112 protein-coding genes and 1 other annotated feature (1 of these 113 only partly in view) are annotated in these 115,343 nt (G+C 38.8%); of the genes, 92 read left to right on the forward strand and 20 right to left on the reverse strand.

The features are described 5' to 3' along the window. The first annotated feature begins 397 nt into the window (after window positions 1-397). The 3 genes from dapD to BK581_RS00280 all read left to right on the forward strand — a co-directional run bounded on the left by dapD (window position 398) and on the right by BK581_RS00280 (window position 2,583). On the forward strand, window positions 398-1,114 hold the full coding sequence (dapD, locus tag BK581_RS00270; protein ID WP_078576037.1) for a 2,3,4,5-tetrahydropyridine-2,6-dicarboxylate N-acetyltransferase: 717 nt from the start codon (window positions 398-400) through the stop codon (window positions 1,112-1,114). 7 nt (window positions 1,115-1,121) lie between these two features. Continuing rightward, the gene (locus tag BK581_RS00275) at window positions 1,122-2,261 is read left to right on the forward strand and encodes an N-acetyldiaminopimelate deacetylase (RefSeq protein ID WP_245829166.1); all 1,140 of its coding nucleotides are present in this window, start codon (window positions 1,122-1,124) and stop codon (window positions 2,259-2,261) included. A 76-nt stretch (window positions 2,262-2,337) separates the two neighbouring features. Beyond that, window positions 2,338-2,583: a YkuS family protein gene (locus BK581_RS00280; protein WP_078576040.1), complete on the forward strand. Its 246-nt coding sequence runs from the start codon at window positions 2,338-2,340 to the stop codon at window positions 2,581-2,583. Between the two features lie 140 nt (window positions 2,584-2,723). Here the strand turns inward: BK581_RS00280 and BK581_RS00285 are convergent, their stop codons facing one another. Next, the gene (locus BK581_RS00285) at window positions 2,724-3,563 is read right to left on the reverse strand and encodes a mechanosensitive ion channel family protein (RefSeq protein WP_078576042.1); all 840 of its coding nucleotides are present in this window, start codon (window positions 3,561-3,563) and stop codon (window positions 2,724-2,726) included. A gap of 186 nt (window positions 3,564-3,749) precedes the next feature. Between BK581_RS00285 and BK581_RS00290 the strand changes: the two genes are divergently transcribed. Both BK581_RS00290 and BK581_RS00295 read left to right on the forward strand, forming a co-directional pair. Then, window positions 3,750-4,301: a peroxiredoxin gene (locus BK581_RS00290; protein ID WP_078576044.1), complete on the forward strand. Its 552-nt coding sequence runs from the start codon at window positions 3,750-3,752 to the stop codon at window positions 4,299-4,301. A gap of 250 nt (window positions 4,302-4,551) precedes the next feature. After that, window positions 4,552-5,220 (forward strand): potassium channel family protein, encoded by a 669-nt coding sequence (locus BK581_RS00295; protein ID WP_078576045.1) that lies wholly within the window; start codon window positions 4,552-4,554, stop codon window positions 5,218-5,220. 79 nt (window positions 5,221-5,299) lie between these two features. Here BK581_RS00295 and rnjA read toward each other — a convergent pair whose 3' ends face one another. From rnjA to BK581_RS00315, 4 genes are all read right to left on the reverse strand, one after another. Then, entirely contained in the window at window positions 5,300-6,964 is a 1,665-nt protein-coding gene (gene rnjA, locus BK581_RS00300) for a ribonuclease J1 (protein ID WP_078576047.1), read from the reverse strand. A gap of 3 nt (window positions 6,965-6,967) precedes the next feature. After that, a complete protein-coding gene (locus tag BK581_RS00305; RefSeq protein ID WP_078576049.1) occupies window positions 6,968-7,180 on the reverse strand; it encodes a DNA-dependent RNA polymerase subunit epsilon in 213 nt (70 codons plus the stop codon). Window positions 7,181-7,690: 510 nt separating this feature from the next. After that, window positions 7,691-8,269, reverse strand: coding sequence for a peptide deformylase (gene def / locus BK581_RS00310; RefSeq protein ID WP_078579807.1), 579 nt, complete (start codon window positions 8,267-8,269; stop codon window positions 7,691-7,693). A gap of 131 nt (window positions 8,270-8,400) precedes the next feature. Next, on the reverse strand, window positions 8,401-8,583 hold the full coding sequence (locus tag BK581_RS00315; protein ID WP_078576050.1) for a YjcZ family sporulation protein: 183 nt from the start codon (window positions 8,581-8,583) through the stop codon (window positions 8,401-8,403). Between the two features lie 212 nt (window positions 8,584-8,795). Between BK581_RS00315 and BK581_RS00320 the strand changes: the two genes are divergently transcribed. From BK581_RS00320 to lpdA, 5 genes are all read left to right on the forward strand, one after another. After that, complete coding sequence (locus BK581_RS00320; protein WP_078576052.1) at window positions 8,796-9,443, forward strand: YkyA family protein; 648 nt, start codon at window positions 8,796-8,798, stop codon at window positions 9,441-9,443. Between the two features lie 494 nt (window positions 9,444-9,937). Next, window positions 9,938-11,026 carry a pyruvate dehydrogenase (acetyl-transferring) E1 component subunit alpha gene (gene pdhA, locus BK581_RS00325; protein ID WP_078576053.1) on the forward strand — a complete coding sequence of 363 codons (1,089 nt, stop codon included), beginning with the start codon at window positions 9,938-9,940 and terminating at the stop codon, window positions 11,024-11,026. Between the two features lie 3 nt (window positions 11,027-11,029). After that, complete coding sequence (locus BK581_RS00330; RefSeq protein ID WP_078576055.1) at window positions 11,030-12,007, forward strand: alpha-ketoacid dehydrogenase subunit beta; 978 nt, start codon at window positions 11,030-11,032, stop codon at window positions 12,005-12,007. A gap of 176 nt (window positions 12,008-12,183) precedes the next feature. Beyond that, window positions 12,184-13,470 carry a dihydrolipoamide acetyltransferase family protein gene (locus tag BK581_RS00335; protein ID WP_078576056.1) on the forward strand — a complete coding sequence of 429 codons (1,287 nt, stop codon included), beginning with the start codon at window positions 12,184-12,186 and terminating at the stop codon, window positions 13,468-13,470. A 3-nt stretch (window positions 13,471-13,473) separates the two neighbouring features. Further along, entirely contained in the window at window positions 13,474-14,883 is a 1,410-nt protein-coding gene (gene lpdA / locus BK581_RS00340) for a dihydrolipoyl dehydrogenase (RefSeq protein ID WP_078576058.1), read from the forward strand. A 91-nt stretch (window positions 14,884-14,974) separates the two neighbouring features. On the opposite strand, the gene BK581_RS00345 is transcribed toward lpdA, so the two are convergent. Both BK581_RS00345 and BK581_RS00350 read right to left on the reverse strand, forming a co-directional pair. Next, window positions 14,975-15,394 carry a hypothetical protein gene (locus BK581_RS00345; protein ID WP_078576059.1) on the reverse strand — a complete coding sequence of 140 codons (420 nt, stop codon included), beginning with the start codon at window positions 15,392-15,394 and terminating at the stop codon, window positions 14,975-14,977. A gap of 511 nt (window positions 15,395-15,905) precedes the next feature. Continuing rightward, the gene (locus tag BK581_RS00350; RefSeq protein WP_078576060.1) at window positions 15,906-17,426 is read right to left on the reverse strand and encodes a glycine betaine uptake BCCT transporter; all 1,521 of its coding nucleotides are present in this window, start codon (window positions 17,424-17,426) and stop codon (window positions 15,906-15,908) included. A gap of 649 nt (window positions 17,427-18,075) precedes the next feature. On the opposite strand from BK581_RS00350, the gene BK581_RS00355 reads away from it, so the two are divergent. From BK581_RS00355 to BK581_RS00370, 4 genes are all read left to right on the forward strand, one after another. Further along, complete coding sequence (locus BK581_RS00355) at window positions 18,076-18,903, forward strand: polysaccharide deacetylase family protein (RefSeq protein ID WP_078576061.1); 828 nt, start codon at window positions 18,076-18,078, stop codon at window positions 18,901-18,903. A gap of 22 nt (window positions 18,904-18,925) precedes the next feature. Continuing rightward, on the forward strand, window positions 18,926-20,071 hold the full coding sequence (locus BK581_RS00360; protein ID WP_078576062.1) for a M23 family metallopeptidase: 1,146 nt from the start codon (window positions 18,926-18,928) through the stop codon (window positions 20,069-20,071). Between the two features lie 358 nt (window positions 20,072-20,429). Continuing rightward, window positions 20,430-20,864, forward strand: a complete 435-nt coding sequence (locus BK581_RS00365; RefSeq protein WP_078576064.1) for a hypothetical protein — start codon at window positions 20,430-20,432, stop codon at window positions 20,862-20,864. 136 nt (window positions 20,865-21,000) lie between these two features. Next, window positions 21,001-21,297, forward strand: a complete 297-nt coding sequence (locus BK581_RS00370) for a DUF3055 domain-containing protein (RefSeq protein ID WP_078576065.1) — start codon at window positions 21,001-21,003, stop codon at window positions 21,295-21,297. Window positions 21,298-21,459: 162 nt separating this feature from the next. On the opposite strand, the gene BK581_RS00375 is transcribed toward BK581_RS00370, so the two are convergent. Continuing rightward, on the reverse strand, window positions 21,460-22,947 hold the full coding sequence (locus tag BK581_RS00375; RefSeq protein ID WP_078576067.1) for an aminotransferase class I/II-fold pyridoxal phosphate-dependent enzyme: 1,488 nt from the start codon (window positions 22,945-22,947) through the stop codon (window positions 21,460-21,462). A 127-nt stretch (window positions 22,948-23,074) separates the two neighbouring features. On the opposite strand from BK581_RS00375, the gene BK581_RS00380 reads away from it, so the two are divergent. Continuing rightward, window positions 23,075-23,353: a UPF0223 family protein gene (locus BK581_RS00380; RefSeq protein ID WP_245828834.1), complete on the forward strand. Its 279-nt coding sequence runs from the start codon at window positions 23,075-23,077 to the stop codon at window positions 23,351-23,353. A 133-nt stretch (window positions 23,354-23,486) separates the two neighbouring features. On the opposite strand, the gene BK581_RS00385 is transcribed toward BK581_RS00380, so the two are convergent. Further along, window positions 23,487-24,131: a YktB family protein gene (locus BK581_RS00385; protein ID WP_078576068.1), complete on the reverse strand. Its 645-nt coding sequence runs from the start codon at window positions 24,129-24,131 to the stop codon at window positions 23,487-23,489. Between the two features lie 317 nt (window positions 24,132-24,448). Here BK581_RS00385 and BK581_RS00390 point away from each other — a divergent pair, with 317 nt between their 5' ends. After that, window positions 24,449-24,637 (forward strand): hypothetical protein, encoded by a 189-nt coding sequence (locus tag BK581_RS00390; RefSeq protein WP_078576070.1) that lies wholly within the window; start codon window positions 24,449-24,451, stop codon window positions 24,635-24,637. Between the two features lie 182 nt (window positions 24,638-24,819). Continuing rightward, entirely contained in the window at window positions 24,820-25,611 is a 792-nt protein-coding gene (locus BK581_RS00395) for an inositol monophosphatase family protein (RefSeq protein ID WP_245828836.1), read from the forward strand. Window positions 25,612-25,947: 336 nt separating this feature from the next. Here the strand turns inward: BK581_RS00395 and BK581_RS00400 are convergent, their stop codons facing one another. Next, window positions 25,948-26,133 carry a hypothetical protein gene (locus tag BK581_RS00400; RefSeq protein ID WP_078576072.1) on the reverse strand — a complete coding sequence of 62 codons (186 nt, stop codon included), beginning with the start codon at window positions 26,131-26,133 and terminating at the stop codon, window positions 25,948-25,950. Window positions 26,134-26,426: 293 nt separating this feature from the next. Between BK581_RS00400 and BK581_RS00405 the strand changes: the two genes are divergently transcribed. Then, on the forward strand, window positions 26,427-26,780 hold the full coding sequence (locus tag BK581_RS00405; RefSeq protein ID WP_078576074.1) for a YlaH-like family protein: 354 nt from the start codon (window positions 26,427-26,429) through the stop codon (window positions 26,778-26,780). A gap of 256 nt (window positions 26,781-27,036) precedes the next feature. Here BK581_RS00405 and BK581_RS00410 read toward each other — a convergent pair whose 3' ends face one another. Further along, entirely contained in the window at window positions 27,037-27,240 is a 204-nt protein-coding gene (locus BK581_RS00410; protein WP_078576075.1) for a YlaI family protein, read from the reverse strand. A 317-nt stretch (window positions 27,241-27,557) separates the two neighbouring features. On the opposite strand from BK581_RS00410, the gene BK581_RS00415 reads away from it, so the two are divergent. Continuing rightward, window positions 27,558-28,010 (forward strand): pyridoxamine 5'-phosphate oxidase family protein, encoded by a 453-nt coding sequence (locus BK581_RS00415; protein WP_078576077.1) that lies wholly within the window; start codon window positions 27,558-27,560, stop codon window positions 28,008-28,010. Window positions 28,011-28,259: 249 nt separating this feature from the next. Here the strand turns inward: BK581_RS00415 and BK581_RS00420 are convergent, their stop codons facing one another. Continuing rightward, complete coding sequence (locus BK581_RS00420; protein WP_078576079.1) at window positions 28,260-28,841, reverse strand: YhcN/YlaJ family sporulation lipoprotein; 582 nt, start codon at window positions 28,839-28,841, stop codon at window positions 28,260-28,262. A 118-nt stretch (window positions 28,842-28,959) separates the two neighbouring features. Between BK581_RS00420 and BK581_RS00425 the strand changes: the two genes are divergently transcribed. Then, window positions 28,960-30,288, forward strand: coding sequence for a PhoH family protein (locus BK581_RS00425; protein ID WP_078576080.1), 1,329 nt, complete (start codon window positions 28,960-28,962; stop codon window positions 30,286-30,288). 178 nt (window positions 30,289-30,466) lie between these two features. On the opposite strand, the gene BK581_RS00430 is transcribed toward BK581_RS00425, so the two are convergent. After that, complete coding sequence (locus BK581_RS00430) at window positions 30,467-30,964, reverse strand: hypothetical protein (protein WP_078576081.1); 498 nt, start codon at window positions 30,962-30,964, stop codon at window positions 30,467-30,469. Between the two features lie 88 nt (window positions 30,965-31,052). Here BK581_RS00430 and glsA point away from each other — a divergent pair, with 88 nt between their 5' ends. From glsA to BK581_RS00445, 3 genes are all read left to right on the forward strand, one after another. Next, window positions 31,053-31,985 carry a glutaminase A gene (gene glsA / locus BK581_RS00435; protein WP_078576082.1) on the forward strand — a complete coding sequence of 311 codons (933 nt, stop codon included), beginning with the start codon at window positions 31,053-31,055 and terminating at the stop codon, window positions 31,983-31,985. A 139-nt stretch (window positions 31,986-32,124) separates the two neighbouring features. Beyond that, window positions 32,125-32,409 (forward strand): Fpa/YlaN family protein, encoded by a 285-nt coding sequence (locus BK581_RS00440; protein ID WP_078576083.1) that lies wholly within the window; start codon window positions 32,125-32,127, stop codon window positions 32,407-32,409. A 336-nt stretch (window positions 32,410-32,745) separates the two neighbouring features. Continuing rightward, a complete protein-coding gene (locus BK581_RS00445) occupies window positions 32,746-33,189 on the forward strand; it encodes a Dps family protein (protein ID WP_078576085.1) in 444 nt (147 codons plus the stop codon). Window positions 33,190-33,397: 208 nt separating this feature from the next. Here the strand turns inward: BK581_RS00445 and BK581_RS00450 are convergent, their stop codons facing one another. Further along, complete coding sequence (locus BK581_RS00450) at window positions 33,398-34,297, reverse strand: COX15/CtaA family protein (RefSeq protein WP_078576087.1); 900 nt, start codon at window positions 34,295-34,297, stop codon at window positions 33,398-33,400. A 464-nt stretch (window positions 34,298-34,761) separates the two neighbouring features. On the opposite strand from BK581_RS00450, the gene cyoE reads away from it, so the two are divergent. From cyoE to BK581_RS00480, 6 genes are all read left to right on the forward strand, one after another. Beyond that, complete coding sequence (cyoE, locus tag BK581_RS00455) at window positions 34,762-35,724, forward strand: heme o synthase (RefSeq protein WP_078576089.1); 963 nt, start codon at window positions 34,762-34,764, stop codon at window positions 35,722-35,724. A gap of 35 nt (window positions 35,725-35,759) precedes the next feature. Beyond that, complete coding sequence (gene coxB, locus BK581_RS00460; RefSeq protein WP_078576090.1) at window positions 35,760-36,809, forward strand: cytochrome c oxidase subunit II; 1,050 nt, start codon at window positions 35,760-35,762, stop codon at window positions 36,807-36,809. A gap of 23 nt (window positions 36,810-36,832) precedes the next feature. Beyond that, window positions 36,833-38,665, forward strand: a complete 1,833-nt coding sequence (gene ctaD / locus BK581_RS00465; protein ID WP_078576092.1) for a cytochrome c oxidase subunit I — start codon at window positions 36,833-36,835, stop codon at window positions 38,663-38,665. 3 nt (window positions 38,666-38,668) lie between these two features. Beyond that, window positions 38,669-39,289, forward strand: coding sequence for a cytochrome (ubi)quinol oxidase subunit III (locus tag BK581_RS00470; RefSeq protein ID WP_078576094.1), 621 nt, complete (start codon window positions 38,669-38,671; stop codon window positions 39,287-39,289). Between the two features lie 4 nt (window positions 39,290-39,293). Continuing rightward, a complete protein-coding gene (locus BK581_RS00475) occupies window positions 39,294-39,641 on the forward strand; it encodes a cytochrome C oxidase subunit IV family protein (protein ID WP_078576095.1) in 348 nt (115 codons plus the stop codon). A 194-nt stretch (window positions 39,642-39,835) separates the two neighbouring features. Then, on the forward strand, window positions 39,836-40,291 hold the full coding sequence (locus BK581_RS00480) for a DUF420 domain-containing protein (RefSeq protein WP_078576097.1): 456 nt from the start codon (window positions 39,836-39,838) through the stop codon (window positions 40,289-40,291). Window positions 40,292-40,613: 322 nt separating this feature from the next. On the opposite strand, the gene ytvI is transcribed toward BK581_RS00480, so the two are convergent. Both ytvI and BK581_RS00490 read right to left on the reverse strand, forming a co-directional pair. Further along, window positions 40,614-41,672: a sporulation integral membrane protein YtvI gene (ytvI, locus tag BK581_RS00485; protein ID WP_078576099.1), complete on the reverse strand. Its 1,059-nt coding sequence runs from the start codon at window positions 41,670-41,672 to the stop codon at window positions 40,614-40,616. Window positions 41,673-41,893: 221 nt separating this feature from the next. Then, a complete protein-coding gene (locus tag BK581_RS00490) occupies window positions 41,894-42,247 on the reverse strand; it encodes a YugN family protein (RefSeq protein WP_078576101.1) in 354 nt (117 codons plus the stop codon). 149 nt (window positions 42,248-42,396) lie between these two features. Between BK581_RS00490 and BK581_RS00495 the strand changes: the two genes are divergently transcribed. From BK581_RS00495 to coaD, 8 genes are all read left to right on the forward strand, one after another. Beyond that, complete coding sequence (locus BK581_RS00495) at window positions 42,397-42,825, forward strand: CBS domain-containing protein (protein ID WP_095995580.1); 429 nt, start codon at window positions 42,397-42,399, stop codon at window positions 42,823-42,825. A gap of 377 nt (window positions 42,826-43,202) precedes the next feature. After that, window positions 43,203-44,258: a CAP domain-containing protein gene (locus BK581_RS00500; protein ID WP_078576103.1), complete on the forward strand. Its 1,056-nt coding sequence runs from the start codon at window positions 43,203-43,205 to the stop codon at window positions 44,256-44,258. Between the two features lie 214 nt (window positions 44,259-44,472). Beyond that, complete coding sequence (locus tag BK581_RS00505) at window positions 44,473-44,880, forward strand: YlbD family protein (RefSeq protein WP_078576105.1); 408 nt, start codon at window positions 44,473-44,475, stop codon at window positions 44,878-44,880. Between the two features lie 21 nt (window positions 44,881-44,901). Then, window positions 44,902-45,138 (forward strand): YlbE-like family protein, encoded by a 237-nt coding sequence (locus BK581_RS00510; protein WP_078576107.1) that lies wholly within the window; start codon window positions 44,902-44,904, stop codon window positions 45,136-45,138. Window positions 45,139-45,411: 273 nt separating this feature from the next. Next, window positions 45,412-45,855 (forward strand): YlbF/YmcA family competence regulator, encoded by a 444-nt coding sequence (locus BK581_RS00515; RefSeq protein WP_078576108.1) that lies wholly within the window; start codon window positions 45,412-45,414, stop codon window positions 45,853-45,855. Between the two features lie 46 nt (window positions 45,856-45,901). Then, window positions 45,902-46,177: a YlbG family protein gene (locus BK581_RS00520; protein WP_078576110.1), complete on the forward strand. Its 276-nt coding sequence runs from the start codon at window positions 45,902-45,904 to the stop codon at window positions 46,175-46,177. Window positions 46,178-46,753: 576 nt separating this feature from the next. Beyond that, window positions 46,754-47,341: a 16S rRNA (guanine(966)-N(2))-methyltransferase RsmD gene (gene rsmD, locus BK581_RS00525; protein ID WP_372898002.1), complete on the forward strand. Its 588-nt coding sequence runs from the start codon at window positions 46,754-46,756 to the stop codon at window positions 47,339-47,341. Further along, the gene (gene coaD / locus BK581_RS00530) at window positions 47,338-47,817 is read left to right on the forward strand and encodes a pantetheine-phosphate adenylyltransferase (RefSeq protein ID WP_095995512.1); all 480 of its coding nucleotides are present in this window, start codon (window positions 47,338-47,340) and stop codon (window positions 47,815-47,817) included. The genes rsmD and coaD overlap by 4 nt, the downstream gene beginning before the upstream one ends. Before the next feature lie 9 nt (window positions 47,818-47,826). Here the strand turns inward: coaD and ylbJ are convergent, their stop codons facing one another. Continuing rightward, a complete protein-coding gene (gene ylbJ / locus BK581_RS00535; protein WP_078576114.1) occupies window positions 47,827-49,062 on the reverse strand; it encodes a sporulation integral membrane protein YlbJ in 1,236 nt (411 codons plus the stop codon). A gap of 314 nt (window positions 49,063-49,376) precedes the next feature. On the opposite strand from ylbJ, the gene BK581_RS00540 reads away from it, so the two are divergent. Continuing rightward, complete coding sequence (locus BK581_RS00540; protein WP_078576115.1) at window positions 49,377-50,420, forward strand: SepM family pheromone-processing serine protease; 1,044 nt, start codon at window positions 49,377-49,379, stop codon at window positions 50,418-50,420. A gap of 122 nt (window positions 50,421-50,542) precedes the next feature. On the opposite strand, the gene BK581_RS00545 is transcribed toward BK581_RS00540, so the two are convergent. Beyond that, on the reverse strand, window positions 50,543-51,775 hold the full coding sequence (locus BK581_RS00545; protein WP_078576116.1) for a nucleotidyltransferase: 1,233 nt from the start codon (window positions 51,773-51,775) through the stop codon (window positions 50,543-50,545). 319 nt (window positions 51,776-52,094) lie between these two features. On the opposite strand from BK581_RS00545, the gene BK581_RS00550 reads away from it, so the two are divergent. The 3 genes from BK581_RS00550 (at window position 52,095) to BK581_RS00560 (ending at window position 53,813) form a co-directional block, all read left to right on the forward strand. Continuing rightward, a complete protein-coding gene (locus tag BK581_RS00550; RefSeq protein WP_078576117.1) occupies window positions 52,095-52,610 on the forward strand; it encodes a YceD family protein in 516 nt (171 codons plus the stop codon). 49 nt (window positions 52,611-52,659) lie between these two features. Next, complete coding sequence (gene rpmF, locus BK581_RS00555) at window positions 52,660-52,830, forward strand: 50S ribosomal protein L32 (protein WP_078576119.1); 171 nt, start codon at window positions 52,660-52,662, stop codon at window positions 52,828-52,830. 431 nt (window positions 52,831-53,261) lie between these two features. Beyond that, a complete protein-coding gene (locus BK581_RS00560) occupies window positions 53,262-53,813 on the forward strand; it encodes an RsfA family transcriptional regulator (protein ID WP_078576120.1) in 552 nt (183 codons plus the stop codon). Between the two features lie 59 nt (window positions 53,814-53,872). Here BK581_RS00560 and BK581_RS00565 read toward each other — a convergent pair whose 3' ends face one another. Next, entirely contained in the window at window positions 53,873-54,355 is a 483-nt protein-coding gene (locus BK581_RS00565) for an N-acetyltransferase (RefSeq protein WP_211273947.1), read from the reverse strand. A 190-nt stretch (window positions 54,356-54,545) separates the two neighbouring features. Between BK581_RS00565 and BK581_RS00570 the strand changes: the two genes are divergently transcribed. The 45 genes from BK581_RS00570 (at window position 54,546) to BK581_RS00790 (ending at window position 106,662) form a co-directional block, all read left to right on the forward strand. Beyond that, window positions 54,546-55,445 (forward strand): 2-dehydropantoate 2-reductase, encoded by a 900-nt coding sequence (locus BK581_RS00570; RefSeq protein WP_078576122.1) that lies wholly within the window; start codon window positions 54,546-54,548, stop codon window positions 55,443-55,445. After that, window positions 55,438-55,818, forward strand: a complete 381-nt coding sequence (locus tag BK581_RS00575; protein ID WP_078576124.1) for a DUF3397 domain-containing protein — start codon at window positions 55,438-55,440, stop codon at window positions 55,816-55,818. The genes BK581_RS00570 and BK581_RS00575 overlap by 8 nt, the downstream gene beginning before the upstream one ends. Window positions 55,819-56,235: 417 nt before the next feature. Continuing rightward, window positions 56,236-57,870, forward strand: coding sequence for a bacillithiol biosynthesis cysteine-adding enzyme BshC (gene bshC, locus BK581_RS00580; RefSeq protein WP_078576125.1), 1,635 nt, complete (start codon window positions 56,236-56,238; stop codon window positions 57,868-57,870). A 112-nt stretch (window positions 57,871-57,982) separates the two neighbouring features. After that, window positions 57,983-58,414 carry a division/cell wall cluster transcriptional repressor MraZ gene (gene mraZ / locus BK581_RS00585; protein ID WP_078576127.1) on the forward strand — a complete coding sequence of 144 codons (432 nt, stop codon included), beginning with the start codon at window positions 57,983-57,985 and terminating at the stop codon, window positions 58,412-58,414. Between the two features lie 26 nt (window positions 58,415-58,440). Continuing rightward, window positions 58,441-59,376, forward strand: coding sequence for a 16S rRNA (cytosine(1402)-N(4))-methyltransferase RsmH (gene rsmH, locus BK581_RS00590; protein WP_078576129.1), 936 nt, complete (start codon window positions 58,441-58,443; stop codon window positions 59,374-59,376). 12 nt (window positions 59,377-59,388) lie between these two features. After that, window positions 59,389-59,760 carry a cell division protein FtsL gene (gene ftsL, locus BK581_RS00595; protein WP_078576131.1) on the forward strand — a complete coding sequence of 124 codons (372 nt, stop codon included), beginning with the start codon at window positions 59,389-59,391 and terminating at the stop codon, window positions 59,758-59,760. A gap of 279 nt (window positions 59,761-60,039) precedes the next feature. After that, a complete protein-coding gene (locus tag BK581_RS00600; protein ID WP_078579812.1) occupies window positions 60,040-62,232 on the forward strand; it encodes a penicillin-binding protein in 2,193 nt (730 codons plus the stop codon). A 91-nt stretch (window positions 62,233-62,323) separates the two neighbouring features. Then, window positions 62,324-64,261 carry a stage V sporulation protein D gene (locus BK581_RS00605; protein ID WP_078576133.1) on the forward strand — a complete coding sequence of 646 codons (1,938 nt, stop codon included), beginning with the start codon at window positions 62,324-62,326 and terminating at the stop codon, window positions 64,259-64,261. Window positions 64,262-64,442: 181 nt separating this feature from the next. Then, on the forward strand, window positions 64,443-65,906 hold the full coding sequence (locus BK581_RS00610) for a UDP-N-acetylmuramoyl-L-alanyl-D-glutamate--2,6-diaminopimelate ligase (RefSeq protein ID WP_169837818.1): 1,464 nt from the start codon (window positions 64,443-64,445) through the stop codon (window positions 65,904-65,906). Then, window positions 65,907-67,265: a UDP-N-acetylmuramoyl-tripeptide--D-alanyl-D-alanine ligase gene (locus tag BK581_RS00615; RefSeq protein WP_078576136.1), complete on the forward strand. Its 1,359-nt coding sequence runs from the start codon at window positions 65,907-65,909 to the stop codon at window positions 67,263-67,265. Between the two features lie 15 nt (window positions 67,266-67,280). Beyond that, a complete protein-coding gene (mraY, locus tag BK581_RS00620) occupies window positions 67,281-68,258 on the forward strand; it encodes a phospho-N-acetylmuramoyl-pentapeptide-transferase (protein ID WP_078576138.1) in 978 nt (325 codons plus the stop codon). Beyond that, window positions 68,255-69,622 carry a UDP-N-acetylmuramoyl-L-alanine--D-glutamate ligase gene (gene murD / locus BK581_RS00625; protein WP_078576139.1) on the forward strand — a complete coding sequence of 456 codons (1,368 nt, stop codon included), beginning with the start codon at window positions 68,255-68,257 and terminating at the stop codon, window positions 69,620-69,622. The genes mraY and murD overlap by 4 nt, the downstream gene beginning before the upstream one ends. A gap of 137 nt (window positions 69,623-69,759) precedes the next feature. Next, the gene (gene spoVE / locus BK581_RS00630) at window positions 69,760-70,797 is read left to right on the forward strand and encodes a stage V sporulation protein E (RefSeq protein WP_372898715.1); all 1,038 of its coding nucleotides are present in this window, start codon (window positions 69,760-69,762) and stop codon (window positions 70,795-70,797) included. Window positions 70,798-71,632: 835 nt separating this feature from the next. Then, window positions 71,633-72,742, forward strand: coding sequence for an undecaprenyldiphospho-muramoylpentapeptide beta-N-acetylglucosaminyltransferase (gene murG / locus BK581_RS00635; RefSeq protein WP_078576142.1), 1,110 nt, complete (start codon window positions 71,633-71,635; stop codon window positions 72,740-72,742). Window positions 72,743-72,745: 3 nt separating this feature from the next. Further along, window positions 72,746-73,681, forward strand: coding sequence for a UDP-N-acetylmuramate dehydrogenase (gene murB, locus BK581_RS00640; RefSeq protein ID WP_078576144.1), 936 nt, complete (start codon window positions 72,746-72,748; stop codon window positions 73,679-73,681). Between the two features lie 287 nt (window positions 73,682-73,968). Beyond that, window positions 73,969-74,757 carry a cell division protein FtsQ/DivIB gene (locus tag BK581_RS00645; RefSeq protein WP_078576146.1) on the forward strand — a complete coding sequence of 263 codons (789 nt, stop codon included), beginning with the start codon at window positions 73,969-73,971 and terminating at the stop codon, window positions 74,755-74,757. Continuing rightward, entirely contained in the window at window positions 74,747-75,454 is a 708-nt protein-coding gene (locus BK581_RS00650) for a DUF881 domain-containing protein (RefSeq protein WP_245829169.1), read from the forward strand. Before BK581_RS00645 ends, BK581_RS00650 begins: the two co-directional genes overlap by 11 nt. Beyond that, on the forward strand, window positions 75,451-76,149 hold the full coding sequence (locus tag BK581_RS00655) for a DUF881 domain-containing protein (RefSeq protein ID WP_078576150.1): 699 nt from the start codon (window positions 75,451-75,453) through the stop codon (window positions 76,147-76,149). Before BK581_RS00650 ends, BK581_RS00655 begins: the two co-directional genes overlap by 4 nt. Window position 76,150: 1 nt before the next feature. Beyond that, the gene (locus BK581_RS00660) at window positions 76,151-76,522 is read left to right on the forward strand and encodes a small basic family protein (RefSeq protein ID WP_078576151.1); all 372 of its coding nucleotides are present in this window, start codon (window positions 76,151-76,153) and stop codon (window positions 76,520-76,522) included. 124 nt (window positions 76,523-76,646) lie between these two features. Then, window positions 76,647-77,945 (forward strand): cell division protein FtsA, encoded by a 1,299-nt coding sequence (ftsA, locus tag BK581_RS00665; RefSeq protein WP_078576153.1) that lies wholly within the window; start codon window positions 76,647-76,649, stop codon window positions 77,943-77,945. Window positions 77,946-77,995: 50 nt separating this feature from the next. Next, window positions 77,996-79,153 carry a cell division protein FtsZ gene (gene ftsZ, locus BK581_RS00670; RefSeq protein WP_078576154.1) on the forward strand — a complete coding sequence of 386 codons (1,158 nt, stop codon included), beginning with the start codon at window positions 77,996-77,998 and terminating at the stop codon, window positions 79,151-79,153. Window positions 79,154-79,566: 413 nt separating this feature from the next. Continuing rightward, window positions 79,567-80,478: a sigma-E processing peptidase SpoIIGA gene (gene spoIIGA / locus BK581_RS00675; protein WP_143709622.1), complete on the forward strand. Its 912-nt coding sequence runs from the start codon at window positions 79,567-79,569 to the stop codon at window positions 80,476-80,478. Window positions 80,479-80,506: 28 nt separating this feature from the next. Beyond that, a complete protein-coding gene (gene sigE / locus BK581_RS00680) occupies window positions 80,507-81,226 on the forward strand; it encodes an RNA polymerase sporulation sigma factor SigE (RefSeq protein ID WP_078576157.1) in 720 nt (239 codons plus the stop codon). A 126-nt stretch (window positions 81,227-81,352) separates the two neighbouring features. Beyond that, window positions 81,353-82,141, forward strand: coding sequence for an RNA polymerase sporulation sigma factor SigG (gene sigG, locus BK581_RS00685; protein ID WP_078576159.1), 789 nt, complete (start codon window positions 81,353-81,355; stop codon window positions 82,139-82,141). Window positions 82,142-82,227: 86 nt separating this feature from the next. Continuing rightward, window positions 82,228-82,491 carry a YlmC/YmxH family sporulation protein gene (locus BK581_RS00690; protein WP_078576160.1) on the forward strand — a complete coding sequence of 88 codons (264 nt, stop codon included), beginning with the start codon at window positions 82,228-82,230 and terminating at the stop codon, window positions 82,489-82,491. Window positions 82,492-82,887: 396 nt separating this feature from the next. Further along, a complete protein-coding gene (locus BK581_RS00695) occupies window positions 82,888-83,583 on the forward strand; it encodes a YggS family pyridoxal phosphate-dependent enzyme (RefSeq protein ID WP_078576161.1) in 696 nt (231 codons plus the stop codon). After that, entirely contained in the window at window positions 83,580-84,002 is a 423-nt protein-coding gene (locus BK581_RS00700) for a cell division protein SepF (protein WP_078576162.1), read from the forward strand. Before BK581_RS00695 ends, BK581_RS00700 begins: the two co-directional genes overlap by 4 nt. Window positions 84,003-84,030: 28 nt before the next feature. Then, on the forward strand, window positions 84,031-84,294 hold the full coding sequence (locus tag BK581_RS00705; protein WP_078576163.1) for a YggT family protein: 264 nt from the start codon (window positions 84,031-84,033) through the stop codon (window positions 84,292-84,294). 24 nt (window positions 84,295-84,318) lie between these two features. Next, on the forward strand, window positions 84,319-85,092 hold the full coding sequence (locus BK581_RS00710; protein WP_078576165.1) for a YlmH family RNA-binding protein: 774 nt from the start codon (window positions 84,319-84,321) through the stop codon (window positions 85,090-85,092). An 81-nt stretch (window positions 85,093-85,173) separates the two neighbouring features. Then, window positions 85,174-85,677 (forward strand): DivIVA domain-containing protein, encoded by a 504-nt coding sequence (locus tag BK581_RS00715; RefSeq protein ID WP_078576167.1) that lies wholly within the window; start codon window positions 85,174-85,176, stop codon window positions 85,675-85,677. 141 nt (window positions 85,678-85,818) lie between these two features. Beyond that, window positions 85,819-86,062 (forward strand) — a binding site (T-box leader). 96 nt (window positions 86,063-86,158) lie between these two features. Then, entirely contained in the window at window positions 86,159-88,918 is a 2,760-nt protein-coding gene (ileS, locus tag BK581_RS00720) for an isoleucine--tRNA ligase (RefSeq protein ID WP_078576169.1), read from the forward strand. A gap of 260 nt (window positions 88,919-89,178) precedes the next feature. Continuing rightward, on the forward strand, window positions 89,179-89,640 hold the full coding sequence (gene lspA, locus BK581_RS00725) for a signal peptidase II (protein WP_078576170.1): 462 nt from the start codon (window positions 89,179-89,181) through the stop codon (window positions 89,638-89,640). A gap of 2 nt (window positions 89,641-89,642) precedes the next feature. Continuing rightward, the gene (locus tag BK581_RS00730) at window positions 89,643-90,551 is read left to right on the forward strand and encodes an RluA family pseudouridine synthase (RefSeq protein WP_078576172.1); all 909 of its coding nucleotides are present in this window, start codon (window positions 89,643-89,645) and stop codon (window positions 90,549-90,551) included. A gap of 226 nt (window positions 90,552-90,777) precedes the next feature. Beyond that, window positions 90,778-91,323, forward strand: a complete 546-nt coding sequence (gene pyrR / locus BK581_RS00735) for a bifunctional pyr operon transcriptional regulator/uracil phosphoribosyltransferase PyrR (protein WP_078576173.1) — start codon at window positions 90,778-90,780, stop codon at window positions 91,321-91,323. A gap of 203 nt (window positions 91,324-91,526) precedes the next feature. Next, a complete protein-coding gene (locus tag BK581_RS00740; RefSeq protein ID WP_078576175.1) occupies window positions 91,527-92,843 on the forward strand; it encodes a solute carrier family 23 protein in 1,317 nt (438 codons plus the stop codon). A 185-nt stretch (window positions 92,844-93,028) separates the two neighbouring features. Further along, window positions 93,029-93,937: an aspartate carbamoyltransferase catalytic subunit gene (locus BK581_RS00745; protein ID WP_078576176.1), complete on the forward strand. Its 909-nt coding sequence runs from the start codon at window positions 93,029-93,031 to the stop codon at window positions 93,935-93,937. Then, window positions 93,921-95,228, forward strand: a complete 1,308-nt coding sequence (locus BK581_RS00750; RefSeq protein WP_078576178.1) for a dihydroorotase — start codon at window positions 93,921-93,923, stop codon at window positions 95,226-95,228. The genes BK581_RS00745 and BK581_RS00750 overlap by 17 nt, the downstream gene beginning before the upstream one ends. Next, window positions 95,225-96,322 carry a glutamine-hydrolyzing carbamoyl-phosphate synthase small subunit gene (gene carA / locus BK581_RS00755; protein ID WP_078576180.1) on the forward strand — a complete coding sequence of 366 codons (1,098 nt, stop codon included), beginning with the start codon at window positions 95,225-95,227 and terminating at the stop codon, window positions 96,320-96,322. Before BK581_RS00750 ends, carA begins: the two co-directional genes overlap by 4 nt. Next, window positions 96,315-99,527 carry a carbamoyl-phosphate synthase large subunit gene (gene carB, locus BK581_RS00760; RefSeq protein WP_078576182.1) on the forward strand — a complete coding sequence of 1,071 codons (3,213 nt, stop codon included), beginning with the start codon at window positions 96,315-96,317 and terminating at the stop codon, window positions 99,525-99,527. Before carA ends, carB begins: the two co-directional genes overlap by 8 nt. Further along, entirely contained in the window at window positions 99,524-100,300 is a 777-nt protein-coding gene (locus BK581_RS00765; protein ID WP_078576185.1) for a dihydroorotate dehydrogenase electron transfer subunit, read from the forward strand. The genes carB and BK581_RS00765 overlap by 4 nt, the downstream gene beginning before the upstream one ends. Further along, window positions 100,297-101,229: a dihydroorotate dehydrogenase gene (locus BK581_RS00770; protein WP_078576187.1), complete on the forward strand. Its 933-nt coding sequence runs from the start codon at window positions 100,297-100,299 to the stop codon at window positions 101,227-101,229. Before BK581_RS00765 ends, BK581_RS00770 begins: the two co-directional genes overlap by 4 nt. Then, entirely contained in the window at window positions 101,208-101,930 is a 723-nt protein-coding gene (gene pyrF / locus BK581_RS00775) for an orotidine-5'-phosphate decarboxylase (RefSeq protein ID WP_078576189.1), read from the forward strand. The genes BK581_RS00770 and pyrF overlap by 22 nt, the downstream gene beginning before the upstream one ends. Continuing rightward, entirely contained in the window at window positions 101,917-102,552 is a 636-nt protein-coding gene (pyrE, locus tag BK581_RS00780; protein WP_078576191.1) for an orotate phosphoribosyltransferase, read from the forward strand. Before pyrF ends, pyrE begins: the two co-directional genes overlap by 14 nt. A gap of 493 nt (window positions 102,553-103,045) precedes the next feature. Further along, window positions 103,046-104,800: an ABC transporter ATP-binding protein gene (locus BK581_RS00785; protein ID WP_078576193.1), complete on the forward strand. Its 1,755-nt coding sequence runs from the start codon at window positions 103,046-103,048 to the stop codon at window positions 104,798-104,800. 14 nt (window positions 104,801-104,814) lie between these two features. Then, complete coding sequence (locus BK581_RS00790; RefSeq protein WP_078576195.1) at window positions 104,815-106,662, forward strand: ABC transporter ATP-binding protein; 1,848 nt, start codon at window positions 104,815-104,817, stop codon at window positions 106,660-106,662. A 307-nt stretch (window positions 106,663-106,969) separates the two neighbouring features. Here the strand turns inward: BK581_RS00790 and BK581_RS00795 are convergent, their stop codons facing one another. Next, window positions 106,970-108,679: an Rqc2 family fibronectin-binding protein gene (locus BK581_RS00795; RefSeq protein WP_078576197.1), complete on the reverse strand. Its 1,710-nt coding sequence runs from the start codon at window positions 108,677-108,679 to the stop codon at window positions 106,970-106,972. Between the two features lie 779 nt (window positions 108,680-109,458). On the opposite strand from BK581_RS00795, the gene BK581_RS00800 reads away from it, so the two are divergent. From BK581_RS00800 to priA, 6 genes are all read left to right on the forward strand, one after another. Continuing rightward, complete coding sequence (locus BK581_RS00800) at window positions 109,459-110,340, forward strand: YicC/YloC family endoribonuclease (protein WP_078576199.1); 882 nt, start codon at window positions 109,459-109,461, stop codon at window positions 110,338-110,340. 61 nt (window positions 110,341-110,401) lie between these two features. Then, entirely contained in the window at window positions 110,402-110,665 is a 264-nt protein-coding gene (gene remA / locus BK581_RS00805; RefSeq protein ID WP_078576201.1) for an extracellular matrix/biofilm regulator RemA, read from the forward strand. Window positions 110,666-110,816: 151 nt separating this feature from the next. Beyond that, complete coding sequence (gene gmk / locus BK581_RS00810; RefSeq protein WP_078576202.1) at window positions 110,817-111,428, forward strand: guanylate kinase; 612 nt, start codon at window positions 110,817-110,819, stop codon at window positions 111,426-111,428. 4 nt (window positions 111,429-111,432) lie between these two features. Continuing rightward, complete coding sequence (rpoZ, locus tag BK581_RS00815; RefSeq protein ID WP_078576204.1) at window positions 111,433-111,654, forward strand: DNA-directed RNA polymerase subunit omega; 222 nt, start codon at window positions 111,433-111,435, stop codon at window positions 111,652-111,654. A 96-nt stretch (window positions 111,655-111,750) separates the two neighbouring features. Then, the gene (coaBC, locus tag BK581_RS00820; protein ID WP_078576205.1) at window positions 111,751-112,956 is read left to right on the forward strand and encodes a bifunctional phosphopantothenoylcysteine decarboxylase/phosphopantothenate--cysteine ligase CoaBC; all 1,206 of its coding nucleotides are present in this window, start codon (window positions 111,751-111,753) and stop codon (window positions 112,954-112,956) included. Further along, a protein-coding gene (priA, locus tag BK581_RS00825) for a primosomal protein N' (RefSeq protein WP_078576207.1) crosses the window boundary here: on the forward strand, window positions 112,953-115,343 show its 5' portion. The gene runs 45 nt beyond the window's last position; the window shows 2,391 of its 2,436 coding nt (coding positions 1-2,391); its start codon is at window positions 112,953-112,955; its stop codon lies beyond the right edge, outside the window. Before coaBC ends, priA begins: the two co-directional genes overlap by 4 nt.

Here is a 115,343-nt window from a genome sequence, read left to right on the forward strand (position 1 = left end):
TTTCACATAGTCACCTGTAAGAACGAGTTTAAAGATCGTCAAACAAAAGGATTTAAAGTCTTAGGTTTGGTGACTGTTTGACACATCATTAGCTATGAAACAATAATACCAAAAAAGTACAAGAAAAGTAATCTGTAAATAAAAACAATTTTACTATCATTTGAATAATATATACATACTTATCAGAGTGACAGTGACGGGTATCGATACGAGTCATTATCTAACCTATGTCACAATTCTCGTGGTAGTCATAAAGTTTAAGGATACTCACGTGAGGGTTTCTTTTCATTCAAATAGTCATTATTATTAAAATATAAAGAGGACATGATTGCATTTTTTCAATGAAATGTCTATGATGTAATGGAGTTCGATCTTTTTTATAAGGAGGAAATAAGTCATGAAACAAATGGATGCAAATGAAATTATTAGCTTTATCTCAAATAGTGAGAAATCTACACCGGTAAAAGTACATATTAAAGGTGACTTGGAAGGCATTGATTTCGGCAACGAGACAAAATCATTTATTCAAGGTCATACAGGTGTCTTATTTGGTGAATGGAAAGTAATTCAACAGGTGATTAAAGAGAATGAAGCAAAGATAGAGGACTTCGTTGTGGAAAACGATCGTCGAAACTCAGCTATACCTTTACTAGATATGAAAAATATCCATGCTCGTATTGAACCAGGTGCTTTCATTCGAGATCAGGTTGACATTGGTGATTCTGCTGTCATTATGATGGGCGCTTCCATAAATATTGGTTCGGTGATCGGCGAGGGAACGATGATTGACATGAATGCTGTTCTTGGTGGACGAGCAACAGTAGGTAAGAATTGTCATATTGGTGCAGGAGCTGTATTAGCAGGTGTTATTGAGCCGCCATCAGCTAAGCCAGTCGTTATTGAAGACGACGTGGTTGTTGGTGCTAATGCCGTTATTCTAGAAGGGGTGACGGTTGGTAAAGGCGCTGTTGTTGCAGCCGGTGCTATCGTTACTGAGGATGTGCCATCTAATACTGTAGTAGCAGGAACACCAGCGAAAGTCATTAAAGAAATCGATGAGAAAACTAAAGGAAAAACAGAAATAAAGCAAGAGCTTAGAAAGCTAAGTGAGTGATGTCGTGATGTTACATCAAGATGATATGTCGTTACATGAGCGCCTGGTGACTCGTCGCCGGGCGCTTCACCAAATCCCTGAAAAAGGTTTTGAGGAGATTAAAACGCAGCAGTTTATTCTTGACATTGTTAAACAGTGTCCTGACGATTACTTATCGTATAAAACATGGCAGACAGGCGTCCTCGTGTTTATAGCTGGAAGAGACAGCAGTAAAACGATCGGTTATCGGACTGATATGGACGGTTTACCAATTAGTGAAGAGACGGAGTGCTCCTTTTCCTCCGTCCATGACGGTATGATGCATGCGTGTGGACATGATATGCATATGGCCATAACACTAGCACTTGTTGAGCACTTCTCTGTTGAGCAACCTCAGCACAATATCGTATTTATATTTCAGCCTGCTGAAGAAGGGCCTGGGGGAGCTAAACCGATGCTCGCATCTGAGGCGTTTCAAGAATGGAAACCACAGGAAATATATGCTCTTCATATTGCACCTGAGCTTCCAGTGAAAACAATGGCGACAAAGCCAGGAATTTTATTTGCTAATACGAGCGAACTATTTATAGATTTACATGGTAAGGGAGGGCATGCAGCTTACCCTCATCTTACTGAAGATATGGTGGTGGCTGCCAGTCATTTAGTAACGCAATTACAGACGATTGTGGCACGGCATGTATCACCGCTTGACTCGGCAGTGGTGACGATTGGGAAAATCGAAGGTGGAACGAAACAAAACATTATTGCTGAGCATGCTCGTATTGAGGGAACAATCCGTACATTGTCACTTCGGGCGATGAAAGATATTAAAGAGCGTATTGAAGGTATGGCAAAAGGGATTGAGTCGAGCTTTAAGTGTGGCGTAACAATTGATTATGGCTCTAATTACTGTCAAGTTTACAATGATGAGAATTTAACTCATGAGCTCATTGACTTTGCTCGCACGTCGGATCATCTGACATTCAAGTCGTGTGAAAAAGCAATGACTGGCGAAGATTTTGGTTACTTCCTTGAAGAAATTCCTGGGGCCATGTTCTGGCTTGGGGTAGAGAGTGAAGCTGGGCTGCATTCAGCTAAATTAAATGCCAGTGAAGAAGCTTTACTACCTGCTGTTCAATTTTTAAAGGAATGGTTAGGGAGACGCTAAGTTATTTTTTCTTACTGCATATGAGGCTAATTGATGGATAAACTAAGTGTGCAGAAAAGAAAAGGAGGCGTTTAACATGCCAAAAATCGGTGTAGAACCATCTTTAAAAGATGTGGAGGAAGCTCTCCAAGCAAAAGGATACGATGTGGTATCATTGCAAAATCAAGAAGATGCAGCAAATTGTGATTGTTGTGTTGTGTCTGGTCAACAAGAAAACATGATGGGTATACAAGATACGAATACACAGTCAGCAGTTATTTCTGCCCAAGGCTTAACCGCAAATGAAGTGTGTGAACGAGTCGAGCAATCTATCAAGCATTAAAAATAGGACCTTTTAAAAACCAGACTATGTCTCATGACACGCGTCTGGTTTTTGTCCTTTTGAAGAAGAAGTTGACTTCTTTCTAAATGAGCCATTGAATAAATTATAAAGGAAAGTTAGGTTTGGTGCGATGACTATGTTTAATTCACTTCTTTACGTAAGTTAACTTGGTGAGGAAAAGGAATTTCAATACCATGAGCATCGAGCGCTTCCTTCATTTCTTTTCTTAGGCGTCGTTCAATACCCCATTGTTCCATATTAGCCGTTTGGGCAATAATCCGTATGACAACGTCACTATCACCTAAATTTTGCACACCCACAACATGTGGACCTTCTTTAATGAGTTCTTCTTCCGCGGCTATCTTGTCACACACTTTTTGCATCACTTCCATGGCTTCGTCGATGTTATCGTCGTAACTAATACTCATATCGACTAATGCTCTCATATTCGAACGAGAATGGTTACTTAGACTGCTGATTTCTCGATTTGGAATGTAATGAACAGTTCCGTCAAATCCTCTTAAACGTGTCGTACGTAAACCTACTTCTTCTACAATACCATCGAGTCCAGCGACCGTAACATACTCATCTACTTCAAGCTGGCGTTCTAAGAGAATAAAGAAGCCTGTTACTATATCACTAACTAAGCCTTGAGCACCAAAACCGATGGCTAAACCGACAATACCTGCACCAGCTATTAATGGGGCAATATCATATTCAAATACGCCAACTATGAGGGTAATGACGATAAAAAGTAGGATATATGAAAATACATTAGAAGCTAATTTTTCTAATGTGTGGACTCTTCCATGAGAAATATTACGTTGTTCACTGAATTTTTTAAAGCTTGTGGCAATAAATTTCTTGCCTATCGCACGAATGATGAGAAAAACAATAAGGATACCAATTAATTGGATTGAAACGGTTAATGCTTTTGTTCCTATTTCAGACCAATTAATTGATTGAATCCATGTCTGCATAACATGATCGCCTCACTTTATTAATGTAATTGTGTTACTTAAAGAGTTTACCACAACAGGTATGTTAGTTAAACATAGTGATGGTAAAAGCATCAAAAGAAAAAAGGAGCTTGGTTGACGAGCTGTAATTATTATCATATAATATTAATTGTTCAATTTTGCACAAACTATTTGGAGGGATTCAAAATGTCAGAAAAGCGTATGGTCGCTAAGCAAGCACCACGATTTGAAATGGATGCTGTGATGGCCAATAAAGAATTTGGAAAAGTGAGTCTTGAAGACAATATGAAACAAGACAAATGGACAGTTCTTTTCTTCTATCCGATGGACTTTACTTTCGTCTGCCCAACAGAAATTACCTCATTAAGTGACCGTTACGATGAATTTGAGGACTTAGATGCTGAGGTTATCGGGGTATCTACGGATACGATTCACACTCACTTAGCGTGGATTAACACAGATCGTGACGATAATGGATTGGGAGATCTTAAATATCCTTTAGCTGCAGATACGAATCATACCGTTTCACGAGATTATGGGGTGCTTATTGAAGAAGAAGGCGTTGCACTTCGCGGTTTATTCATTATTAGCCCTGAAGGTGAATTAATGTACGCTGTTGTTAATCATAATAATATTGGTCGTGATGTTGACGAGACGTTACGCGTTCTTCAGGCCTTACAAACTGGCGGTTTATGTCCAGCTAACTGGAAACCTGGTCAAGATACGCTTAAAGTTTAATGATACTTACGAATATAGTCTGGTAGTGATAACACTGCCAGACTTTTTGCTGTGCTCGTCTTCAAAAATGGAGACTATTTAATCGATCCTTAATGGGTTCAAAATATTTGTCTTATAGTACAGGAGACATAATGTGAATGGTTCCCTACTTACATAAATTCCTGACGGGGGTACAGACTTTCTAATTGATCCTTTGTGATTTTCTAGGTATGATAAATAATAGTGAAAGAAAAAGAACCGGGGGATTACAATGAAAAAACAATTTGCCGTTATAGGACTAGGACGTTTTGGTGGAAGTATATGCAAATCGTTAAGCGAGCAAGGGATGGAAGTACTTGCGATCGATACAAACGAAGATAAGGTAAATGAATTTGCGCCCATTGCCACACATGCTGTAGTGGCCGACACCACAGAGGAAAATACTTTGAAAAGTCTAGGGATTCGAAACTTTGATCATGTAGTAGTCGCTATCGGAGACAATATACAATCAAGCATACTTACCACCTTGATGCTTGTGGAACAAGGTGTGAATCATATTACAGTCAAGGCACAAAACGATTATCATGAGAAAGTGCTTAGTAAAATTGGAGCGCATAAAGTGGTTCATCCAGAGCGGGATATGGGAGTGAGGATTGCTCATAATATTGTGTCGAAAAATGTCCTAGATTACTTGGAATTATCTGATGAGTACAGCATTGTGGAATTAGAAGCTGGTCAAACAGTTAATAATCGTACATTGATTGATTTAGACATTCGGGCTAAATACGGATGTAATGTTATGGCAATAAAACGTGATGAGGAAATAAATGTTTCTCCATCTGCCGATGAAGTATTAAGACAGGATGATATTATCATTGTTATCGGGGCAGATAAAGACATTAGCAGAATGGAAAAAGATTTATTTGATGAAGACGATTAAAAGGGCTGGTGATAATAAAATAATCAAGCCCCTTTACCAGAACGTAAAGAGACAGGGAGTTCTCCCTGTCTCTTTACGTTTATACTTCCATTATGATTGGTAAGATCATTGGTTTACGCTTAGTTTTTTCATATAAAAACGGCCCTAACGTGTCAGAAATTTCATTTTTAATTTCTGACCATTGCGATGTTTTGTTCTCCATCATATTGTTCAAATGGTTTGCTAGCTTCTTTTGTGCTTCATTGATTAAATCGCCTGATTCTCTCATATAAACAAATCCACGCGAAATAATATCCGGACCTGAAGCCACTTTAAATTCTTTCATATTAAGGCTAACAACGACGACAACTAATCCTTCTTCAGATAGAATACGGCGGTCGCGTAGAACGATATTCCCTATATCTCCAATACCATTTCCATCTACGTAAATAGAGCCTGAAGGGATTTTACCAGCTAGTACAGCTTCGTTTTTATCTAATGCAAGCACATCACCAATATCCATTACAAACGAATTTTCTTCTGGGACACCACAGTCTTCAGCGAGTTTAGTGTGCATCTTTAACATGCGATACTCCCCGTGAATTGGCATAAAATATTTTGGCTTCATAAGTCGAAGCATAAGTTTTTGTTCTTCTTGACCACCGTGTCCAGAAGTGTGAATGTCATTAAGTGAGCCATGAATGACTTCGGCTCCCGCTTTAAAGAGTTGGTTTATAATTTTGCTAACGCTTAACGTGTTTCCTGGAATAGGAGAAGAAGAAAATACGACTGTATCTCCAGGAATGATCTGAATTTGGCGGTGAGTCCCATGCGCAATTCGAGATAAGGCTGCCATTGGTTCTCCTTGACTGCCTGTACACAGTATTAGAATTTGATCAGCAGGAATTTTATTTAACTGAGAAGCATCAATAAAGGTGCTTTCAGGTGCTTTAATATAGCCTAGCTCACGTCCAATTCTAATAGCGGACTCCATGCTTCGTCCAAACACCGCGACTTTCCTATGATACTTGACTGCGGCTTCTACAGCTTGCTGAAGCCGATAAATATTTGATGCAAAGGTAGCAAAAATAATACGTCCATCAACTTTTCTAAAGATTGAGTCGATGCTTTCTCCTACTTTTCGCTCCGACATGGTGAATCCTGGAACTTCACTATTTGTACTGTCAGAGAGGAGACAAAGGACGCCTTCTTCTCCAATTTTAGCCATTTTTGATAAATTAGCTGGCTCACCTACAGGGGTAAAGTCAAATTTAAAATCACCTGTTTGTACGATGTTACCTGATGGTGTTTTAACGACGATACCGAATGAATCAGGAATACTATGTGTCGTTCTAAAGAACGAGACGGCTGTTTTCTGAAATTTAATAATATCATCTTCATTTACTTCGTGGAGCTTGGCTGTACGAAGAAGACCATGTTCTTCAAGTTTATTCCTGATTAAAGCAAGGGCAAGTTTACCTCCATAAATAGGAACATTGATCTCTTTCAATAAATAAGGAACTCCCCCGATATGATCTTCATGTCCGTGCGTAATGAAAAGCCCTTTAATTTTGTCTACATTTTTGACTAAATACGTATAATCCGGAATAACGTAATCAATCCCTAACAATTCATCCTCTGGGAATTTAATACCCGCATCAATAATAATAATCTCATCTTGAAATTGGACAGCGTACATGTTCTTCCCAATTTCGCCCAGACCCCCAAGGGCAAAGATCGCAACTTGATGATTTTTAGCTTTCATCTATTACAGATTCTCCACGTGGAAGTCTTCGTTATTATCTTTCTCATATTGAAGTGCTTCTTCTGATAATGGGGTCACAAATTCGATATTGTAGCGGCGTTCAGCCAGTTTTTTGCGTATTTCTTCCTCAGTTGATGCTTCCATGTACAAAGCGTTAGTTCGTTCTCTTACAGGTGTTTCCTCTAGAGTGTCTTGGTAAAACACTTTAAAAATCATGTAATCCTCTCCTTTATGTGTATAAGGCATTTTAATATAATAGGGCTCCTTTGGGCGCTCCGGATCGTTCACCTAAAGAGCGAATACCTATGTAGCAAGTGTTAAAAACATTCAAAAATAATCCTGTTAACATGGTAACACAAAAGATCATCCCCTTTTTCAGTCCTCACGGAGAAAGAAGGATGGAAGAATGGGTTACCAGCATTAAGTCAGACTATATATCATTGTCGGGAATCTTTTAGTAAACGTTCTCTCCACCTTTTCAACATTTTAAACCCTCTATCCGTTCAATTCAAGGCTCATGTTTCCTATTGAAGACTATTTTAATGATAAATAGTAATATCGTCACTTTAAAGAAAGTCAGATTACCAAGTGGTTTAAACGTGATAACGGATAAGATATCAAATAGTATGGCACAAACAGAATCCACCTATTACAAAAAGATGTGGTGTCACCAAAATCACATGTCTTCCCGAGTAAGTATTGAAAAACCCCTCTGTATCAACTGATTCAGAGGGGAGCATCTGTATCATTGCGAATGACTATTTCCCCAGGTGGAAGGGGCTGTTTAAAAGGATCATCTTGTTCAATTCTATCATAAAACATGATCCCGTTTAAATGATCCAATTCATGTTGAAACACAATAGCTAGAAAACCGCGCAATCGTTCAGTTATTTTCTTACCTTCTAGGCTGTATCCTTCAATTTTAATTCTTGCATACCTCGGTACAATTCCGTTAACTTCTCGGTCTACTGAAAGACATCCTTCACCGCTTTCCAAGTAAGTTGTTTCAGCAGAATGACTAATAATTTTTGGATTGAAGAGGGCATATTCAACGATCTCGTCATTATGATCTGTAGAACGTATAGCCATCATTTGTTTGCTAATATTAATTTGAGGGGCTGCTAAACCAACACCAGGACGAAGTCCGTGTTTTTCAGCCATTTCTGGGTCTTGGCTATGTACGAGAAAATCCAGCATTTTTTTTAACGTCTCTTTATCTTCGGTGGATGGTGGTAACGAAATGGGTTCTGCTTTCTGTCTAAGGGTAGGGTGTCCTTCCCGTATAATATCGTTCATTGTCAACATAGTAGATGCTCCTTTCGCTGGCAAGTTTGACTAATCCTCCAGTTTGTCTTACTTAGTCTATCATATACACTTTTTTACCCGAAGAAAAGAGGAAGTATCCGTAGCTGGATACTTCCGACGAAAAAAAGTGATTATCCGTGGAATTTCGAAGCGCCCACAATAATGAGCAAAATGAAAAGTACCACGATTAACGCAAACCCTTTACCTGCACCAGTCCCTACACCGGCTACTTGTGTTGGGTAACCATAACTAGGGAAGTGTTGTTGGCCGAAGCCACAAGGGTCACAACAAAATCCTCCACCATGTCCGTACATAAGATAAATGCCTCCTTTTAAGTTCTTTAATACCACACACAATGTGCGGCGTAATAACATGCTATGCAATTGTTTTTACAAGGAATGGATGAATACCTATATTTCCAAAAAAGGCGTTAATCTATTTGAGATGACAAGATTCTTGTATTCGTAAAAAAAATAAGGTAGTTTGTTAATTGTGGACAATTAAGTACAATTAAGGGGGTTTTTGCTTGAAAAATTTTGTTATAGGTATCACCTTCATATCATTATTAACAATTTTAAGTGGCTGTGTTGGTGATGATCCTGCCGAATTAATGTATGACCAGCTAGAAACATCTGTCCAAATTGAAAATGAGATGAAGAGCCTTCAAGAACCTCTTGTTGAAGCAGAGAAAAAAGAAGTTCAATTGTATAATGACATGGCTAGTTTATCATCACTAGAAGAAATTAAACCCCTGTCTCAGAAAGCGATTGAGTCTGCAGAAACTAGAAGAAGTATGATGGAAGAAGAAAAAAAATTTATTGATAATGCTTTTGAGGCGTTTCAAGAAGCTGAACAGTACGTAGAGGAACTTGAAGAAGATCAGGCAAAAGAGGCAGGGCAAACCTTAATTGACATTCAAAATGAGCGTAAAAGTGTATATGAAGAGTTATATAGCCAATATGTAAAATCGATCGATGAGGATATAAAACTTTTTGAAATGGTGGTGGATGAGGAGAGTCATAATGACGAGTTAGAAGAACAGCAAGAAAAGGTGAATGAGAGTTACGCTCGTATTACAGAACTCTCAGACGAATTCAACGTGTTACTAAATGACTTTAATGAAGCTAAGATTGTCTTTTACGAATCGGTTGGATTTAATGTCACGACAAAATAAGTGCATCATAGAGGAGAGGAGTGCTCCTCTTTTTCTAGTGCTTAACAGACATGATATATCGTGGAGAAGAAGCAAGTGAAAACGTGCTCATCAATGATTGTTCATAAAATTGACGTAAATTATAACAGACAAAAAATAACTATATAACAGTTTTGTTTTTCTTTGTGAAAGTATTAACAACAAAAAGGGATAAAAAAACGATTAAATCAAGAGCAAAAACGTTGACTAATAAATATTAGATCATGTAAACTTATAATCGTATATAGGGGTTGTATCAGTCAATTGAGATATAAAGTATTACAGTCTAGGGAGATAGTCATAATAAAATGGTTATCTCACAATTAACAGGGAATACAACCACTATGGACTGCATAAACGTGTCGAATCACATTGTAAACAGTTTACTTGGGTATTGTAACTAAATAGTGATTTTGACGAAAATAAAACAACGATAATAATATTTAGGGAGAAGAAAGGATGAGGTGACAAGTTTCATGGAAAAAACAAAAGAATTGCAACAAGTTGAAGAGCAGTTCCAAACGTTTCAGATTCTTGATGAAGAAGGAAACATTGTAAATGAAGATGCTGTGCCAGATCTATCTGATGAAGAATTAAAAGAGCTAATGACTCGCATGGTATACACACGTATTTGGGATCAACGTGCTATCTCGTTGAATCGACAAGGTCGATTAGGATTCTATGCACCAGTAGCAGGTCAAGAAGCTTCAATGATCGGTTCGCAATTTGCTTTAGAAAAACAAGACTGGATTTTACCAGGTTATCGTGATATTCCTCAAATTCATTATCATGGTGTACCACTAGACCAGGCTTTCTTATGGTCAAGAGGTCATTTCAAAGGTGGACAAATGCCGGAGGGTGTACGTGTGATGATGCCACAGATTATTATTGGGGCACAGATTACGCAAACTGCTGGTGTTGCTATGGGACTTCAAAAAAATAAAGAAGATGCTGTGGCAATTACTTACACTGGTGATGGTGGCGCTTCCCAAGGGGATTTCTACGAAGGAATGAACTTCGCAGGCGCTTTTAACTCTCCTGCCATTTTCATCGTACAAAATAACCGATTTGCTATTTCCGTACCTGTTGAAAAGCAATCTGCTGCTAAAACTATTGCACAAAAAGCAGTGGCTGCAGGTATTCATGGCGTTCAAGTAGATGGTATGGACTTATTAGCTGTTTATGTAGCAACAAAAGAAGCAAGACAACGTGGATTAGATGGCAATGGACCAACATTAATTGAGACATTAACTTATCGTTATGGTCCTCACACAATGGCTGGAGACGATCCAACACGCTATCGTACTTCTGAGGAAGATAGCGAATGGGAGAAAAAAGATCCGCTAGTCCGTTTCCGTAAATACCTCGAGTCTAAAAAACTTTGGAGCGAGGAAGACGAAGATAAGGTTGTTGAGCAAGCGAAAGAAGACATCAAAGCAGCGATCAAAAAAGCTGATGAAACACCAAAACAAAAAGTCACTGACCTGATCGAACTCATGGGTGAAGAACTTCCGGCTAACCTTCAGGAGCAGTACGAACAGTATAAAGAAAAGGAGTCGAAGTAAGCTATGGCACAAATGACAATGATTCAGGCAATTACTGATGCGATGCGAACAGAGCTAAAAAATGATGAAAAAGTACTTGTGTTCGGTGAAGATGTAGGTCAAAATGGCGGAGTATTCCGTGCTACTGAAGGACTTCAAAAAGAATTTGGAGAAGATCGAGTATTCGACACACCTCTTGCTGAATCTGGAATCGGTGGCCTTTCAGCAGGTTTAAGTGTGACAGGATATCGATCTGTTATGGAAATTCAATTTTTCGGTTTCGTTTTTGAAACTTTCGATGCTATTGCTGCGCAAATGGCACGGATGCGCTATCGTTCGGGTGGTGTTTACCATTCACCAGTGACGATTCGTTCTCCTTTTGGTGGGGGGGTAAAAACACCTGAACTTCATGCTGATAGTCTTGAAGGACTTATGGCACAAACGCCTGGTGTAAAGGTTGTTATTCCTTCCACACCGTATGATGCTAAAGGACTTTTGATTTCTGCGATTCGCGATAATGATCCAGTTGTCTTTTTAGAACATATGAAACTTTATCGCTCATTCCGTGAAGAAGTACCTGAAGAAGAATATACGCTCCCATTAGGAGAAGCAGATATTAAGCGAGAAGGAACAGACATTACAATTGTGACTTATGGTGCGATGGTTCATACATCATTAAAAGCTGCTGAAGAATTAGAGAAAGATGGTATTTCTGCAGAAGTCATTGACTTGCGTACTATCAGCCCACTAGATATTGATACCATCATTTCATCAGTTGAGAAAACAAATCGAGCTATCGTTGTTCAAGAAGCTCAAAAGCAAGCTGGTATTGCAGCGAATGTCGTAGCTGAAATTAATGACCGTGCGATTTTAAGTTTAGAGGCCCCGGTTTTACGAGTGACAGCTCCAGACACTATTTTCCCATTTGCAACGGCTGAAGATCTATGGCTCCCAAGCTCTAAGGACGTAGCAGCTAAAGCGAAAGAAGTCATGAACTTCTAAATTTAATTCTTTCATAATGATTATACTCAGTCGGTCTGATAAGATGATCGGACTGGCTGGGTGGATTTAACGAGAAGGAGTGGGGAATATAACCTCCTTTTTCTCTGTTACTGACTTTGAGAGATATTTGGAAGCATCTTCTGTACTAAAAATGACAAAGAATTGGAGGCAATATCATGGCATATGAATTTAAACTCCCTGATATCGGTGAGGGAATCCATGAAGGTGAAATCGTAAAATGGGAAGTTAAAGAAGGCGATGAAATAAAAGAAGACGACGTTTTATGTGAAGTTCAAAACGATAAAGCTGTTGTAGAAATTCCTTCTCCTGTAGAAGGGACCGTTAAAGAAATCCTTGTTGAAGAAGGGGTTGTAACTGAGGTCGGAACAGTTATCATTACATTTGAAACAGATGCTGAACAGCCTGAAGATGCACATGGAAGCGGAGAAGAAGACGCGAAAGAAGAAACAGAAGCGAAAGAAGCAGATCCAGTTGCTTCTACTCCTGAAGCTGATGAGGAAGTGGATGAAAATTCCCGCATTATCGCAATGCCATCCGTACGTAAATATGCGCGTGAAAAAAATGTCAATATCCGTAAAGTAAAAGGAACAGGCAAAAACAGTCGCGTTCTAAAAGAAGATATTGATGCTTATCTTTCAGGTGACAGCCAATCTGAAGAAAGTAGTGCGCCAGCGGCTTCTACAGATTCAGAACAAGCACAAGAGAAAAAGCCTGTTGCAGCTTATCAGCCTGCTAATGAAGAGTTAGAAACAAGAGAAAAAATGTCGGGCATCCGTAAAGCTATTTCAAAAGCAATGGTGAATTCCAAGCGTACAGCCCCTCACGTTACATTAATGGATGAGGTGGAAGTAACAAACCTTGTTGCACACCGTAAGCAATTTAAGCCAGTTGCAGAAGAAAAAGGGGTTAAGTTAACTTATCTACCTTACGTTGTAAAAGCTCTCACATCCGCTATTCGTGAGTACCCTATGCTTAATACGTCTCTTGATGATTCAACTGAAGAAATCGTGCACAAGCATTACTATAATATCGGGATTGCCGCTGATACTGAAAAAGGGCTTCTTGTACCAGTTGTCAAAGATACAGACCGTAAATCGATCTTCCGTATTTCTGATGAGATTAACCAACTTGCTACAAAGGCACGTGAAGGGTCACTCTCCTCTGAGGAAATGAAAGGAGCATCTACGACAATTACAAACATCGGTTCCGCTGGTGGTCAATGGTTTACCCCAGTTATTAACCACCCTGAAGTAGCTATCCTTGGTCTCGGTCGTATCCAAGAGAAAGCTGTTGTGAAAGATGGGGAAGTCGTCGTGGCACCTGTATTAGCCTTGTCATTAAGCTTTGATCATCGTATGATTGATGGTGCGACAGCACAGCATGCGCTTAACCACATTAAGCGTCTGTTAAATGATCCACAATTATTAGTAATGGAGGGATAAATTATGGTTGTAGGAGATTTTCCAGAAGAAGTAGATACGCTCGTCATTGGTTCAGGTCCTGGAGGCTATGTTGCAGCTATTCGTGCAGCTCAATTAGGACAGAAAGTCACGATTGTTGAAAAAGAAAACATGGGTGGCGTTTGTTTAAACGTCGGTTGTATCCCTTCTAAAGCACTTATTGAAGCAGGACATCGTTTCCATAACGCAGGAAACTCTGAAGATATGGGGATTTCTGTTGGAGATGTAAAACTTGACTTCTCAAAAGTCCAAGCTTGGAAACAATCTGTTGTTGAGAAATTAACAGGTGGTGTGGAAGGGCTATTAAAAGGAAATAACGTTAACATCGTTAAAGGGGAAGCTTATTTTGTAGATAATTCAACAGTTAAAATTATGGATGAAAAATCATCTCAAACGTATAAATTTAACAATTGTATTGTCGCAACAGGATCAACTCCAATTGAATTGCCTAAGTTCAAATGGAGCGACAAAGTTGTTTCTTCTACAGGAGCTCTTTCTCTTCAAGAAGTGCCAGAAAAACTTGTTGTTATCGGTGGTGGCTATATCGGGGTAGAATTAGGTTCAGCGTATGCTAACCTAGGTTCAGAAGTGACGATCCTTGAAGGTACGAAGCAAATCCTTCCTGGATTCGAGAAACAAATGAGCCAACTTGTTGCCCGTCGTTTGAAAAAAGCTGGTGTTACGATTAAAACAGAAACTTTTGCTCAAGGAATGGAAGAAACTGATAATGGTATTAAAGTAAAAGCTGAAGTTAAAGGGAAAGAAGAAGAATTCGAAGGCAATGTTCTTCTTGTAACTGTAGGACGTCGTGCTAATACTGATGAGCTTGGTCTTGAACAAGCAGGTGTTGAACTTGACGATAAAGGTCTTGTGAAGATCGATAAACAATGCCGTACATCATCAAGTAACATTTATGCTATTGGTGACATCGTTGCCGGTCCTGCTTTAGCTCATAAAGCCTCTTATGAAGGAAAAGTAGCTGCTGAAGCTATTTCAGGAGAACCAGCTGAAATTGATTATACAGCTATCCCAGAAGTTGTGTTCTCAGGTCCAGAACTAGCTAGCGTTGGGTTAACTGAGAAAGAAGCGAAGGATCAAGGCTATGATGTTGTAGCAGCTAAATTCCCATTCCAGGCAAATGGGCGTGCCCTTTCTTTAAATGAGTCTGAAGGATTCTTGAAAATGGTGACTCGTAAAGAGGATGGTCTCGTGTTGGGTGTTCAGATTGCAGGACACAATGCATCAGATATGATTTCTGAAGCGTGTGTGGCGATTGAAGCTGGAATGACTGCAGAAGATCTAGCTCTTACAATTCATGCTCACCCATCTTTAGGTGAGATTACAATGGAAACGGCTGAAGTAGCGTTAGGTATGCCGATTCATATCGTGAAGTAAGAGATTTAAAAGCCACTGTACAATTGTACAGTGGCTTTTAGTATCGCAGAGTATGAGTATAAGGGGGAGTCAGGGAAAGCGTCATGTTTTTTCATGATGCCTTTTCTAGTGAATTTAGTAAGATAAATTCTACTTCCTCATAAATATTAGCTAACCCTTGTGGTCCTTCAATTCTTAACTTTATATGAAGGTCATCTAAAATAAGTAAGGTAGGGTACGTATCGATATTATAATAGTCTATTAGTTCGTCTTCCTCTTGGGAAATGACGATTACATTTGATAACTTGTCAGGGTAAGATTGTTGAACATCTATTAAAGCATCATAATAAATGTGCTCCTCAGCTAAATCAGACTCATTGGAAAACAAAAGAGTGACAGGGACATTATCTTCAGTGTCATTTAAAAAAGGATAGTTGTCACTAATATTTTTTGTGTTTGAACAGCTTGATAATATGCAAAAGAATGAAATCAGCGACATCACCATTACCCATCGATTGAGCTTACCTAACATTAAACAATCCCCCCTTACGACATTACATTTTAGAATCAGACAATTTCCTCTGAAAAAATGAAAGAGATACTTTCCCAAGAATATAAAAGTAACTCCAAGTATTTTCATACTATCATGTTTACTCTACTTTAATGAAAGGTGTAATAGAAATGTTACGAAAATGAAAGCTGGTGTGAATAATTGACAAGACAAACGACCATTCGCTATTTTTAATAACATTATGTGTCTAAAAAAGTTAGTTATTATATAGACGAATGAGGGGGGAGATTTGTTTCAGCAAAGGTGAGATATTTAATAGTTTTTACTGGTATCTGATTTTACTTTACCTCCAAAAAAATTGAACAACGAGAGTATGCTCACAACGGTAAAGTCAAATTTAAAGTGATGTTAATTCCATAAGAGAATTGTAACAATGGGTGATAAAGAGAGTGATTGATGGTTCGTTTTATACGAATTAAAAAAAGTAGTTCAGTTTGAGAAAATATCCCAAATCAGAACTACTCTTAGTACCTTAATGTTCTTTTTTGAATTTATATCGCTGCGGTAATACTTCTCGTCTTAATGCTTTTACTAAGCTAATAATCATAAAGATCATAATTATAGCAAAAGGAAATGCAGCAATAATCGACGCGGTTTGCAACGCATTAAGTCCGCCAGAATAAAGAAGGATGGCAGCTGTAGATGACTGGACAATTCCCCACACTAATTTAACATTGTTAGGAGGATTTAAACTCCCATTTGTTGTCTGCATTCCTAAAACAAACGTGGCAGAGTCTGCGGAAGTTATAAAAAAGGATGCGATAAGAAAGATGGCAATTATCGATAATAACCACCCGAAGTTAAATTGTTGTAAAACGAAGAATAAAGCGGATTCTTCTCCTGATTCACTCATAACTTCCATAACGCTAATGCCTTGTAATGTTTCTAAATTAATTGCCGTACCCCCAAATATAGAGAACCAGAGAGCCCCAAAAATAGTAGGTACTGCAATAACCCCTAAGACAAATTCACGAATAGTACGCCCTTTAGATACACGTGCAATAAATGTGCCGACAAATGGTGCCCAAGCAATCCACCATGCCCAGTAAAAGATCGTCCACCCCTCTACCCACGTTGATTCTATGTTAAATGTATCTAGTTGGAAGCTCATTGATACGAGATTTTGAACATAATTACCTAGCGTTTGAGTAAAAGAATTCATAATAAAGTTTGTTGGTCCAGAGAATAAAAGAAATAGCATTAAAGCCATAGCTAAATAAATGTTTGCTTTGCTTAAAATTCGTATTCCCTTATTTAAACCAGTCTGCGATGATAACATATAAAGAAAGGTTACAACAACAATAATCATTAATTGTAGGAAAAACGTGTTTTCAAACCCGAAAATGTTAGACAAGCCCCCACCTATTTGGGCGGTTCCAAATCCTAATGAGGTAGCGACGCCAAAAATAGTAGCGAAGACAACGATAACGTTAATTGTTGTCCCAATACCTCCATTAATTTTGTCCCCTATTAACGGTTGGAAAGTAGCACTTAGGACACCAGGTGCCCCTTTTCTAAATTTAAAGTAAGCCAGTGTCAGACCCACGATTGAATAAATTGCCCATGGATGAAACCCCCAATGGAAAAAGGAATATCTTAGAGCGGATCCAGCAGCTCCGATTGTCCCGCCTTCAACGTTAGCAGCGGGAGAGGGATCGTATAAATGGTAAATAGGTTCAGCAACACCCCAAAAAACTAAGCCTATCCCCATTCCAGCAGTAAATAAAAAAGAAAACCACGTCAAATAGTTATAATCCGGTTTATCTTCGTCTTTTCCAAGTTTAATTCGTCCATAAGGGCTGAAAATTAAAAAGATAGCAAAGCCTAAAAAGCCGGTGGCGGCTAACAAATAAAACCATCCGAACTGATCTGTTATGAAGCTTTGGATTGATCCGGTGATGGACTCAAGGTTATTTGGAGCAAAAGCTCCCCAAATGATAAAAGCGAGTGCAATTGTTAATGAGATTGTAAATACTGGTGTGAGTTTCTTCACCTTATCAACTGCCTTTCTCTATTTTTTAAAGAAAATGCCTTCATAATAAAACACAACATCCTCCATTTTAACGTATTACGACAATAGGTCAATACTTAACGTATAATATCAAGCTTATAATTCCCCTGTTTTAGCGAGGATAAACACACTTAATTAAAAAGAGATGTCGTGTATTAATGGCCTCTACATAGATAACGTCCGTAAAATTCTCCACCCACAATAAAATCAGAGTGACATTTATTTTGTCGGAATATAACGAACGCTAAAATCCTGATTCACTAAATTACCAACTCAGTGAGAAGTGCGAAAACTCACACTGATTGAAGGTTCGTTTTATATTAAAGGACAGGTCAGTGGTGATGATAAGTCATATTTATCCAATTCAATGCATTTCGACAAGTGTTCTGTAAAAAATAAGTTGACCAATATTAAATCACACTAGAGAATTTTATAAAAGATACGCGTTATCTTCTGAAAGATCAAACCAATGCTGTTTTTCTAAAAATGTAAGTCTTGTCTTATGGTACTAAAGAGGTGATGGAATTAAAACTGACAAAAATCATTAAAATGAAGAATGATTTAAATGCTTTTTATAATATGATAAGATGTGATATGTGAAAATAGGTTGTTACGGAAAGAAGGGAATTAGATGTATAAAGCGTTGTCTCTAAGTATAATAGCCGGGAGTGCACTGATGCTAACAGCATGTGCAAATGGCGATGATCCCAACCAGCAAACAACGACAATAGATAATGATACGACCAATGCCTATGAACAAAATAACCAGGAAGTTAATAATCAAGAAGAAGCAGTAAATATCGCTAACAATGATGAAGGAAATGAAGAAGAAGAGAGTGAGCCTCTTTATAAGTTGGATAATAGTGAGGTTCGTCCTATAGATGATGCCGAGGAACAGGTGGTATTATTAACAATTGACGATGCTCCCGACAATTATAGTGTGGAGATGGCTGAGAGTTTGAAGGAGCTTGATGCCGGTGCTATTTTTTTCGTTAATGGTCACTTTTTGGAGTCTGAGCAAGGACGGGCAGACTTACAACACCTATATGATTTAGGATTTGAAATAGGTAACCATACAATGACACATCAAGACCTGACCACTTTAAGTGAAGAGGAGCAATACGAAGAAATTGTTGAGTTGAATGATCTAATTGAAGAAGTGATTGGCGAACGCCCTCGTTTTTTTCGTGCCCCATTTGGAAAAAATACGTCTTATTCGACCCAATTAGTGGAAGACGAAAATATGCAGTGGATGAACTGGACATATGGGTATGATTTTGTTGAGGAATACATGGAAAAAGAGGCATTAACAGACGTGATGGTAAATGCGCCTGAACTACGCAATGGTGCTAACTTATTAATGCATGATCGTGAATTTACTAGAGATGCTTTAGAGGACATTGTGAGGGGGTTACGAGAAAAAGGATATGATATCGTAGCCCCTGAGACAATTGAATGATAATGATTGGTAGGTATGTAGAATGAAAAAATATATGATATTACTTGGTTGTTTAAGCTTAATGATGACAGCTTGTCAAGGAGTACAACAAAATGATTCTGGAGAGGAAGGACCGCAAGATAACAATGAAATGCCAACGAATACTGAAAATAATGCTAACGGGATGACTAATGAAGAAAATGACCTTGTAGAGGAAGTAAATGAAGAGCAACTCCAGCTCCATACATTTCAAGAGGAGGATGAACATTATCTTGCCATAGATGAATTGGCAGATTCCTTAGAAGGTAGTTATGAGTATGACGATATAGATAAGACCTTAACGTTAACAATCGCCGATAGAGAATTTTACTTTGTTTATGGGGTGCCAGTAGTAGAAGTGAATGGTGAATACTTAGCTACTGAGGATGTCTTCATTGTTGAAGAAGATGGAGAGCCGTTTGTAACGTCAGCATTTATTGAAAAAGGCTTGGAAACGGACTACACAATCGAAGAACCACGTGAAATGATCACCGTAACATGGGATGAAAAAGTAGTGGAAGCTTGGCAGCCTACAGTTGAGGAAAAAGTAGATATTCATTCATTTACTACAGAAGACATGATCGATTATCTTTCCTTTCTTGAACGTCCGATTGAAGGTGCATCCGTAAGTACGATTGAAAATCATTTACCTGGGGCTCCTCGGGAGTATCGAAATGGTTATCACGAAGGAATTGATTGGTATGACTATTCTACTGGAGCAGAAATTACAACTGATACTCCGGTGTACGGTATGGCTGAAGGAACAGTTGTTAGAGTAGATAGTGATTTTGAAGATTACTCCTCGGAAAGCGTTCGTAATGAGGACTTACAGCATGCTGCTGAAATTGGCCACACACCTGAATATATTTTAGACCGACTGCGTGGGAAGCAGGTGTGGGTACAGTATGATAATGGTATCATGAATCGCTTTGCACACCTTAATGCGGTGGCAGATGATATAGAAGTTGGCCAAGTTATTGATGAAAAGACGATAATAGGTTATGTAGGGAACTCCGGGACGAGCAGTGCGCTAGAAGGTGGGGATGGCGACCTTCACTTACATCAAGACTTGCTTATTTATGGTGAGCTTTTCTGGAAGCCTTTTACACTAAACGAGACAACTGAAATTCTACAAGAGTTATGGCCATAAAATGACATATAGTTATAACAGTCTGGCAGACGAGACAAAGCTTTTTATAGCTTTGTCTCGTATTTTTATTGACATCTACAGATTGGTGAAAATAGATGAAGGTGAATTGTTTAAGCAATAGTAGTTTTAGCGTGAAAAAGAAGCACTCATCTCAGAGGATTAAAGTCACATCATTTCCCTATTATCCCATTTTATGAGCAAATAAATGGCCGAAAATCAGTGATAGAATGACGTTTCTAGTAATTCTTTTTACTTTTTTCTTTAGACAAATGGCGACATTTTTTTTGGTATTGTTATGATAAAATAACGGTACCCTTGTAAGAAAAGGATAACATCAAGGAGATGGTGGTGAGGAGTTGTGAAAAAATCTGATTTTTTAGACGAGCTGAGATTAGAAGTAGGATTAGCTTATGATTATGCTAATAATCAGGATGACTTTATCGTACGTGTCTTAAAAACGATCCACGCTTATAAGAAAAAGAAATTGACGTTAACGGTGCATGCGTATGACAAGGGGCAATTTAGGCTCACATATGCGTTGGGCATTAAGGGACTTTCGCGATTTGAAGAGAATTTTGGTCACGGTTTTTTGATGGTTGATCGTATTCATGCTCTTACTTATGTGAGAAAATTTCAGGATCACGCCATGTTTTTACCGATTCGTGAAAAGGGAAAACTAGTATATATCATTACAATCCGATTATTTAACAGTAACTATCAAGTAACGAAACAGGATATGATTTTCGCCGAAGAACTCATCCATTTTATAGAAGCCAAACGTTCGTCATTTTAATAGTACGATGTAGCAACTTAACAAACACCATTGTTGATAGTTCACCTAATTCCCCAAAAAAAACCACACTCATATCAATGGCCATTGCCTAAATTACTGTTTTTTTATATAATCTTTAAAAAGGGAGGCGATTGCTATGACGCTTTTCGAACGGTTATATGATGAATCGGAAAAGGTGAATGTCCAATTTGTCGGTATGACAACAGATCACAGTCGATATGATTTTGGTATTGTCTACACGAGCCTGTTTTTTGGTAAACCTTTAATTAACTGTTTGCAATCAGGGAAATGCCTCCTTTTAGGGAGAGAAGATGTAGAAGATCTAGATATGATTAAAAGTAGTTTCCAAGTAACAGATGATACCGAAGCCTTAGCCCTTTCAGAGTTTCTCAAGTCTGTTTTACCTCCGTTAGGCATGGAAGCACAATATTAACCATATGAGGGACTCACTTTGTGTGTCACAGAAAAGGAGATAATACTATTTGGCACCTCATTTAGTAAGAGAAAAACAGATATTATATTAAAAAGAGAGAAAAGCTGTATCTACCACAGTTTTCTCTCTTTTTAATATGTTGTATTCATGTGATGTCTCTATTTAAAGAATTGCCTTACGCTCTTTTATAACGCGAATATATTGTAAAGATGGGTCTTCAGGTCCTTGAACAGGCAAGCCTGCTTCTAAGTTTTTATGAATATAATCAAGGTTTTCTTGTTCAATGATCTCACCAGGGATAAAAATTGGAATGCCTGGTGGGTATATCATTAAGAATTCTGCACTAATTCTACCTGCTGCATCCTTTAGACGCACAATTTCTGTTTCGGAATAAAAGGCGTCTCTTGGTGATAAAGCCAATGTAGGCATATGAGGTACTTGTGTGTGGACGTGATTGGATAGTGACAATTCTCCTGTATAAAAGGTATCGGATAACTGTTTTAATGCCTTTACTAAATGACCTACTTCTTCACGACTATCTCCGCTTGTCAAGATACAAAGAATGTTGTACAAATCAGACAACTCTACTTCAATATTAGCATGCTCTCTTAGCCATTTTTCCACTTCATATCCGCTAATATTAAGTTCTTTCACTGAAATGATAAGTTTTGTTGGATCATAATCATAGATGGCATTATCATCAAGGATTTCTTCGCCTGGGCAAGAGAGCCCCAAAATATGATTGATCTCTTTGCGTGCTGTCAAGGCAAGTTCAATCGTTTGATCAATGAGCTGTTTGCCTTCTAATACAAGATGCCGTCTTGCAGTATCAAGGGAGGCAAGTAATATATAAGATGTTGATGTTGTCGTTAGCATGCTGATAATACTTTGCACACGTAACGGTGAAATGCGGGTACCTTGAATATTTAATACTGAACTTTGCGTAAGGGAGCCTCCTAACTTATGCACACTTGTTGCAGCCATATCAGCTCCAGCCTGCATAGCGGATAATGGTAAGTTATCATTAAAATGAATATGGGCACCGTGAGCTTCATCTACTAAAACAGGCATATCATAACTGTGAGCTAACTGGACGATTTCTTTTAAATTGGCTGAAATGCCAAAATATGTAGGGTTAATAACTAATAATCCTTTTGCTTCAGGGTGTGCCTTGAGGGCTCTTCTAACGGATGTTACTGTAATTCCATGAGAAATTCCTAGTTGCTCATCCAATTCAGGATGAATAAAAATAGGTGTGGCACCTGAGAAAATAATGGCAGACATAATTGATTTATGTACATTCCGAGGTACTAAAATTTTCTCACCTGGACTACATACAGTCATAATCATCGTCATAATAGCACCGCTTGTCCCTTGAATAGAAAAAAAAGTATGATCAGCTCCAAACGCTTCCGCAGCTAGTTCTTGTGCTTCCTTGATAATACCATCCGGATGATGGAGATCGTCTAATGGCTCGATGTTAATTAAGTCTATTGCTAACGCATTTGGGCCGATAAACTGTTTGAATTCTGGGTCCATCCCATTCCCATGCTTATGTCCTGGGATATGAAATTGAACAGGATGACCTTTTATATGTTGACGCAATCCATCAAATAATGGTGTTCTTTGTTGACGTAACTTAAATGACACTTTCTCTTCACCTCTTATGTTATGGCAAGTTGTCAGGTTGACGACCACTGCTACTTTTAATCGCAAACAAAATGTAGTATAACAGAAAGGACTTAACTTTGAAAGCCAATTAGAAAGGATGAGATGGGTGTCGAGCGAAATTAATATGCCAATATCAATGGATTGGTCGAAAGATGAAGTGGTACAAGCTGTTAATTTTTATGAAGCAATTGATCAGGCATATGGGAAAGGGGTCGAACGAGAACGATTGTTATCCCTCTATAACCAGTTTAAGCAGATTGTTCCTTCAAAATCGGAGGAAAAGCAACATTTTAAGGACTATGAAAAACAGTCTGGACAGTCTGCTTATCATGTTGTAAAGAAAGCAAAAGACTATGAGAGCGGAGATATAATTGTAATGAAATAAGCTTTTTCATAAACAAAAAGCAGTCTCTTAGCTAATTGGATGCACTGAAAAATCATTCAGAGAGATCCAAGGTTGAGTCTGCTTTTTGTTTAAACGTTTATGGTGTTTTGTAATCCTAAGAATGTTGAAACAATTAGGCTTCTTGTAAATAAATCTTTTGCGCCGTTTCGTATAAAGGAAGTAAGGTTGTAAATGTTTCTTCAACTTTTTTAATAAACGCTTGTCCACTTTGAACAGACTTATCATCAGGTGATAAGCAAACGCCGCATAATAGTTCTGCCTTTTTGACATTAGTTAGACGATCAAACATCTTGTCAAGATCTTCTTTAGATATATTATTATGTTGTAGTGTTTCTGGTTTAGTGTGATCAACTGACCAATGGAATGAGTCTGGAATTTTATTATAAATGTCATCAATCTCAGCTTTAAATGTTTTACCTAACTCTTCTTTAACAGGTGATTCATAAATGACGGCAAACCAAACGAATACGTGAGTGCCAAATAAGCCTATTTGAAAATGAGGGAGCTTTTTATAGCCACGCTTACTGTTTGCAAAAGCAACCCATGTATCCGCAGGTGGATTAACTTTTCTTCGTGCGTGCTTTGCTACATGATAGTATATTTCTTCATTTGTTTTTTCGGCTAAATAGGCAGAGAAGTGTTCTCCGAGTTCTTCAAGTTTAGGACGTATCGTTGCTTTAATGGCTGACATTCTTTCATCAAGTCCATCAACAGCAAAGACATCAAAATCTTCATTGGTGAATCCGTTAAATACCATAGTTACCAACTCCTCTTACTGTTATGACACAAATCACTTTAATGTGTTTATAATCTCTTTAAATTCTAGTGACTCCTAGGTTTCCCTTAATGTTATAAGAGTATTTTACCAAAACACGTTATACAAAAAAAGAAAGTTGCCTCACTTTTTCTCAATTACGTTTTAAAATGTGAGAATGAGGGAAGAAAATAAATACCAGTAAAAAATAGTTGCAAAATTTTGATAAATGACATAGTGTAGTGGTAACTATATTTTTTCAATTAACATTGTTGGTCTGTTCAAGAATAAAAGAGATTTGAAGAAAAGGGGTGCGAACTATGGAGAAGGTCATTCAAACATTAAAAAGACGAGATGGGGAGAAACGTATCCCGGTCCTTAAATTGGAGATTGACTACGAACTCCTAACGTTATTCGACGCGATTCAAGGGAACGAACACGACCAAGTTACTAAAAGTAAACAAAAATTAGAAAAGCTCCGTAGTGAGTGGCTGCGTCTTGAAGCATAAAATTAAACGATTACGTGAACCTACCTAGGTTCACTTTTTTTGCACAGAGGAGCTGAATAAACGAAAAAATCTACATGATAGGCACAAATGACTGTTGTAAAAACGAGTATATATTTGCGCGTATTGAGTTAAATATGATATATGTTAGAAAATACATATTAAGGTGATTGAGGAGATGATAGATGATGAAGGAAAGTGTTCTTGACTTTGTAAAAATAAAGCAAACGGCTGAGACATGGACGAGAGAAGCTGGTGACTACATTAAAGATCAAATGGCCTCCTCCTCATTCGCAATAAGCACGAAAGCCAATCAGCATGACTTGGTGACAGATGTAGATAAAAATGTCGAGGCATTCTTTTTAGATAAGATTAGAAAAACGTATCCAGATCATCGACTTATGGGAGAAGAGGGTTCCTTTGAAGAGATAAAAGACCTCAATGGTACTGTTTGGATTTTAGATCCTATTGATGGTACGATAAATTTTGTTCATCAGTCTAGTCATTTTGCCATTTCTATTGGCATATATCAAGATGGTCATCCAGTTATAGGAATTGTCTACGATGTCATGAACAATGATATGTACAGTTCATTAAAAGCGGAAGGGGCTACTCTTAACGGAGAAAAGGTACCTCCAATTGTCAACCATCCACTCAATGAATCGATTTTAAGTTTTAATTCGGGATGGATGTTACAAGATCGGCGGCTTGAAAGGCTTGTTAAGGAAGTCAGAGGTGTTCGTTCTTATGGGGTAGCTGCTCTAGAAATGGCCTATGTTGCTGTTGGGAAGTTAGATGCTTATATAAGCTTTAATTTAGCGCCATGGGATGTAGCAGGAGGGTATGCCCTACTTGTTGAAGTAGGTGGTAAAGCGACAAATTATGAAGGTAAACCACTAGACTTTCTTAAGAAGGATACCCTTATAGCGGCTAGCCCTTCTATCCATAAGGATATCTTTGATATAATTACTAAATAGTTGAATCGATTTCATAAATCATGGTTGTATCGTTATTCCGAAAGTGATGACTCATTGCCACTACAGATGGACGCTTTCCACGGGGCTCGCCTTTAACTCATTCTGCCTTTACAAATCTCAGTCAGAGTGGATTTTCAGACTTCACTTTTTTCCCATAGGAGTCGCCATCTTTCGTTCCAATTCTTCGTTTCTAATGACGAACAATTTATTGTAAAAAAAGTTTTCGTTTGAGGAATAGACGTAAAGGAGTTACTTTATGACCTTAAAAAAGGGGACGCGACCAACTGTTGCGTCCCCTTTTTTGAGATAATGGATGGCGAAAGGTGGCACTAATCACTAGTCGGTTGTTGACTGTAATTGTTTCTTGCGCCTAAACCCAGCATAAATAGAAGCAAGTGTAAGAAGAGAGAAGCTGAGGAACATTGAGAGACTTAATTGAGCGAATGAAATTCCAATACCGATTAAGCCAATCGTTCCTAAAACAGCACATATGAAATGGTAGATATCAAATTTCTTAAACATACGATCGTCCTCCTTTATAACAAGTGTAACGGAAAACGTTTCATAAAAAAAGTAACTGCTTACTCTTTCACCATTTATCACAGATAACCGTCCGTAAAACGCTCGCTTCAGAGCTAAATCAATTTATGCGGGATCTAGCGGACGCTGATGCCTGGTTGAGTGACCTACCAATCAGTGGGAGACAAACGAACCCGCCCACTGATTCTGATTGAAGGTTCGTTTTATATCTTTCTTCTTCTATGCTATAATCGGATTGCTACAAGAATTGTGTTGTATAGATAGGGAGTGACCATATGGTAACTGTTTTAACAGCGAATACAGTATCTCCGGACCTGACGCCAATTGCTGAGTGGCTTGGTGCTCAAGATCCAGATAATGTTGTTTTCGCTTTTTGGATTATGTATATTATTGTGAACGTATTAAGTGTGATTGTGTTTAATTTAGGATTTGCTCGTAAACTACCTCTTTTGAAAAATGTCATCATTTACGGACTTATGTTTTTCGGTAATATATTTATGACGTTTCTAGCGCTTGCACTACCCATTATCGAATCATTATTTATTGCGGCACTTGTACTTGGTATTTATAAACTACAGCTTCGTAGACACCAACGTGCTGATACGACAGAGCAAAGTGAGTCTCATTAATAGTATAGTTAGATTTTATCACAGATAACCGTCCGTGAAACGGCCGCCTCAAAATAGAGAGCAGAGAGAATCTATATTGGTCCGAGCTAAAGGACTCTCATGTCCTGATTCACTCAATTCCTAATAAATGGGAAAAGAACACCCCCACTGATTGAAGGCTCGTTTTATAGAGCGAGTGTTGAAATACAAAAAAACGCACCTGAAGTCAGGTGTGTTTTTTTGTGAAGCTTAACCGATGAATATTCCGACAGGCTGTTTAAATATACTCGTCTTTTTCTTCTGCTGGTGTGAATTCTTGGAAAAGCCCGGTGTCTTTACGTTCAATTGTTTTTAATTCAATGCGATTATAGCACGGAGTACACATGTAGGTATGAATAGGTCTATTTCTGAGCTTTTTTGCCAGAGGCAGCTGACTATCTATAGTTTCTACAACATCACATATGACGCACTTTACTCTCATAAGGCACCTCTCTGACTATCAGGGTCTGTTCTTACAAATTAGTATAACACGTCTGTTATAATTAAGACACGATGAAGCAGGGACAGATAAAAGTCGATCAATACTGAAAGCGATGAAATAGTATCTTCTAAAATTAGTAACAAACCCGAGAAGTATGAAAAGATCTTCTTGGCACCATACTATTGTAGACAGTCTTTACAAAAAAACGCAATACTTTCTCGATTCGCTAATGAATTGTTATTTTTTGCAGAGAGTGGTTTAAATCATAATTAAATATAGGTATAGTATTAGTGTAAGAAGATAAAGGAGGCGGATGAATGGCTAATCAAGTTGAGACAGCACTAACTGAAGAGTTATTGCCACTGCTAAGAGAAGAGCGTTATGTTACTTTAGCAACTGTTGATTATGAATCAGGGGGAACTAATGTGAATGCCATGTCGTGGGTGTATGCGATTGATGAGCACCACATTAGATTTTCGGTAGATAACCGCTCTAGGATTGTAGAGAATGTGAAGAATCAGCCTTTAGTCACGTTAACAGTCATTGGTAATGGTTCCACTTATGCTATTGCAGGAGAAGCCAAAGTAATTCAAGAAAAAATAGAGGATGTTCCGTTAAAGTTAGCTCTTATTGAAATAAGTGTGAAAGAAGTAAGAGATGTCATGTTTTATGGTTCACGTATTACATCTGAGCCTAAATTCGAAAAAACGTATGATAAAGAAGCTGCCGATAAGTTAGACCGTCAAGTTATGGCAGCAATGAAAGTATAAAATAACGATGCCGGTTAAATAACTGGCATCGTTATTTTATTTTTCGCAGATAACTGATCGTAAACCTCTCGTGGCAAAATATAGAGGAGAGATATAAATCAATATAGACGGGAGGTAGTGGACGCTCATGTCCTAATTCACGTAACTCCAATCAGTGGGAGAAGTGAGAAAACGCCCCACTAATTGAAAGTTCGCTTTATGGCTTTCACTCAAATTAACTGTTTGAAATGAATGTCTTTTGCAGAGTTTTTAATGAGAATCTATCCGTCCTTTACTTTGTTTATTTTGAATATCTTCAAGTTCATTTTCGCTATTAGTTTGATCCTTAGGCTTTTCTAACGGTTCATCATCTCGATGCTCCTCTGTTGGCACAATGGGGACGAGTCGACCGAAAATACCGGCAATCTCATCTCCAATTGCAGCAAATGGTCGGCCGTCAGCCATTTCATTACGCATATCTTCTAATCGTTGAAGAATATCAGGATCAGCTGTAATAGCAGCATTAGCCCCATAAGGATCATCAGCTAAAGCTTCAGCTACTTGGTACTTAACCGTGCCGACGTGCGATTGATCTAATTCAGCTTCTACGTCTAGTGCTACGATAGCATATGGGCCGAAGACGATAGCTGCTGATCTGTTTACTTCAGGAACTTGCACGGCAAGTTCAGCTAAATGATCCGCTGCTTCATTAAAAGTAACTATCTCAGATTCTGTTGCTTGATAGTGTTGACCTTCTATTGATTCATTAGTATTGGTATTCTCTCCATCCATTTGGCACCCGATTGTAATGAGTGTCAAACCAAGAAGAAGTACTTTAAACAACTGTCTCATCCTATCACCTCTTTAAGGATATTTATGTTGTAGTCTTTGTAAAGGTCTACATGAATATACTATTTTGAGTAGAACAGCGACTGTTTAAACTTCAGGATCAGGTTAGGGAGGGAATCAATTGACTAAACTATATATTTTGGACACAAATGTGCTGCTCCAAGACCCGTTGGCTATCTTTTCATTTGAAGAAAATAACGTTATTATTCCAGCGGTTGTATTGGAAGAGATTGATTCGAAAAAACGCTACATGGATGAAATTGGTAGGAATGCCCGTGAAGTGGCGCGATTACTTGATGAATTAAGAGAGACTGGAAAACTTCATGAAGGAGTGGAGCTTGAAAACGGCGGAACATTAACTGTTGAATTGAATCATCGTAGTTTTGCTCAACTGAAAAAACATTTCTTTGAAATGACAAATGATAATAGAATTTTAGCTGTAGCGTTAAATTTAGCAGAAGAGAAAAAGAAGCAACATACGTTCTTAGAAGTGGTATTGGTTAGTAAAGATGCCCTATTAAGAGTAAAAGCTGATGCGTTAGGGCTAAAAGCAGAAGATTTCTTGACTGATAGAATTGTCCAATTTGACAGAATATATAAAGGCTATGAGGAGAGCTGGATGGAACCAGAAGTGATGAATACCTTTTTTGAAAAAAAACAGCTACCTTTAGATAAATGTCAGGTTTCACAAACATTTGCCAATCATTTTTATATTTTTAAGGATACATCTAATGGTACCCGTTCGGCATTAGGGATGATTGACAATAATAAAAAGCATGTTCAATTATTTTATAACAAGCATGAGGTAATATGGGGGATCAAAGCAAGGAATGTTCAACAAAAAATGGCACTAGAACTTCTTACTAGGGAAGATATTCCTCTCGTAACACTTGTAGGAAAAGCGGGGACAGGTAAAACACTTTTATCATTAGCAGCAGGCTTATATCAAACGGAAGATTTGCAATTGTATAAAAAACTGCTTGTAGCCAGACCAGTGGTACCAATGGGGAAAGACATAGGGTATTTACCTGGTGAAAAGGAAGAAAAGCTTAGGCCTTGGATGCAACCTATTTATGATAATTTAGAGTATTTATTTAATACCAACAGAAAAGGTGAGTTGGAACAAATTTTAGCAGGTATGTCTTCTATTCAAGTAGAAGCTTTAACCTATATAAGAGGAAGGAGTATCCCTGAGCAATTTATTGTGATAGATGAAGCACAGAATTTAACTAAGCATGAAGTTAAAACTATTTTAACCCGTGTTGGGGAAGGAAGTAAGATTGTTTTAATGGGTGATCCTAAGCAAATAGACCACCCGTATTTAGATGAATACACGAATGGTCTTACTTATGTAACGGAGCGATTAAAACATCGACCAGAAGCTGGACATATTAAACTTGAAAAGGGTGAACGGTCAGCGTTGGCACATTTATCAGCAGATTTATTATAAATCTACATTTTACAAGCCGGGCCTCTATATTAACATCATGGTCAAAGGGGAGACCAGGCTTGTAATTCTTAAAATTTTTTGCAAGCTGTATTACAACATTAATAAATATAAGCTAATTAGTCCCAAGCTGTTTTCCAACCCAATGACTCAATATAAACCATTCATGGACGAGGGCTGTTTAAGAGATCGTAATTGTATCAATGTCTGTAACGGGTGTTAAGAGATTGGACCCGTCGTTCAAATAAAAGTGAACGGGTCCTGTTTCTTTCAAAGGTTGTCCTTTATGAGAAAATCCTAAAATGCCATTTTCCGCTTCTTCTAATGAACAGATAAAATGTGTGTGTTTCGTTGTACTTGAAAATGTTACCTTAGTCGCGTTAGAGGAAGGCTGGGCATTTGATATAAAAGGACCGAGTGGCATTCCGTAAGAGCTTGTTGTTAATGCTTTTTTATCCACTGACAATTTATTGTCATTCGACTGTGGTCTCGCCCCTTTTAAACGTTGTTCATCCCATGAGCGTCCTAATTGCTCGTAAAGTGCTGTGGATGCATCAGGACGTTCCTCAGTAAAATATGTAGTTAAGTCAACTTTGCGCTCGTCAAAAATCCATAGACCAGGATCGATAATTATGGTATGTTTAACAGCTCCTTTTATGGAGACAATCATAGAAGACATTCATTTCCACCATCCTTTCCCCTACAGTATAAAACTGATAAACACATTTGTCATCATGTAAGTAAAACTTCTAATGGAGGTCGCGCTAATGAAAATTTGTGAGGATCGTGAAGCTTTGCATGTTATGGTACAGGAGGCTGTTCAAATGGCTTCGAAAGGAAAAGTAGCAGATTATATCCCGGCTCTGAGTGATAAGGATCCTCATACTTTATCTTTAGCTGTTTTTGAAGGTGACGGACCCTGTGTTACAGCAGGGGATACATCAGAAATGTTTACACTACAAAGTGTTTCAAAAGTGATTTCATTAGCACTCGCACTGATGGATAATGGGGAAGCAGGTGTATTTGACAAAGTAGGCATGGAACCGACTGGTGATCCATTTAATTCAATTATTAAGCTTGAAACCCACAGTCCATCAAAGCCGCTTAATCCGATGATAAACGCTGGAGCTTTAGCAGTCACATCCATGATTAGTGGTCATTCAGTTGATGAAAAGCTAGGTAGACTCCTTTCATTTATTCATGACATGACAGGAGATGCTTCCATTTCATATAATGAGGAAGTTGCTTTATCTGAATACGATACAGCACATTTAAACCGCTCTTTAGCTTATTTTCTAAAACAACATCACGTGCTAAATGATAATGTAGAAGATTTACTTGAGCTTTATACGAAACAGTGTGCTATAGAGGTGGATGCTACATCATTGGCGAAAATGGGTTATATTATTGCTAATGAAGGAAGGCATACGGAATCATCACGCCCTGTTATGCCATTGCATATTGCTCGAATTCTTAAGACGTTTATGGTCACATGTGGCATGTACAATGCATCGGGAGAATTTGCTATTAAAGTGGGAATCCCAGCTAAAAGTGGTGTTTCAGGAGCTATTATGGCTGCCATTCCACATGGGGCAGGCATTGGCATTTATGGACCAGCTCTTGATGAAAGAGGTAATAGCTTAGCAGGAATGAAACTGCTAGAAGTTTTATCGCAAAGATACAGGTTAAGCATTTTTTGACAAAAAATTTAGAGTTCCTTCTGTTGCAATTTTGATTGATAACCGATAATATAAGAGGAAGAATGGAATTCGTTCGTATAAAACCGATTATTTTCATATATTTTATTGAGCGATGTTCAGAAAAACAGGAGGGATTCGGATGTCCATTGAAACCCTATCGGGCCAGAGTGAAAAAGCATATGCCCTTCTAAAAGAAGACGCAGATAAGATACTGAAACTAATAGAAGTGCAAATGACAAACTTAACGATGCCTCAGTGTCCTTTGTATGAAGAGGTGTTAGATACACAAATGTTTGGATTGTCACGAGAAATTGATTTTGCCATTCGTTTGAATTTAGTGAACGAAGAAGAAGGCAAAGCACTATTAGATCAGTTAGAAAAACAGCTGACGTCGCTCCATGAAGCGTCAATGAACAGGAAATGAATGGAGATATTTAAGCCCGTGTATTTTAGTCGTACACTGGGTTTTTTTGTGTTTAAATACTTTTCATGATACTTAATATTTTTCTCATTTGTAAATGAATAATGGTCCGGTAATAATCATTTCTCATAATTAAAATCATTTTGGGCTTGACGTTAACTAAGGGAATGTCTACTAGCTGCAAAGCTGTTATTAAGATAATAAGTTAAATTGGTAACAAGTCTTGGCTCCAACACTATTATTCTGTATAATTTGAGAAGGAAGGGAATGGGGAGCCCTTTTTGTACTTCATGTTTAAGTACATTGATAGTAACTAATGTTATGAGGGAGTTGATCAAGTTGACAAATGAAAAAACAGTAGAAATTCTTAATCGACACATTGCAAACTGGAACACGTTATTTGTTAAATTACACAATTATCACTGGTTTGTAAAAGGGCCACATTTTTTTATGCTTCATGAAAAATTTGAAGAACTTTACAATGAAGCCGCTGAACACATTGATGAAATTGCAGAGCGTCTATTGACTTTAAAGGGGACACCTGTCGCTACAATGAAAGAATATTTAGAAATGGCGACTATCAAAGAAGCTATGGGGGAAAAAGCGGCTGATGACATGGTTCAAACGTTATCCAGCGACTTTGAGAAAATGACTGCTGAGCTAGAGCAAGATATCGGAACTATTGAGAATGAGGATGATGAAACGACTGCTGATATGCTTATTGGCATCCGTCAATCTGTTGAAAAACATAATTGGATGTTTCGCTCATTTCTTGAGAAATAATTAGACAGCTTTCAAGGTTTAATAATTTATTATCAAAGAGCTAGGAGCTAGTGCTTCTAGCTCTTTAGGGATGTTTTGAGAGTATGTTGGTGGTATGAGACAGTGTCTCACAAACGTGTTTGAATTAAAAGGAGCACCTAACTAGAGGCGCTCCTTTTAATACTTATATATAGATTTACAATAAATACAGCTAATACAAGGCGTTCCTTTAATAAACTCGTGATCTGTCAACGAGGAGTGTTGCATAACTGACAGCGCCAAACAGTAAACTTACTAAAACAGCGTGAACCATCGTCGCATATAGCGATAGTCCTGAAAAAACAACAATAGCACCGCTAATGACCTGTAACGTGATAAGGATAAAGCTGACGATAGTTGTGAAAAAGAGAGCTTTTTCTGTTCTATAGTGCTTATAGACGGCAATAAGAGCTGCCAAAATAGTGAAAAATAACAACCCTGCAGCTACTCGGTGGCCAAATTGAATGCCTGTCCGACCCTCAAGAATAGGGATAAATTGGCCGTTACATAATGGCCAGCCATTACAACCTACACCAGCTTCAGTATGTTTTACATAGGCCCCTGTATAGACAACTATATAGACAAATATGACTAGAAAATAATAGTAATTCCTCACTTTACGGGTGACTGGTGGAACGAGTGTCCGGATATGTTTACCATTTTCAAAGGCAAGAATTGTTAATAACAGCACACTACCGAAAGACACTAACGAAAACCCAAAATGGAGTGCCATCACGGCATCAGACTGTCCCCAGACAACAGCAGCTGCTCCAAGTAGTCCTTGAAAGATAATAAAAAGGACGGCCAAGATAGCAAAAAACTTTGTTTCCCTAAGATGTTTAAGAACCAAACAACTCCAAACAGAATGAATTAACACCATTATCCCTAAAATTCCTGAGACAAGTCGGTGAGTGTATTCAATTAATGTTTCAATGGTTGGATTTTCGGGTATTAATCGCCCATGACAAAGCGGCCATTCTGCTCCACAGGCATCCCCGGATCCGGTCTGAGTGACTAACGCTCCTTGAATGATGACAATGAGCATTCCAAAACTAGTAAGTATTCCAAAGACTTTCAATAAGCGATGCATGTATCCACCGACTTTCTATTTGAGTAATTCGACTTTCTAAACATAAATATTTAGAAAGTTATTTTAAAAAAACGAACTATTCAATAAAAAATAAAATAATCCCGAATTCATTTTATGTATTGTAGCTGTAAAAGTCAACGAAACGCTCACTGCATTAATTTCCAAAAAAAGCTCTTTCATTCGAGGAAGTTTATAATATATAATATTATCATAGTGGATAAGTCGTTTGCTTGTTTTAATTTAGAAGGTTTGTTCACTATAAAAAGTCCGACAGAAAAAAATGTGATGAAAATCACTGAATGTTGCTTTATAATGTGTATGGATAATCAAATTTTCTAACATGTCATTTACAATTCCATTTCACTTAAGTTTTCAAAGAATAATATTTGTTTGCAGTTGTTCACTGCATTTAAGAACAAATTATTTTAGTTCTTTTTTTTGAAAAAATCTTTTGAATTGGAAAGATGACACATCGGGAGGTGATTCGATTGGGAAAATCAAGTGCATTGGCTTCGGCAGAACCGTTAGATGGTGTTCAGTCTGTTGAAACTGAGCAAAGTGTTAAGGCAGGTGTACGTGAGTATTTGGCAATATCAAAGACTGGCATCGTCATGTCCAATCTCATAACCACTTTTGCTGGGTTATATCTGGCGGCTTATTATACAGGAACCTCATTGGGGAGTGATCCCTTAACGGCACTGTTAACTTTAGTGGGAGCTGCTCTGATCATGGCAGGCGGGTGTGCCCTTAATAATTATATCGATCGTGATATTGATTATAAAATGGAACGCACGAGAGAAAGGCCGAGTGTGAATGGACAGCTTACAGGACGACAAACGTTAACGTATGGCTTATCAATATCACTTATTGGAGCAGCATTTTTAGCTCTGACGACACCCATGTCTGCAGTAATTGGTGTGGCAGGTTTAATCATTTATGTCGTGTTATATTCGATGTGGACGAAACGCACAACCACGTTAAATACGATTGTAGGAAGTTTTGCGGGAGCAGTACCACCACTTATTGGGTGGGCAGCGATTGATCCAGGGTTACATCCATATGCTTGGTCCATGTTCCTGATTATGTTCATTTGGCAGCCTCCTCATTTCTTAGCACTTGCTATGAAGCGAGCCGATGAGTATAAGGCGGCAGGTATTCCAATGCTTCCAGTAGTGGCAGGCTTTGCTGTAACTAAGAGGCAAATTGTATGGTATGTAGCAGCATTGCTTCCTGTGTCATTATTAGTATCAGATTTTGGGGTTATTTATACGATTGCAGCATGTGTATTAGGGGGCGGCTGGCTTATTTTAGGGCTAGCTGGATTTAGAATGAAGGACGATTTAAAGTGGGCAAGACAAATGTTTGTATTTTCACTTAATTATTTAACGATTTTGTTTGTCCTCATGGTAATCGTTCATATGTTCTAAAAATTCAAGACAAAGAAAGAGGGGTTTGTGACGAGATGAAGTATTTGTGGCGACTGCTTCCTATATCTTTCATCGTACTGCTGAGTGGTTGTGGAGTGGAAAACTTGTCTGCTCTGGATCCACAGGGACCGGTTGCAGAAATGCAATTTTCCTTAATTCAGCTCAGCTTGTATATTATGATTTTCGTACTTGTTGTCGTGTTTGCTATTTACATTTTTGTCATTTTTAAATTCCGGGAACGTCCGGGGGATACACATATTCCGAAACAAGTCCATGGGAATCGAACATTAGAATTTATTTGGACAACGATCCCTATTTTGCTCCTTCTCATGCTTGCAATTCCTAACGTGATGGATACGTTTACGCTTGCAAACGTGGAAGTTGAGCAGTTGGAAGCGACTGAAGATGGAGAAGAAGGCACTGATTATGTGCGAGTGCAAGTGACAGCTCATCAATTTTGGTGGGAATTTGACTACCCTGATTATGAGATCACAGCAGGTCAGGATATGTACATTCCGACAGATACGCGAATTATCATTGAGTTACTATCATCAGACGTTCAGCACTCATTTTGGGTTCCGGCTTTAGCAGGGAAACAGGATAACGTGCCTGGTATTCAGAATGATATGTGGTTTGAAGCACCTAATGAAGGCGTTTATATGGGGAAGTGTACAGAACTTTGCGGACCATCACATTGGTTGATGGATTTTAAAGTTATTGCGGTTGACCCTGATACTTTCGACACCTGGGCTACTAACATGGCAGAACCACCATCACATGTAACTGAACCTGAAGAAACGGTTGCCGCTGATGGTAGAACAGTGTTCGAACAATCCTGTATAAGTTGTCACGCGGTTGGAGCAGAGGGTGGAAATATCGGCCCTGACTTAACTAACTTCGGTGAAAGAGAAGTTATCGCAGGTTATCTTGAGTATGATATGGATAATTTAGAAGCGTGGTTACGGGATACCCAAGAGTATAAACCAGGCAATGAAATGCCTAGCTTTAATGCGGAAGCAATAAATGATGAAGAAATGGAAGCACTTCTCGACTATCTAGATAGCTTAAAAGTACTGGAAGAATAGGGTGCAAAAGGGGGTAACTAAACGTGTCTTATGCAAGTGCGCAGTCTAAAAATGTAATCTGGGATTGGCTGACGACGGTTGACCATAAGAAAATCGGCATTCTGTATTTGGCCGGTGGCGCATTTTTCTTTGCTCTTGGTGGCTTGGAAGCCATTCTTATGCGTATACAGCTCATGTTTCCTGAGTTTACGTTTGTGCAGGCTCAGACATTTAATGAATTATTGACGATGCATGGTACTACGATGATATTTTTAGCAGCCATGCCTCTCTTATTCGGATTTATGAACTTTATTATCCCGTTACAAATTGGTGCACGGGATGTAGCATTTCCATTTTTAAATGCATTAGGTTTTTGGTTATTTTTATTTGGAGGGCTGTTACTGAATGTCAGTTGGTTCGCCACAGGGGCGCCTGATGCAGGGTGGACAGCATATGTGCCATTATCCAGTATGTCACCAGGCCAAGGCCTTGACTACTATGTATTAGGTCTTCAAGTCAGTGGGTTAGGAACATTGATCGGGGGAATCAATTTTCTTGTAACGATCATCAATATGCGTGCTCCTGGTATGAGTATGATGAGAATGCCTTTGTTTACATGGAGCTCTTTCGTCGCTTCAATGCTCATTTTATTTGCTTTTCCTGCATTGACGATAGGCTTATTACTATTGATGCTTGAAAGGTTGTTTGGGGCAACCTATTTCGCCGTAGACTTTGGCGGTAACGTTATTATCTGGCAGCATTTATTTTGGATTTTCGGGCACCCTGAAGTTTATATTTTGATTTTGCCGGCGTTCGGAATTTTTTCTGAAGTGCTTGCTACATTTTCTAAAAAAAGATTATTCGGTTATTCAGCAATGGTCTTTGCCACATTAATTATCGGTTTCCTTGGTTTTATGGTATGGGCTCACCATATGTTTACGGTAGGAATGGGGCCTGTTGCTAATGCAATCTTTGCTGTGGCGACGATGGCTATTGCTGTCCCTACGGGAATTAAAATCTTTAACTGGCTTCTGACCTTGTGGGGTGGTCGAATTCAATTTACGACAGCTAACTTATTTGCTTTAGGCTTTATCCCATCCTTCGTTATGGGGGGAGTTACTGGGGTTATGCTTGCAACAAGTGCAGCCAATTATCAATTTCACGATACCTATTTTGTCGTAGCCCATTTCCACTATGTTATTATTGGTGGGGTTGTATTTGGCTTATTTTCAGGGGCTTTCTATTGGTGGCCTAAAATGTTTGGCTATCGATTGAATGAGACGCTGGGTAAATGGTTTTTCTGGCTATTCCTTATTGGTTTTCATTTAACATTCTTCGTTCAGCACTTCCTAGGTTTGATTGGTATGCCACGAAGAGTTGCATCATATTTAGGTGGCCAAGGGTTAGATGAAATGAACTTTATTAGTACGATGGGTGCGTTCCTTATGACGATCGCATTTATTCTCTTGTTAGTAAATATTTTTATATCCACTAAAAATCGAGAAAATGTATCTGATCCGTGGGATGGTAGAACACTTGAATGGACAACACCTACACCTGTCCCTGAGTATAACTTTGCTCAGACACCACTCGTGCGTGAATTAGATCCTTTCTGGCATGAAAAATATGAAGGTGATGGTAAGATGAAAGCTGCAGAGCCACTTGGTGATATTCACATGCCTAATGGTACTATTTTGCCAATAATTATGGCAGCTGGTTTGACTGTTGCAAGCTTTGGTTTTATCTATCATATTCATCCGTTGACAATTACAGGATTGGCTATTACATTTGGAGCTATGTTTGTCCGGTCTATTAAGGAAGATCATGGTCATCACATTCCTGTCGAGGATATTAAACGAGATTTGGAGGGAGGTTAAACAATGGCTGAACAACATGTAGTAGAAAACCAAACCCTTCCTCCTAATCCGGAGAAGGCGACACTTGATGGACGTAATAAATACCTTGGTTTCTGGTTTTTCTTAGGGGGAGAAACTGTTTTATTTGCCAGTTTGTTTGGAACCTATCTCGGGTTAAGGGGAGGTACACTAGATGGCCCTGGCCCGTCCGAATTATTCCATCTAAACCTCGTATTTATTATGACAATGATTCTATTAACAAGCAGTTTGACAAGTGTATTCGCGATTATTAATATGAAGCGAGGTAACTACAAAAAGCTATTAATGTGGATGTGGTTAACTGTTTTGCTCGGCCTTGGCTTTTTAGGATTTGAAATTTATGAGTTTTATGAGTATTATCATCAGGGGCTAGGCTTCAGTACAAGTGCGTTTGCCTCATCGTTTTACACACTTGTCGGTACTCACGGTGCTCACGTGGCATTCGGTATATGCTGGATTTCAACTCTTTTAATTCGCTATCGAAAAACAGGTCTTACACTGACAAATGCTCCTAAATTTTATACAGCTGTTCTTTATTGGCACTTTATTGATGTTGTATGGGTGTTCATTTTTACGGTTGTCTATTTATTAGGAATAGGAGGGTGATCGAATGAGTTCACATAGTGATCCCAGCGCCCCTTTACAAGGTGGGCCTACTAAAAGCACGGAGCGTAAGTTAAAAAGAGAAAGCCGTACACAACTTATTGCGTTTGTATTGATGATCTTTATGACGTCAATGGCATTTGTATCAATTGGAAGTGATGCCATTCCTAACGGTTTTGCTATTCCTTTTATTTTAATGCTTGCAGGTATACAAGTCGTTCTTCAGTTATACTTTTTCATGCATATGAATGAAAAAGGTACAGCTTGGATAAATATTATGATTTGGTCCGGAATGTTTGTAGCTGCTTTAACGGTAGGAGCATTAATGTTTCTTCTAGGAATTGTAAAATACTAAACTTATAGTGCCTCCATAAGTGGGGGCACTTTTTATGGAATGAGAGAGCTGTGTGGTATGACATGTGATTAGTAACGGAATATGATAAAATAATTGAGAAATCATTTTATCACCGAAAACCGTCCGTAAAATGCCCACTGATTGAAAGTTCATTTTATTCTTTGATACGCTTTATAGGGAAAGAGGGGAGAACAATGGCGGAATTTTTGCCGTTTATCAGCACTGTCTTTATTGGTTTAAGTGCAGTATTTGTAGCAATTGGTTGGTATTTTATAGCTAAGCGCAACATCGAGGCTCATACAAAAGTTATGTTTTGGGCAGCTGTGCTTGCTGTTATCTTTTTTGCCACGTATTTGGCTAAAACATTTTTTATTGGAAGCACGTCATTCGGTGGCCCTGATAATGTGGCATTCTATTACCAGATTTTCTTAGTTTTTCATATCACGATGGCTACTATTGCAGCAGTTTTAGGAATTATTCAACTTACCACAGGGTATAAAAATAAATTGAAATCTCACCGTAGATTAGGCCCGCTCACATCAATTATTTGGTTTATATCAGCTACAACAGGTATTGCCGTTTATTTACTGTTGTATGTCATTTATGATCCTGGTGAAACAACCAATTTATTCCGTGCTATTATTGGCTAACTTTCTACATAGTAACGTCTATGATTTGTAAGACTTTAAGAAGCCGATTTTATCACAGATAATCGTCCGTTTAACCTCGCGCCTAAAAATAGAGCAGAGATAACGCTATTTAGGGCGTGAGATAACCATCGCTCATGTGGTGATTCACGTAACTACTATGCAGTGGGAGAACTGCGAAAAGCTTCCCACTTGAAAGTTCGTTTTATATGAAAAGCTTTGCTACCATTGGGCATTAGTAGCAAAGCTTTTTTGATGTTTAAATGAACATTTTAGACGGTATTTATAATTTAGTTTTAAAGGAAAGGTATCACAAAAAATATCGCTACACTTTAAAATTGACTTTTATAATCCCAGCTTCTTTAGCGCTCGTAAATAAAATGACCACAAGTGGACCAAGAACGAATCCGACTGCTCCAAATAGCATTAGGCCTATATAGAGAGAAATGAGCGTAGCAAGGGGCGATAACCCGATATGGTGTCCCATTACTTTAGGTTCCACAGTTCTTCTGATTGTGAGAAGAATGGCAGCTAACACGAGTAATTGGATTGCTAAAACCGTATTTCCAGCAATTAAATGATAGCCAGCCCATGGAGCTAATACGGCTATAGAGCCGATGATTGGAATAAAATCAATCATCCAAATAAAAATGGACATTATTAACGCCACTTCAGGTGCAATAAATAACAAACCGATTAACGTTACGATAAATATAATAATACTTACGAGAAACTGTGCTTTAAAGAAGCCGAAAATGACATAAGATAATCTAGCAGACATAAAACTAACTTTTTCAGCTGTTTTATCTGACATGTAGCTAAATACTTTTAATTTTAGTCGAGGTATATCTAATAGAAATAAGTAGAGAGCAATTAAATAAACTAAAAAGGATACAATATAGGATGGAATTTTCACTAAAACGCTAGTTGCATAGCCGACGATGTTGATTTCTTGCAACGTATCTCTCATAGTCAGTAGCTGTGAGGTAACAGCTGCGTCAATTTCATTGACGATATCTTGAGATAAATGATCAAATTGCATCCGAAGATTTTCTAATAAAGACATCCATGTAATGTTTATTTCATTAATAATTGACGGTAAATTTTCCACAAACTGATTTAATTGACTTAGCGCACGGGTAAATGTAAAATACCCGAGCATAGCAATGAAAAGTAAAAAAAGCACAAACACGATGAAAACTGCAATGTTGCGTGATAACTTTGCACTCTTCACTAGGGCTTTTACAGCTGGTGACAAAAAAAGTGCTGTAATAAATGCCAAGATAATGGGTAAAGAGACCGGTAAAATAAAGTAGAATAGCAATATTGCCACGATGACACCAATCGCTATATAAACATACTTTTTAATATTATGTGACGACAAATCGATACTCCTTTCTCTCTACTGCGGAGATCGCCAATAAGAAGTATTATTTACGTTCGTAATGGGCGATAGTTATTCTGTTAAAGTGACACTATCATAGGATGCTGAAGAGAGCATAATATGTAAAAATTGCTTTCGATAATTCAATGCTGGCTGGTTAGCCCCAGGCAGAATAGATCGAAAGCAAGAGGGATTGATTATCAGGTTATGTAGAACAGGAATCACAATGCTTCATTTTTCACTTTGTCTAAAATACCCTGAATTTTCTTTTGACATTTATCAGTTACAAATTGAGGGAAATCTTCATCGTACTCAACACCGTGAGGATAATAATGTTTTCCTACGTATGGTGTCATCAACCGGATCATGCTGTGTGGAGAAGGTATTTCTCCTTCTTCTACGTGTGAAGGGATCCGAAAATAATAAACATCGTTGTGAACTTGATCGATGATTTTATAGTCAAACGTAGCACGTTCATAATCATATTGATAAGCAAATCCTGCAGACTCCATTATTTCTTCAAGTGATTGGAACTCAATGAGCAATCCATCTAATCCAGTATCTTGAAATTTCATTGTAATTACCTCCTCATATCTTTCAAATAGTTCCTCCTTAATGATATTACGAATTGCGTTTCGTTGCAACGATACGGCGTTGATTAATTAATATTTTAAATTCTATTGGGAAAGATAAACACTGTAACTTAAAAAAGGAGGAATGTATGGTGACAATGTTAAGGGATATTATGACAAACAATGTTGATACGTGCACACCTAATGATAATGTTTATGAGGTAGCCATGAAAATGAAACAAGATCATGTAGGTGCGATCCCTATATGTGAAAATGATAAGCTTATAGGGATGATCACTGATCGAGATATCGTTGTAAGAGGGGTAGCAGAAAAACGCCCTAATTCTACGCCAGTACAAGAGGTCATGAGTGATCAATTATTTACGGCTACACCAGACATGGATGTCCAAGAAGCGGCTAAACTGATGGCAGAAAAACAAATTCGTCGCTTGCCAATAGTTGAAGGCCAGAAGCTTATAGGTATCGTGTCTTTAGGTGACTTAGCTGTCCACACTGCCACAGAGCATCAAGCTGCCATCGCCCTTACAGAAATATCTGAACAGCCTCAATACCATCATTAATAGGATTAGGGGAATATTTAATTAAAGAGGAGAAGTAGTTGGGAGGATTTAGAGATCCTCCTTTTAATTATGTTGTTATCGGAAACGCCATCTCGATTTGAAAAATAAGATGACATCTTAGATGATATGACACGCTCTATATTTTTCAGTTAATTTATGACAATAACCGCCCGTAAAACACCAGCCTTAAAATTGAGAGCAGAGGTCAACTATTTAGTCGGAGATAACGAACGCCCATGTCTTGATTCACGCCCCTACTGGTTGAAGGTCTATTATAGGCGCTCTTTTTTCAGGAACAAATTCGTTGCATATCACGTGATAGAAATAGTAAAGTTATGTAGCGGAATCTACTTTGGGATGAAAAAGGGGTGGGGGGAATGAAAGTCTTAAAAATACTTATTTTTATGATGGTAATGGTTTCTATATTAGCGTTTTACTTGGTTGAGAATTCTTTACTAGAGGAAAAGTTGCCATTTCTTAAAGACACTGAGGACATGCCTAATTCCTCTAAAGAACACGAGTCTCTTACACCACCTCCAACAGATGAATCACTCCTTTATGAATGGATAAATGTAGATGAAGAAACATTGTTAAAAAGCTTTGGAGAACCGAAGCGAATTGATGTTACCCCTTACGGTTACGAATGGTACATTTACAATTTCGAAAACTACTATGTACAGTTTGGTGTCAAGGAAGATAAAATTGTCACGGCATTTAGTAACAGTGAGGAAGCCCCTTTAGGTGATGTGGAAATTGGAGGCAGTTACGAGCAACTTGATGACTATTACTCCTTTGAACGCAGTGAGTCATTGAAAGAAGCTACAGGGACCTATACGTTTGAGTTAACTGAAGGAGATATAAGAAAACGTCCTTTTTCACATATTGAAAATGATGTATGGGGGCAATTTTACTTTGATGAGTTTGAAAATAAACTTTCATCAGTGCGCTACTCAACTGAAGATGTGTTACTCGTTCAACGGCCATACTCACTTACGTATAGTGGTGAGTTACCTGAAGTTGAGGAGCTCACTCATGATGACAATAGGGCATGGGAAGAAGGATTGGCACAACAAATTTTTGATTTAACTAATCATATAAGAAATCACCACGATTTAAACGTCCTTGAATGGCATGAAGCAGCAGCAGATACAGCTTACGGACATAGTCGAGAGATGTCAGAAGAAGACTACTTTTCGCATACATCTCCAGTAACCGGCTCATTAGGTGACCGGCTAGATCAACATGAGATTAATTATCTATTAGCAGCAGAAAATATTGCTGCTAACCATTTGGACAGTATTGAAGCTGTAGAAGGCTGGATGAATAGTGAAGGGCATCGGCTGAACATATTAAATGAGGAATTTACACACCTTGGTGTAGGTGTGTATAACCAGCACTATACGCAAAACTTTATCACAGATAACCGTCCTTAAAGCTCCCAGATCAAAATAGAGAGGAGAGCTAACTCTACATTAATGTGGAGGGCTAACGGACGCTAATGTCCTGGTTAACTCAATCAGTGGAAGAAGTACGAGAACGCCCTTTGATTGAAAGCTCGTTTTTATTTTATTACAGTAAAATAGGCGCACATCTCGCTCTCTCGGTACTATGATGTAGTATATACTTATGTGTGAGAGGTGAAGGAAGGTGAGTCAATCCTTACATCCAGATGTGAAGCGATTTAAGGCGTTTGTGAAAAAAAGGCCGTATGTACTTCGAGATGTGAACTCAGGAGAAAAGACGTTGCAAGATATTTTTGAGGAATGGATGCTTTTTGGCGAAGAGGATGATATTTGGGAATCTTATTTAAAAGATGATGAAGAGAAAGATGAAACAAAAAAGAGTGATGAAGAAGACGAAGAGGATTCGAATGTTGACGTACTCAATATGCTAAAAAGCATGAATCTAAACGATATTCAGCACCATCTTGGTCAATTCAGCACCGTTGTCCAGTCCGTTCAAGAACTTGTCAGCCAATTCAAGCAACAACAAACACCAGATCCATCACAAGGTCCTCCAGAGCAGCAATCGCCCTTCTCATTTACAGAAGACTAATAATGGAAGGGGGGATTATTAGTGCGACAAGATGTGTTGGAAAAAATAAAGTTGGATCCCCAGTTACATTATTATTTAAGACTGAATCCAATTTGGTATCGACGGCTTGGACGTCATCCAGAAAGTGTACACGACATGATTAAACAAGCAAAAGTCTTTTATGGTAAAACATTTCCGCAAAGGGTAGATCAAATTAATAAAAATATGCAAATGGCGATGATGATGATTGAGATGATGAAACAGGTTCAAGAGCAGTGAACTTTGAACCTGTTTTATTTGTATAGCCTTCTTTTGGAACTAGGATTTTAAAAGAGCTAACAAGATAACTCACTGTAATATAACTGTCCGAAAAACGTCCGCCTCAAATAGAGAGGAGAGTACATTTATTTAGACGGGAGATAACGGACGCTAATGTCCTGATTAGCGCAACGACCCATCAGTGGAAGAAGAACGAACCCCCCACACTAATTGAAGATTCGTTTTATGATCTTTTCGTTTTTTATGATATACTAGCGAAGTGGAGGTGTTCATATGGCGACAATATTGACAGACGTTAATATTCTCCAAGAAGCAGATCAATTTAGTGAGATGATAGTGTCTTCGGATGTTTTCCAACACTATATTCAAATAAAGCAAGAGGTGCAACACGATAAGGAAGCTCAAGTGATGCTTGAAGATTTCCAAGCACTTAAAGAGAAGTATGCAGAGGTGCAGCGGTTTGGTAAGTATCACCCAGACTTTCGAGAAATTTCGAGTGCAGTAAGGGAATTTAAACGTAAATTGGACACGCATCCACTTATTTCAGTCTATAAGACTGCGGAGAAAGAGCTGGAAAACTTGCTTAACGAAATAAGTCAGACGATTGCTTTTGCTGTTTCAAAGGATATTAAAGTTCCTACAGGAAATCCATTCTTTGACCAAGCTACAAGTTGTAGTGGCGGCTGTGGCTCTGGTGGTAGTTGCGGTTGTAATTGACACGATCTACAAAGGAAATTTAACTGGAAGAAAAGGAGATAGTTTTATGGTTGCTAATCGCGTTGGCCTTGCAATTTGGATTCATTCTTTAAAACAGGTAAAGCAGTTGAAACGTTTTGGGAATATTCATTACGTTTCCAAAAGAATGAAGTACGTGATTTTATACTGTGATGAAGAAAAATCAGATGAGACGATCCAGAGATTGAATTCCTTACATTTTGTGAAAGATGTTTCTAAATCAATGAGACCATGGATTAAGACAGAATATCAAAGCTCTACACCAGATAAAGCTAAAAGAGACGATTACAAAATGGGAATATAACCGTCTGTACAATAATAACTATTTCTTCTTGGAAATTAAATAGCATTAATTGAGATGACGCTGTATAAAGTATTGGTGTTCTTCTTTTAATTTTTAGGCTCGCCTTTGGCGAGTCTTCTTTACTACTTCAGTTATATTTATCATGGATAACCATCCATAAGGCACTCGCGGCAAATAGTGACAGAGGTAATCTATTTAGGTGGAAGATAACGGACGCTCATGTCCTGATTCACGCAACGTGAAGGTTCGTTTTATAGGGAGAAGAGTAAAAGTTACTTTACATAATCTTCTCAAAACCAAATATAAAGGCAAGTTTCCATTAATGAATAAAAAAAACCTGTAGTAAATAACTACAGGCTGCCTTATTTAGCCAATTCTCATTGGCTATAGGCTATGGGAGAGGAGAAACCGGAGGAAGAACTTATGGGGAAAAGTAAGTCTTCTCCGCGGTTGTCCGCAACATGATATGTCATGCTGCTAGTTATATTATGGTCGAAACAATGAGCTTTATACGAAACACGATACAAAATTTTCAATGAAGCTGAGATTTGTGGTAGGATATGATTAAAAATCTGTGTGAGACAGGTGAATAATATGAGAGTGATAAGCGGAAAACAAAAAGGGACCTCGTTAAAAAGTGTCCCAGGGCATTCAACAAGACCTACAACTGATAAAGTTAAAGAAGCTATATTTAATATGGTGGGTCCATACTTCAATGGAGGTATGATGCTAGATCTTTATGCTGGAAGTGGTGCCATGGGAATTGAAGCCTTAAGTAGAGGGATGTCAAAGGCTGTTTTTGTAGACAGAGATCGAAAAGCGATTGAAACGATCTATTCAAATTTAAAGACGGTTAGGTGTTTAGAAGAAGCAGAAGTTTTCAAAAATGAGGCGAAACGCGCTTTAAATGCGATCAAAAAAAAGGAAAGACAGTTCGACTTAATTTTTCTAGATCCTCCTTATGCAAAACAAACGTTAGCTGATGAACTAGCATTCATAGATACACATAACATCTTACTACAAGGTGGTTACATAGTTGCAGAGCATAGTTCAAAAGTGTTATTAGATAATCATTATAAAACGTTTACACAAACAAAAGAAGAACGTTATGGGGATACTAGTGTCACAATATTTAAATCTGTAGCATCGGAGGAGAGTATATAATGCAAACAGCTGTGATTCCAGGAAGTTTTGATCCCGTTACATTAGGGCACCTTGATGTTATCACTCGAAGCGCTAAGATTTTTGATCGAGTGATTGTAGCTGTTTTACATAATCAGCAGAAAAAACCTTTATTCTCAGTAGAGGAACGTAAGGCATTAATTGAAGAATCAACTAATACGCTCCTAAATGTAGAGGTAGCTAGCTTCAATGGTTTATTAATGGATTTTGTATGTGAGCATAAAGCTAGTGTGATTATTAAAGGGCTCAGAACGGTGGCTGATTTTGAGTACGAGCGACAAATGGCAACTGTTAACCGTCATCTAAATGAAAATATAGACACTTTTTTTATTATGACAAATTCTGATTATGCCCATTTAAGTTCAAGTATTGTAAAAGAAGTGGCTAAATATAAAGCAGACCTAAAGAGTATGGTGTCACTTCCTGTTGAGCAGGCTTTAAAAGAGAAATTTCATTAACAGCTTAAATCAACTTCTCCTCATATTAACTGGTTTAAATACGTACCAACCAAGCCAACTAATTAAGCAAAAGGCAGTCAGAAGACTTCCGTATTGGAGAAGCCAATGATAATAGGCTATTAGGACTTCATACCCCCAGGCCAACTTGTTAACACTGGGGTCCTGCCACAAAGAAAAAGTTGGTTGTGAAAGCCTATCGACATATAACGGTGTAAAAAGAAGAAAGGCTAGAACTGCTGATATACAACCGTGAATACATCTAGCTATAAAGAAAGGTAAGAAGCGTATGTCTGTTTCAGAAAGAATACTTGCGACCTGGGCCTGAACGCTAAAGCCATTAAAAGCTAAAATGAAACTGGTAACGACAGCTTGTTGCAGCAAAGTAGCGTGTGTAGTATCACTGATACGTTGACTGCCAAGGGTAATTTCAAAAAGACCAGCAATGATACCAGGGCTTAAATCATTTGGCATGTTAACTAGTGCTAAGATAAAAGAAGTGACTATGGCAAATATATCAGTAAGCCTGATAATTTCTAAAATTTCATTTAATACTGCAAAAAATATCATGAAACCACCTATCATAAGGAGAGTTTGAACTGAAGAGTTAACGGCTTCACCTAATATTTTTCCTAGGGGTTCATGATGCTTTAGGCGATCATGATGCATGTTTTTAATAGCTTGCTTTAAAGAAATAGTGGATCGGTTATGGCGAGTATGTGATGGCACCTCTAATTTGTGAAATCTCATGATAAATCCTACGAGTAGATTACCTAAGTAGTGAGAGGCAGCTAAGAGAAAACCTAATGCTACATTTTGAAAAAAGCCTACCGCTACTGCACCAAAAATAAATAATGGGTTAGATGCATTACTAAAGGAGACGAGACGTTCGCCTTCTTCTTTCGTTAAGTGTCCTTCCTGCCACAATCGGGCAGTTAATTTAGCTCCTGAAGGGAAGCCTGAAGCCAAACCCATGGCCCAAACGAATCCCCCTGAACCTGGCACCCGAAATAGAGGACGCATAAAAGGTTCTAGTAGGCCTCCAATGAAGGTCACTACCCCGAAGCGAATTAAGAATTCAGACAAAATAAAAAAAGGTAAGAGAGAAGGAAAAACGATATCCCACCAAACGGTCATGCCTCTTACGGAAGCTTCTGATGCTTCCTTAGGAAATATAACAAAACAAACTGCTAAAAAACTTGCAGTTATCCCATAAATAACGGTTTTAATAAACTGAAGGCGAGCCATGAGAAGCCTCCTTTGCCATCTGTGAGCTCTAATTGGATGTCATCTAAAATACTTGTCCATTTATAACTATACGCATGACAGCCCTTTTAGACCTTAAAATACTTATAAAGTAGGAGACTACCTAGTTAATATAAACAGAGGCATAGTTTTGAGGTTGGCTCGTATACATAAATTTGACAGGCTATAGTTTTTTAAGAGTCGAATGAAAAAGGGGTTTTATTAGCGGTTTTATGATAATCGAGGTTATAATAACAAGGCATAAAATAGACAAATAACTTTCTTACATAAGATTTAACTAAATGGAGGGCTCACCAATGAGAGAAACAACAAATACTTCAAATAAATCTTGGCTTAGATGGCTCGTTTTGATCGGTATTTTGATCATTATTAATTTCGTCCAATTGCCTTATTATTTTTCGGTTCCTGGGGAAGCGAAAATCTTAACTGAAGTGATTGAGGTAGAAGATGGAAACCCTTATGAAGGAACGTTTATGTTAACGACCATCAGGATGGGAAAAGCGAATATCGTAAATTATGTATGGGCATTACTAAGTGATAAAAGAGAACTTATTCCGGAAGATCAAGTACGTCCTGAAGGAGAAACGGATGAAGAGTATCATCATAGACAGTTAATGATGATGACAGGTTCACAAGAGTTAGCTGTTATAGTGGCTTATAATTATGCAGGTGAAGAAGCTTATTTTGAAAATCACGGGGTGTTAGTCACCTCAGTTATCCCAGGTATGGCGGCTGAAGGGCATCTTGATATAGGAGATAGGATAGTCGCTATTGACGGGGAAGAGGTTCTAGAAATAGAGACCTTGTTTGACTTACTCGGTGATTATAGAATCGGTGATGACGTCTCCGTAACGTTTGAACGGGAAGATGATACACATACTGTTGAACTACAAGTGGAGCCATTCCCGGAAGAGGTTGATCCTGAGGGAGAAAGGGGAGGAATAGGAATTGTAAACCCTGTGACAGATAGAGAATTAGTTAACACACCAGAAATTAATATTGATACAGATCAAATCGGAGGGCCATCAGCAGGATTGATGTTTTCTTTGGAGATTTACAATCAATTACTTGACGAAGATATTACGAAGGGGCATCAGATTGCAGGGACTGGTTCAATTGATGAACATGGTAATGTGGGACGTATTGGTGGCGTGAAACAAAAAGTTTATGCGTCACATGAAGCCGGAGCTGACGTATTTTTTGCTCCAGCAGAACAAGGTGAGGCAGGGTCAAACTATGAAATAGCAGTGGAAACAGCTGAATCTATTGGCACAGATATGGAAATCGTCCCGGTTAATACATTTGAGGACGCTTTACAGTATCTTGAATCGATTTCCTAACTTAACACCTCAGGGGAGCGTTTAAAGACGAGGCTCTGAGGTGTTTTTTGAATAAATCATAAAATTAAAATCAGATTGCCACGCTTACGACCAGTAAGGGCTAAACAATGCGAACCTGTCTTTTATTTAAATGCGTCGCTATTAGCATGATAACGAAGGGGACCTGTTTGATACTCATCCATAAAAGACATACCTGTATGATGATTTGGGATACCGTGAAGACGACTAGCGAGAATATCTTTTTGAAAAACAGGGTGTTGAGATTTGCTTGCTGTTGTAATAATTGGTAACGTTGTTAATTTTTTAAGTTTAGATAAATGATGTTGCCCTTTATCAGACATGCCAAGTACCCGAATGTATGGTGGCTGCTCCTCTAAATGTTCTTTTACAAACAATTTATTAGTTTTTAGATAGAGGTGAACGAGTAGTCGCTGTAATCGCGTTCGGGTGTACCGTTTAGCTTTAATATTAGAAATGAAGTCATCGAATCCTGCACTTGTAATGATCGCTTTCTTAAGCCTGTTCTCAAGACCTTCTTCACATTCATAAATTTGATTTAGTGTGTCGTTATCCTGAGAAATGAGGGCATGCTTGATAAATGGGAAATAATCGTCCCAAGTATGAAACCTATTATAATGTGAAAAGTAGGCTGAGAGCTGCTCCAAGGAATAAGAGGGAACATAAGGTTTGAGAAAATCGAGTGGCCGCTTATCTGTGATAAGCATGTGCCGCAATGCAGTGGCACTGGCGATGGAAGCATGACTTAAATAACGATCATTGTATTCCGAGCCGCTTCGTTTGATTGTATGCATACGAATTGATGTTTGTTGATTAAACGAAGACTTAACATAATGATAACCTAAAATGTTATTAGGTTTTGATAAATCAAGGATCGTATCTGAAGGCTGCAAGCCGATCACAGCATCAGAAAAAGCTTTTGGATAACTTTTACCTTTAGAGAGCTCCTTTTTTAATCGTTCGTCAATTAGAGATTGGTGCTTATTCATCCAGTTTAATGTATTGAAAAATGGAGAAATATCCCCCTCTTCACTGCCGAAGCAAATATCTGTGACACCTAATTGGGCTAAACGTGATACTGCTCCTTCAGCAAAAATATCTGCTTTTTGAACGGCATAAAGGTAAGGAAGCTCTACTACTAAATCTACACCTGCTCGTAAGGCCATTTTTGTTCGTGACCACTTATTAACTAGTGCAGGTTCACCACGCTGTAAAAAATCACCGCTCATAATTGCGATAATGAGATCAGGAGTGGTTTTTTTTATGGATTGGTGTAAATGATATAAATGACCGTTATGAAAGGGATTATATTCAACAATAAGTCCAAGAATCTTCATGTTTACCACCGACTTTCAAAGTATGTTTCGATTTGTTACAATGACAGGAACAACAGTATGTATATAATCACTCTGCCATTAAAGTGACTCTATAAGAAAAATACCATATTTTTCAGATGTTTTCACCTTCATGATAGTTCGTCTATATGTGTGAAAATTAACGGTGATAAAATCCCGTCTTAATTATTATGTACTTAGAGGATTTAATGGAGAAAGAATTCAATATAAAACGTCTTCATTCTTTAATCGTAAAGGAATTATCTTGACAAACGATTTTTTGAAAGATATAATAAATTTTGTTGTCTTGAGGTGAATAGATATGAAATGGTCGGTACAGCAATTGCACGCTTTTAAACAGAAAGGGATGCAAATTGACGAATTGGTCGATGCGAATAAAGTGAAAGAAATTGACCGTGAAATTCGCGATATTAGTCCAGTCCATGTAAAGGGAGAAGCGCTTATTAATCATAGTACTGCTACCTTTAATTTGGAGATTAGTGGATCCATGACATTACCTTGTGCGCGAACTCTTAATGATGTAGAGTTTCCTTTTTCCATCACAGCTACTGAAATTTTTCAGTTAGATGAATGGACAACGTACGATGGAGATGAAGATGTTCATGAATTGATCGATAATACGGTTGATTTGATGCCTTATGTTCGAGAACGAATTTTGTTGGAAAAGCCGATGCGTGTGTTCAGTGAGAAGAAAGAAGGTCCTGCTCCTGAAGAAGGAGAAGGCTGGGAATTGAATACGAAAGAGGACCAGAATGAACCACAGGACAAGGTAGATCCTCGATTGAAAGAGCTTGAAAAGTTTTTTGACAAAAAGTAGCAGCCTTTATTAGGTTGTATATTGAAGTATCATCAAGGAGGTGGGACTCATGGCAGTACCATTTAGACGAACAAGTAAGACTAAGAAAAGACAGCGTCGTACGCATATTAAATTGCGTGTGCCTGGAATGGTAGAATGTCCTGATTGTGGAGAAATGAAGCTTTCACACCGTGTATGTAAAGCGTGTGGTTCTTATAAAGGACGGGAAGTAGCAAAATAAGTAGTGAGTGATAGGGAGTTGTCCAGCCGAGAATGGTTGGATTGCTCCTTTTTTATTACGATAATGGTCTGTAAAACGCCCGGATCAAAATAGATAGGAAAGGTAAATCTATTTAGGAGATAACGGACGCAAATGTCTTGATTTACGCAACGACCAATTAGTGGGACAAGTATGGAAAATCCCGCTGATTGAAGGTTCGTTTATATGTATGGGATCTACTAAAAAAATTGTTACGGTGAGTTTTCGGTTCATTATACATTTCAGTATTGAAGCCCCATGAAACCTTTTGGACATCCCCTTATAAAACTTATACGCCATTATCCGAGTAGCCAAGCGCCTCACTCTTTTAATTTTATACGTCTATCTCCTCTACTAACTGCATACATATAACATGAAAATATAAGAGTTTTTAGAGAGGAGGCAAAAGGCTATTGATTAGACAAGATGCATGGAATCACGATGAAGATTTACTGCTGGCAGAGACAGTGCTTCGTCATATAAGAGAAGGGGGAACCCAGCTTGCAGCATTTGATGAAGTGGCAGAAAAGCTATCACGAACACCAGCAGCATGTGGGTTCAGATGGAACTCTACAGTTAGAAAACAATATGATTCTGCTATACAATTAGCTAAAAAAGCACGAAAAGAAGCAAAATTACACCATGTGTTAAACCGAAACATCTCTCATTCTGTAAAAGATGAGGAGGTGATAACTAGTCAAGAAAAGAAACGCTCTTTAACTGGTAAAGAGGTGACTAGTAGGTATGATGAGTTGATTACATTCTTAAAAGAGGAAAGAGAAAAGGTCAATCAACAAGGGATGGATGATGATACATTAACTGATTTGCGGGAAGAAAACGCCCAATTGAAAAAGCAGTTAGCGGAGATGAGAGCAGAATATCTTGAAATAAAAGAAGATTACCAACTAATGATACATGCAGTGCAGCGGGCAGCTAAAAAAGAAAACAGAAGTCCAGCATTATAAAAAATAAACAGGCAGACCTTGAAGCTGCTGCTTTTCAAGCTGCCTGTTTTACGAATGAATTACGATAATTCTTTTTTCTCAGACACGCCTGTCGGGAACCATACAAATGGATTTTCTCCTCTATCTCTCTCCGTCTTATATGTGAGTGCTTCAAAACCTTGTTTATGCCAGAACTCATCTGAACGCTGACGGGCGTTTGTTTTAACGGGCAGTCCTAAGCTTTTGGCGAAATCTACGAGTGTTTTACCAATGCCTTTTCCTTGATAACCCGGCAAAACTTCTAATTTCCATAACTCATAATAATCTTGAGGAGGATCAAAATACCGATCATACTTTTTGTCTATTTGATAAAGGCTCATTCGGCCGACTAGCTTATTGCCGTAATAGACACCGTAAAAGGGTGACTCACTATCATTCTCCACAATATTGTCTTCTAAATCTTCTTTCATTGATAATTCTTGCTGACCATATTCTCTGAAATTTTCAAACTCTTCTAATGTTTTGAAGTTTACTTTCAGTTTAACTACTTGATATGAAATCATACGTATCCCTCCGGAACGAAAGTCATTAAAATTCAATTAACAAGGATTTAAGTTATTACTTCCTTATAACAATTATTATAATTGAAAAAAAATGAAATGAAAACGCATTCTTAATTATTTTTCATAAATTATGAGATACAATATGTGCTAAAATGTTGGCAAGTGTGTATAAAAATAAGGGGTTTATATAATGAATATCGCAATTATAGGTGGCGGTTCCATAGGCTTACTAACAGCTAGTTGTTTAAATAGTTATTTACATAATTTATTAATTGTAACGAGGACCTCTCAACAGGCTGATGCTATTGGCAAAAAGGGGTTACTATATACGAGTGAGCAAGAAAAGAAAACGATGATGCTTGAAGCTGTGCCTCAGGCTCATATTAACAAACTAGAAGCAGATTTGGTGATAGTTACTCTCAAACAAACAGTCCTAGATAGGTGGTTTACTTGGGCAAGAGAGAAGATTGCGTTAGAGACACCACTTTTATTTTTACAAAATGGTATGGGTCACTTAGAAAAAGCAAATAAAGTGTTGCCTCATCCGATTATCGCGGGTATTGTAACGCATGGTGCTGAGAAAGTATCTCAAACGCATGTTATTCATCACGGCTTTGGGGAATTGTACACGGGCGGCCCCGTTTCTTTAAAATCGATTATTCGTAAATTAGAGCTCAAAGCACCCTCTCATTTTCCAATAGTTTGGGAGGCATCTATTGAGATAAGAATTAAGAAAAAATTGTTAATCAATGCAATTATCAATCCCCTTACTGCTATATATAATGTTAAAAATGGGCGATTATTAGAAGAGTCAGGGTTGAGAAAGCAAGTCAAGTTACTATTTAACGAGGCTATTCAAATTCTTGGATTATCAGAACAAGATTGGATGCTCGTGAAAAATGTTATCCAACAGACCTCAGAAAATACATCCTCAATGAGAGCTGATCTTAAGGCAGGTAAGGAAACAGAGATTGATGCGATAGTCGGTTATCTTTTGACGAAAGGTCATGAGCAAAAAAAACAAATTAACCATTTAGAATCCGTTTATCGCAAAATTAAATCATTGGAAAAGGGGAACAGCCATGGCTGAAGTTACTGCTGTTATAACAGCAACACTCATAACGGCGCCTTTGTTAGGTTTATATATTTTTTATTTAATTATTATGAAAGTATCTCAAAATAAACAACGTTCATTTAAAATTGCGGTTGACGCGACAGTATTATTGTTCATTGCTTCTGTGTATTTTATGGTATATGAAATATGGGGTGTTCGAACGGGATGGCTCATAGTGATGTTTTTTTTATTAACAGCTATTGTTTTTACATTTGTACATTGGAAAAACTATGAAGAAATTGATATAAAACGGGTGTTTAAAGGGGTATGGCGTTTTCAGTTCGTCGTTTTCTTTCTGTTATATTTTATAGTCATAATGTATGGCTTGATTATTTCAGTTATGACATAAGATAATAAAGTCTGTTTTATTGGTTAGAATGCATTATTCTGTTATACTAAAACAGAATTTTTAGACTGACGAAATGTTTGTCTTCTTTTTTAAACAATGAAAAAGAGATTTCCTTAACCGTTAAATGAGTTTAAGGGTCGTAAAGCGACACTGTTTGCTTGGCTCGAATTGAGAAGTCTAAAAGAGTGGTGTCTATTAAACGTGATTGAATGAGACTTGCTACGTCATAAAACACGCTAGTCATCTTTATCACGGATAACCGTCCGTAAAAACGTCGCCTATCGAGAGCTAACGGTCGCTAAAGTCTTGATTCACTCAACTACCAACTAGTGGGGGAGGTACGGGAACGCCCACTGTTGAAAGATCGGTTTATTCTTAAAAAGAAGGCGTTCATGTCTAAAGGGAAGGTTGAATGCAATGGAGTTACATTTTTCTAAACATGAGGATCACACATCTTTCATACATAAGTATATAAACGATGACCAGAAGATTATGAAATTTTTTGATTATCGATTAAATAAAGCCGATCGAGCTGCAAGGTATAATGAATTGATGACCTTGAACTTCCCACGTTTAGAGCTTGCTGAGGCACTAATGAAATTTAACAGGAAGCTAAACGCCTCAGGGGCTGCTTTACGCCAAATTGAACGATTGAAGAGGGCTGATAGTGTCGTTGTCGTCGGTGGACAACAAGCAGGACTGCTCTCAGGCCCTCTTTATACAATCAATAAGATGATAACGATTTTGGTAGAGGCTGCTAAACTTGAGGAAGAATTATCTGTGCCGGTTATTCCTATCTTTTGGATTGCTGGAGAGGATCATGATATTGATGAAGTAAATCATACCTTTTTCCATGAAGGAGAGGAAGTACAGCGAGTAAGTATTCCAGAACGCAATGAGCTAAAGCAATCTGTGTCCGAACGATTGATTGATTTAGATATGACGCGTGAAAAAATAGCTCATGCATTCAGTTTTCTTAGAGAGACATCCTTTACTGAAACATTATATGAAGAATTAATGGATGATCTATCTCATGACTTAACATATACACAATGGTTTGCAAAAATCGTTCAGCGTCTTTTTAGTCATACAGATTTAGTCTTATTAGACGCTGCTGACCCAGAAATTCGTCGGATCGAGCGTTCTTTTTTTGCAAAAATGGTAGCGCACAATGAGACAATTAATCAAGCGTTTAGTGAACAAGCAGACCACTTTAAAGCGATGGGTTTAGGAGAACCTATCTCAATAGACAAAAGTAACGCTCATCTCTTTTTTCACGAAGGTGGCCAACGCTTTTTACTTGAAAGAACAGAAAAAGGATTTAGAGAAAAAGCTGGTTCCCGAATTTGGACAGAGGAGTCATTACTTCGTGAAGTCGAAGAAGGGACAGTGCAATTGAGTAATAACGTGGTGACCCGTCCAGTTATGCAAGATTTATTATTACCTGTACATACCTTTATTGGAGGACCGGGAGAAGTGAGATACTGGGGGGTGTTAAAGGATGTTTTTCACTGCTTTGATAGGAAGATGCCTCTCGTTTTCCCGAGGTATCACCTTACATTATTATCTCGACGTTCTCAAAAAAATTTAAAAAGGTATAATTTATCCGTAGATGACGTGCTAACCTATGGTGTAGCTGATACGATCGAGAGAATCATCCATTCTAAGAAGCGAGTGAATAAGGATAAGGTCATGAAGAAAGCGAAAAGACAATTAAAGCAATGGATGAACGAATTGACAGAGAGTTTAGGCCCCATTGAATATGATATTGACGCGATAAATCATCAATTTGAAACGAGATTGTTTCAGCAATTGGCCACCTATGAACGGAAAATAGAAGACAAGGAATTATCGCATCATGCCACTCATATAAAAAGGTTAAACCAGCTAGAGGCTGAAATAAGGCCCCATACAGTATGGCAAGAACGGCATTTGAATATTTATCCATTCCTTAACGCTTTCGGACCAGATCTCGTAAGTAGATTATTTTATAAGCTGATAAAACAAAAAAAGAATCTTAATGAAGGAACTCATATTTTCGTTGATTTATAAGGCGTTGTGGCATTTGCCACAATGTTTTTTTTATTTTTTTTAAAATCTAAGTGGTTTAAAGTGGGGGGATGTGGTAAATTAGTGTTATAAAGTGGGGAGGAGGTGGACCCTTATGTTCATGGGTGAATACCATCATAATATTGATGATAAAGGGCGCATGATTGTGCCAGCTAAATTCCGTGATGAACTTGGGTCCACCTTCGTAGTGACAAGAGGAATGGATAAATGCTTATTTGTTTATCCTGAAAAGGAATGGCAACAATTAGAGCAAAAATTAAAAACCCTTCCGTTCACTAAAAAAGATGCTCGTGCATTCACGAGGTTTTTTTTCTCAGGAGCGACTGAATGTGAATTGGATAAACAAGGGAGAGTTAATATTGCATCAACCTTACGTTCATTTGCCATGCTTGAAAAAGAGTGTGTCGTTATCGGGGTCTCTAATCGAGTGGAGATATGGAGTAAAGACGTGTGGGAGGATTACTTTGCAGAGTCGGAGGATTCCTTTGCTGAAATTGCAGAAGGCATCGTAGATTTCGAATTGTAGAGAAGATTGAAAGGAGGAGCTTCTATTTGTTTGAACACGAAACAGTATTAAAAGACGAAACAGTTGAAGGACTAGCTGTTCAACCAAGTGGTATCTATGTGGACTGCACATTAGGTGGTGGAGGTCATAGCGAACGACTTATTCAAGAGCTATCATCAGAAGGACGACTCGTAGCTTTTGATCAAGATCAAAACGCTTTGTCTTTTGCAAAAGAAAGGCTGAAAGAATCTTCTGTTCATGTTGAATATGTACATAAAAACTTTCGGTTTTTAAGAGAAGAGCTGATGAAAAGGGAGATTGAGCAAGTAGATGGCTTTGTCTTTGATCTTGGTGTTTCTTCTCCGCAATTCGATGAACCAGAACGAGGTTTTAGTTACAGGTTTGATGCACCTCTTGACATGAGAATGAATCAAGAGCAAGATCTTACCGCTTATCATGTGGTGAATGAATGGAGCTTCAATGCGTTAACAGAAATACTTGCTCGCTACGGAGAAGAGAAGTTTGCCAAACAAATCGCTAGAAAAATTGAGAAACAGAGAGAAGTTTCTCCTATTGAGACGACTTTTCAATTGGTCGACATAATAAAAGAAGGGATCCCTGCACCTGCAAGAAGAAAAGGTGGGCATCCTGCCAAAAAGACATTCCAAGCAATCCGCATTGCAGTGAATGACGAATTAAATGTCTTTAAAGAAGCGCTTGAAGATGCCATAGCTATGACAAAACCAGGGGGAAGGATTGCTGTTATAACGTTTCATTCACTTGAGGATCGGATTTGTAAACAAGTGTTTAAAAGTAAAAGCAGCTATCCAGAGCTTCCTAAAGGCCTTCCTGTTCTCCCTGATGAATTTGAGCCTGAATTGAAGCTTATTAATAAAAAACCTATTTTAGCTAATGAACAAGAGTTAGAAGCGAATCATCGCGCTCATTCAGCTAAATTAAGAATTGCAGAAAAAAACAAATAAGGAGGATTGGATATGAGCCCGTTAGTAGAAAAGAAAGTTCAACAAAACTATGTCCCACATCGTGAAAAAGAAACGAAAAAGGTAAGAGAACGTGTTTTTAAAGGTGGGATCACTAAAGGAGAAAAAGTTATTTATGCGATGGCATTAATTGCTGTTGTATGGGTTACTTACGCCATTGTGTCGAATTATGCCACAATGTACTCACTAAATCATGAGATGCAACAAGTGGAATCCCAATTAAATAATCAAGAAAATGTCAACTCGGGTCTTACACTCCAAGTGAAGGAACTATCTGATCCTGAAAGAATTTTAGATATTGCTCAAAATGAGCTTGGGATGAAACTGAATGACGAGAGCGTCAAAGTTATTCATAGCAATGAGTGACTAATTCAATACGATGGCTTGTTTTCATGACACCGTTAACGTCTCTTTTGGGAGATAACAGGCGGTGATTTTTCTTTATTTATCACAGTTAACCGTCCGCCCCCTGGTTTAAAATAGAAAAGGAGAGCTAAATCTATTTAGGTGGGAGAGAACGGACGCTCATGTCCTGATTCACGCAACGACCAATCAGTGGCGCACTACGACAACGCCCCTGATTGAAGGCCCGTTTTATAAAAAAATATATAAAGTGTCAGCTTGGGAGGGGACATAGTGGAACAAATGAAGAGCAGCCGATTGACGAAAAGAGCACTTTGGTTCCTATTTATTCTGCTTGTGGCGGTTGCTGCCTTATTTTCCCGTTTTATTTATATACAAGCAGCTAAAGAAGTACAGGGAACCGATCTCAAGGCGTTATTGGAGCAAAGGTGGTCACAAACTGAAACATTGGAAGGTAAGAGAGGTTCTATCCTTGATACTAATGGGGAAGTGCTTGCTGAGGAAATTCCGTCTTACACAATTGTTGCTGTATTAGATGAGCGATTCGATAGTTATGTAAGTGATCCGCAAGCGACAGCTGAAGAATTGAGTCATGTTTTAGATATAAATCAAGAAACATTGGAAGCGCAACTGACGCGTGACGCCGTTCAGGTTGAATTAGGGGCACGTGCAAAAAATATTAGTTATGAAAAGAAACAAGAAGTAGAAGCACTAGAATTAGATGGTATTTTATTTAGGGAGGACCCTCGTCGTTATTATCCTAAACAGACTTTCGCATCTCACATACTAGGGTATACTGAGAGAGATATGTCTGTTGCAAGAATGGGACTTGAGAGTAGTCTTAATGAGTACTTACAAGAAACTGATGGGTACATTACTTATCAGAAGGACGGTAGGAATCGCCGACTATTGAATGTTGACGAAGTGATTGAAGAACCTGAAAATGGACAAGATGTTTATTTAACGATCGATTCCCGCATTCAAATGGCAATTGAACAGACAATGAATCAAGTCGATGAAGAATTTGAGCCAGAACGAATGATAGCAATTGTGGCGAATGCGAATACAGGTGAAATTCTGGGAATGTCCAATAGACCAAGTTTTAATCCTAATCAGTATGAAAATATTGAAAACTATACGAATTTTGCCGTAACGTCAAGCTTTGAACCTGGATCTACAATGAAAGTATTTTCGTTGGCTGCTGCAATTGAAGAAGGTGTATTTAATCCAGAGGAAACTTATCAGTCTGGTAGTTATGAAGTGATAGACCAAACAGTTCGAGATCACAATCAAGGACGGGGTTGGGGAGAGATTTCCTATTTAGAAGGTGTTCAACGCTCTTCCAATGTGGCATTTTCGAAACTTGCGTTAGAAAAGCTCGGTCCAGAGACTCTTTATGACTATATCGATGCTTTTGGTTTTCGCCACGTAACAGGCATTGATCTTCCGAATGAGAGCCCAGGTTTAATTGCAGATCAGTATAAAATTGATGCAGCCACAACGGCTTTCGGCCAGGCGACAGCCATAACACCGATACAACAAGTACAAGCAGCGACAGCCATTGCAAATGAAGGGAACATGATGACCCCATATATTGTGGAGCGTATTGTTGACCCTACAACCAAAGAAGTGGTTTATCAAAGTGAGCCAGAAATAAAGAGTCAACCTATTTCAGAAGAAACAGCTGAGCGTGTTTTAGAAATTCTTGAAACAGTTATAACCGCTGAAGAGGGTACTGGTAGGCCTTTTGCTATCGATGGTTTTGATGTAGCTGGTAAAACGGGTACAGCACAAATTCCGAGTGAAGAGGGCGGTTATTTGACAGGGCATGGGAATAATATTTTCTCATTTATCGGAATGGCTCCGGCAGATGACCCAGAAGTCATCGTATATGTGGCTGTTGACCGGCCTAATTTAGAGGTCGATGAGGCGGGCTCTGAGCCAGTGTCCATGATTTTTAAACAAGTGATGGAACAAAGTCTTCAATATATGAATATTGCCCCGACAGAAGAGGAAGAGGTATCCTCTGTCCAAGAAACGATCGAAATAGGGAACTATGAAGACAAAGTGACAGAGGAAGCTTATAATGATCTTTCTAACCAAGGTCTTGATGTCACCTTAATAGGGGATGGGGAAACGATCATTAAACAGTCACACTTAGAAGGTACGGAATTAATACATGGAGAAAAAATTATTCTACTAACAGATGATGATGATCCTCTCGTACCGGATTTGACAGGCTGGTCATTAAGAAATGTTTATTTACTTGAAGAAGTGACAGGCATTGACATGGAAGTGGAAGGGTCTGGTTTTGTTAAAGGACAAACACCATCTCCTGGCAGTAGTATGAAGGATGTAAATCGTATGATGATTGATTTGTCTAGCAAAAAAGAATCTGATCAGGAGGAAAAAACTACGGAAGAAGATGAAGAAACAGTAGAGTCGGAAGATCAAAATGACTTTTTTATGGATTAAAGTGTTTTCATAGAATGGATAGGTTCTAACCTGTCCATTTTTTTCATATGTCTGAACCAAGCCAAATTGTCTGCCATTCAGGAGGTTCCGTATGAAAAGAGTATCATATGTAACAGTTCGTAAAAGATTAATGTTAACGCTTGTTGTAGGCGTGCTTATTTTTACCGTGATGATAGGAAGACTGTGGTATGTGCAGGTGGTGCTTGGAGACGATATATCCAATAAAGCGGAAGATTTATGGGGACGTAATATCCCATTTGAAGCCAAGCGAGGAGAAATATTGGATCGCCATGGAGAAGTACTGGCTACGAATGTGACTGCCCCTTCGATTTTAGTTGTGCCGCGGCAGTTGGAAGATCCGGCGTCAGCCGCAGAAGAATTAGCCTCCATACTGAACATGTCAACGGAAAAAGCTTATGAAAAAATGACACAAAATGAATCGATCGTGCGAATAAATCCCGAGGGGAGAAAAATTACAAATCAATTAGCAACTAAAGTTAGACACCTTAACATTGCAGGGGTTTACGTAGCCGAGGATTATTTAAGGCACTATCCAAAAGGAAATTATTTATCTCATGTACTAGGTTTTGCTGGTATCGATAATCAGGGTTTAACTGGGTTAGAGTTGTATTATGATGACATGTTAAGTGGGGAACCTGGTTTCGTATCATTTTATTCAGATGCGAAAGGAAGACGTATGCCAGACTTAGCAGATCGTTACACCGCACCTGCTGATGGGAGGCATCTTCAGTTAACGATAGATGATAAAATTCAGACGATTATTGAGCGCGAGCTTGATGAAGCAGAAGCTATTTATAACCCTGATGGGGCAATGGCTATTGCCATGAATCCGAAAACTGGAGAAATTCTAGGAATGTCTTCTCGTCCTGATTTTGATCCAGAAAAATATCAAGAGGTAGCACCGGAAATTTACAATCAGAATAAACCGATATGGAGTCAATATGAACCTGGATCGACATTTAAAATAATTACATTGGCCGCCGCTTTAGAAGAAGGGCAGGTTAATTTGCAAGAGGATCAATTTAATGATCCGGGATTTATCGAAGTGTCTGGCCATAAACTCCGTTGTTGGAAAAAAGGGGGGCATGGCATGCAGACATTTTTGGAAGTCGTTCAAAACTCATGCAACCCTGGTTTTGTGAAATTGGGAGAAAAACTAGGGACAGAAAAATTATTTAATTATATTCATGACTTTGGTTTTGGCGAGAAGACCGGGATTGATCTTCAAGGGGAAGGGACCGGTATTCTATTTAATGAAGAAGCAGTGGGGCCTTTAGAGTTAGCCACGACGTCATTCGGGCAAGGTGTTTCTGTTACGCCGATTCAACAAGTAGCGGCAGTGGCCGCTGCTGTCAATGGTGGACATTTATATCAACCTTATTTAGCAAAAGCGTGGTTAGACCCTTTAAGTGAGGAGATATTAGTAGAGAATGACCCCATTATGAAAAAGCAAGTGATATCCAAGGAGACATCTGCTGAAATACGAATGGCGCTAGAACACGTTGTTGCTAAAGGGACAGGGCGAGGTGCTTTCGTCGATGGTTATCGTGTTGGAGGAAAAACGGGGACCGCTCAAAAAGCGAAAGATGGTAAATATTTAGAGAATAACCATATTGTGTCCTTCATTGGATTTGCGCCAGCGGATGATCCTGAGATTGTTGTCTACGTTGCTATTGATAATCCAAAAGATACGGTGCAATTCGGTGGCGTAGTAGCAGCTCCGATTGTCGGAAAAATAATTGAAGATGGACTTAGAGCGATGGGGGTCCCTAAACGTGAAGGGCAAATTGAAAAAGAACAAACTTGGAGTGACATACCATTAATAGAAGTCCCAGATTTAATCGGTCGCACTGTAAGAGAGATTAATGAATCTTATTATCAATTAAAGCTTGAAGTAGATGGTAAAGGGGAAGAAGTTATTTTGCAATCACCTGAGCCAGGTATAAGAGTTGAAGAAGGTTCAACAATTCGCATATATATGGGTGACAAACAGGATGAGGACCAGTAAAATAAACAGAGACGGTCTGAGGGAAAGGTAAAAGGAAACTGAACATATCAATAAACTAATATGTGCTTTAACAAGAACAGTTTAACTTTTGTGTTAGGGTGTTTTAACCGCTAAACTATGTTTATGTGTGTTAGCTAGTTTGTTTAAAGCTTTAAAAGGAATGAAAGAGGGAATTATGATGATTTTATTGCACGATTTAATAGATGTACTACCGTCTTATAAGATGGTAAGTGAAGGTAATCCACCTATCTCTCACTTAGCAATGGACAATCGAAAAGTTGAAAAGGGAAGCCTCTTCTTTTGTATACGAGGTTATACAGTTGATGGACACACATTTGCTAAACAAGCTGTGGAAGCTGGAGCAGTAGCTATTGTTGCAGAAGAGGATTTGAATGTTAGTATACCAGTTATCAAAGTGAGAGACAGCAAACGGGCAATGGCGCTCATATCTGCTAGTTATTATCATTTTCCAAGCACCCGTATGCATATGATTGGCGTTACTGGTACAAACGGTAAGACAACAACGACACATCTCATCCAGCAAATCTTAAGTGACCATCAAATAGAAACGGGTATTATCGGCACGATGTATATGAAATATAAAGGCAAGCAAGTAGAGGTTAAGAATACGACACCTGATGCTCTCACACTTCAACACGGCTTTGCTGACATGTATGAAATGGGAGTTGAAGCCGTCACGATGGAAGTCTCTTCCCATGCTCTTGAAATGGGGAGGGTACATGGCGTAGATTTTAACATCGGTGTTTTTACAAATTTAACTCAGGATCATCTAGATTTCCATAAAACGATGGAAAACTACGGGAGAGCTAAAGGGTTGTTATTTGCCCAGCTGGGTAATGGCTATGGAAATGGCAAACAAAATATCGCTGTTTTAAATTGTGATGATGCTCATTTTGATAAATTAGAAACGATGACAGCTGTTCCTATATTGACATACGGGCTTAGTGAACATGCTGACTATCGTGCTATCAATGTTCACATTCATGAGTCAGGAACAGATTTTCAGCTTGTGAAAGGAAATGATATTTACGATATAAGCTTAAAGCTAACTGGAAGGTTTTCAGTTTATAATGCGTTAGCTGCTATTACAGCTGCAGCAGCGTCAGGAGTCCCTATAACCTCTATCATCAATAGCATAAGCAATGTGCAAGGTATTTCTGGCAGATTCGAAAAAGTTGATGTGGATAGCCCGGTGCATGTGATTGTAGATTATGCTCATACACCTGATAGTTTGAAGAATGCCTTAGAAACGATCAAAGAATTTGCGAAGAAGAAAATAGCTGTTGTTGTTGGCTGTGGGGGAGACCGTGATCGTACAAAACGTCCTGAGATGGCGCGTATTGCAGAAGAACTAGCTGATTATGTTTATTTGACCTCTGATAATCCACGATCTGAAGATCCGCAGGCCATCTTAGAGGATATGGAAAAAGGATTGTCCAAAAACACATACTCTGTCATTGAAAATCGAAAGGAAGCTATTTATGCAGCTGTTCGTCAAGCCAAGAAAGATGATATTATTCTAATTGCAGGTAAAGGGCATGAAACATATCAAATTATTGGAAATACAACGTATGATTTTGATGACAGGCTTGTTGCTAAAGAAGCATTGGAGGAGTGCTTTTAAATGATGGGTCACCTAGATTATCAGCTTATCAAACATGTTTGTTCAGAAATTCATGGAGCTTTTCCTATCACGTTCTCTGCCAAGGGAATCGCGTTTGATGTGAAAACGATTGAATCAGGAGACATCTATGTGCCAATTGAGGAACCAGGGTTTGATGGTCATCAATTAATTGAAGCAGCTGTTGAATCAGGTGCTTGTGCTACCTTTTGGAAAAAATCAGTCCCTTTGTCTCCTTCATTGTTTGATAATATAACAGTATTTGTAGTAGAGGATCCTATGGAAGCTGTTAGACAATTGGCAAAAATATATTTAGTTGAGGTTGATCCCGTTAGAATTGCTGTAGTGGGAGATGAAACACGCATTGCTGCAAAAAAAATTCTTGTGAAGCTCTTAACGGACCCCTATAATGTTCATGGGATAGATCGGTTGGCAGCTGACGAGAAAAGTATGCTTGAAACGATTTTGAAGATGCCTCTTGAAACAGATGCTTTAATATGTGAAGTGGATGCTAGGGAATCGAACAAGGTAAGAACTCTAGGCAACTTACTAACCCCTTCAATTAGTTTGCTGGCCGTTGATAAAGAGGAGAAGGAGGAAGCTCTTCTCCGACATGCCGTTCTCATTGAAGACACAATGAAAGCAAGCGGGTCTATCATTGTTGACGGTGATCACACCTATTTTCGTTCAAGAGAATGGAAAACAGACGTATTTTTTTACGGAGAAAGTCCAGAAAACATGTTCAACATTGATGAAAAAATGTGTCATGAAGATACGTGTACATTTAGTATTCAAGGTATTCGACTGGCTTTTCAGCTTCCAAGCATATTCAGCAAACACATAAGACTTATCACGTCTACTATTGCCGCGTGTGTTCATCTAGGTATCGATGCAGAACATATTAAAAGATCTCTCAGTCAGCTGGATTTAGGTGATTTAGAATTTATCGAAATTGGCACAGTACGTGGGACAATCATCATATATGAAGCGTTGGCAGAGAAGCAATTTAATAATGAATACGGTATTAAATTGCTCAAGCAGTTAGGTTCTTTCAAGCGAAGAGTTCTAATTATTGACGATGGTTTCCAAGGAGAAAAAAGTGAGAAGGCGCTTCATGAGAGCGCTGCTTCCTCAATATTTTCACCTATTACAGATGTGCTGACAATAGGGGACAAAGCTTTTTGGGTTGCAGAGGCATTAAAGAGAGTGGACAACGATAAACTAAATTATAAGCATTATGTGACCCACTCAGAAGCTATCATTCCTTTAAAAGAAATCATTGAAAATACGAGCCTCGTGTTATATAGAGGTGCAAACCGCGATTTGATAAAGCAACTCATCAAAGAATTGAATAGGCACTAGAAAGGAGTTCCTTTCATGTTGGAACAAGGATTATTATTTACATTATTACTATCATTTTTATTGACCGTTTTTTTCTCACCGTTTTTCATTCCTTTTTTAAGACGATTGAAATTCGGGCAAAGTATTAGAGATGAAGGCCCTAAATCCCACCAGAAAAAAACTGGTACTCCTACGATGGGCGGCTTAATGATCATACTTTCAATTGTATTAGCGTCTGTCGTTATGGCGAGTCAATTTCAATCTATTGATATGGAGATTTGGCTGTTACTTCTAGTGACCGTTGGTTTCGGTTTGCTGGGTTTTCTCGATGATTACATTAAGGTTGTGAAAAAACGAAACCTGGGCTTAACGTCCAAACAGAAATTTTTAGGACAGGTAGCTATAGCTGCATTAGTGTACATTGTGCTGCACCAGGCTAATATTTCGACAGCCATTCATTTACCAGGCACAGACTGGGCAGTTGACATTGGGTGGTTTTATTTTCCATTAATAATTATTATGCTTGTAGGGGCTAGTAATGCTGTTAACCTTACAGATGGGTTGGACGGATTAGTCGCTGGCACGAGTGCTGTTGCATTTGGCGCTTTTTCAATTATTGCCTTTTCCCTCGATATGATGACTGTGTCATTATTTTCAGTCGCTATCGTCGGTGCGGTACTCGGTTTTCTTGTCTTCAATGCTCACCCTGCTAAAGTGTTTATGGGCGATACAGGCTCTCTCGCTTTAGGTGGCGCGTTAGCGATGATTGCAATTTTAACGAAAATGGAATTATTACTTGTGATTATCGGTGGTGTTTTCGTTATTGAAACGTTGTCTGTTATCATTCAAGTAATTTCATTTAAATCCACGGGCAAACGAGTATTTAAAATGAGTCCTCTTCACCACCATTATGAACTTTCTGGATGGAGTGAATGGCGTGTTGTCGTGACATTTTGGATTGTGGGAATTTTATTTGCCGTAGCAGGTGTTTACTTAGAGGTGTGGATGGTATGAAAATGATTAATGATTTTAAAGGGAAAAAAGTGCTTGTCCTAGGACTTGCTAAAAGTGGTACTGAAGCAGCGAGGCTTTTAAAACGCTTAGGTGCTTGCGTTATTGTAAATGATCGAAATTCATATGAAGGCAATGTTGAAGCAAAACAATTGGAAACAGAAGGGATAGATGTTGTCTGTGGTTCACATCCTGAATCACTTGTGACAGAGGAATTAGATTATTTAGTAAAAAATCCTGGCGTGCGTTATGACCAACCACTTGTGGCAAAGGCATTAGCACTTGGTATTCCCGTTTATACGGAAGTGGAGTTAGCTTATCGAATAGCTGAATCAGACATGATCGGTATTACAGGATCTAATGGAAAAACAACAACGACGACATATATTGGTGACATGCTGCGAGGTGGACAGAAATCCCCTCTACTTGCGGGGAATATTGGGAAAGTAGCTTGTAAAGTGGCACAAGAAGCAACATCTGATCATGAAATGGTGGTTGAGCTTTCGAGCTTCCAATTAATGGGTACAGAAAAATTCGCTCCTCACATTGCCATCTTATTAAATTTTGTAGAAGCTCACCTTGACTATCACGGCTCTATGAACGACTACGTCACTGCTAAAATGAACATATTTCTAAAACAAACACCCGAAGATTATCTTATTTACAACGCTGATGATCATTTAGTTTCAGAAGTGGTAAATAAAGGACAGGCTCGGCTTGTGCCATTTTCAACGAGGAAAGACCTTCCAGAGGGTGCTTGTATAAAAGAAGGCTGGCTAACGGTGTTTGGAGATAAACTTTTGCCAGTAGAAGATATGTCTTTACCTGGAGAGCATAACTTATCAAACGGATTAGCCGCCGCCACTGCCGCCCTGTTAGCTGGCGCTGATCGTGAGCAAGTATGTCATGTCCTCAAAACATTTGAAGGGGTAGAACACAGACTTCAATATATTGGCGAAGCTGACAAAAGGAAATTTTACAATAACTCAAAAGCGACGAATGTTCCTGCTACAATTACAGCATTGAAAGCATTTCAACAGCCAGTCGTTCTCATTGCCGGAGGGCTTGACAGAGGGTTATCTTTTGACGACCTTATCCCCTTTTTATCAGAGAATGTCCGTGGTGTAGTGGCCTATGGTGAGACGAGTGGTAAACTAGCTGAGGTAGCTCAGCGGGCAAATGTTGCTCATGTTGCATTAACAGATACATTAAGAGAAGCTACAGATGAGGCATTTAAATTATCTCAAGCAGGTGATGTTATATTACTTTCTCCAGCATGTGCCTCATGGGATCAATTTAAAACATTTGAAGAACGCGGGGACGCATTTACAAGACATGTCTTGGATGTTATTCATAATAAAAAGTAGTCATGATTGTACAAGTTGTACATATAAATAGGTAATAGAGCCCCCTCAAGGGCAGCGAAGAATTGAGGTGTATTCTATTGCCTAAAGTTAGGACGACCCCTGATTTAATCTTACTAGCAGTGACACTCATTTTAGTGATGATTGGTAGTTTAATGGTTTTCAGTGCAAGTGCAGTGTGGGCAGACTATCGTTTTGACGACTCCTTTTTCTTTTTGAAAAGACAATTGATTTTTGTAAGTATTGGGTTAATCTCTATGTTTTTAATGATTCAGGTTGATTATTGGCGTCTAAAAAGTCTAGCTAACATTGCGCTTATGGTATGTTTCGGCTTGTTAATAATCGTATTAATTCCCGGTGTTGGTTTAGTAAGAGGTGGTGCTCAAAGCTGGCTTGGTATTGGGGCCTTTTCTATCCAACCTTCGGAATTTATGAAGTTAGCTATGATTTTATTTTTAGCTAAATATGTGTCTATTAATCAGAAGTATATCACCACATGGAAAAGGGGCTTATTCCCAATACTAGCACTCATTTTTACCGCTTTCGGCTTAATTATGTTACAACCGGACCTTGGTACGGGAGCCGTTATGGTGATTACATGTATGGTGCTCATATTTGTCGCTGGGGCTAGGGTGTCTCATTTTTTTCTACTGGGGGGCATAGGTCTTGCTGGTTTTGTCGGTTTAATTATATCTGCTCCATATCGCCTGCAAAGAATAACTTCCTTTCTTAATCCATGGGAAGACCCTTTAGGAAGTGGCTTTCAAATCATTCAATCATTATATGCGATTGCACCTGGAGGGTTACTCGGTTTAGGCTTTGGTCATAGCCGGCAAAAATACTTTTATTTACCGGAACCACAAACAGATTTTATATTTGCTATTCTTGCAGAAGAGTTAGGATTTATAGGTGGCACATTTGTGTTGCTTTGTTTTGCAGTGCTGTTATGGCGAGGGTTAAGAATAGCTATTCATGCTCCCGATTTATATGGCACTTTGTTTGCTACAGGTATTATTGGCATGATAGCCATCCAAGTGATGATTAATATAGGGGTAGTTATTGGACTTATCCCCGTCACAGGCATCACGCTTCCTTTATTGAGTTATGGCGGCTCGTCATTGACCCTCATGCTCACGACAATCGGAGTTCTTTTAAATATTAGCAGGCACATTCGTTAAATAACTGAAACGGTGTGAAGCTAAGTCATATATCAATAGCTAAATATAATAAAAAAGATTTCACTTATTAGTTTATACCTTTGATAAGTGGAATCTTTTTTAATGTGTGAGGATTAATTAACAGTCATTCAATGTATATTGAGAAATTATTTTGTAACGAATGTTTAAAGTAAACGACTAGATAACTAAACATGGTAGCGTCATGTTTTGTTTTTGTCTACCTTAACTAATGACCACACCGTCATGTCGTATTGCCTAATTGATTAGCAAAAATGTCGCGAGAGCTGAAGACTGCCTTAGCTACATGTCAGTTTTTGATAGACAGTCACATGAACATGTCGTAAAATAAAACATGCTTTAGCACAGAAACTGATTAAAATATTCCACAAAACACACTTATTTTCTTGGGGAAATAATAGTAGTGAGAACCCAACTTTTCTAAAGAAAGAACAAAATCTTTAAAAAAGTTTCTAGCTTCTTATTAGCAAATTCTTGGATGACATCATTTATCACAGATAACCGTCCACCTCAAAATAGAGAGGAAATCTTAAATCTATTTAGGCGGAAGATAACGGTCGCTCATATTCTAATTCATGCAACGACCAATCAGTGGGAAAAGAACGAAAACGCCGACTGATTGAAGAGTCGTTTTGTCACATGCGATTTTTTTCAGACTGAAATTCGTTTGCTTTACTCTCTTTTAAGGCAGTAAATTTTCATTAAAACGAAAAAGATGAAATAATCACTTAAAATACGTGTTATATTCGGTTAGAATAAGGGTAATAGCAGTCATTGGGCGCTTATACTTAAAAGGAAAGTTTCAAGGAGGAAATATATGAGGGTTTTAATATCAGGGGGAGGAACAGGTGGTCATATATACCCTGCAGTAGCACTTATTCGCCATCTGAAAAAACATAATGAGAACGTTGAGTGTCTCTATATCGGGACAGAGAATGGCCTTGAAGCGAGAATTATACGTGATGAAGGAATTCCATTTAAGACGGTCACAATATCAGGATTTAAACGAAAACTATCTATAGAAAATGTGAAAACAATTGTGCGTTTTTTGCAAGCAGTTCGACAATCCAAAAAATACATTAAAGATTTTCAGCCGGATGTGGTTATTGGAACAGGCGGGTATGTTTGCGGACCTGTTGTTTACGCTGCTTCCAGGAAGAATATCCCAACCCTTATTCATGAACAAAATAGTGTTCCTGGCTTAACAAATAAATTTTTAGCTAAATATGTCTCGAAAATTGCTATATCATTTCCTGACTCAGCGACCTTTTTTCCGAAAGAGAAAGTCCGTATCACTGGTAATCCTAGAGCCAGTGAAGTGGTTACAACTGAGGTGACAACGGGAAAAATAAAACTGAAAGAGCTCGGGTTAAATGCTCAAAAAAAGACGGTTCTAGTAGTTGGGGGAAGTCGAGGAGCAAAGCCTATTAACGATGCTGTTATGAAAACGTTACAACATTGGCAAACAAAGGATTATCAATGTTTATATGTGACTGGTGAAGCCCATTATGAACAAGTAAAAGCTGCTGTTGATCAGGAAAGTTATCTTAAGCAGCTTGTGATCGTGCCATATATAAGTGACATGCCATCCCTTTTACATGAAGTGGACTTACTCATTGCGAGGGCGGGTGCGACTACATTGGCTGAAATCACAGCCCTTGGACTCCCTTCAATTCTTATCCCAAGTCCTTATGTGACGAATAATCATCAGGAGAAAAATGCGAGATCACTTGAAAAAGCGGGTGCTGCCACAGTTATATTAGAAAAAGAGATGTCACCTGATCGGCTAATGACTGAAATCGATAATATCCTGGCCGATCCATTAACATTGGAAAGTATGAAAAAACACGCTCTTACTCTAGGGAAACCTCATGCTTCAGCTGAATTAGAAACACTCATTAAAGATTTAATTAAAGGCGGCGCATGATTTATGGAGAAACCTTTTTCAACTCTTCAAGTCGAAATTAATCAGTTACAAAGTGGTGAAGCTACACTTAATAAGTCTTTGAAATCTCATACTACATGGCGTATTGGGGGGCCGGCAAAACTTTTTTATGAACCTAGCTCTATTGAAGGATTAGTTGAGGCCTTGCGGCTTATTAATAAGCGGCAGGTGCCATGGTTTGTTTTAGGTAAGGGGTCAAACGTTCTTATTCCTGACGATGGAATAAATGGCGTTGTTATTAAATTAGGAGATCATCTCGCATCTTTAAAACAAGAAGATGAACTAGTGACAGTTGAAGCGGGTTTTTCTCTTATTAAGCTTGCAGGAATGATGTGCAAGAAGGGCTATGCAGGACTAGAATTTGCCGGTGGGATACCAGGAACAGTCGGTGGTGGTGTTTTTATGAATGCTGGTGCACACAAAAGTGATATGTCATCTATTGTAACGAAGGCACTCGTATTATTTAAGGATGGCAGCGTCACTTGGCTTGATCATTCAGAGCTAGGATTTGCTTATCGAACGTCCACCTTACAGTCAGCAGGGGGGATTTGTCTTGCGGCACAATTAAAGTTAAGAAAAGATGATCCTGTTAAATTAAAAGAGTCTTTACAGCGACATAAAGCGTACCGTAAAAAAACTCAGCCATGGAAGGATCCTTGTTGTGGCAGTGTTTTTCGTAATCCTTTACCATATTATGCTGGACAACTGATCGAACAAGCAGGACTAAGAGGCTTTACTATTGGCGGAGCCAAGATATCAGAAAAACATGGTAATTTCATTGTAAACACAGGTGATGCTTCTTCAAATGATATACTTAAGCTGATTACTTACGTTCAAAAAGAAATTAAAAACTGCTATGGTATCTCATTAGACACTGAGGTGGCATATATTGATGAGGCTCAATTGCAAACAACGTCGTGACAATGTATAAGAAAGCAATAACCGTGCTTAATGTATGAGGTTTTCGTAAACATGCTGCTTTTTGCTACTAAAAGGCCGTTAAATGACGCCCTTCTTTTTTTACTTTAAAATGAATTACAACAAATAAAACTGTTAAGTCACGTGTATTCCTTAAAAAGAAGTTTTAAAGATAACCTGTCTTTGGAGAATAACCACCTTGTCTTAGTTCAAAACGGATCGGATAAAAGGTCTATTAAAGCGGCCGGTTTTCTCATTCAATTCCCTGCAGTACAATGGAGGATAAGTTTATGAAAGAAAAGAAAGTTGTCAAAATTGAAGAGAGAATACCTAAGCTTAAAGAGCGAAGAAAACAAAGATCCAATAGACGACTCATTATGTATGTTTCTGTTTTTTTTACTTTAATGCTATTCATTATTTATTTCCAGAGTCCTTTTAGTCACGTTCAAAACGTGGAGGTAAATGGTCATTATTTTGCCTCTTCTGAATGGATTATATCAGAATCACGACTTGAAGAGAATGTAAGTATGTGGAATCTTGGGGTTTCCGGAATTGTAGAAAGATTGACTGCACATGAGGCAATTAAATCAGTGGAAGTCAGCAGGGAATGGCTTACGACAGTTTCTCTTAACATAGAAGAGTATGAACGCATAGCTTACATCTATAATGGGGAGGGCTATGATCCCGTTTTAACAACTGGTGATGTTTATACGAATGGCTCTGAGTCTAATCAAAGCTTTGTGCCTTATGATGCCCCAGTTTTAAGAGGGTTTGAAGATGATGATATCCGAGGAGAAATGGTTAATGAGCTAGCAGAAACACCTGCCGCTCTCCTACAACGAATGTCTGACATCATCCTTGATCCTACAGAAAACGATCCTTACCGTTTAACGATTTTAATGAATGATGGCTTTACCGTAAGTTCAACAGTTAGACATTTTGCTCAAAGAATCGCTCCTTATCCTTCCGTTGTGGAACAACTAGATCCTAATGTAGAGGGAATTGTGCATATGCGTATGAACCCTTATTTTGAACGTTTTGATGTTGATGAGGAGGATGAGGGTAGTGATGAAGAGTAGATATGTGATTTTCACATTTGTATTGCTTGTTACCGGTTTTTTAATCGCTTTAAGCTTTCAATTGGATGCAGACTTTGGCAAGAATAGTTTTGTGGAACAGGACTCGCAGTGGCAAACAGAGGATGATTTAAGAAATGATGTGTTATTAGAGCAAGAGACAACTCGGGAATTAACTGAACAGTTAAGAGAGATTCAAAGTGAAATAAAACAGATTGAAGAAACGGTGTCTGATCAAGAACAGCTCTATTTTAACCTTGTAGAAGATATGGATAAGTTGAGGATGGTAACAGGGGAGATCGGTGTTAAGGGCGAAGGGGTTCTTGTAACGCTTACTGATGCAGAGTACATTCCAGGGGAAGATAATCCGAATAGCTATATTGTACACGAACAACATATTCAACAAGTAGTTGATGAATTACTCGTTTCAGGAGCTGAGGCACTTGCAATAAATGGCCACAGAGTAACCCACCGAACGTATATTCACTGTATCGGACCTGTTATCGAGATAGATGGTGAAATTGCATTTGCGCCATTTGAGGTAAAGGCCATCGGTGATCGTGATACATTAGATGAAGCTTTAAACTTGACAGGTGGCGTTAAAGATCAACTCGTTAATGAAAATATACAAGTTCGAATCGAAAAGAAAACAGATATACAAATTGATCCCTATTTTTCTGAAAGCGGGGAAGGCACATGAGAATTAAAAGGCTTATATTTACATGTGTCACATTTGTTATTGGCTTTATGATAGCCGTTCAACATCAATCTTTTAATGAGCCTCCTCAGCGAGATACACGTAACATGGCTGATTTAAGACAGGCTTTAATGGCGGAAAAAGAGAGACAGCAGGAGTTGAATGAAGAAATTCATCGCCAAAGTAATATTTTATACCAATTAGATGAAAATGAAGATGTGGAAGAAGTGATGGAGGATGTCTTTCATGATTTACAAATGAAAGCAGGTTTAACAGAGGTATCCGGATCGGGCATAGTCATCGAGGTAAATGTGTTTTTTGATGAAAGTTACAGTGGGGGAGGCATTCGTTCTGTTCCTCCTTATCTGCTTAGGTTACTAATTAATGAGTTAAACATTCAAGGTGCAGAGCATATCGCTATTGGAAGTGAACGAATCGTCTCTACGACGGCAATTCGAGAAGCGAACGGACGTACACTAATCAACGGGAATTGGATGACCTCCTTTCCACTTGAAATTAAAGTTATTACCGATGATCCTGAGTCCATGCATCATGCCATTATGTCTTCACAGTCAAGAGAAATTTTTTCTTATGAGAATTTAGATTTCTCCGTGGAAGCAGCTGACGACTTAACTTTACCTGCTTATGACCATACGTATCGTGTAAGATACATGGAACCAGTACTGGGGGATTCATAAAATGTGGTTGCCAATTTTTGGGCTTTTCCTTGGGTTACTTTTAGGTTTTTTTACAGATTTTCAAATATCACAACAGTACGCTAGCTATTTTTCTATCGCTGTACTAGCAGCTCTTGATACACTTGTAGGAGGTATACGAGCCAACTTAGAAAAGCAATTTGATGAGCGGGTGTTTATCTCGGGATTCTTGACGAATATTTTTTTAGCAGCCGGTTTGGCTTTTCTCGGTGTTCATCTTGGTGTAGACTTATATTTAGCTGCAATTGTTGCTTTTGGCGTTAGGTTATTTAACAATATTGCGATCATCAGACGTATTTTTCTTGACAAGTGGATTGATAAGCAAAATAAAATATCTACACCCCGTTCAGAATAAGGGTTTTACATTTTATAATTTTTACCGATAAAAAAAGGGAATGGCAAACAGATGTTGAATACAATTCTTATCAGGAAACAGGAGATAAGATGTCAACACGAGTCAGAAAGGGAGGTGCCAGCCAATGAATAATCATGATACATATGTGACGCTTGATATCGGGACTTCATCCGTTAGAGTGATTATCGGTGAAATGACAAATGCGTCGTTAAATATTATCGGAGTAGGCGAATCAGAATCAGAAGGAATCAAAAAAGGATCAATTGTTGATATAGATGAGACAGTTCAATCGATCCAAAACGCTGTTGATAAAGCGGAAAGAATGATAGGGTTAAGTATAAAGCATGTTGTTGTCGGGATAACGGGAAATCACATTCAGTTGCAGCCCTGTCACGGTGTAGTAGCCGTTTCTAGTGAAGACAGAGAAATAGGTGACGAAGACATTACGAGAGTGATTGATGCAGCACAAGTGGTGTCTATCCCCCCTGAAAGGGAAATTATCGATGTTATCCCTCGACAGTTTATTGTGGATGGATTAGATGAAATTAACGATCCTCGTGGCATGATTGGTGTGCGTCTTGAGATGGAAGGAACGATTATTACAGGTGCGAAAACAATGCTACATAATCTTCTCCGTTGCGTAGAAAAAGCTGGGCTGGAAGTTGCTGATATTGTGTTACAACCACTAGCAGCTGGTTCAATCGCATTGTCAAAAGATGAAAAAAGCCTCGGTGTTGCATTAATAGATCTTGGTGGAGGCTCAACGACCGTTTCGGTTTTTGAAGACGGCTTGTTACAAGGGACACGACAGATCCCTATTGGTGGCGATCATATTTCTAATGATATTTCAGTCGGTTTAAGAACATCAACTGAAGAAGCGGAAAGTGTTAAAAAAATGCATGGACATGCCTTCGTCAGTCACGCCTCCGATGATGAAACGTTTGAGGTTTCGGAGATTGGTAGTGATCAAAGACAAGAATTTTCGCAATGGCAGTTAGCCAATATTATTGAACCGCGTTTAGAAGAAATGTTTAACCTTGTGATGAAAGAAATCTACCGGATGGGTTATCAAGATTTGTCCGGAGGATATGTTATAACCGGTGGTGTAGCAAAGATGCCTGGTGTTTTGGAGTTAGCACGCGATGTTATGCAAAAGAATGTGAGGGTAGCTATTCCTGACTATATCGGCGTCAGAGAGCCTCAGTATACGAACGGCGTGGGTTTGATTACATTTGCCCATAGAAATCTGCGTATACAAGGTAAAGAGGCCAAGAAAGGATTAGAACCGGGGCATGAAGTAAATCACAATGTTGACAAAAGAGAACGGAAAGAGAGTATGCGACAAGGAAAAGTGAAAGAGCCTAAAGAAGGGCCTGGTGTTAAGAAGAAAGTGTCGAATATGTTTAAAATGTTCTTTGAGTAGAACCACACAACTAGAAGCGAATGGAACGAACTCGGATTGGGGGATCGAAAATGTTAGATTTTGAAATGGATATGGAACAATTAGCGAAAATAAAAGTAATAGGCGTTGGTGGTGGCGGCAGTAATGCTGTTAACCGGATGATTGAGAACGGGTTACAGGGTGTGGATTTCATTGCTGTAAATACTGATGCGCAAGCTCTTCATTTATCAAAAGCAGAAGAAAAACTGCAACTGGGTGGTAAGCTAACTCGTGGTTTAGGAGCAGGAGCGAACCCAGAAATAGGAAAGAAGGCTGCGGAGGAAAGTAGAGAGCATCTTGAGGAGCAATTAAATGGTGCAGATATGGTATTTATCACAGCTGGAATGGGAGGCGGAACAGGTACCGGAGCAGCCCCTGTGATTGCCGAAATAGCCAAGGAAGCAGGAGCTCTCACAGTTGGTGTCGTTACGCGTCCTTTTACATTTGAAGGACGTAAACGAATGATGCAAGCGGCAAACGGTATCGCTGCACTCAAAGATAAAGTGGATACGTTAATCGTTATTCCTAATGATCGCTTATTAGAAATCGTTGATAAAAATACACCGATGCTAGAAGCATTTAGAGAAGCAGATAACGTTCTCCGACAAGGTGTACAAGGGATATCCGACCTCATCGCAACACCAGGTTTAATTAACTTGGACTTTGCAGACGTGAAAGCGATTATGAGTGAAAAAGGTTCTGCTCTTATGGGTATCGGTGTCGCCACCGGAGAAAGCAGAGCAGCTGAAGCAGCTAAAAAAGCGATTTCTTCTCCATTACTAGAAACAAGTATTGATGGGGCGCAAGGTATTCTTATGAATATTACTGGCGGGACGAATTTAAGCCTATTTGAAGTTCACGAAGCAGCTGAAATCGTATCCTCAGCTTCAGATAGTGAAGTTAATATGATATTCGGTTCTGTTATTAATGAAAACCTTAAAGATGAAATAGTTGTTACTGTTATTGCTACTGGCTTTGATGGTCAACAAAATGAACAGGCCCAAAGCCAACGTTCAACCATTAATCAGCAGCGACAGGCTCCTTCACAAGGTAGTACTACGCGTAAAGAGGCAGCTTCCTCTCAACAACAAGAGCAGCAAAAGCCTTCAGCTAAGCCACAGCAGCCAACTGAAGAAGAAATGGATACACTAGATATTCCAACATTTTTACGTAATCGTCGCAATCGCTAATAAAGTCGTTATATATGAGCCACTTTTTGAGTTTGAGAAAACTCAAAAAGTGGCTTTTTCATCCTCACCCAAACATTTTGTCCCAGATAGCAGTCCGTAAAACGTCCGCCTCAAAATAGAGAGTAGAGATAAACCATTTAGGAGGAGATAATGGACGCTAAAGTCCTGATTCACTCAACTACCCATCAGTGGGACGAAGAACGAAAGGCCTACTGATTGAAAGTACGTTTTATAAACTATTAGATCTACTAAGTTCAGTGTGATTAACTCTCATAAATAAACAGCGCAAGTGTCTTGACATAATCCTTAAAAATCTCTTAAAAAAAGTGTTCTTTTAGTGGCAAAAAGTGACAGACTTAGTGAGGCGTGTAAGCTATACTTTCTTTAAAATTCATGGTTGGACGGTGCGATCTATGACTCTTTATTTCGATATCATCTGGTTACTAAATTTTTTCATAGATTTATTGTTGCTTATTTTGACTGCCACCGTTTTAAAAAAGAATGTTCCGAAAAAACGGTTAGTAATTGGCGCATTCTTTGCATCACTTTATATTTGGTGTCTTATCGTTCCAGCACTTGAGATCCTGACACATCCTATTTTGAAAGGCTTATATTCAGTCATTATTATATTGATCACATTTAGATTTAATACATTAGGATCTTTCATTCAGACCCTTTTGATGTTTTATTTTGTGAATTTTGCAGTGGGAGGGGCTTTAATTGGTATACATTATTTTCTTCAAGTTGATCCTGCCTTCGTTGGAGGTTCCTTAGGACCAGGGACAAAAAGCTTTGGTAGCCCAATAGGCTGGTTGTTTGTCTTAGCAGGGTTTCCTCTTGTCTTTTATTATTCAAAACAGCGATTTGAATCCATCGAAACAGTGAAGATACAGTACGAATCAACAATGGAGGTGCATGTCGAATTACAAGGCCATCATATTCAGTTAAGAGGGTTCGTCGACAGTGGTAATCAATTAACAGATCCTTTTTCAAAAAGACCTGTGATGATTATAGATATGACGGAAACTGCCGATCAATTCCCAAAGACATTAGTTAATTTTTCAAAACGATCGCCTAGTGATCTTACAAACGTAGAGGAAGAAAATATTGGGAATGTTTCTCTTCTTCCATTTCGGACGATAGGTAGTCATCAGCAATTTTTATGGACTGTGAAGCCAGACAGAGTCACCGTACATGAGAATGGTAGATCCTTTGAATGCCCACGTACCTTATTAGGGCTTAGCCATGTCCCACTTGGCGAAAAGGAGGAATATAATTGTCTGCTTCATCCAGCCATGATGCAACAGAAAATGCGGGCTCAATAAGTTCATAACATGTTAAGGAGGCGTTCATGTGAAAAAATATACGATCCGTTTAAAACTTTTATGGTACAGGTTGTTAAAAAAATTAAATTTAAAATCAAAGGAAGTGTACTACATAGGGGGAAGTGAAGCACTCCCACCCCCACTGTCTAAAGAAGAGGAAACGTATTTATTACAAAAATTACCTAATGGAGACGAATCGGTACGCGCTATGCTCATTGAACGGAATTTACGGCTTGTTGTGTACATCGCACGTAAGTTCGAAAATACTGGCATTAATATTGAAGATTTAATTAGTATTGGCACGATTGGTTTAATTAAAGCAGTTAACACTTTTAATCCTGAAAAGAAAATAAAGTTAGCTACCTATGCTTCAAGATGTATTGAGAATGAAATTTTGATGTATTTAAGACGAAATAATAAATTACGCTCTGAAGTGTCGTTTGATGAGCCATTGAATATTGATTGGGATGGAAATGAGTTGCTGTTGTCTGATGTCCTTGGTACAGAAGAAGATATTATTACGAAAGGAATAGAAGATAAAGTTGACAGAAAACTCCTTGTTAAAGCCTTAACGAGCTTAAATAGCCGAGAAAAACAAATAATGGAACTACGATTTGGATTAGCTGGGGAAGAAGAAAAAACGCAAAAAGATGTGGCTGATTTACTTGGGATTTCTCAGTCATATATTTCTCGTCTTGAAAAAAGAATTATCAAACGGTTACAAAAAGAATTTAATAAAATGATCTAGCTCAATTAGTTGTGGCACAATGGAATAGAAGATGTCAACCAATTTATCACCTCGGATAACCTGCATAAATTTCCCTCTCAAGGAGATACTGATTTTGTAACTTATCTCCTGATGGGAGGGAAACCATTGTCACGAAATAAAGTGGAAATATGCGGTGTGGATACGTCCACATTACCTGTTCTCAAAAACAAGGAAATGCGTGTGCTGTTTAAACAAATGCAAGAAGAAGATGATGCTGAAGCACGTGAAAAGCTAGTAAATGGGAATTTGCGTCTCGTCCTCAGTGTCATTCAAAGATTTAATAACCGGGGGGAATATGTGGATGACCTTTTTCAAGTAGGGTGTATCGGCTTAATGAAATCAATTGATAATTTTGATTTAGGGCAGAATGTTAAATTCTCCACGTACGCTGTTCCGATGATTATTGGAGAGATACGTCGTTATTTAAGAGACAATAATCCCATTAGAGTGTCTCGTTCACTTAGAGATATTGCATACAAAGCCCTTCAAGTGCGAGATAACTTAATGGCCGAAAAGAAAAGAGAGAAAGAACCAACGGTGCAAGAGATTGCAGCAGTATTAGGAGTGCCTAAAGAAGAGGTGGTCTTTGCTCTCGATGCTATTCAAGATCCCGTTTCGTTATTTGAACCGATCTACAATGATGGCGGTGACCCTATTTACGTCATGGACCAAATAAGTGATGATAAGCAAAAGGACGTAAATTGGATAGAAGAAATTGCGATTAAAGAGGCGATGATTCGATTAAATGAAAGAGAAAAAATTATTTTGGACATGCGTTTTTTTCAAGGGAAAACACAAATGGAAGTAGCTGAGGAAATTGGCATCTCACAGGCACAAGTTTCCCGTCTCGAAAAAGCGGCCATTACTCAAATGAATAAACATGCGAAAGAATAACCTGCCTCGGCAGGTTTATTTTTTTAGAAATATCTTCTTCAGGGCTGCATATGATGATGACAAAAGGACGAGAGGGGAGAAATAATATGTTGAACATGTCTGAGCTGCAATCCAAAGATATTGTAAATTTGGCAGATGGTCGTTTATTAGGCCATTTAACAGATATCGATATTGATTTAGAAAAAGGGAGAGTGGATGCTATCGTCATTGGTGGAGGAAGAATGAAAAATTTATTCCAGAAAGATGATGAGACAGTTGTTCCGTGGAAAAATATTGTAAAAATCGGTTCAGATGTGATTTTAGTACGTGTTGAAAAAGATGGACATAGCTCCGTTTCCTTCGATGACTAACGAAAAAAGGAAAGGAAGTCACACAGTTGACGAAAATGTACGACAATTTACCTGATAATTTGTCAACCCATTGCTTGATTGGCCTGAATTCATTATACTTTACTTTAAGTCTAGACTTTTCAATAAATGTGTAAGCTTTGTAAATGGTCACAACGTATACGCTAAATAATTTTACGTTTAAAGCGAAAGGCTAGGACGTTTAGTGATTTGCTTTATAACATTTTAACCGGACGTAGCCAAAGGCTTTTCGCCCTCTCATTTGTATACGAAGACATTTGTTTTAATATTAAGGCATTTAAACAGAAGAGGTTAGGCTATATAATAGCTTTAATGATAAAATAGTCATTAGTGACTAACCAGTGTGTGTTTAAGTTTGCCAGGAAAGGAGATTGCCGATTGTCAGTTAAGCAAAACTATGAAGATGTTCAAGCTACCCTTCATGCTGCATGTAAACGTACGGGGAGAGACCCTGACCTTATACATATAATCGCTGTAACTAAATATGTCTCTATAGAAAGAGCAAAAGAAGCTGTTGATGCAGGGGTGTTACACCTAGGTGAAAACAGGCCGGAAGAAGCAATGGAAAAATATGATGCTATTGGTGGTACAGCTACGTGGCATTTTATTGGGAATCTACAGTCTAAAAAAGTTAAAAAGATTCTTCATGCATATGATTATATTCATTCTTTGGACAGGCTGTCACTAGCAAAAGAAATTCATAAAAGAGCTACGGAATCTGCTAAAATAAAATGTTTTGTCCAAGTGAATGTAAGCGGGGAGGCTTCTAAATCTGGAGTAACGCCAGAGGAAACATTGCCTTTTATTGAAAAATTAGCAGATTATCCATCAATTGAAGTAGTGGGGCTAATGACGATGGCGCCTTTAACCGATAATAAGGGTATACTTAGGGAAACATTTAAAAGTTTGAGAGAGCTGAAAGACACCATTGCAGCGAAAAAATTTGCACATGCCCCTTGTAAAGAATTATCAATGGGAATGTCCAATGATTTTGAGATTGCGGTTGAAGAAGGTGCGACGTTTGTTAGAATTGGTTCATCACTTGTAGGCCATGATAAAGAGGTGAAAGCATGACATTTAAACGTAAGTTCAAACGATTTTTTGAATTAGATGATGACTATGCTGAAGAAGAGGTAGAAGTAGAGGAATATGACGAAGAACCCTCTTTTACGTCCAAAGAGACAGGCCCTACGAACGACAGACGTAACGTGGTCAGTCTAAGTAGTATCCAAAGCCAAGCGAAAGTGCTGCTTCTGGAGCCACACAGTTACGAAGAGGCGCAAGAAATCGCTGATCATTTGAAGAATCGTAAAGCCGTTGTGATAAACTTACAACGCATATCAAGGGAGCAGGCGAAAAGAATTGTGGATTTTTTGAGTGGGACAGTATACGCTATTGGTGGAGATATTCAAAAATTAGGAGCTAACATTTTTCTTTGTACCCCGGATAATGTTGATGTATCTGGATCAATATCAGAGATGTTTGAAGAATGATAGATATTTTTGAGGTAGGTGAAAGTATATGGGATTAGTTGCAACGATCGTTTTAAATGCCATGCAGATATATTGGTTTATATGTATTATATATATTTTTATGTCATGGCTCCCAAACGCTCGCGAATCGGCTTTTGGACAAGGTGTTGGAAGACTCGTCGAACCTTTTTTTGAACCGTTCAGACGAATCATCCCTCCAATCGGAATGATTGATATATCTCCGATCGTGGCGTTGTTTGCTCTTAGGTTTGCGATGGATGGTGTCAGGTACTTATTTTCTTTTTTCATGTGATGTCATAAGGAGATTAAACAGGTCATGTCGTTATACGAACACTTTAGAAAAGATGAGCACCCTTTCGTTGATCAGGTTTTAGACTGGAAACGTATTGGTGAAGAGGAATATCGGCCGAAATTAACAGATTTTCTTGATCCACGTCAACAGAAGATTGTTAAGTTAATTATCGGTGATCAAGGAACGGTCCGACTTGGGTTTTGGGGAGGTCATGAAAACGCTGAAAGAAAGCGAGCGCTTCTTTACCCTGAATATATTATCCCCAATAAGGATGATTATAAGACGACTCTCTTTGAGCTAGATTATCCGAAAAAATTTAGTACACTAGAGCACAGGCAACTTTTAGGATCACTTATGAGTATTGGTATGAAACGCGAAAAATTTGGTGATATTATCTCCGATCAAGAACATTTTCAACTCATTTTGGCTAAAGAAGTGGCTGAGTATGTTCAAATGAATTTGCAAACGGTTGGAAAGACTAATGTCATGTTGCGTGAATTACCGGAAGAAAACGTGCTACCTTTTAAACAAGAGAGAGATGAGCGAGCTGTTACTGTCTCCTCTCTAAGACTAGATACTGTGCTTTCCGAGGCATTCCACATATCGAGAGCAAAAATTAAGCCGGCTGTGTCTGGTGAAAAGGTAAAGGTGAATTGGAAAGTAGTTGATGACCCATCTTATCAGCTCACAGAAGGTGACATGTTGTCGTTAAGAGGTAAAGGAAGGTGTGAAATCGTCCAGTTTGACGGAGAAACAAAAAAAGGGAAGTATCGCCTCATATTAGGTTTCCCAAAATAAGATTAACGTCATACAAAGGAATTATCCTAAATTGTGTCGAATATCAGGACATAATCAACAACTACTCGGAGGTGTTTTTCTGTGCCATTAACTCCCTTAGATATTCATAATAAGGAATTTGCAAGAGGTTTTAGAGGCTATGATGAAGATGAAGTAAATGAGTTTTTAGATCAAATGATTAAAGATTATGAAATGGTCATTAGAGAAAAGAAAGAACTTTATGACAGAGTTCAAGAGCTGGAAGAAAAGCTTGAGCACTTCTCAAATATTGAAATGACTTTGAATAAATCTATTCTCGTAGCTCAGGAAACAGCAGAAGATGTGAAACGCAATGCTGATAAGGAAGCCAAATTGATTATTAAAGAATCGGAGAAAAATGCTGATCGAATTATTAATGAAGCATTGACTAAATCTCGTAAGGTTGCCCTAGAAATAGAAGAATTAAAAAAGCAGGCGTCGGTGTATCGCATGCGCTTTAAAATGCTTCTAGAGGCGCAGCTTGAGATGTTAGGAAATGAAGATTGGGATGATTTATCTCATTCATTGAACGAGCGAGAAGAGGAAGAACATTACGAAAATATTTAATCGGTCTTGACGTACTAAAACACCTTCCCTTATACTTTAAGAAGATTTTTACACATAACCCCATGACCTACTTAGACTTTAAATCTTTTATCTTGCATTAAATAAATTGATTATTGTGGGTCATATGTGACAATGATAGTTATATAAGCGTTGAAAGGGCCAGTAAAAACATGTAGTATGGCAAAAGCGAGCCGGTGGTGGTGGAAGTCCGGTGCCAAGCATGTTTTGAATATCTCCCTGGAGCTGTGTTCTGAACGAAAAGAATTCTTTTCTAATAGGTAACACCGGATCATAACCGTTATCTGATGCTTGAGTGAGTAACTTGCTTTTGAATAAGTAAGGAGCTTATGAGGGTGGTACCGCGGGTTTACTTCTCGTCCCTTTCTGAGGGCGAGGAGTTTTTTGTTGTGAAAATACCGCGAGAACAATGATGACGACAGTAAGTTGTAAATGTGTAAAGAAAATGATTGGAGGCTATTAAATGGATTACAAAGATACGTTACTTATGCCCAAAACAGATTTCCCGATGAGAGGGAACCTTCCGAATCGGGAACCCGAGATGCAAACAGCATGGGATGAGGAAAAAATTTATGAACAAGTCCAAAAGCGAACGGAAGGACGTCCGTTATTTATTTTGCATGACGGTCCCCCTTACGCCAATGGGGATATTCATATGGGTCATGCATTAAACAAGATTTTAAAAGATTTCATCGTACGCTATAAATCGATGAGCGGTTACCATGCACCTTACGTGCCGGGCTGGGATACGCACGGGCTTCCTATTGAAACAGCACTAACGAAAAAAGGAAAAGTTGATAGAAAAAAATTAACGGTGGCGGAATTCCGCCAAAAATGCGAGGAATATGCACTTGAGCAAGTAGAGCGACAAAAAGAGCAGTTTAAACGGCTTGGTGTCCGTGGTGATTGGGATAATCCCTATGTAACCTTGACGCATGATTTTGAAGCACAACAAATTAAAGTCTTTGGTGACATGGCAAAGAAAGGTTATATTTACAAAGGTAAAAAACCTGTTTATTGGTCACCATCATCTGAATCAGCTTTGGCAGAAGCAGAGATCGAGTATCACGATAAACGTTCGCCATCAATTTATGTAGCTTTTGATGTTACTGAAGGAAACGGTGTTTTGGCAGGTGATGAGAAATTTGTCATTTGGACGACTACACCTTGGACGATTCCAGCTAACTTAGCTATTGCTCTTCATCCTGAGTTAACGTACGCTTCCGTCAAAGTAGGAGAAGCTACTTATATTGTAGCTAAAGAGCTAATTGAACAGCTTGCGAAAGAGTTTGAATGGGACCATTACGAGATCGCTCAAACATTCAGTGGTAGTGACTTGGAAAGAATAAAAGCTAAACACCCTCTTTACGATCGGGAAGCGCTTGTCATTCTTGGAGATCATGTGACCTTAGATGCTGGTACTGGTTGTGTACATACAGCTCCAGGACACGGGGAAGACGACTATCTCGTGGGGCAAACATACGGCCTTGATGTGTTATGTCCAGTAAACGACAAAGGTGTCTTTACGGATGAAGCACCAATGTTTGAAGGTTTATTCTATGATGAAGCGAATAAAGTGATCACTGAGAAGTTAGAAGAAGCAGGGGCCTTATTAAAGCTCTCGTTTATTACACACTCTTACCCCCACGATTGGCGCACGAAGAAGCCAGTGATTTTCCGAGCGACTGCTCAGTGGTTTGCATCAATTAAAGATTTTAGAGAAGATCTTCTCCGTGAAATAGAGGCGGTTCAATGGTTACCGAAATGGGGAGAAACCCGACTTTATAACATGGTTCGTGATAGAGGAGATTGGTGTATTTCTCGTCAGCGGGCTTGGGGTGTCCCTATTCCAATTTTTTATGGCGAAGATGGCGAACCAATTATTACAGATGAAACAATTGATCACGTCTCACAACTGTTTCGTGAGCATGGATCAAATATTTGGTTTGAGTGGGAAACGAAAGACTTGCTTCCAAAAGGCTTTACTTCTCCACATAGTCCGAATGGCAACTTTACTAAAGAAATGGACATTATGGATGTATGGTTTGATTCAGGGTCTTCCCATCAAGCGGTATTAGAAGAACGGGATGATCTGACACGTCCAGCAGATATCTATTTAGAAGGCTCTGATCAATATAGAGGTTGGTTTAACTCGTCCTTGTCTACAGCAGTAGCAGTGACTGGAAAAGCACCATATAAAGCTGTGATTAGTCATGGCTTCACTTTAGACGGAGTCGGAAAGAAAATGAGTAAATCCCTTGGGAACACGATCATTCCTAACAAAGTCATGAAGCAACTCGGTGCAGATATTTTACGTTTATGGGTTGCCTCGGTTGATTATCAAGCTGATGTTCGCGTGTCAGATGATATTTTAAAACAAGTGGCGGAAGTCTATAGGAAAATCCGTAATACTTTTAGATTCCTTTTAGGTAACTTAGCTGACTTTGATCCAACTACAAATACAGTAGCTTATGATAAGTTATCAGAAGTTGATCAATACATGCTCGTAAAACTAAATGACCTTGTCAGTGACGTGAAAAAGGGGTATGAAGATTATCAGTTCGCTAACGTGTATAATAAAATTCACAACTTTTGTACAGTAGAATTAAGTTCCTTCTACATGGATATTGCAAAAGACACCCTATATATTAGACATGCTGATCACATCAGTCGAAGACGAATTCAAACAGTTATGTACGAGACTCTAACGGCACTAGTAAAGCTCGTTTCTCCTATTTTATCTCATACAGCAGATGAAGTTTGGAAGCATATCCCTGCGGTGAGTGAAACGAGTGTGCAGCTAACTGACATGCCTGAAGCTCAAACATTTACGAATGTTTCTGATTTGTGCCGTAAATGGGACCGATTTATGGTTCTGCGAGATGATGTCTTAAAGGCACTGGAAGAAGCACGTGCTGATAAAGGGATTAAGAAGAGTCTCCATGCACATGTGACAGTATATGCTAGTGATGAAGATCGCACCCTTCTTGATTCAATTGAGGATCTGCATAAACTATTTATTACATCCGGAACGACAATTGCTTCTCGTGAGACAGGTCTCCCAGCAGAAAGCGTGGAGTATGAAGAAATAGCTGTTCGTGTAGAACGAGCTGAAGGCGAAACGTGTGAACGTTGTTGGATTGTGTCAACGAATTTAGGAGAAAATAATCAGCACCCAGGCTTATGTCCAGAATGTACTGAAACAGTCGTTAAACATTATTAACTAAGAATTTTGTGTCTCTAAGGTTACTTTTTCCACCTTAGAGACACTTTTTCATTTAGTTCATATGAATGAAGTCACGCACAGTAATAGTAATTATAGATAACTAACGATAATATTTGCATGAACAAAAGGGTTCATTAGCATGCTAAAAGTATATAACTTGTAGCTGCTTCTCCTGATTTCAATTGTTTGTTCTTCTACGCTATGCTAAAATGCTAAGGGTACAAACAATGATATAAATGAGATGGAGGAACATGACGTTGCGTTATTATGTTATTGCACTGGCAGTAATTATTTTGGATCAATTAACTAAATGGCTAGTCGTACAGTATATGGATTTAAGACAAAGCATACCTCTCATAGAAAATGTCCTATATTTAACATCACACCGTAATCCTGGAGCAGCATTTGGTATACTTGAAGGGAAAACGTGGTTTTTTATTATCGTGACTATCGTAGTGGTTGGGGTGATTATTTACTACATTCAAATGTATGCTAGAGGAAATACGTGGTTTGGAGTATCTTTGGGGTTATTACTTGGAGGGGCTATCGGTAATTTTATCGATAGGTTATTATTCGGAGCTGTAGTGGATTTTATTGATGTCTATATTTTCTCATATAACTATCCCATTTTTAACGTGGCAGATTCAGCTCTTGTTACAGGCGTAATCATGATGATTATACATGTTTTCAAAGAAGAAAAAAAACAGAGGAAGTCTTAATTATGACTAAACATACTTTTATTAGTGAAGAGAAAAGTACGAGGTTAGATAAATGGTTAACGAACCAAACTGAATGGTCTCGAAGTCTTATACAACAGTGGATTCAAGACGGGCATGTAGCTGTTAACGGAGAGCCTGCTAAAAGCAATTATAAAATACAGCTAAATGATGAAGTCGTCGTGGTCGAACCTGAAGTAAAAGAACTAGAAGTAAAGGCAGAAGCGCTAGATCTAGATATTATTTATGAAGATAAAGATGTTCTCGTTGTTAACAAGCCGAGAGGAATGGTTGTCCACCCAGCACCAGGCCATGCCTCTGGAACCCTTGTAAATGGTTTAATGGCTCATTGTCAAGATTTATCAGGGATCAATGGCGTACTAAGACCGGGAATCGTCCATCGAATTGATAAAGACACGTCTGGATTGTTAATGGTAGCTAAAAACGATCTTGCTCACGAATCATTAGTGGAGCAGTTAAAAAACAAAACGACAAAGCGCCGTTATGAAGCGCTTGTGTCAGGCGTCATTCCTCACGACAAAGGAACGATTGATGCGCCTATTGGAAGAGATCCGGAAGACCGTCAACGTATGACAGTAACTGATATGCATGCAAGAGAAGCAGTGACACATTTTCAAGTCATAGAGAGGTTTGCTAACTATACCCATGTGGCTTGTGAGCTTGAGACTGGGCGTACCCATCAAATAAGAACTCATATGAAATATATTGGATACCCTATTGTAGGAGATCCTAAATATGGTTCGCGGAAGAAACATGACTTTCCTATAAACGGCCAAGCATTACACGCTGAACTTTTAGGTTTCATACATCCACGAACAGGGGAAGAGATGCTCTTTCATGCGCCACTACCTGACGACTTAAAAAATTGTCTCAATCAAGCTGGGCGAAAATAAAGATTGACACGTGTCGAAACGCATGCAATAATGTGTTAAGAGATTAATATACGCCCTTTAATTACAGTCCCGAGAGGCTGAGAAGGAACCGAACGAATTAGATAGAACCTCCTTTGGTATGATGGCTAGGAGTTCATCTGATTGTTAAGCTAATACTTCCCTCTCGCCTGTCTGTGGCGTGAGGGTTTTTCATTTAACTGAAGATGATATAGAACAGGGGGACCACATGACGAAAGTAATCCTTGACGAGCAGGCGATACGTCGAGCCTTAACACGTATTGCGCACGAAATTATTGAGAAAAATAAAGGTGTTTCAGACTGTATCCTTGTCGGTATAAAAACACGAGGCGTCTACCTCGCTGCAAGACTGGCTGAAAAAATAGAAGCCATCGAAGGGGAAAAAGTGGCTACAGGAGAGGTTGATATTACGCTCTACCGTGATGATTTAACTCCTAAAAGAAAAGATGAACAGCCAGAAATAAAAGGAACTGATATAAGAACAGATGTGGCCGAGAAAAAAGTCATTCTCGTTGATGATGTTTTATTTACAGGACGAACGGTGCGAGCGGCGCTAGATGCTATTATTGACTTAGGTAGGCCGGCTCAAATTCAATTAGCGGTTCTCATTGACCGAGGCCATCGAGAATTACCAATTAGACCTGATTTCATTGGGAAAAATGTCCCGACAGCAAAATCAGAAGTTATTGAAGCAAAATTGCAGGAAGTAGATGGTGCAGAAGAAGTGATTCTCACACAAAAAACCTCCCTTTAAACCAGTCCAGTGAGGCTGAAAAGGGGTATATTCCTCCTCCTAAGTTGAAGTGGGCACTTTTACCTGGTGCTTCCCTAAGGAGTGATGAAATACCTCTTTGAGAACAGCCAAAGAGGTTTTTTTATGCGGAGGGAAGTCAATAAAAATGTTCTGTTTCCGCACATTTCACTGATCACAACAGTCATTACTGAGGAGGAACAATTATGAAACAACAAACAATTGGTATTAGAGAAATTCCTAGAGTTGATAAATGGTTCGTTTTAAGTATTCAACATTTATTTGCCATGTTCGGTGCTACTATTCTCGTCCCATTACTAACAGGATTGAGTCCTGCCGTTGCTCTTGTTTCCAGCGGACTAGGTACACTCGCGTATATTGTCATTACAAAAGGACGCATTCCAGCGTATTTAGGCTCTTCGTTTGCTTTTATTATGCCGATTATTACGGCTATTACAATCGGTGGACCAGAAGGAGCTATGATAGGTAGTTTCTTTGCAGGAGTTTTATACGGAATCGTTGCTCTCATCATAAAAGCAACTGGTGTTCAATGGCTCATGAAACTGCTACCTCCTATCGTCGTAGGTCCTGTTATTATGGTTATCGGTCTCGGCCTAGCTGGTGTCGCTATCGATATGGCGATGAACGATCCAAGCACTGGCACATATAGCGGTATCCACTTAACGGTTGCACTTGTGACATTAACGTTAACAATTTTAGGGTCAGTCTTTTTCAAAGGATTCTTCGGGTTAATTCCAATCTTAATTGGTATTGTCGGTGGTTATACTGTGGCAGTTTTCCTAGGACTAGTGGATTTTCCAGTCGTAAGAGAGGCAAGCTGGATTCAAGCTCCTGAGTTTCTTGTCCCATTTGTGACGTATACACCATCGTTTTCATGGCAGATCTTTGCTATCATGGTGCCAGTGGCAATGGTGACACTTTCAGAGCATATCGGTGACCAAATGGTGTTAAGTAAAATTGCTGAAAAGAATTTTATAAAAAAACCTGGTCTACACCGATCCATTTTCGGTGACGGTATTGCCACAGTTATCAGTTCTTTACTCGGCGGCCCTCCAAATACGACGTACGGCGAAAATATCGGCGTCATTGCCTTAACGCGGGTATTCAGCGTGTTCGTTATTGGCGGTGCAGCTGTATTAGCTATCATGTTCGGATTTGTCGGTAAAGTCTCAGCTTTAATTACGACGATCCCTTCTGCAGTAATGGGGGGGGTGTCGATCTTATTATTCGGTATCATCGCTTCTAACGGATTAAGAATGTTGATCGATAATAAAATAGATGTGGGTAAGAAAAGAAATTTAATCATTGTATCGGTTATTCTTGTCATCGGTATCGGTGGCGCCTTTATTCAACTAACACCTGAAGTTGAAGTGGCAGGTATGGCATTAGCCACGATCATCGGTATCATTTTAAACCTCGTGTTACCGGGCCGTGACCCGGTAAAAACGACGGATGAAATGTTTAAAGATATGAGTAAAGAGCATAAAGGCGACGCAGCCTAATACATCCTTTAATAAAGTCCAGTGAGACTTTCAAGGGTGTCCGAGTGAAGAAGGGGCAAGTGTATCCTCTTCTTCTTCTGGAGCACCTTTCAAAGTGAAAGGTGCTCTTTTTTTACGCCTTTAGCGATTTTCTTATACATCTCAGGTTAATAATAAATCAAATGCCAAGTAGAGGAGAGGATCTTATGAAGCAGTTAAGAACATTGAACGATCTAACTTTACCGGAGCTACAGACGATTTTATTCGAGGCGGATACGTGTAGAACATCAGAGGACCGTATGTGGGGGGAACAACCGATTGTAGCCAATCTCTTTTTTGAACCGAGTACAAGAACAAAGTGCAGCTTTGAGATCGCAGAAAAACAATTAGGCATTGACATCATTCCCTTCGATGTAAGCCATTCTAGTGTGCAAAAAGGTGAAACATTATACGATACTGCTAAAACATTAGAAGCGATTGGTTGTAAGGCCTTAATCATTCGCCATCCTGAAATGAAGTATTATGAACAACTAAACGGATTAACTATTCCAATTATTAATGCTGGAGATGGAGCAGGAGATCATCCGACACAATCACTTCTTGATTTATTGACAATCAAACAAGAATTTAACCGCTTTGATGGTTTGCATGTGGTTATTTGTGGCGATATAAGACACAGTCGAGTTGCACATACAAACGCAAAGATTTTAAAAAAGTTGGGTGCACGCGTGTCTTACTCAGGCCCTTTAGAATGGATGGATCCAGAACTGACTGAAGATGAGTATTTAACGATGGATGAAGCAGTCGTCCAGGCAGACGTCTTAATGCTTTTACGTATTCAAACAGAAAGGCATGATGGAGAAGGCGGTTATACGAAGGAAACGTATCATAGGCAATTTGGCTTGACAGTGGAACGAGAAATGCAGATGAAATCACACAGTATTATTATGCATCCAGCACCCGTTAATAGGGGGGTAGAATTAGCCGGAAGTCTCGTGGAATGCAGGCGTTCACGAATCTTTAAGCAGATGACAAATGGTGTGAAAGTAAGAAAGGCGATTCTCGCCCATGTTCTGAATTTAAAGGGGGAAAAACAGTATGATCACGTTATTTGAAAATGCGCAGTGCTATGTAAATGAGAGGGAAACAGCTGTGTTACATATTTTAACTGACACAGCATCAGGAACGATAATTAACATAAGTGATGTACCACTTGAAAACCATGATGCTGATGAAATCATAGATGTAAAGGGCAAATTACTCATCCCTGGTTTAGTAGACCTTCATGTACATTTAAGGGAACCAGGCGGAGAAAAAAAAGAAACGATTAAGACAGGGACATTAGCTGCAGCAAGAGGAGGATTTACAACGGTTGCTGCAATGCCAAACACCCGTCCCGTACCAGACACAGTGGATAACTTTACTATGATCTACTCAAAAATGAAAGAGGAAGGTCATGTAAGAGTGTTACCTTATGCGGCTATCACTGAACGTCAAGCTGGGCGTGATTTGACGGATATGGAAAAGCTCGCTTCATTAAATGCGTTCGCATTCACTGACGATGGTGTAGGCGTTCAAGAAGCCGGCACCATGTTTGAAGCGATGACTAAGGCGGCTTCTTTAGGAAAGGCTGTTGTCGCACATTGTGAAGATAATTCCTTATTATATGGTGGCGCTGTACATAAAGGGAGCTTTTCTAAAAAAGCCTCACTTCCTGGTATCTTATCGGTGACAGAATCCGTTCATATTGCAAGAGATGTCTTACTAGCAGAAGCGACAGGCTGTCATTATCACGTCTGTCATGTTAGCACAAAAGAGTCTGTCAGAGTGATTAGAGATGCGAAAAAAGCAGGCATACACGTGACGGCTGAAGTGACACCCCATCACCTTATTTTGTCAGAGAATGATATTCCAGGCGATGATGCAAATTTTAAAATGAATCCCCCTCTTAGATCAGAAGAAGACAGACAAGCGCTTGTTGCCGGGCTGTTAGATGGGACGATTGATTTTATCGCAACTGATCACGCCCCCCATACAGATGAAGAAAAAAAGCTATCTATGATTGAAGCCCCTTTTGGAATTGTTGGTTTGGAGATTGCATATCCTCTTCTTTACACAGAGCTAGTCAAAAAACAACGACTTATATCAGAAAAGCAGCTAATAGATTGGTTGACGATTAAACCAGCTAAAGCATTTAATCTCCCTTACGGAAAAGTGAAAGAAGGAGGAGTTGCAGATTTTACTGTGATTGACCGTGAATTAACTTCAGAAGTAAATCCTAACTCATTTTTCTCTAAAGGAAAAAACACACCATTCACAGGGAAGTCATTAGAATCTTGGCCTATTATGACCGTTTATGGTGGTCGAGTCATCTGGCATAAGGAGAAAAAGGAGGTAATGACATGAAACGACAGCTTATTTTAGAAAATGGTGCGACTTTTATAGGTGAAGGGATCGGTAGTGAAGAGGAAAAAAGCGGTGAAGTGGTCTTTAATACAGGAATGACGGGATACCAAGAGATATTATCAGATCCATCTTACTGTGGCCAAATCGTCACGCTAACATATCCTTTGATAGGTAATTACGGCATAAACCGTGATGATTTTGAAAGTGTTAAACCGAGTATTCATGGTCTTGTCGTTCGTGAAGCAACTGATTATCCAAGCCATTTTCGCTCACAGCTTTCCATTGATCAGTGGTTAAAGAAAGAAAAAATTCCGGGTATCCAAGGGATTGATACACGAAAATTAACACGAATGATTAGAGAAAACGGCACATTAAAAGGTTGCCTTTGCTCAATGGAAGCGGATATTTCTCAAACAGTTGAGGAGCTGAAAGCCACCCCTTTAGCAGTGAATCAGGTGTCACAGGTCTCTACAAAAAATCAATACATGAATCCAGGTAGGAAAGAACGGATCGTTTTAGTAGATTATGGTGCGAAGAAAGGCATTGTAAAAGATTTAGTGGCTGATGGTTATGAAGTTGTGGTAGTTCCTTACAATATAGCAGCCGCGTCATTATTAAGCCTACAACCAGATGGTGTTGTTTTAAGTAATGGTCCAGGAGACCCTACATCTGTACCGGAAGCAATAGAGATGGTTAAGCAATTACTAGGGAAAGTACCTATGTTCGGTATTTGTCTAGGTCATCAGCTTTTGGCACTAGCAAGTGGTGCTAAAACAGAAAAGATGACATTCGGTCATCGAGGAAGTAATCATCCTGTGAAAGACCTTCGTACTGGACAAATTACGATCACGTCACAAAATCATGGGTATACAGTGGAGGCCGACTCTATAAAGCATACTGACTTAATCGTTACCCACATCAATGTTAATGACAACACAATTGAAGGGCTAAGCCACAAGAATTATCCTGCTTTTAGTGTTCAATATCATCCAGAAGCGTCACCAGGACCTGAGGATGCTAAAGGATTATTTGAAGAATTTAAAACACTCGTTATGCAACAGAAAACGGCTAACAGGGGGAAAACATATGCCTAAACGGACAGACATTCATAAAATTCTCGTAATAGGATCTGGACCGATCATTATTGGTCAGGCAGCTGAATTTGATTATGCAGGTACACAAGCTTGCCATGCCCTTAAAGAAGAAGGCTATGAAGTTATCTTAATTAACTCTAATCCGGCTACGATTATGACTGACGAGTCTACAGCTGACAGAGTTTATATTGAACCTCTTACACTTGAGTTTGTCAGCCGCATAATTAGACAAGAACGGCCTGATGGTCTTCTCGCAACACTAGGTGGCCAAACGGGATTAAACATGGCAATGGAACTACATGAAAGCGGAATTTTAGAAGAGTATGATGTTGAAGTTCTAGGAACGAACCTTAAAGCAATACGTGAGGCTGAAGATCGGGAAGAGTTTCGTTCACTCATGAACCGGTTAAATGAACCGGTTCCAGAAAGCGATATTATTCATTCTGTAGAAGAAGCTCAATCGTTCGTACAACGTATCGGTTATCCAGTCATTGTGAGACCAGCTTATACACTAGGTGGAACAGGTGGAGGTCTCGTTTATGATCATGAGGACTTACTTGAAATTGTCTCAGGTGGTCTAGCTGCAAGTCCGGTTCACCAATGTCTCATCGAGAAAAGTATTGCAGGTTTTAAAGAAGTCGAATACGAGGTGATGCGTGATGGAAACGATCAGGCAATCGTCGTTTGTAATATGGAAAATGTTGATCCGGTTGGTATCCACACAGGTGACTCCATCGTTGTGGCTCCGAGTCAGACGTTAACAGATCGGGAATATCAAATTTTGCGCAATTCATCATTGAAAATCATTCGTGCTTTAGGGATTGAAGGTGGCTGTAATGTGCAATGTGCATTAGATCCCCACAGTGAGAATTACTATATTATTGAAGTTAATCCACGGGTTAGTCGCTCATCAGCACTTGCTTCTAAAGCAACAGGTTATCCCATTGCCAAATTATCAGCAAAAATTGCAGTAGGTTACCAGCTTGATGAATGTATCAATCCGATTACGAAAACGACGTACGCGAGCTTTGAGCCGGCACTGGATTATGTCGTGACAAAAATTCCCCGTTGGCCTTTTGATAAATTTGATGCAGCGAATCGAACATTAGGCACGCAAATGAAAGCAACTGGTGAAGTGATGGCTATCGGGCGAACATTTCCAGAATCGTTATTAAAAGCCATCCGTTCTACAGAGATGGATTTAACACACCTAGCTCACGTTAAAAAGAAAGGTCTAAATAAGGAAACCATCATTCCTCGTTTACAAAAAGCAGATGATGAGCGGATTCTTGACGTAGCAGAAGCCTTCCGATTAGGATTTTCATTAGAAGAAATTCACGATTTGACACAAATCGATCGCTACTTTTTATATCATATTGAAAAAATCATTGATTTAGAAAGAGAAATCGCTTCAACTGAATTAACGGAAGAAGCAGTATATAAAGCAAAGCGAGCTGGTTTTTCTAACGAAATAGTCGCTGACTTGGCGGGGATGACGTTAAATGAATTAGAAGAATTTTTAAGACGAGCATCTATTCGTCCAGTTTTCAAAATGGTGGATACGTGTGCAGCTGAGTTTGCATCAGCTACACCATACTATTACAGCACATACGAAGAGGAACAAGAATCTATTGTGACAAAGAAGCCTTCTATTCTTGTTCTTGGATCAGGGCCCATTCGTATTGGACAAGGTATCGAATTTGACTATGCCACCGTTCATACTGTTAAAGCGATTCAGGAAGCAGGTTATGAGGCAATTATTATTAATAATAATCCAGAAACGGTTTCCACTGATTTTGAAGTATCTGATAAATTGTACTTTGAACCGTTAACGAGTGAAGATGTGATGCACGTTATTAACCATGAGAAACCAAAGGGGGTTATCGTTCAATTCGGTGGGCAAACTGCTCTTAATTTGACTGCTTCCTTAGAAGAGAGAGGCGTAAATATATTAGGAACATCGTTAGAGAATATGGACGCGGCAGAAGACCGAGATAAATTTGAACAGAAATTAGGGGCTTTAGACATCCCGCAGCCACTTGGAAAAACGGCAACTTCAGTGGAAAAGGCTATAAGTATCGCAGATTCGATTGGTTATCCTGTATTAGTAAGACCCTCGTATGTTCTTGGTGGTAGGGCGATGGAAATCGTCTACAATGATCAAGATCTCCTAAGGTATATGGAAAGGGCAGTTAAAGTTAATGAGAAGCATCCTGTTTTAATTGATCGCTATTTGACTGGGAAAGAAATTGAAGTAGATGCAATTTCAGATGGAGAGACAGTGGTAGTTCCAGGGGTGATGGAGCATATCGAACGGGCAGGGGTGCATTCTGGAGACTCGATCGCTGTGTATCCAACACAAAATATCTCCGCAGAAATAAAACAGCAAATTGTTGATTATACTATTCGCTTAGCAAAAGGATTTCAAATAAAAGGTTTAATGAATATTCAATTTGTCATACATCATGACAAAGTATATGTTCTTGAAGTAAATCCACGTTCAAGCAGAACAGTGCCATTTTTAAGTAAAATTACTGAAATTAACATGGCTAACTTAGCTACAAAAGCTATCCTAGGAAAGTCTCTGAAAGAACAAGGTTTTGAAACGGGTGTATTACCAGAACCTGATCTTGTCTCTGTAAAAGTGCCTGTCTTTTCTTTTGCGAAACTACGAAGCGTCGATATTACTTTAGGGCCTGAAATGAAATCTACTGGTGAGGTTATGGGGAGAGATTATACACTTGAAAAAGCGCTCTATAAAGGGTTAGTGGCATCAGGTATGAAAATTCCAGCCCATGGTTCTGTCCTATTTACGCTTGCTGATAAAGATAAAGAAGAGGCAATGGTTTTGGCCCGTCGTTTCCATCGAATCGGCTATCATCTTTTAGCGACAGCAGGTACAGCGGAACGTATTCGTGAAGAAGGTATTCCGGTCACCGTGGTGGCTAAAATTGGTGAAGGGTCACCTGATATGCTTGATGTCATAAATGAGGGCAAAGCACAATTTATCGTCAATACATTGACAAAAGGAAAGCAACCTGCCCGAGATGGTTTCAGAATTCGTCGTGAGGCGGTAGAACATGGCATTGTCTGTCTAACATCAATGGATACAGCTGAAGCATTAGTCAAAGTACTGGAGTTGTTTACCTTTTCGGCTGATCCTGTGGGTCAGACGACAAAACAGACTAAGGAAGTGTTCGTATGATTGTAGAAGATATGTCGATAATTGAGCAATCTTTACGGGCACCGGGGATATACGAAATGACATTGTATGGGGAGTCGGTCAACATGATGACCACTCCCGGTCAGTTTCTTCATATAAAAGTTGAAGAGGGAATAAGTCCTTTACTTCGAAGACCAATAAGTATTTGTGATGTGAACTTAGAAAAAAAAGAGCTTTCCATTATTTATCGCGTAGAAGGAAAAGGGACGACTTTGCTTTCACGTAAGAAACCTGGCGATGTTGTTAACGTTCTCGGGCCTCTCGGCAAAGGATTTCCAATCCGTGACGAAGAGAAAGGTAAAACAGCTCTGCTCATTGGTGGTGGTGTGGGGATCCCACCTTTATATTATTTGGCTAAAAAACTAGTTGAAGCAGGGATTAAGGTGGAAACGGTCCTTGGTTTCAGAACAGCCCACGATATTTTTCTTGAAGAAGAATTCGCTTTGCTTGGTAACCTACACATCTCTACAGAAGATGGTTCTAAGGGGACGAAAGGGTTCGTGACAACGATTCTTGAGCAATCTTCTTTTCGTTATGATACTTTTTATAGTTGTGGCCCCTTACCTATGCTTAGAGCTGTGGAAGCTGCTACAGTGACACCTGGGTACGTATCGTTAGAAGAACGAATGGGTTGTGGAGTGGGAGCGTGTTTAGCGTGTGTATGTGCTACTGTACATGCGAAAGAAGGAAGTAAAGATTACCGGAAAGTTTGTAGCGACGGACCTGTTTTTAGAGCGGGAGAGGTGGTATTATGACGGGATTAAACGTGCAACTTCCAGGCCTAACACTTAAAAACCCTGTTATGCCAGCATCAGGATGCTTTGGCTTCGGTCAAGAGTACAGTCAGTTTTATGATCTAAATGAACTTGGAGCTATTACGGTCAAGGCGGTGACAGTGGAACCACGAAGAGGGAACCCAACTCCAAGAGTGGCGGAAACTGATGGTGGTATGTTAAATGCGATCGGGCTACAAAATCCAGGATTAAACCATATAATGAATCATGAATTACCATGGTTAGAAGCTTATGATATACCAGTTATCGTCAATGTAGCTGGAAATACGATCGAGGATTACATGGCGGTTACTAAGCGGGTATCCCAGGCTAAAAATGTGTCAGCTGTTGAGTTAAATATTTCATGTCCTAATGTGAAAATTGGTGGGATACAATTTGGCAGTGACCCAAACATAGCAGCTGAATTAACGAGAAAAGTAGTGGCTGTGTCAAAAGTGCCTGTTTATGTGAAGTTGTCACCGAATGTGGCAGATATCGTCAGTATGGCGAAGGCAGTGGAAGCAGCTGGTGCCGATGGGCTCAGTATGATTAATACGCTCGTAGGCATGAAAATTGATGTGAAAACAGGAAAGCCTGTCATCGCCAACAAGACTGGTGGATTATCAGGGCCAGCTATTAAACCAGTTGCTATCCGTATGATTTATCAAGTCAGTCAGGCAGTTTCAATCCCCATCATTGGGATGGGAGGGATTCAGACGGCAGATGATATTCTAGAATTTCTCATGGCAGGAGCTAGCGCTGTCGCGGTTGGAACAGCCAATTTTATTGATCCTTATGCTTGTCCAAAGTTAATTAAGTCTCTTACACAACGTATGGAAGAGTTAAACATATGTGATGTAACGGATATCATCGGAAGGAGTTGGAAGACATGCAACAGTATCCCCTCATAGTGGCATTAGATTTTCCATCTGGCCATGAGGCACTTCACTTTCTTTCTTATTTTAAAAATCGCCAGCTGACTGTTAAAGTAGGAATGGAACTCTTCTATAGGGAAGGACCTGATTTCGTCCTTTCATTAAAAGAAAAAGGACATGCAATTTTTTTAGATCTAAAGTTACATGATATCCCTACAACGGTAGAGAGAGCGATGAGACAAATTGGCGCTCTTGGAGTAGACATGGTTAATGTTCACGCACTAGGCGGCAAAGAGATGATGAAGGCTGCGGTGAAAGGGTTACAAGATAGTGTGAAAGATGGAGGAGAAATGCCTCTATGTGTGGCTGTAACACACTTGACGAGTACATCTGAAACTATGATGCAACATGAAATAGGCCTTGAAGCACCGTTGCACAACCATATTCTCCACTTATGTCAACAAGTAGATGAAGCAGGACTTAATGGCGTTGTATGTTCAGCTGAAGATGTGAAAATGATTAAACAATCCTATCCAAACCTTTATACTGTTACCCCTGGTATTAGACGAACAACAGATGTGGTTCACGATCAAGTCAGAATTATGACACCGAGTGAAGCGGCAATGGCAGGCAGTGATGCCATTGTGGTTGGAAGAGGAATTACGAGAGCTCCTCAACCGCTTGAAGCATATCATTTATACGAAAAGGACTGGAGGTCATCTCATGTTAGCGAATGAAGCAGCAAAACTATTATTAGATGTTGGAGCGGTCTCTCTTCAACCTGAGAAACCATTTACATGGAGTTCAGGCTTGAAGTCACCTATTTATTGTGATAATAGGCTTTTGATGTCCTTTCCAGAAGAAAGAAAGCGCATGATGGACATGATGGCTTCATACGTAACGGAGACGTTTGGGCCAGTGGAGGTACTTGCTGGTACTGCTACTGCCGGTATTCCTCATGCTGCTTGGATAGCAGACCGGCTTCACTTACCGATGGTCTATGTGCGTTCATCATCGAAAGGACACGGTAAACAAAATCGCATTGAGGGTGTATTGTCACCTAAACAAAAGGTGGTAGTCATCGAAGACCTAATTTCTACAGGGGGTTCATCGATAGAAGCGGCTAATGCTGTGAAAGAAGCTGGGGGCGAGGTTATCGGTATTTGTTCTATTTTTACATATGGATTGCCTGTAGCTGAACAATCTGCAGAAACTTCCGGCTATCGTCTTGCATCCCTCACTAATTATCAATCATTGCTGGCGACGGCACTTTCATTGAAGCATATTACTGAAGAAGAGCTTGAACAGTTGAAAACATGGCGACACGACCCTAAAGCATGGTCTGAAAGTCGCCGATAGATTTTAGCAGCAAAGATGATAAGAAGTTTGTATATAGAATAATGATTAAAGAAAGATTGATTCCTTTGTGGATTTTCAATCTTTCTTTTGCTTTCATGGTACTTGATAGAGGATGATTCCTAAAAATATCCCACTTGTAAAAGGCAACGTATGCGTAAAATTAAGAAATTGTAAATAAACATCATTTTCTAATGGGTTAATCATTTATAACAACCTCTTACGGCTAAATACAGTGAAATAATCGTGTCGTTTTTTATTTCGGAAATCGATATATTATATCTACTGTCAAAAAACGGTCGATCTCACATTGGGGAATTAATAAGGAATGGGTTAGTAAATGAGAGGTCTTGCTAGTGCGCTTAGTTTTACATAGCTTAAGAGTATATGAGTGAGATAACGGCATAAAAATTTTAGAATAGACACGTGTGTTAGTAGGAGTTGAAGCAAACATCATGTGTTCAACAATTTTTTATGATTTTTAGGAGGTGGCAATATGGACATATTTAAACGATTGAAGCAATTTTATTGGCCTTATAAACGTTACTTTTTCTTGTCAATTATTCTCCTTTTATTCGTAAGCGCTTTTACGGTGGTTTATCCGATCATTCTTCAAATTACTATTGATGACATCGTACTAGAAGGAAACTATCAGTTAGTCCCTTACGTAGCCATTGGTTTTTTCTTAATTACGTTACTTAAATCGATAGCGGTATATTACCACCAATTTTTAGGTGATTTATTTGGTATTCAATCTGTTTATGAATTGCGAAATGCTTTATACAAGAAACTACAGTTTTTACCGTTCCGTTATTATGATAATGCCAGAACGGGAGACTTAATGTCACGGCTCACAGCAGATGTGGAAGCGTTTCGATTTTTCTTATCATTTGGGTTTGCTCAATTAATTAACTTAGCAATGCTTGTTGGACTAAGCATGGGTATCATGTTTTATTACAGCCCTTTGCTCGCTGTCGTAACATTAGCTGCTTTACCCTTCTTAATTATAACGGTTTATCGGTTTGATCAAAAAGTTCATCCGGCATTTTCGAGTATTAGAAAATCTCTCGCAGATATGACGACAAAGGCGCAAGAGAATATAAGTGGTATGACAACCGTTAAGTCTTTGTCAAAAGAGAATTTTGAAATGGGAAGATTTGATGAAAAAAATGCTGATTACAAGGATAAATTCATTTATACATCTAACATTTGGGCAAGATATTTTCCATTCATGGAGCTTATCGGACAGATTTGTGTCGTTGTGTTACTAGCCTATGGGGGTTGGCTTGTTATAAATGGAGAGATTCAGCCTGGCGTGCTCGTAGCATTCTTCAGTCTTATTTGGTATATTATTGGTCCTCTTATGAACTTGGGGTTTATTATTAATACGTTTTCTCAATCGAAAGCATCAGGGGAGAGGCTCCTACAAGTATTAGATGAACGGGAGGATATTTTTGACAAGCCAGAAGCGATTGAAAAACACAGTCTAAAAGGCCATGTTGTGTTTGAAGAGGTTAGTCATCGATATGGTAAAGAGGAAGATCTCGCGCTAAAAGAAGTGTCTTTTGAGGCGTTGCCTGGACAAACAATAGGATTGATCGGGGCGACAGGATCAGGGAAAACGTCGATAACCCAGTTAATAGCACGCTTCTACGAACCAGATCGCGGATGCATTACACTTGATGGATTGCCAATTTCTAATTATACATTAAAAACGTTACGCAAAAATATTGGTGTTGTGTTACAAGAATCATTTTTATTTTCTTCCTCGGTAAAAGATAACATTTCATATGGGAATCCGAGTGCCACAATGGCAGAAATCATTGATGCGGCCAAACGGGCAGATGCCCATGAGTTTATTGAGACATTGCCCCAAGGTTATGACACTGTTCTTGGGGAACGAGGAGGTGGGCTTTCCGGTGGTCAGAAACAAAGAATTGCCATTGCGAGAGCTATATGTGTTAATCCGAGTATTTTAATTTTAGATGATGCGACGAGTGCTGTAGATATGGAGACAGAGGCTAAAATACAGAGAGCTTTCCGGGAAGTTATGAAAGGAAGAACGACATTTATTATCGCTCATCGTATTTCATCACTTATGCATGCTGATGATATTCTTGTACTTGATGAAGGAAGAATTGTGGAGAGAGGAACGCACGAGCAACTGTTACAAATCACAGATGGCAACTATCGGCGAATTTATGAGATTCAATTTAGAGATCGAAAGCAATTTTTAGAGGAAGCGAAGTAGGGAGGTGTAACTTAATGTCTGAACAAGAGAAAAAACATGATAATAAAGTCGATGACACAGAAGCAAAGACTTTAAGTAGATTTCATTATTCAATGGATCAAGCTATAGAAAAGCCTTTTAACTGGAAACAGATGTCTCGACTTCTCGATTATATGAAGCCATACTCGAAAAACTTGCTGCCTGTTGCTGTTATAGGGATGCTCCTCTCCACAGCTGTTCGCTTGTTAGTCCCAATTTTGATTGGTAGCTATGCCCTTGACCATATTATTGAAACAGGAAATATATCATTTTTGTCTATTATGGTTTTAATCATCGCCGGTATGTATGTTATTTCATGGGTGGGGAATATAGTAAGGATTAAGTATATGAATAAACTAGGACAATATGTCATTTTTGATTTAAGGAAAACGTTGTTTAATCATATCCAACATTTATCTCACCGTTTTTTTGATCAACGTTCTGCAGGTTCCATCCTTGTTAGAATTACGAACGATGTTAACAGCCTTCAAGATCTATTTACAAATGGTGTGATTAATTTATTAATGGATATCGTGATGCTCATAGGTATTGTTGTCATGTTATTTATTATTAGTCCAGAATTGACACTAGCTATTTTAGTTGTTTTACCTCTTATGTTCTTCATTTCAACAAAGCTTAGACGGAATATTAGACGGTCATGGCAAGATGTACGGATTAAGCAATCAATGATCAATTCCCACTTAAACGAGAGTATACAAGGTATTCGTGTGACGCAATCATATACCCAGGAGAAAGAAAATATTGCTTTTTTTAATCACATGAATGAAGAGAATTTTGCTGCTTGGCGGAACGCTACGCAAAAAAGTGCCATGTTTCGTCCATTTGTAGAAATGAGTGGGGCGATTGGTACGGCGATTTTACTTTCTTATGGTGTCTTTTTAATTCAAGGTCAGACGTTGTCTGTTGGGGAATTTTTCGCTTTTTCACTTTACATTGGCATGTTTTGGGAACCCATTTCGAGATTGGGGCAAGTTTATAATCAATTACTTGTTGGAATGGCTTCGTCAGAACGAATTTTTGAGTTCCTTGATGAGCAACCGTCAGTTCCGGAGAAGCAGGATGCAAAACGTTTGAAAAATATCACAGGACACATTGAATTTAAAAACGTAGAATTTGCCTATAACAGTGATCGCAAAGCATTAAATAATATTAACCTTGAAATGAAGGCCGGTCAAACAGTCGCTTTAGTAGGTCATACTGGGAGTGGTAAATCAACTATTGTTAATTTAATCAGCCGTTTTTATGATCCGACTAAAGGGCAAGTGTTATTAGATGGTGAAGATTTACGCAATGTCAAACTTGACAGCTTGCGTGAAAAAGTAAGTATTGTCCTCCAGGATACATTCATATTTTCTGGTACAATCATGGAAAATATCCGGTTTGGACGACCTCATGCAACAGATGAAGAGGTAAAGAAAGCCGCTACTGTTGTTGGCGCAAATAAATTTATTGAACAATTAAATCAAGGTTATGAAACAGAAGTGGAAGAGCGAGGGAATGTTTTATCTGTTGGCGAACGGCAACTTATTTCTTTTGCTAGAGCTTTGCTGGCAGATCCCCAAATTTTAATTCTTGATGAAGCGACAGCATCGATAGATACAGAGACAGAGCAATTAATACAACAAGCGTTGCAACGTTTGTTACATGGACGTACTGCCATTATGATTGCTCATAGGTTATCGACCATTCGAGAAGCTGATAATATTATTGTTTTAGAGCGCGGTAACATTTTGGAACAAGGGAATCATGAGCAGTTAATGGCTCAACAAGGTGAATATTACAATCTTGTAAAATCACAATTTAAAGTTTTAAATACTGGATGAGTTACAGATGAATGAGCTTATTCACAGAGAGTAAAGTTGTTAAACTAATTAATTATTAGAAGAAGAGCGGAAGCGCTCACTAATTGAGGATTTGTTTTACGTATTGTAAATGTTGCTCGAATCCCTTACAGATAGACATTTTTCGTGTGATGAATCAATAACTTTTTAGAACCAGAGCCTAAAAAAAGAGAGCTAGCCGTCACGGCTAGTTCTCTTTTTTAAGTAAGCTGATCAAGTTAACGAATGTATTATACAATGTTGCAATAAAAGGAGCGATAATAAACGACATTGTGGTGTATCGTTAACATTAATTTTCAGCTAGCTGTCGGATAATGTCTTCGTCTGGTGTCACATAAAGTGTTGTCTGATGATCATATGTGACATAACCAGGCTTAGCACCACTTGGTTTTTTAACATGTCTGACTAGGGTATAATCGACTGGAACTTGGCTAGACAGACGGCCTTTACTGAAATAAGCAGCTAGATTAGCGGCTTCAAGTAATGTTTTCTCAGTGACATTATGGCTACGAATAATGACATGCGATCCGGGTATATCTTTCGTATGAAGCCAAGTATCATCTTGTCTTGCTAAACGATTTGTTAAGTATTCATTTTGTTTATTATTCTTCCCAACAAATAAAGGCGTGCCATCTGAGGAGATGTATTGCTCCACAGCAGGTTTGTCTGATTGCTTCTTTTTTTTATGACGTCGCCGTTTTTTCAAATAGCCTTCCACTTCTAGTTCTTCCCTAATGTCTTCTAAATCTTTAGTTGAAGCAAACTTAAGTTGTTCTATAAGGGTATCTAAATAGGTCAACTCCTCTTCAGTTTTAACAATTTGCTCTTTCACATAAGCGATAGAATTCTTTAATTTCTGGTATTTCTTGAAGAATTGTTGTGCGTTGGCAGATGGTGATTTTTGCTTATCTAATGGTATCGTTAATTCTTTTTGTTCAGGATCGTAATAATCAACAACAGTTATCTCAGATTGACCAGGTCTAGCAAGATGCATATTGGCTGTTAATAATTCGCCATATTTTTGTTGCTTTTTAGCTTTATCGGCATCGTCTAATGTATGGTAAAGCTTAGCCATTTTCTTTTTGTTTTTTTGATACTCATTTTTAAGAAACCGTTCAAGATCGTAGGCTTTTTGTTTAACCCGGTCACGCTCTGCTTTATCAGCATAAAAACGGTCAAGCATGTCATGAAGGTTCTCAAAATGGCGTCTATCTCCGTCTAAATGTTCTAATGGAAGGAGAGAGAAAGTATCTTTAGTTGGTCCATAAATAATCTGCGGTGTGTAATCACTTTTTTTAACAGGTTCAAGGACTTTTAAAAATGCTTTAGGAAGCGTTTCTCTATTTGTTAACCGGGCCTGATATAGTATCTCGTGTATTATCTGAGGGGACAATCCACTAAATGTATCACGGAGTTGAATGTCCATTTTACCTTGGTTATAATTTAATTTTTTCAAGAGCAATTCTTCGTCCATCAGAAGAGGGTTTAATTTGTCCTGATGTGGCGGCTCTTTATAAAGTTGCCCAGGAAGGACTGTTCGATATTGAGAGACAGATGGGGGGATATGTTTCATGCTGTCGAGAATTGTGTTGTTTTCTGTATCGACGAAAATTAAGTTGCTGTGTCGCCCCATTAGCTCAAGAATAAGTTTCTTATAGGAAACATCGCCTAATTCATTTCGTCCTTTAAATGAGAATGTAACGATGCGTTCTAAACCGTCTTGTTCAATATTTTCAAGAATGCTACCTTCCAAATGTTTACGCAATACCATACAAAACATCGGTGGCTCCTGAGGGTTTTCAAATTTTATGTTCGTTAAGTGAAATCTAGAGAAAGATGGATTAACAGATAAAAAGAGAGCATGGTTTTTACCGTGAGCTCTAATTGTAAGCATTAAATCTGTAGGATATGGTTGGTGAATTTTTGTGATTCTCCCGCTAAGTAATGTTTGTTGTAATTCTTCAGTAACTGCGCGTGTCACAATACCGTCAAATGACATAAGAACCCTCCTTTCAAAATAAAACGATCGTATAACGTAAGTTGAAGACACTTCTTATTTACGGTAACCTTGTATGATTGGTAACAATCTTAATTATGGTAAACGATGATAATTAGTTTAAACAATAGTTCCATATGAAATAAACGTTTCGTAGATGCTACCCTATTATCCAAAGGGTTTCTTTCAAAGTAAAAAAGTTTTCATTGTAGTTCGTTGACCATTACATTAAAAAGTTAGTAATTAAATGATGATCTTTATGATTTAGACGTACTATCACGTTCATATAATGGTAGAAGGCCTCTCATATGCAGAAATGTGTTATAAATTTAACTTGAATGAATGTCATAATGCAATGTGACAACAAAATGTTCGTCATTAGAAACGGAGAATTGGAACGAAAGATGGCGACCCCAGTGGGCAGAAGTGATATCTGAAAAGGCCATTCTGACTGAGCTTTGCAAAGGCAAAATGAGTTAAAGACGATCCCACGGAAAGCGTTCATCTGTAGTGCAAATGAGTCATAACGTTCCGAAATAACGATACAACCATGATTTATGAAATCGATTCACTTAATATGATATTAGAATATCCATATTCTTAATAGGGAAATGATGATATTATGAACTTTCCCTATTATAGCAAAAAAACTTTTTTGAACAAGTCTAATAAGTACATGAAGAAAATGCTAGGATATTAGTGAAGGACAAATTTGAAGATTCTTTACTCCCCTTGTTGTAAAGATAAAAATTGTTTAGAATATAATTGTGGATGTGATAGAAATGGTTATGAGTATGACAGGATATGGACGATCTCAAAAGGAAAATGAACATTCTCGACTTACAGTAGAAATGAGAGCTGTAAATCACCGTTTTTGCGAGATTAACATTCGTATGCCTAGGCAGTTGTTTTTCTTAGAGGATCGTATGAAAAAATGTATTTCTCGCTATGTGAACCGAGGAAAAATAGACGTTTTTTTAAATTTGCAAGGTGAGGGCACGATGAAGCGCTCTCTTAATGTGGATTGGAATTTGTTTCACGAATACTATCAGTTATACGAAGAAATGGCAGAAATGACTGTCTCTTCAGAGGCATTCCCACTTGATAAGTTGTTAATACATGAAGATGTGGTGTCTGTTCAAGAGTCTGATGAAGTGCCGGAAGATTTAGAAAGTATGGTGTTACAAACTGTAGAAGAAGCTGCTCAGCAACTTGCTAAGATGCGTCAACAGGAAGGAAGCGCCTTAACGAATGATATGAAAGAGCGTTTACAACGGCTAACTGTCTATGTAAAACAGTTGCGAGATTTGGCTCCAGAAGTTCAAGACCTCTATCGTGATCGGTTAATGAAAAAGGTAGACGATTTCCTTGCATTACGGGCAGAAATCGATGAAACAAGGCTTCTAACAGAAGTGGCAGTTTATGCTGACAAGTCTGATATTAATGAAGAATTAACACGGATTGACAGCCACATTACACAATTTAATGATATATTAGAAGAATCTGGTGTGGTAGGGAGGAAGCTCGATTTCCTCGTCCAGGAATTAAACAGAGAAGCAAATACAATTGGTTCGAAGGCGAATCATTTAGAGATCAGTCAAATTGTTGTTAATATTAAAGCAGAACTAGAAAAAATACGCGAGCAAGTTCAAAATGTGGAATAGATCTCACATATGGCTTTAAAGATATCGTTTATTATTTAACTAATAGATAGGAGAATGACACTTGGATATTAAACTTATTAATATTGGATTTGGGAATATCGTTTCAGCAAATCGTATTATTTCAATTGTTAGTCCGGAATCAGCCCCTATTAAACGTATTATTTCAGATGCTAGGGATCGCAACATGCTCGTTGATGCTACATATGGACGACGAACGAGAGCTGTCATCATTGCAGATAGCGACCACGTTATTTTATCAGCTGTTCAGCCAGAAACAGTGGCGCAAAGAGTTATCTCAAGTAAAGATGATGAATCAGATGAGTAACAGGCTTCCATTTTGACCATTTAATAGTTACTAACTATTACGCCATCGGTGTCCCGGTGGCTTTCCAAATGTACTAAAATTGGAACGTATAGTACCGTCGTAGACCAAAACATGCTAGAATAAAGAAATCAACGAAAGCTGGAGGTTGTTTATGAAAAGGGAAAAAGGACTCCTCATCGTCCTCTCTGGACCATCTGGGGTTGGGAAAGGGACAGTTTGTGGGGCGTTGAGAAAACACGATACACACATTCGGTACTCAGTATCTGCTACAACGAGAAAACCGCGTAAAGGTGAGGTTGAGGGCATCAACTACTTCTTTAAGGAAAAGCAGGAGTTTGAACGAATGATTGCAGAAAATGAGTTGCTTGAATATGCTCAATATGTGGACAACTATTATGGCACACCGAGGCAATATGTTGAGGAAACCATTGCAGCCGGGCACGATGTTATTTTAGAAATTGAAGTACAAGGGGCTTTACAAGTTAAGAAGACGTTTCCTGAGGGAGTTTTTATTTTCCTTATGCCACCTAGTCTTAAAGAACTGCGAAGCCGCATTGAAAGTAGAGGAACAGAATCCAAAGACCTTATTGACAGCCGTATGACAGTGGCAAAAGATGAGATTGAATTAATGGATAAATATGACTATGTGGTTGAAAATGATGAGGTTGAATCTGCGGTTGAGCGGATAAAATCTATTGTAACGGCCGAGAATTGTAGAAAAGAGCGTCTTATCCATCTGTATAAAGAACTAGTTGAGGAGTGATTATATGCTAAAACCATCGATTGATTCATTAATGACGAAAATTAACTCAAAGTACACGCTTGTGACGGTCTCCGCCTATAGAGCGCGACGGTTACGTGAAAATCCCGAACTTTTTCAAAAAAGTGAAAAATCCACATCTGTTAATTATGTAGGAATGGCTCTGGAAGAAATTGATTCAGAAAAACTTACTTACGAAGTTCGCGATAAAGACGAAACAACCTCATAAACCAGGTTGTTTTTTCTTTAGTTCAGTTTAAAGTGAAATTATGTCCTTGTTTTGCGAATATTAACATGACTATCCTATTTCGGAGGCGAACGACTAATGGGTAAAAAGATACTTCTATGTGTGTCAGGTGGTATAGCTGTTTTTAAAGCTGCAGCTTTAACGAGCAAGCTCGTGCAGGAAGGCTATGAAGTGAAAGTAGCCATGACCTCTTCGGCTCAAGAATTTGTTACCCCCTTAACATTTCAAGCACTTTCAAGGGATCATGTATACACAGACACATTTATTGAACCTGATCCAGCAGCGATCGCGCATATTGATATTGCGGATTGGGCAGATCTGGTAGTAGTGGCCCCTGCCACAGCAAATATTATCGGGAAGTTGGCAAACGGGATTGCAGACGATATGCTGACCACCACATTACTTGCTGTTACTGCCCCCGTCATGATTGCTCCTGCTATGAATGTACATATGTATGAACACCCTGCTGTTAAAAAAAATATGAGAACACTTGAATCATTTGGTTACCAATTTATTGAGCCAGATGAAGGCTATTTAGCGTGTGGCTATACAGGGAAAGGGCGTATGGCAGAACCAGAAGATTTACTGTCGATGGTCAATCATCATTTTATTAAAAAAGCGAATCTAGCATGGCAAGATAAAAATGTTGTTGTGACGGCAGGACCTACACAAGAAGTGATCGATCCTGTACGTTTTTTCTCAAACCGTTCATCGGGGAAAATGGGCTATGCAATTGCAGAAATGGCTGCTGCTAGAGGAGCGCAGGTCACCCTCATAAGCGGGCCAGTCTCGCTCCCAATGCCACACGGCGTCAAACGTGTTTCCGTTCATAATGCAGCAGAAATGTTCTCAGCAGTTAATGACGTTTTTGAGCATGCTGATGTCATTATAAAAGCTGCAGCAGTAGCCGATTATAAACCTAAAGAAACCTTTGATCAAAAGGTTAAGAAATCGACGGGTGATCTCATGATCACGATGGAACGAACCGAAGATATTCTTAAATCATTGGGGGAGAAAAAATCACATCAAATTCTTGTTGGATTTGCAGCAGAATCTGAGAACATCGAAGCTTATGCAAAAAAGAAATTAGCTACTAAAAACTTAGATGTGATAGCTGCTAATTCGATTGTTAAAGAAGGGTCTGGTTTCCAAGGAGATACTAATGAACTCGTCCTTTATTTTAAAAATGGTCGTGAGGTATCTATTCCGTTAACAACAAAAGTAGCGGCGGCAAATCAATTGCTTGATGCGATCAAACCGCTATTAGGAGAACATATTAAATGATTGCGAAAGTAATTGTTGATGTGGCAGTTAATCAAACGGATCGTGCATTTGATTATATCGTTCCAGTAGAATTTCAAGAAGCAATCATGCCTGGAGCTAGGGTAACGGTCTCGTTTGGGCCGAGAAAAGTACAAGGATTTGTTGTCTCGCTTGATTCTACAAGCGATTACGATGCAACAAAATTAAAGCCATTGTATGACTTAATTGATTTAAAACCCCCGCTAACGAAAGAGTTGCTTAATTTAGCTAGTTGGCTAAAAGACGAAACACTTTCTTTTCATATTTCTGTCTTAAAATCGATGCTTCCGGCTGCTATGAGAGCTAAATATCATAAAACATTGACACTATCTGAGGCCCGAAAAAGTGAGCTTCCTCCTGGTTTGCAATCATATTTTATTAAAAGCAATGTGATAGAAAGTTGGGAAGACTGGCGGAAATCGGCATCTGAACATGAAAAAAAATTAATGATGTCAGCTGTTAAAGAAGACGTTGTCCTTGTGACAAATCGTGTGAAAACAAATGAAACTAAAAAGACGCAAAGCGTCATAAAATTAGCTGTTAACAAAGAAGAGCTGCAAACAGCGATTGATCACTTGTCAGCGAATGCCTCTAAGCAAAGGCAAGTGCTAGAATACTTATATGAATTTATCTCTGAAGGTGAATGGCTTCCTGTCAGTGAACTAGCTACAAAAACGAATGTGACACGTCAGACGATTTTGCAATTAGTTAAAAAACAGTTCCTGATTAAAAAGGACATCATCATTTCTCGTGATCCGTATGCAGATCGTGATTTTGCACGTAGCAATCCTCTTCCTTTAACCTCGGAGCAAGAAACTGCTCTTATGCCTATTAGTGAAATGATTAAGACAGGTAAGCACGCAACTTTTTTACTTAGAGGTGTTACTGGGAGCGGGAAGACAGAAGTTTATTTACAAGCGATTGATCGTGTTCTTAAGCAGGGGAAAGAGGCAATCGTTCTCGTGCCGGAAATTTCATTAACCCCGCAAATGGTGACACGTTTCAAAGAAAGGTTCGGCTCAAGAGTTGCTGTTTTACACAGCGCTCTCTCTAAAGGAGAGAAGTACGATGAGTGGCTGAAAATTCGAGAAGGAAAAGTAGACGTGGCAGTTGGAGCTCGTTCAGCAATTTTTGCACCTTTTGAAAACCTTGGCATTATCATCATTGATGAAGAGCATGAGACGAGTTATAAACAAGAAGAAACGCCAAGATATCATGCGCGACAGGTGGCAATAAAACGTGGTGAACTCTATCAGTGCCCTGTTATTTTAGGCAGTGCAACGCCCTCTTTAGAAAGTTATGCTCGCGCTAAGAAAGGTGTTTATCAGTTAATCTCCATGGAGCACCGAGTGAACAATGTACAAATGCCAGAAGTAACATTAATCGATATGCGAGAAGAATTACGAAATGGTAATCGCTCCATGTTTTCTAATCAGCTTCTTGAGGGAATTCAAACACGTCTTTCGAGAAAAGAGCAGATCGTGCTCTTTTTAAACAGAAGAGGTTATGCCACCTTTGTAATGTGTAGGGATTGCGGTTATGTAGCACAATGTCCCCACTGCGATATCTCCCTAACTTATCACCGAACTAGTCAATCGATTCAATGCCATTACTGCGGACATTCCGAGACCATTCCAGGAGTATGCCCTGAATGTGCCAGTGATTCTATTCGATTTTTTGGAACGGGTACGCAAAAAGTAGAAGAAGAGCTTATGAAGCTTTTCCCCGATTGTCGGGTCGTAAGAATGGATGTTGATACGACGAGAAGAAAAGGGGCACATGAGAAGTTATTAACGACCTTTGGTGAAGGGAAAGCAGACATTCTTCTCGGGACACAAATGATTGCAAAAGGATTAGATTTCCCTAATATTACACTTGTAGGTGTGCTTGCAGCAGATTCCATGCTTCACCTTCCTGATTTTCGATCAGCTGAACGCACGTTTCAACTACTGACTCAAGTAAGTGGGCGAGCAGGTCGCCATGAGAAAAAAGGTGAGGTAATGGTTCAGACATATACACCTGACCATTATAGTATTCTTGATGTTAAGCAGCATGACTACTTATCCTTTTTTGAAAAAGAAATGGTCGTTCGAAAGCAAGGTGGATATCCGCCTTATTACTATCTCGTTCTTATACATGTAAGTGAAGAACGTTTAGATAAGGTCATCGCTATTACAGAAAAAATCACATCATTTTTAAAGCGTGAACTGTCAGAAAATACGTCAGTGTACGGACCAGTTGCTTCAGCAATTCCCCGTATCAAAGATAGATACCGTTACCAATGTATGGTAAAATATAAAGTTGAGCCAAAATTAACACATGTCTTGCAAGAAATCATGAAAACTTACCAAGGAGAGATGGCACGAACG

This window comes from Salipaludibacillus agaradhaerens (assembly GCF_002019735.1).
Taxonomy (GTDB): Bacteria; Bacillota; Bacilli; order Bacillales; family Salisediminibacteriaceae; genus Salipaludibacillus; species Salipaludibacillus agaradhaerens.

What these genes read in the sequence shown, in the direction of transcription:
- dapD (WP_078576037.1), top strand. Translation starts at nt 398, where the DNA reads ATGAAACAAATGGATGCAAATGAAATTATTAGCTTTATCTCAAATAGT.
- BK581_RS00275 (WP_245829166.1), top strand. Translation starts at nt 1,122, where the DNA reads ATGTTACATCAAGATGATATGTCGTTACATGAGCGCCTGGTGACTCGT.
- BK581_RS00280 (WP_078576040.1), top strand. Translation starts at nt 2,338, where the DNA reads ATGCCAAAAATCGGTGTAGAACCATCTTTAAAAGATGTGGAGGAAGCT.
- BK581_RS00285 (WP_078576042.1), bottom strand. Translation starts at nt 3,563, where the DNA reads ATGCAGACATGGATTCAATCAATTAATTGGTCTGAAATAGGAACAAAA.
- BK581_RS00290 (WP_078576044.1), top strand. Translation starts at nt 3,750, where the DNA reads ATGTCAGAAAAGCGTATGGTCGCTAAGCAAGCACCACGATTTGAAATG.
- BK581_RS00295 (WP_078576045.1), top strand. Translation starts at nt 4,552, where the DNA reads ATGAAAAAACAATTTGCCGTTATAGGACTAGGACGTTTTGGTGGAAGT.
- rnjA (WP_078576047.1), bottom strand. Translation starts at nt 6,964, where the DNA reads ATGAAAGCTAAAAATCATCAAGTTGCGATCTTTGCCCTTGGGGGTCTG.
- BK581_RS00305 (WP_078576049.1), bottom strand. Translation starts at nt 7,180, where the DNA reads ATGATTTTTAAAGTGTTTTACCAAGACACTCTAGAGGAAACACCTGTA.
- def (WP_078579807.1), bottom strand. Translation starts at nt 8,269, where the DNA reads ATGTTGACAATGAACGATATTATACGGGAAGGACACCCTACCCTTAGA.
- BK581_RS00315 (WP_078576050.1), bottom strand. Translation starts at nt 8,583, where the DNA reads ATGTACGGACATGGTGGAGGATTTTGTTGTGACCCTTGTGGCTTCGGC.
- pdhA (WP_078576053.1), top strand. Translation starts at nt 9,938, where the DNA reads ATGGAAAAAACAAAAGAATTGCAACAAGTTGAAGAGCAGTTCCAAACG.
- BK581_RS00330 (WP_078576055.1), top strand. Translation starts at nt 11,030, where the DNA reads ATGGCACAAATGACAATGATTCAGGCAATTACTGATGCGATGCGAACA.
- BK581_RS00335 (WP_078576056.1), top strand. Translation starts at nt 12,184, where the DNA reads ATGGCATATGAATTTAAACTCCCTGATATCGGTGAGGGAATCCATGAA.
- lpdA (WP_078576058.1), top strand. Translation starts at nt 13,474, where the DNA reads ATGGTTGTAGGAGATTTTCCAGAAGAAGTAGATACGCTCGTCATTGGT.
- BK581_RS00345 (WP_078576059.1), bottom strand. Translation starts at nt 15,394, where the DNA reads ATGTTAGGTAAGCTCAATCGATGGGTAATGGTGATGTCGCTGATTTCA.
- BK581_RS00355 (WP_078576061.1), top strand. Translation starts at nt 18,076, where the DNA reads ATGTATAAAGCGTTGTCTCTAAGTATAATAGCCGGGAGTGCACTGATG.
- BK581_RS00360 (WP_078576062.1), top strand. Translation starts at nt 18,926, where the DNA reads ATGAAAAAATATATGATATTACTTGGTTGTTTAAGCTTAATGATGACA.
- BK581_RS00370 (WP_078576065.1), top strand. Translation starts at nt 21,001, where the DNA reads ATGACGCTTTTCGAACGGTTATATGATGAATCGGAAAAGGTGAATGTC.
- BK581_RS00385 (WP_078576068.1), bottom strand. Translation starts at nt 24,131, where the DNA reads ATGGTATTTAACGGATTCACCAATGAAGATTTTGATGTCTTTGCTGTT.
- BK581_RS00390 (WP_078576070.1), top strand. Translation starts at nt 24,449, where the DNA reads ATGGAGAAGGTCATTCAAACATTAAAAAGACGAGATGGGGAGAAACGT.
- BK581_RS00395 (WP_245828836.1), top strand. Translation starts at nt 24,820, where the DNA reads ATGATGAAGGAAAGTGTTCTTGACTTTGTAAAAATAAAGCAAACGGCT.
- BK581_RS00400 (WP_078576072.1), bottom strand. Translation starts at nt 26,133, where the DNA reads ATGTTTAAGAAATTTGATATCTACCATTTCATATGTGCTGTTTTAGGA.
- BK581_RS00405 (WP_078576074.1), top strand. Translation starts at nt 26,427, where the DNA reads ATGGTAACTGTTTTAACAGCGAATACAGTATCTCCGGACCTGACGCCA.
- BK581_RS00410 (WP_078576075.1), bottom strand. Translation starts at nt 27,240, where the DNA reads ATGAGAGTAAAGTGCGTCATATGTGATGTTGTAGAAACTATAGATAGT.
- BK581_RS00415 (WP_078576077.1), top strand. Translation starts at nt 27,558, where the DNA reads ATGGCTAATCAAGTTGAGACAGCACTAACTGAAGAGTTATTGCCACTG.
- BK581_RS00420 (WP_078576079.1), bottom strand. Translation starts at nt 28,841, where the DNA reads ATGAGACAGTTGTTTAAAGTACTTCTTCTTGGTTTGACACTCATTACA.
- BK581_RS00430 (WP_078576081.1), bottom strand. Translation starts at nt 30,964, where the DNA reads ATGTCTTCTATGATTGTCTCCATAAAAGGAGCTGTTAAACATACCATA.
- glsA (WP_078576082.1), top strand. Translation starts at nt 31,053, where the DNA reads ATGAAAATTTGTGAGGATCGTGAAGCTTTGCATGTTATGGTACAGGAG.
- BK581_RS00440 (WP_078576083.1), top strand. Translation starts at nt 32,125, where the DNA reads ATGTCCATTGAAACCCTATCGGGCCAGAGTGAAAAAGCATATGCCCTT.
- BK581_RS00450 (WP_078576087.1), bottom strand. Translation starts at nt 34,297, where the DNA reads ATGCATCGCTTATTGAAAGTCTTTGGAATACTTACTAGTTTTGGAATG.
- cyoE (WP_078576089.1), top strand. Translation starts at nt 34,762, where the DNA reads ATGACACATCGGGAGGTGATTCGATTGGGAAAATCAAGTGCATTGGCT.
- coxB (WP_078576090.1), top strand. Translation starts at nt 35,760, where the DNA reads ATGAAGTATTTGTGGCGACTGCTTCCTATATCTTTCATCGTACTGCTG.
- BK581_RS00470 (WP_078576094.1), top strand. Translation starts at nt 38,669, where the DNA reads ATGGCTGAACAACATGTAGTAGAAAACCAAACCCTTCCTCCTAATCCG.
- BK581_RS00475 (WP_078576095.1), top strand. Translation starts at nt 39,294, where the DNA reads ATGAGTTCACATAGTGATCCCAGCGCCCCTTTACAAGGTGGGCCTACT.
- BK581_RS00480 (WP_078576097.1), top strand. Translation starts at nt 39,836, where the DNA reads ATGGCGGAATTTTTGCCGTTTATCAGCACTGTCTTTATTGGTTTAAGT.
- BK581_RS00490 (WP_078576101.1), bottom strand. Translation starts at nt 42,247, where the DNA reads ATGAAATTTCAAGATACTGGATTAGATGGATTGCTCATTGAGTTCCAA.
- BK581_RS00500 (WP_078576103.1), top strand. Translation starts at nt 43,203, where the DNA reads ATGAAAGTCTTAAAAATACTTATTTTTATGATGGTAATGGTTTCTATA.
- BK581_RS00515 (WP_078576108.1), top strand. Translation starts at nt 45,412, where the DNA reads ATGGCGACAATATTGACAGACGTTAATATTCTCCAAGAAGCAGATCAA.
- BK581_RS00520 (WP_078576110.1), top strand. Translation starts at nt 45,902, where the DNA reads ATGGTTGCTAATCGCGTTGGCCTTGCAATTTGGATTCATTCTTTAAAA.
- ylbJ (WP_078576114.1), bottom strand. Translation starts at nt 49,062, where the DNA reads ATGGCTCGCCTTCAGTTTATTAAAACCGTTATTTATGGGATAACTGCA.
- BK581_RS00540 (WP_078576115.1), top strand. Translation starts at nt 49,377, where the DNA reads ATGAGAGAAACAACAAATACTTCAAATAAATCTTGGCTTAGATGGCTC.
- BK581_RS00545 (WP_078576116.1), bottom strand. Translation starts at nt 51,775, where the DNA reads ATGAAGATTCTTGGACTTATTGTTGAATATAATCCCTTTCATAACGGT.
- BK581_RS00550 (WP_078576117.1), top strand. Translation starts at nt 52,095, where the DNA reads ATGAAATGGTCGGTACAGCAATTGCACGCTTTTAAACAGAAAGGGATG.
- rpmF (WP_078576119.1), top strand. Translation starts at nt 52,660, where the DNA reads ATGGCAGTACCATTTAGACGAACAAGTAAGACTAAGAAAAGACAGCGT.
- BK581_RS00565 (WP_211273947.1), bottom strand. Translation starts at nt 54,355, where the DNA reads ATGATTTCATATCAAGTAGTTAAACTGAAAGTAAACTTCAAAACATTA.
- BK581_RS00570 (WP_078576122.1), top strand. Translation starts at nt 54,546, where the DNA reads ATGAATATCGCAATTATAGGTGGCGGTTCCATAGGCTTACTAACAGCT.
- BK581_RS00575 (WP_078576124.1), top strand. Translation starts at nt 55,438, where the DNA reads ATGGCTGAAGTTACTGCTGTTATAACAGCAACACTCATAACGGCGCCT.
- bshC (WP_078576125.1), top strand. Translation starts at nt 56,236, where the DNA reads ATGGAGTTACATTTTTCTAAACATGAGGATCACACATCTTTCATACAT.
- mraZ (WP_078576127.1), top strand. Translation starts at nt 57,983, where the DNA reads ATGTTCATGGGTGAATACCATCATAATATTGATGATAAAGGGCGCATG.
- ftsL (WP_078576131.1), top strand. Translation starts at nt 59,389, where the DNA reads ATGAGCCCGTTAGTAGAAAAGAAAGTTCAACAAAACTATGTCCCACAT.
- BK581_RS00600 (WP_078579812.1), top strand. Translation starts at nt 60,040, where the DNA reads ATGAAGAGCAGCCGATTGACGAAAAGAGCACTTTGGTTCCTATTTATT.
- BK581_RS00605 (WP_078576133.1), top strand. Translation starts at nt 62,324, where the DNA reads ATGAAAAGAGTATCATATGTAACAGTTCGTAAAAGATTAATGTTAACG.
- BK581_RS00615 (WP_078576136.1), top strand. Translation starts at nt 65,907, where the DNA reads ATGATGGGTCACCTAGATTATCAGCTTATCAAACATGTTTGTTCAGAA.
- mraY (WP_078576138.1), top strand. Translation starts at nt 67,281, where the DNA reads ATGTTGGAACAAGGATTATTATTTACATTATTACTATCATTTTTATTG.
- murD (WP_078576139.1), top strand. Translation starts at nt 68,255, where the DNA reads ATGAAAATGATTAATGATTTTAAAGGGAAAAAAGTGCTTGTCCTAGGA.
- spoVE (WP_372898715.1), top strand. Translation starts at nt 69,760, where the DNA reads ATGATTGGTAGTTTAATGGTTTTCAGTGCAAGTGCAGTGTGGGCAGAC.
- murG (WP_078576142.1), top strand. Translation starts at nt 71,633, where the DNA reads ATGAGGGTTTTAATATCAGGGGGAGGAACAGGTGGTCATATATACCCT.
- murB (WP_078576144.1), top strand. Translation starts at nt 72,746, where the DNA reads ATGGAGAAACCTTTTTCAACTCTTCAAGTCGAAATTAATCAGTTACAA.
- BK581_RS00645 (WP_078576146.1), top strand. Translation starts at nt 73,969, where the DNA reads ATGAAAGAAAAGAAAGTTGTCAAAATTGAAGAGAGAATACCTAAGCTT.
- BK581_RS00650 (WP_245829169.1), top strand. Translation starts at nt 74,747, where the DNA reads ATGAAGAGTAGATATGTGATTTTCACATTTGTATTGCTTGTTACCGGT.
- BK581_RS00655 (WP_078576150.1), top strand. Translation starts at nt 75,451, where the DNA reads ATGAGAATTAAAAGGCTTATATTTACATGTGTCACATTTGTTATTGGC.
- BK581_RS00660 (WP_078576151.1), top strand. Translation starts at nt 76,151, where the DNA reads ATGTGGTTGCCAATTTTTGGGCTTTTCCTTGGGTTACTTTTAGGTTTT.
- ftsA (WP_078576153.1), top strand. Translation starts at nt 76,647, where the DNA reads ATGAATAATCATGATACATATGTGACGCTTGATATCGGGACTTCATCC.
- ftsZ (WP_078576154.1), top strand. Translation starts at nt 77,996, where the DNA reads ATGTTAGATTTTGAAATGGATATGGAACAATTAGCGAAAATAAAAGTA.
- spoIIGA (WP_143709622.1), top strand. Translation starts at nt 79,567, where the DNA reads ATGACTCTTTATTTCGATATCATCTGGTTACTAAATTTTTTCATAGAT.
- BK581_RS00690 (WP_078576160.1), top strand. Translation starts at nt 82,228, where the DNA reads ATGTTGAACATGTCTGAGCTGCAATCCAAAGATATTGTAAATTTGGCA.
- BK581_RS00700 (WP_078576162.1), top strand. Translation starts at nt 83,580, where the DNA reads ATGACATTTAAACGTAAGTTCAAACGATTTTTTGAATTAGATGATGAC.
- BK581_RS00705 (WP_078576163.1), top strand. Translation starts at nt 84,031, where the DNA reads ATGGGATTAGTTGCAACGATCGTTTTAAATGCCATGCAGATATATTGG.
- BK581_RS00710 (WP_078576165.1), top strand. Translation starts at nt 84,319, where the DNA reads ATGTCGTTATACGAACACTTTAGAAAAGATGAGCACCCTTTCGTTGAT.
- ileS (WP_078576169.1), top strand. Translation starts at nt 86,159, where the DNA reads ATGGATTACAAAGATACGTTACTTATGCCCAAAACAGATTTCCCGATG.
- BK581_RS00730 (WP_078576172.1), top strand. Translation starts at nt 89,643, where the DNA reads ATGACTAAACATACTTTTATTAGTGAAGAGAAAAGTACGAGGTTAGAT.
- pyrR (WP_078576173.1), top strand. Translation starts at nt 90,778, where the DNA reads ATGACGAAAGTAATCCTTGACGAGCAGGCGATACGTCGAGCCTTAACA.
- BK581_RS00740 (WP_078576175.1), top strand. Translation starts at nt 91,527, where the DNA reads ATGAAACAACAAACAATTGGTATTAGAGAAATTCCTAGAGTTGATAAA.
- BK581_RS00745 (WP_078576176.1), top strand. Translation starts at nt 93,029, where the DNA reads ATGAAGCAGTTAAGAACATTGAACGATCTAACTTTACCGGAGCTACAG.
- BK581_RS00750 (WP_078576178.1), top strand. Translation starts at nt 93,921, where the DNA reads ATGATCACGTTATTTGAAAATGCGCAGTGCTATGTAAATGAGAGGGAA.
- carA (WP_078576180.1), top strand. Translation starts at nt 95,225, where the DNA reads ATGAAACGACAGCTTATTTTAGAAAATGGTGCGACTTTTATAGGTGAA.
- carB (WP_078576182.1), top strand. Translation starts at nt 96,315, where the DNA reads ATGCCTAAACGGACAGACATTCATAAAATTCTCGTAATAGGATCTGGA.
- BK581_RS00765 (WP_078576185.1), top strand. Translation starts at nt 99,524, where the DNA reads ATGATTGTAGAAGATATGTCGATAATTGAGCAATCTTTACGGGCACCG.
- BK581_RS00770 (WP_078576187.1), top strand. Translation starts at nt 100,297, where the DNA reads ATGACGGGATTAAACGTGCAACTTCCAGGCCTAACACTTAAAAACCCT.
- pyrF (WP_078576189.1), top strand. Translation starts at nt 101,208, where the DNA reads ATGCAACAGTATCCCCTCATAGTGGCATTAGATTTTCCATCTGGCCAT.
- pyrE (WP_078576191.1), top strand. Translation starts at nt 101,917, where the DNA reads ATGTTAGCGAATGAAGCAGCAAAACTATTATTAGATGTTGGAGCGGTC.
- BK581_RS00785 (WP_078576193.1), top strand. Translation starts at nt 103,046, where the DNA reads ATGGACATATTTAAACGATTGAAGCAATTTTATTGGCCTTATAAACGT.
- BK581_RS00790 (WP_078576195.1), top strand. Translation starts at nt 104,815, where the DNA reads ATGTCTGAACAAGAGAAAAAACATGATAATAAAGTCGATGACACAGAA.
- BK581_RS00795 (WP_078576197.1), bottom strand. Translation starts at nt 108,679, where the DNA reads ATGTCATTTGACGGTATTGTGACACGCGCAGTTACTGAAGAATTACAA.
- BK581_RS00800 (WP_078576199.1), top strand. Translation starts at nt 109,459, where the DNA reads ATGGTTATGAGTATGACAGGATATGGACGATCTCAAAAGGAAAATGAA.
- gmk (WP_078576202.1), top strand. Translation starts at nt 110,817, where the DNA reads ATGAAAAGGGAAAAAGGACTCCTCATCGTCCTCTCTGGACCATCTGGG.
- rpoZ (WP_078576204.1), top strand. Translation starts at nt 111,433, where the DNA reads ATGCTAAAACCATCGATTGATTCATTAATGACGAAAATTAACTCAAAG.
- coaBC (WP_078576205.1), top strand. Translation starts at nt 111,751, where the DNA reads ATGGGTAAAAAGATACTTCTATGTGTGTCAGGTGGTATAGCTGTTTTT.